This window comes from Pseudoalteromonas sp. NJ631, assembly GCF_000276645.1.
GTDB classification, from domain to species: domain Bacteria; phylum Pseudomonadota; class Gammaproteobacteria; order Enterobacterales; family Alteromonadaceae; genus Pseudoalteromonas; species Pseudoalteromonas piscicida.
In genome coordinates this window covers 1-109,002 of sequence record NZ_AKXJ01000018.1, presented here as the reverse complement: position 1 = coordinate 109,002, position 109,002 = coordinate 1, and the positions used below count along the sequence as shown (strand labels likewise).

At 44.3% G+C, this 109,002-nt stretch carries 93 protein-coding genes, 1 tRNA gene and 1 riboswitch; of the genes, 36 read left to right on the top strand and 58 right to left on the bottom strand.

Annotation, left to right across the window (positions count from 1 at the left end; genetic code table 11):
* The 15 genes from A587_RS24255 to deoC all read right to left on the bottom strand — a co-directional run.
* A partial coding sequence (locus tag A587_RS24255; RefSeq protein WP_017219222.1) for a GTP-binding protein occupies positions 1–136 on the bottom strand: 136 nt, incomplete at its 3' end.
* A 57-nt stretch (positions 137–193) separates the two neighbouring features.
* A complete protein-coding gene (gene fusA, locus A587_RS0121405; RefSeq protein WP_017219221.1) occupies positions 194–2,308 on the bottom strand; it encodes an elongation factor G in 2,115 nt (704 codons plus the stop codon).
* Positions 2,309–2,335: 27 nt separating this feature from the next.
* On the bottom strand, positions 2,336–2,806 hold the full coding sequence (gene rpsG, locus A587_RS0121400) for a 30S ribosomal protein S7 (protein WP_010376219.1): 471 nt from the start codon (positions 2,804–2,806) through the stop codon (positions 2,336–2,338).
* A gap of 101 nt (positions 2,807–2,907) precedes the next feature.
* Positions 2,908–3,282, bottom strand: coding sequence for a 30S ribosomal protein S12 (gene rpsL / locus A587_RS0121395; protein WP_010367657.1), 375 nt, complete (start codon positions 3,280–3,282; stop codon positions 2,908–2,910).
* Between the two features lie 350 nt (positions 3,283–3,632).
* Positions 3,633–7,814: a DNA-directed RNA polymerase subunit beta' gene (gene rpoC / locus A587_RS0121390; protein ID WP_017219220.1), complete on the bottom strand. Its 4,182-nt coding sequence runs from the start codon at positions 7,812–7,814 to the stop codon at positions 3,633–3,635.
* A gap of 109 nt (positions 7,815–7,923) precedes the next feature.
* A complete protein-coding gene (gene rpoB / locus A587_RS0121385) occupies positions 7,924–11,949 on the bottom strand; it encodes a DNA-directed RNA polymerase subunit beta (protein WP_017219219.1) in 4,026 nt (1,341 codons plus the stop codon).
* Between the two features lie 350 nt (positions 11,950–12,299).
* A complete protein-coding gene (gene rplL / locus A587_RS0121380; protein ID WP_010376226.1) occupies positions 12,300–12,662 on the bottom strand; it encodes a 50S ribosomal protein L7/L12 in 363 nt (120 codons plus the stop codon).
* Positions 12,663–12,733: 71 nt separating this feature from the next.
* On the bottom strand, positions 12,734–13,228 hold the full coding sequence (rplJ, locus tag A587_RS0121375) for a 50S ribosomal protein L10 (protein WP_010376227.1): 495 nt from the start codon (positions 13,226–13,228) through the stop codon (positions 12,734–12,736).
* A gap of 337 nt (positions 13,229–13,565) precedes the next feature.
* The gene (gene rplA, locus A587_RS0121370; RefSeq protein WP_010376228.1) at positions 13,566–14,270 is read right to left on the bottom strand and encodes a 50S ribosomal protein L1; all 705 of its coding nucleotides are present in this window, start codon (positions 14,268–14,270) and stop codon (positions 13,566–13,568) included.
* A 6-nt stretch (positions 14,271–14,276) separates the two neighbouring features.
* Positions 14,277–14,705 (bottom strand): 50S ribosomal protein L11, encoded by a 429-nt coding sequence (gene rplK / locus A587_RS0121365; RefSeq protein ID WP_010376229.1) that lies wholly within the window; start codon positions 14,703–14,705, stop codon positions 14,277–14,279.
* 167 nt (positions 14,706–14,872) lie between these two features.
* Positions 14,873–15,430 (bottom strand): transcription termination/antitermination protein NusG, encoded by a 558-nt coding sequence (gene nusG / locus A587_RS0121360; RefSeq protein WP_010376230.1) that lies wholly within the window; start codon positions 15,428–15,430, stop codon positions 14,873–14,875.
* Positions 15,431–15,434: 4 nt separating this feature from the next.
* The gene (secE, locus tag A587_RS0121355) at positions 15,435–15,812 is read right to left on the bottom strand and encodes a preprotein translocase subunit SecE (protein ID WP_010376231.1); all 378 of its coding nucleotides are present in this window, start codon (positions 15,810–15,812) and stop codon (positions 15,435–15,437) included.
* Positions 15,813–15,945: 133 nt separating this feature from the next.
* Positions 15,946–16,022 (bottom strand) — tRNA-Trp (locus tag A587_RS0121350).
* A gap of 96 nt (positions 16,023–16,118) precedes the next feature.
* Positions 16,119–16,619: a hypothetical protein gene (locus A587_RS0121345; protein WP_017219218.1), complete on the bottom strand. Its 501-nt coding sequence runs from the start codon at positions 16,617–16,619 to the stop codon at positions 16,119–16,121.
* Positions 16,603–17,352, bottom strand: a complete 750-nt coding sequence (gene deoC, locus A587_RS0121340; RefSeq protein ID WP_017219217.1) for a deoxyribose-phosphate aldolase — start codon at positions 17,350–17,352, stop codon at positions 16,603–16,605. The genes A587_RS0121345 and deoC overlap by 17 nt, the downstream gene beginning before the upstream one ends.
* A 349-nt stretch (positions 17,353–17,701) precedes the next feature.
* On the opposite strand from deoC, the gene cysG reads away from it, so the two are divergent.
* The 6 genes from cysG to cysQ are packed head-to-tail and all read left to right on the top strand — an operon-like array spanning position 17,702 to position 24,620.
* Positions 17,702–19,123: a siroheme synthase CysG gene (cysG, locus tag A587_RS0121335; RefSeq protein WP_017219216.1), complete on the top strand. Its 1,422-nt coding sequence runs from the start codon at positions 17,702–17,704 to the stop codon at positions 19,121–19,123.
* 42 nt (positions 19,124–19,165) lie between these two features.
* Positions 19,166–20,065, top strand: a complete 900-nt coding sequence (cysD, locus tag A587_RS0121330) for a sulfate adenylyltransferase subunit CysD (RefSeq protein WP_010376235.1) — start codon at positions 19,166–19,168, stop codon at positions 20,063–20,065.
* Entirely contained in the window at positions 20,065–21,480 is a 1,416-nt protein-coding gene (gene cysN, locus A587_RS0121325; protein WP_017219215.1) for a sulfate adenylyltransferase subunit CysN, read from the top strand. The genes cysD and cysN overlap by 1 nt, the downstream gene beginning before the upstream one ends.
* Before the next feature lie 33 nt (positions 21,481–21,513).
* The gene (locus tag A587_RS0121320) at positions 21,514–23,238 is read left to right on the top strand and encodes an SLC13 family permease (protein ID WP_026001080.1); all 1,725 of its coding nucleotides are present in this window, start codon (positions 21,514–21,516) and stop codon (positions 23,236–23,238) included.
* An 11-nt stretch (positions 23,239–23,249) separates the two neighbouring features.
* Positions 23,250–23,846, top strand: coding sequence for an adenylyl-sulfate kinase (gene cysC, locus A587_RS0121315; RefSeq protein WP_017219213.1), 597 nt, complete (start codon positions 23,250–23,252; stop codon positions 23,844–23,846).
* Positions 23,847–23,849: 3 nt separating this feature from the next.
* The gene (gene cysQ / locus A587_RS0121310) at positions 23,850–24,620 is read left to right on the top strand and encodes a 3'(2'),5'-bisphosphate nucleotidase CysQ (RefSeq protein WP_010376240.1); all 771 of its coding nucleotides are present in this window, start codon (positions 23,850–23,852) and stop codon (positions 24,618–24,620) included.
* A 48-nt stretch (positions 24,621–24,668) separates the two neighbouring features.
* Here cysQ and A587_RS0121305 read toward each other — a convergent pair whose 3' ends face one another.
* On the bottom strand, positions 24,669–25,499 hold the full coding sequence (locus A587_RS0121305; protein ID WP_017219212.1) for an arylamine N-acetyltransferase family protein: 831 nt from the start codon (positions 25,497–25,499) through the stop codon (positions 24,669–24,671).
* Positions 25,500–25,632: 133 nt separating this feature from the next.
* Entirely contained in the window at positions 25,633–28,290 is a 2,658-nt protein-coding gene (locus tag A587_RS0121300; RefSeq protein WP_232288100.1) for a putative bifunctional diguanylate cyclase/phosphodiesterase, read from the bottom strand.
* A 129-nt stretch (positions 28,291–28,419) separates the two neighbouring features.
* On the opposite strand from A587_RS0121300, the gene A587_RS0121295 reads away from it, so the two are divergent.
* On the top strand, positions 28,420–29,427 hold the full coding sequence (locus tag A587_RS0121295; protein WP_017219210.1) for an extracellular solute-binding protein: 1,008 nt from the start codon (positions 28,420–28,422) through the stop codon (positions 29,425–29,427).
* Here A587_RS0121295 and A587_RS0121290 read toward each other — a convergent pair.
* Together A587_RS0121290 and A587_RS0121285 are read right to left on the bottom strand one after the other, a co-directional pair.
* A complete protein-coding gene (locus A587_RS0121290) occupies positions 29,404–30,066 on the bottom strand; it encodes a hypothetical protein (protein WP_017219209.1) in 663 nt (220 codons plus the stop codon). The two genes, A587_RS0121295 and A587_RS0121290, sit on opposite strands and share 24 nt — an antisense overlap.
* Before the next feature lie 84 nt (positions 30,067–30,150).
* Positions 30,151–30,420: a hypothetical protein gene (locus A587_RS0121285; RefSeq protein ID WP_017219208.1), complete on the bottom strand. Its 270-nt coding sequence runs from the start codon at positions 30,418–30,420 to the stop codon at positions 30,151–30,153.
* A 198-nt stretch (positions 30,421–30,618) separates the two neighbouring features.
* Here A587_RS0121285 and A587_RS0121280 point away from each other — a divergent pair, with 198 nt between their 5' ends.
* Together A587_RS0121280 and acnA are read left to right on the top strand one after the other, a co-directional pair.
* Positions 30,619–30,987 (top strand): RNA-binding S4 domain-containing protein, encoded by a 369-nt coding sequence (locus A587_RS0121280; protein WP_017219207.1) that lies wholly within the window; start codon positions 30,619–30,621, stop codon positions 30,985–30,987.
* 268 nt (positions 30,988–31,255) lie between these two features.
* Positions 31,256–33,991: an aconitate hydratase AcnA gene (acnA, locus tag A587_RS0121275; RefSeq protein WP_017219206.1), complete on the top strand. Its 2,736-nt coding sequence runs from the start codon at positions 31,256–31,258 to the stop codon at positions 33,989–33,991.
* Between the two features lie 49 nt (positions 33,992–34,040).
* On the opposite strand, the gene A587_RS0121270 is transcribed toward acnA, so the two are convergent.
* Positions 34,041–34,802: a hypothetical protein gene (locus A587_RS0121270; RefSeq protein WP_017219205.1), complete on the bottom strand. Its 762-nt coding sequence runs from the start codon at positions 34,800–34,802 to the stop codon at positions 34,041–34,043.
* 95 nt (positions 34,803–34,897) lie between these two features.
* On the opposite strand from A587_RS0121270, the gene A587_RS0121265 reads away from it, so the two are divergent.
* The 3 genes from A587_RS0121265 (at position 34,898) to A587_RS0121260 (ending at position 36,788) form a co-directional block, all read left to right on the top strand.
* Positions 34,898–35,335 (top strand): PaaI family thioesterase, encoded by a 438-nt coding sequence (locus tag A587_RS0121265; protein ID WP_010376255.1) that lies wholly within the window; start codon positions 34,898–34,900, stop codon positions 35,333–35,335.
* Between the two features lie 77 nt (positions 35,336–35,412).
* On the top strand, positions 35,413–35,631 hold the full coding sequence (locus tag A587_RS25305; protein ID WP_010376257.1) for a hypothetical protein: 219 nt from the start codon (positions 35,413–35,415) through the stop codon (positions 35,629–35,631).
* A 71-nt stretch (positions 35,632–35,702) separates the two neighbouring features.
* On the top strand, positions 35,703–36,788 hold the full coding sequence (locus A587_RS0121260; protein WP_017219204.1) for an NAD(P)/FAD-dependent oxidoreductase: 1,086 nt from the start codon (positions 35,703–35,705) through the stop codon (positions 36,786–36,788).
* On the opposite strand, the gene A587_RS0121255 is transcribed toward A587_RS0121260, so the two are convergent.
* The 5 genes from A587_RS0121255 to A587_RS0121235 form a co-directional block, all read right to left on the bottom strand.
* Entirely contained in the window at positions 36,785–37,324 is a 540-nt protein-coding gene (locus A587_RS0121255; protein WP_010376260.1) for a DUF4124 domain-containing protein, read from the bottom strand. The two genes, A587_RS0121260 and A587_RS0121255, sit on opposite strands and share 4 nt — an antisense overlap.
* A gap of 13 nt (positions 37,325–37,337) precedes the next feature.
* Positions 37,338–38,105, bottom strand: coding sequence for a hypothetical protein (locus tag A587_RS0121250; RefSeq protein ID WP_010376262.1), 768 nt, complete (start codon positions 38,103–38,105; stop codon positions 37,338–37,340).
* A gap of 104 nt (positions 38,106–38,209) precedes the next feature.
* Entirely contained in the window at positions 38,210–38,950 is a 741-nt protein-coding gene (locus A587_RS0121245; RefSeq protein ID WP_017219202.1) for a phosphoadenylyl-sulfate reductase, read from the bottom strand.
* Positions 38,951–38,988: 38 nt separating this feature from the next.
* The gene (gene cysI / locus A587_RS0121240; protein WP_017219201.1) at positions 38,989–40,710 is read right to left on the bottom strand and encodes an assimilatory sulfite reductase (NADPH) hemoprotein subunit; all 1,722 of its coding nucleotides are present in this window, start codon (positions 40,708–40,710) and stop codon (positions 38,989–38,991) included.
* A gap of 44 nt (positions 40,711–40,754) precedes the next feature.
* Positions 40,755–42,572 (bottom strand): assimilatory sulfite reductase (NADPH) flavoprotein subunit, encoded by a 1,818-nt coding sequence (locus tag A587_RS0121235; RefSeq protein ID WP_017219200.1) that lies wholly within the window; start codon positions 42,570–42,572, stop codon positions 40,755–40,757.
* A 300-nt stretch (positions 42,573–42,872) separates the two neighbouring features.
* Here A587_RS0121235 and A587_RS0121230 point away from each other — a divergent pair, with 300 nt between their 5' ends.
* Entirely contained in the window at positions 42,873–44,483 is a 1,611-nt protein-coding gene (locus tag A587_RS0121230; RefSeq protein ID WP_017219199.1) for an endonuclease, read from the top strand.
* Positions 44,484–44,541: 58 nt separating this feature from the next.
* Here the strand turns inward: A587_RS0121230 and A587_RS0121225 are convergent, their stop codons facing one another.
* Together A587_RS0121225 and A587_RS0121220 are read right to left on the bottom strand one after the other, a co-directional pair.
* Entirely contained in the window at positions 44,542–45,711 is a 1,170-nt protein-coding gene (locus tag A587_RS0121225) for a DUF3103 family protein (RefSeq protein ID WP_017219198.1), read from the bottom strand.
* A gap of 118 nt (positions 45,712–45,829) precedes the next feature.
* Positions 45,830–46,210, bottom strand: a complete 381-nt coding sequence (locus tag A587_RS0121220; RefSeq protein WP_010376275.1) for a hypothetical protein — start codon at positions 46,208–46,210, stop codon at positions 45,830–45,832.
* Positions 46,211–46,365: 155 nt separating this feature from the next.
* On the opposite strand from A587_RS0121220, the gene A587_RS0121215 reads away from it, so the two are divergent.
* The 4 genes from A587_RS0121215 to A587_RS0121200 all read left to right on the top strand — a co-directional run bounded on the left by A587_RS0121215 (position 46,366) and on the right by A587_RS0121200 (position 49,824).
* Positions 46,366–47,076: a hypothetical protein gene (locus A587_RS0121215; protein WP_017219197.1), complete on the top strand. Its 711-nt coding sequence runs from the start codon at positions 46,366–46,368 to the stop codon at positions 47,074–47,076.
* A gap of 85 nt (positions 47,077–47,161) precedes the next feature.
* Complete coding sequence (locus A587_RS0121210) at positions 47,162–47,782, top strand: endonuclease (RefSeq protein WP_010376279.1); 621 nt, start codon at positions 47,162–47,164, stop codon at positions 47,780–47,782.
* Between the two features lie 63 nt (positions 47,783–47,845).
* A complete protein-coding gene (locus tag A587_RS0121205) occupies positions 47,846–49,438 on the top strand; it encodes a S41 family peptidase (RefSeq protein WP_017219196.1) in 1,593 nt (530 codons plus the stop codon).
* Positions 49,438–49,824: a hypothetical protein gene (locus tag A587_RS0121200; protein ID WP_017219195.1), complete on the top strand. Its 387-nt coding sequence runs from the start codon at positions 49,438–49,440 to the stop codon at positions 49,822–49,824. Before A587_RS0121205 ends, A587_RS0121200 begins: the two co-directional genes overlap by 1 nt.
* Positions 49,825–49,847: 23 nt before the next feature.
* Here the strand turns inward: A587_RS0121200 and A587_RS0121195 are convergent, their stop codons facing one another.
* Positions 49,848–50,735 carry a LysR family transcriptional regulator gene (locus A587_RS0121195; protein ID WP_010376285.1) on the bottom strand — a complete coding sequence of 296 codons (888 nt, stop codon included), beginning with the start codon at positions 50,733–50,735 and terminating at the stop codon, positions 49,848–49,850.
* 107 nt (positions 50,736–50,842) lie between these two features.
* Between A587_RS0121195 and A587_RS0121190 the strand changes: the two genes are divergently transcribed.
* Positions 50,843–51,409 (top strand): NADPH-dependent FMN reductase, encoded by a 567-nt coding sequence (locus A587_RS0121190; protein WP_010607787.1) that lies wholly within the window; start codon positions 50,843–50,845, stop codon positions 51,407–51,409.
* 121 nt (positions 51,410–51,530) lie between these two features.
* A complete protein-coding gene (locus A587_RS0121185) occupies positions 51,531–52,217 on the top strand; it encodes a 4'-phosphopantetheinyl transferase family protein (RefSeq protein ID WP_017219194.1) in 687 nt (228 codons plus the stop codon).
* Between the two features lie 178 nt (positions 52,218–52,395).
* On the opposite strand, the gene A587_RS0121180 is transcribed toward A587_RS0121185, so the two are convergent.
* The 4 genes from A587_RS0121180 to A587_RS0121165 all read right to left on the bottom strand — a co-directional run bounded on the left by A587_RS0121180 (position 52,396) and on the right by A587_RS0121165 (position 55,445).
* Entirely contained in the window at positions 52,396–52,911 is a 516-nt protein-coding gene (locus tag A587_RS0121180; protein WP_017219193.1) for a DUF2489 domain-containing protein, read from the bottom strand.
* Positions 52,911–53,498 (bottom strand): Der GTPase-activating protein YihI, encoded by a 588-nt coding sequence (gene yihI / locus A587_RS0121175; protein ID WP_017219192.1) that lies wholly within the window; start codon positions 53,496–53,498, stop codon positions 52,911–52,913. Before yihI ends, A587_RS0121180 begins: the two co-directional genes overlap by 1 nt.
* A gap of 24 nt (positions 53,499–53,522) precedes the next feature.
* The gene (locus A587_RS0121170; protein WP_017219191.1) at positions 53,523–54,176 is read right to left on the bottom strand and encodes a class I SAM-dependent methyltransferase; all 654 of its coding nucleotides are present in this window, start codon (positions 54,174–54,176) and stop codon (positions 53,523–53,525) included.
* A 636-nt stretch (positions 54,177–54,812) separates the two neighbouring features.
* On the bottom strand, positions 54,813–55,445 hold the full coding sequence (locus A587_RS0121165; RefSeq protein WP_017219190.1) for a c-type cytochrome: 633 nt from the start codon (positions 55,443–55,445) through the stop codon (positions 54,813–54,815).
* Positions 55,446–55,898: 453 nt separating this feature from the next.
* Between A587_RS0121165 and yihA the strand changes: the two genes are divergently transcribed.
* Entirely contained in the window at positions 55,899–56,537 is a 639-nt protein-coding gene (yihA, locus tag A587_RS0121160) for a ribosome biogenesis GTP-binding protein YihA/YsxC (RefSeq protein WP_017219189.1), read from the top strand.
* A gap of 18 nt (positions 56,538–56,555) precedes the next feature.
* On the opposite strand, the gene A587_RS0121155 is transcribed toward yihA, so the two are convergent.
* From A587_RS0121155 to polA, 3 genes are all read right to left on the bottom strand, one after another.
* Positions 56,556–57,086 (bottom strand): DUF1285 domain-containing protein, encoded by a 531-nt coding sequence (locus A587_RS0121155; protein ID WP_017219188.1) that lies wholly within the window; start codon positions 57,084–57,086, stop codon positions 56,556–56,558.
* Entirely contained in the window at positions 57,073–57,642 is a 570-nt protein-coding gene (locus A587_RS0121150; RefSeq protein WP_010376305.1) for a YceI family protein, read from the bottom strand. The genes A587_RS0121155 and A587_RS0121150 overlap by 14 nt, the downstream gene beginning before the upstream one ends.
* Before the next feature lie 650 nt (positions 57,643–58,292).
* On the bottom strand, positions 58,293–61,049 hold the full coding sequence (gene polA / locus A587_RS0121145) for a DNA polymerase I (protein WP_017219187.1): 2,757 nt from the start codon (positions 61,047–61,049) through the stop codon (positions 58,293–58,295).
* Between the two features lie 432 nt (positions 61,050–61,481).
* On the opposite strand from polA, the gene elbB reads away from it, so the two are divergent.
* The 3 genes from elbB (at position 61,482) to A587_RS0121130 (ending at position 65,561) form a co-directional block, all read left to right on the top strand.
* Complete coding sequence (gene elbB / locus A587_RS0121140) at positions 61,482–62,132, top strand: isoprenoid biosynthesis glyoxalase ElbB (protein ID WP_017219186.1); 651 nt, start codon at positions 61,482–61,484, stop codon at positions 62,130–62,132.
* A gap of 244 nt (positions 62,133–62,376) precedes the next feature.
* Complete coding sequence (locus A587_RS0121135; RefSeq protein WP_010376308.1) at positions 62,377–62,769, top strand: c-type cytochrome; 393 nt, start codon at positions 62,377–62,379, stop codon at positions 62,767–62,769.
* Between the two features lie 221 nt (positions 62,770–62,990).
* A complete protein-coding gene (locus A587_RS0121130) occupies positions 62,991–65,561 on the top strand; it encodes a sensor domain-containing diguanylate cyclase (RefSeq protein ID WP_017219185.1) in 2,571 nt (856 codons plus the stop codon).
* On the opposite strand, the gene rep is transcribed toward A587_RS0121130, so the two are convergent.
* Positions 65,547–67,562 carry a DNA helicase Rep gene (gene rep / locus A587_RS0121125; protein WP_017219184.1) on the bottom strand — a complete coding sequence of 672 codons (2,016 nt, stop codon included), beginning with the start codon at positions 67,560–67,562 and terminating at the stop codon, positions 65,547–65,549. The genes A587_RS0121130 and rep overlap by 15 nt on opposite strands.
* A 194-nt stretch (positions 67,563–67,756) precedes the next feature.
* Between rep and ubiK the strand changes: the two genes are divergently transcribed.
* On the top strand, positions 67,757–68,026 hold the full coding sequence (gene ubiK / locus A587_RS0121120) for a ubiquinone biosynthesis accessory factor UbiK (RefSeq protein ID WP_010376312.1): 270 nt from the start codon (positions 67,757–67,759) through the stop codon (positions 68,024–68,026).
* Between the two features lie 66 nt (positions 68,027–68,092).
* Here ubiK and can read toward each other — a convergent pair whose 3' ends face one another.
* The 9 genes from can to ilvG all read right to left on the bottom strand — a co-directional run bounded on the left by can (position 68,093) and on the right by ilvG (position 77,989).
* Positions 68,093–68,761, bottom strand: coding sequence for a carbonate dehydratase (can, locus tag A587_RS0121115; protein WP_010376314.1), 669 nt, complete (start codon positions 68,759–68,761; stop codon positions 68,093–68,095).
* Positions 68,761–69,957, bottom strand: a complete 1,197-nt coding sequence (locus A587_RS0121110; protein ID WP_010376316.1) for a methyltransferase — start codon at positions 69,955–69,957, stop codon at positions 68,761–68,763. Before A587_RS0121110 ends, can begins: the two co-directional genes overlap by 1 nt.
* Positions 69,958–69,984: 27 nt before the next feature.
* Complete coding sequence (locus A587_RS0121105; protein WP_017219183.1) at positions 69,985–71,037, bottom strand: ABC transporter substrate-binding protein; 1,053 nt, start codon at positions 71,035–71,037, stop codon at positions 69,985–69,987.
* A gap of 122 nt (positions 71,038–71,159) precedes the next feature.
* A complete protein-coding gene (locus A587_RS0121100) occupies positions 71,160–71,594 on the bottom strand; it encodes a hypothetical protein (RefSeq protein WP_017219182.1) in 435 nt (144 codons plus the stop codon).
* Between the two features lie 57 nt (positions 71,595–71,651).
* The gene (gene ilvA, locus A587_RS0121095; protein ID WP_017219181.1) at positions 71,652–73,193 is read right to left on the bottom strand and encodes a threonine ammonia-lyase, biosynthetic; all 1,542 of its coding nucleotides are present in this window, start codon (positions 73,191–73,193) and stop codon (positions 71,652–71,654) included.
* 2 nt (positions 73,194–73,195) lie between these two features.
* Complete coding sequence (gene ilvD, locus A587_RS0121090) at positions 73,196–75,052, bottom strand: dihydroxy-acid dehydratase (protein WP_010607767.1); 1,857 nt, start codon at positions 75,050–75,052, stop codon at positions 73,196–73,198.
* A gap of 92 nt (positions 75,053–75,144) precedes the next feature.
* Complete coding sequence (locus A587_RS0121085) at positions 75,145–76,068, bottom strand: branched-chain amino acid transaminase (RefSeq protein WP_010607766.1); 924 nt, start codon at positions 76,066–76,068, stop codon at positions 75,145–75,147.
* Positions 76,069–76,088: 20 nt separating this feature from the next.
* On the bottom strand, positions 76,089–76,331 hold the full coding sequence (gene ilvM, locus A587_RS0121080; protein ID WP_010376329.1) for an acetolactate synthase 2 small subunit: 243 nt from the start codon (positions 76,329–76,331) through the stop codon (positions 76,089–76,091).
* A complete protein-coding gene (ilvG, locus tag A587_RS0121075) occupies positions 76,328–77,989 on the bottom strand; it encodes an acetolactate synthase 2 catalytic subunit (RefSeq protein ID WP_017219180.1) in 1,662 nt (553 codons plus the stop codon). The genes ilvM and ilvG overlap by 4 nt, the downstream gene beginning before the upstream one ends.
* A gap of 528 nt (positions 77,990–78,517) precedes the next feature.
* Here ilvG and A587_RS0121060 point away from each other — a divergent pair.
* Complete coding sequence (locus A587_RS0121060; protein ID WP_010376336.1) at positions 78,518–79,393, top strand: TraB/GumN family protein; 876 nt, start codon at positions 78,518–78,520, stop codon at positions 79,391–79,393.
* 159 nt (positions 79,394–79,552) lie between these two features.
* Positions 79,553–80,170, top strand: coding sequence for a hypothetical protein (locus tag A587_RS0121055; protein ID WP_017219177.1), 618 nt, complete (start codon positions 79,553–79,555; stop codon positions 80,168–80,170).
* On the opposite strand, the gene A587_RS0121050 is transcribed toward A587_RS0121055, so the two are convergent.
* Entirely contained in the window at positions 80,156–81,880 is a 1,725-nt protein-coding gene (locus A587_RS0121050) for a response regulator (protein WP_017219176.1), read from the bottom strand. The genes A587_RS0121055 and A587_RS0121050 overlap by 15 nt on opposite strands.
* 142 nt (positions 81,881–82,022) lie before the next feature.
* Positions 82,023–82,201: riboswitch (Lysine riboswitch) on the top strand.
* 115 nt (positions 82,202–82,316) lie between these two features.
* Between A587_RS0121050 and dapA the strand changes: the two genes are divergently transcribed.
* The 5 genes from dapA to A587_RS0121025 all read left to right on the top strand — a co-directional run bounded on the left by dapA (position 82,317) and on the right by A587_RS0121025 (position 87,508).
* The gene (gene dapA / locus A587_RS0121045; RefSeq protein ID WP_017219175.1) at positions 82,317–83,201 is read left to right on the top strand and encodes a 4-hydroxy-tetrahydrodipicolinate synthase; all 885 of its coding nucleotides are present in this window, start codon (positions 82,317–82,319) and stop codon (positions 83,199–83,201) included.
* A 10-nt stretch (positions 83,202–83,211) separates the two neighbouring features.
* Positions 83,212–83,952: a 2,3,4,5-tetrahydropyridine-2,6-dicarboxylate N-succinyltransferase gene (locus A587_RS0121040; protein ID WP_017219174.1), complete on the top strand. Its 741-nt coding sequence runs from the start codon at positions 83,212–83,214 to the stop codon at positions 83,950–83,952.
* Positions 83,952–85,157, top strand: coding sequence for a PLP-dependent decarboxylase (locus A587_RS0121035; RefSeq protein WP_010376346.1), 1,206 nt, complete (start codon positions 83,952–83,954; stop codon positions 85,155–85,157). The genes A587_RS0121040 and A587_RS0121035 overlap by 1 nt, the downstream gene beginning before the upstream one ends.
* A gap of 2 nt (positions 85,158–85,159) precedes the next feature.
* The gene (locus A587_RS0121030; RefSeq protein WP_017219173.1) at positions 85,160–86,272 is read left to right on the top strand and encodes a succinylglutamate desuccinylase/aspartoacylase family protein; all 1,113 of its coding nucleotides are present in this window, start codon (positions 85,160–85,162) and stop codon (positions 86,270–86,272) included.
* Between the two features lie 213 nt (positions 86,273–86,485).
* A complete protein-coding gene (locus A587_RS0121025; protein ID WP_017219172.1) occupies positions 86,486–87,508 on the top strand; it encodes a phospholipase A in 1,023 nt (340 codons plus the stop codon).
* 72 nt (positions 87,509–87,580) lie between these two features.
* On the opposite strand, the gene A587_RS0121020 is transcribed toward A587_RS0121025, so the two are convergent.
* A complete protein-coding gene (locus A587_RS0121020) occupies positions 87,581–88,480 on the bottom strand; it encodes a bifunctional GNAT family N-acetyltransferase/hotdog fold thioesterase (protein ID WP_017219171.1) in 900 nt (299 codons plus the stop codon).
* A 173-nt stretch (positions 88,481–88,653) separates the two neighbouring features.
* Here A587_RS0121020 and A587_RS0121015 point away from each other — a divergent pair, with 173 nt between their 5' ends.
* Both A587_RS0121015 and A587_RS25455 read left to right on the top strand, forming a co-directional pair.
* The gene (locus A587_RS0121015; RefSeq protein ID WP_010376350.1) at positions 88,654–89,343 is read left to right on the top strand and encodes a spermidine synthase; all 690 of its coding nucleotides are present in this window, start codon (positions 88,654–88,656) and stop codon (positions 89,341–89,343) included.
* Positions 89,344–89,504: 161 nt separating this feature from the next.
* Positions 89,505–89,687: a hypothetical protein gene (locus A587_RS25455; RefSeq protein WP_017219170.1), complete on the top strand. Its 183-nt coding sequence runs from the start codon at positions 89,505–89,507 to the stop codon at positions 89,685–89,687.
* Between the two features lie 4 nt (positions 89,688–89,691).
* Here the strand turns inward: A587_RS25455 and dtd are convergent, their stop codons facing one another.
* The 3 genes from dtd to A587_RS0120995 are packed head-to-tail and all read right to left on the bottom strand — an operon-like array spanning position 89,692 to position 92,041.
* Complete coding sequence (dtd, locus tag A587_RS0121005; RefSeq protein WP_017219169.1) at positions 89,692–90,132, bottom strand: D-aminoacyl-tRNA deacylase; 441 nt, start codon at positions 90,130–90,132, stop codon at positions 89,692–89,694.
* 19 nt (positions 90,133–90,151) lie between these two features.
* Positions 90,152–91,096, bottom strand: a complete 945-nt coding sequence (locus tag A587_RS0121000) for an alpha/beta fold hydrolase (RefSeq protein ID WP_017219168.1) — start codon at positions 91,094–91,096, stop codon at positions 90,152–90,154.
* Between the two features lie 42 nt (positions 91,097–91,138).
* Entirely contained in the window at positions 91,139–92,041 is a 903-nt protein-coding gene (locus A587_RS0120995) for a virulence factor BrkB family protein (RefSeq protein WP_045962271.1), read from the bottom strand.
* Between the two features lie 120 nt (positions 92,042–92,161).
* Here A587_RS0120995 and A587_RS0120990 point away from each other — a divergent pair, with 120 nt between their 5' ends.
* Positions 92,162–92,809, top strand: a complete 648-nt coding sequence (locus A587_RS0120990; RefSeq protein WP_010376354.1) for a DUF2959 domain-containing protein — start codon at positions 92,162–92,164, stop codon at positions 92,807–92,809.
* A 168-nt stretch (positions 92,810–92,977) separates the two neighbouring features.
* On the opposite strand, the gene A587_RS0120985 is transcribed toward A587_RS0120990, so the two are convergent.
* The 6 genes from A587_RS0120985 to A587_RS0120960 all read right to left on the bottom strand — a co-directional run bounded on the left by A587_RS0120985 (position 92,978) and on the right by A587_RS0120960 (position 99,852).
* A complete protein-coding gene (locus A587_RS0120985) occupies positions 92,978–94,933 on the bottom strand; it encodes an LTA synthase family protein (protein WP_017219166.1) in 1,956 nt (651 codons plus the stop codon).
* A 279-nt stretch (positions 94,934–95,212) separates the two neighbouring features.
* Complete coding sequence (locus tag A587_RS0120980) at positions 95,213–95,872, bottom strand: CoA transferase subunit B (protein WP_017219165.1); 660 nt, start codon at positions 95,870–95,872, stop codon at positions 95,213–95,215.
* On the bottom strand, positions 95,872–96,576 hold the full coding sequence (locus A587_RS0120975; protein ID WP_010376359.1) for a CoA transferase subunit A: 705 nt from the start codon (positions 96,574–96,576) through the stop codon (positions 95,872–95,874). Before A587_RS0120975 ends, A587_RS0120980 begins: the two co-directional genes overlap by 1 nt.
* Positions 96,577–96,584: 8 nt before the next feature.
* Complete coding sequence (locus A587_RS0120970; RefSeq protein WP_017219164.1) at positions 96,585–97,340, bottom strand: 3-hydroxybutyrate dehydrogenase; 756 nt, start codon at positions 97,338–97,340, stop codon at positions 96,585–96,587.
* Between the two features lie 13 nt (positions 97,341–97,353).
* Positions 97,354–98,532: an E22 family MetX-like putative esterase gene (locus A587_RS0120965; protein WP_017219163.1), complete on the bottom strand. Its 1,179-nt coding sequence runs from the start codon at positions 98,530–98,532 to the stop codon at positions 97,354–97,356.
* 15 nt (positions 98,533–98,547) lie between these two features.
* Positions 98,548–99,852, bottom strand: a complete 1,305-nt coding sequence (locus tag A587_RS0120960) for a GntP family permease (RefSeq protein ID WP_017219162.1) — start codon at positions 99,850–99,852, stop codon at positions 98,548–98,550.
* Between the two features lie 248 nt (positions 99,853–100,100).
* Here A587_RS0120960 and A587_RS0120955 point away from each other — a divergent pair, with 248 nt between their 5' ends.
* Positions 100,101–102,383 carry a TonB-dependent receptor gene (locus A587_RS0120955; protein WP_017219161.1) on the top strand — a complete coding sequence of 761 codons (2,283 nt, stop codon included), beginning with the start codon at positions 100,101–100,103 and terminating at the stop codon, positions 102,381–102,383.
* Positions 102,384–102,480: 97 nt separating this feature from the next.
* On the top strand, positions 102,481–103,146 hold the full coding sequence (locus A587_RS0120950; RefSeq protein ID WP_017219160.1) for a response regulator: 666 nt from the start codon (positions 102,481–102,483) through the stop codon (positions 103,144–103,146).
* A gap of 11 nt (positions 103,147–103,157) precedes the next feature.
* Here the strand turns inward: A587_RS0120950 and A587_RS0120945 are convergent, their stop codons facing one another.
* Both A587_RS0120945 and A587_RS0120940 read right to left on the bottom strand, forming a co-directional pair.
* Positions 103,158–106,616, bottom strand: coding sequence for a PAS domain-containing hybrid sensor histidine kinase/response regulator (locus tag A587_RS0120945; RefSeq protein WP_017219159.1), 3,459 nt, complete (start codon positions 106,614–106,616; stop codon positions 103,158–103,160).
* An 87-nt stretch (positions 106,617–106,703) separates the two neighbouring features.
* Positions 106,704–108,656, bottom strand: coding sequence for a HAMP domain-containing methyl-accepting chemotaxis protein (locus tag A587_RS0120940; RefSeq protein ID WP_017219158.1), 1,953 nt, complete (start codon positions 108,654–108,656; stop codon positions 106,704–106,706).
* Positions 108,657–109,002 lie beyond the last annotated feature (346 nt).

Sequence of the window (109,002 nt, the reverse complement as noted above, 5' to 3'; positions counted from 1 at the left end):
CTTTTGCTGTACCACCGTATACTTTTGCAAGTACGTTAGTGATTGCTGCAGTTAGTGTAGTTTTACCGTGGTCAACGTGGCCGATAGTACCTACGTTTACGTGCGGTTTTACGCGTTCAAACTTTTCTTTTGCCATTTTCAAATTTCCTATAAAGAAATTAAAGTCCAGCCCTAAGACCGGACCGAACTAAAATTACTTAACAGCGCGAGCTGCAATTATTGCATCAGCTACGTTTTTAGCCGCTTCAGCATACTTTAGGAATTCCATAGAGTATGATGCGCGCCCTTGTGTAGCGGAGCGTAAGTCTGTTGCATAACCAAACATTTCAGAAAGCGGTACCTGAGCATTAATTTGCTTCGAGCCACCAAATGCTTCTTCCATGCCTTCAATTATGCCACGACGACGGTTTAAGTCGCCTACTACATCACCCATGTTTTCTTCAGGGGTGATTACTTCTACTTTCATGACAGGCTCAAGTAGAACCGGACTTGCTTCAAGCGCGCCCTTTCTAAAGCCCATCGAACCTGCGATCTTAAACGCCATCTCGTTTGAGTCAACATCGTGGAACGAGCCATCAAACAGGGTAGCTTTAACACCCAATAGCGGATAACCGGCAAGAACACCTTGCTTCATCTGCTCTTGAATACCTTTATCAACCGCTGGGATATACTCTTTTGGTACTGTACCACCTACGATTTCGTTAACGAATTCGTATATTGGCGCATCATCATCAGAGACATCCATTGGTTCTAGCTTCAACCAAACGTGACCATATTGACCACGACCACCAGATTGACGCACAAACTTACCTTCAGCTTCAACAGAAGCTCGGATAGTTTCACGGTATGCAACCTGAGGCTTACCAACGTTACAGACAACGTTAAACTCACGCTTCATACGATCGACAATGATATCTAAGTGAAGTTCACCCATACCAGAGATAATCGTCTGACCTGATTCTTCGTCCGTTTCTACACGGAATGAAGGATCTTCTGCTGCAAGTTTACCAAGCGCAACGCCCATTTTTTCTTGGTCAGCTACTGTTTTAGGTTCTACTGCGACCGAGATTACAGGCTCAGGGAACTCCATACGTTCTAACGTAATTGGGGCATCTTGAGCACAAAGTGTATCACCAGTAGTCACATCTTTTAGGCCGATAGCAGCCGCGATGTCACCCGCATGAACTTCTTTAATCTCTTCACGTGAGTTAGAGTGCATTTGAACAATACGTCCAAAACGCTCTTTTTTACCTTTAACAGGATTTAGTACCGAATCACCTTGGCTAACTTTACCAGAGTAAACTCGGAAGAAAGTAAGTGTGCCAACGAATGGATCGGTTGCGATCTTAAATGCAAGCGCCGCAAACGGTGCATTATCGTCAGCTTCACGCGTATCTTCGGATTCGTCTTCTAAGACACCTTGGATAGCTTTTACTTCAGTAGGCGAAGGCATGAATTCAATCACAGCGTCAAGCACAGCCTGAACACCTTTGTTCTTGAATGCACTACCTGTCGTCATTGGCACAATTTCATTGGCCAATGTGCGTTGGCGAAGGGCTGATTTAATCTCTTCTTCGCTCAACTCACCATCTTCAAGATATTTTTCCATTAGCTCTTCAGAAGCTTCTGCAGCGCTCTCAATTAGATGAGAACGCCATTCTTCAGCAAGCTCAAGAAGATCTGCAGGGACCTCTTCGTAGTTGAAAGTCATCCCCTGGTCTTCTTCATTCCAGTTAATCGCTTTCATCTTGATAAGGTCAATAACACCTTTAAATTCATCTTCAGCACCAATTGGTAGCTGAATAGGCACAGGTGTAGCACCGAGACGTTTTTTAACTTGTTCAACAACAGACAAGAAATTAGCACCCGTACGATCCATCTTATTGACGAAAATCATACGTGGTACTTCGTATTTATTTGCCTGACGCCAAACGGTCTCAGTTTGCGGTTGCACACCTGATGAAGCACATAACACAACAACAGCACCATCAAGTACGCGCAATGAACGCTCTACTTCGATAGTAAAATCTACGTGTCCTGGAGTATCGATGATGTTTACACGATGCTCATCAAACTGAGCATCCATCCCTTTCCAGAAACACGTCGTTGCAGCAGAAGTGATCGTGATACCACGCTCTTGCTCCTGCTCCATCCAGTCCATAGTTGCGGCACCGTCATGTACCTCACCAATCTTATGAGAAAGACCAGTATAGAAAAGTACGCGCTCGGTCGTAGTTGTTTTACCCGCATCTACGTGAGCACATATACCAATGTTACGGTAGCGCTCAATCGGAGTTGTCCGTGCCATAATATCCTCTTAAAGGGTGTTAGCAGATTACCAACGGTAGTGAGCGAATGCTTTGTTCGCTTCAGCCATACGGTGAACGTCTTCACGTTTCTTAACCGCAGTGCCTTTGTTTTCAGCAGCGTCGATCATCTCTTGAGCAAGACGAAGACCCATTGATTTTTCGCCACGCTTACGTGCAGCTTCAACCAACCAACGCATACCTAGTGCGTTACGACGCACTGGACGTACTTCAACTGGTACTTGGTACGTTGAACCACCAACACGGCGAGATTTAACCTCTACCTGTGGGCGAACGTTATCAAGTGCAGATTCAAAGATTTCTAGGTGCGACTTGCCTGATTTTTCAGCAGCCACGTCTAGCGCACCATATACGATTTTTTCAGCAGTAGATTTCTTGCCGTCAAGCATTACTACGTTAACGAATTTAGCAAGAAGCTCTGATCCGAACTTCGGATCTGGAAGAATTTTACGTTGACCTATTACGCGTCTTCTAGGCATTTTCTTTCTCCGGTATCTTCAGGTCCGTGCTAAACACGGATTCCCAAAACAATATATAAAAATTTAAAACTTAAGTGCTTGGCCTTACTAACGGAGAACCATTAGCCCTTAGGACGTTTTGCACCGTACTTAGAACGAGCCTGTCTACGGTCGTTTACGCCTGCACAGTCAAGTGCACCACGAACAGTGTGGAAACGCACACCTGGTAAGTCTTTAACACGACCACCACGGATTAGGATTACACTGTGCTCTTGTAGGTTGTGACCTTCACCACCAATGTATGAAGTTACTTCGAAACCGTTAGTTAAACGTACACGCGCTACTTTACGTAATGCAGAGTTTGGTTTCTTAGGTGTTGTTGTATATACACGAGTACATACACCACGCTTTTGTGGACAAGCTTTAAGAGCAGCAGAGTTGCTCTTTGTAACCTTGCTACGACGTGGCTTACGCACTAGCTGGTTAATAGTTGCCATTAAATAGCTCCTGAATTAATAAATTACTACTGAAAAATAAAATCTTACCATTTAGGTCAAATCCAATTTTCTTGAACGACTAAAATGGGTGGCCGAATTTTAATGACCAAAGTTTAACCTGTCAACCAAAAGTCGTCATCAGCGCTAAGTAAATGCATGCAATTCGGATGGTTTTGTCTGCGAAGCTATTGAAAGTTAACAAAAGTTAGCGATTGCATTGAAAAGCCTTTGTTGCAGTATACATATTGATGTGACGCTTTGATGGCAATTCGACCGGCGAGTTGAAAAGGCATAAAAAAACCGCTGTATTCACACAGCGGCTTTTCAATTAATTCGCTAAATGGCGAGGATTACTCGTTGCCACCTAGTAGATCAGCGTTTAGTGCGTCTGTTAGCGCTTGAGTTGCCTCTTCAGCACTTACTGTTTGCTCTTCAACAGCTGCTTCACCTTGCTTACGACGGTTGATGCGCTCTTCATGGTATGCGAAACCTGTACCCGCTGGGATCAAACGACCCACGATTACGTTTTCTTTCAGACCACGTAGCTCATCGCTCTTACCGTTAACCGCAGCTTCGGTTAGAACACGTGTTGTTTCCTGGAACGATGCCGCAGAAATAAACGATTCAGTCGCAAGTGACGCTTTAGTAATACCCATTAGTTGGATTTCAAACTTAGCTGGGATCTTACCTTGCATTTCTAGTTCACGGTTAGCGATGTTTACACGTGCAACTTCAGCTTGCTCGCCTACTAGGAATTCACTGTCACCACCATCAAGGATGATACACTTACGAAGCATCTGACGAACGATAGTCTCAATGTGCTTATCGTTAATCTTTACGCCCTGTAGACGGTATACTTCTTGTACTTCGTTAGTGATGTAGTTAGATACATCAGTAACACCACGTAGACGTAGGATGTCGTGCGGAGACTCTGGACCATCGGCGATTACTTCACCTTTAGCCACTTGCTCACCTTCGAACACGTTAAGCTGACGCCATTTCGGGATCATCTCTTCGTATGCATCACCCTCTTCCGGTGTGATCACAAGACGTTTCTTACCTTTAGTCTCTTTACCGAAGCTAACGGTACCTGTGATTTCTGCAAGAATTGCAGGATCTTTTGGCTTACGCGCTTCGAATAGGTCAGCAACTCGAGGTAGACCACCCGTGATGTCACGAGTCTTCGAACCTTCTTGTGGAATACGAGCCAGTACCGAACCAGGTAGTACTGTTGCACCATCTGTGATTTCAATCGTTGTGAATGAAGGTAGACGGATCTCTTGAAGACCACGTTCTTCGTTCTCAATGATTAGTTTAGGCTCTTTCGCGTTTACTTTCGCAAGATCCTTAACAACCACACGTGTTAGACCAGTTAATTCATCAGTCTGTGCTTCAGTGTTTGAATCATCGATATCGCTGAACGATACTTTTGACTCATGTTCAATGATAATTGGGTGGCTATGCGGATCCCAAGTAGCAACGATATCGTTACCTTTAACGTCAGCACCATCTTGTACAGTTAATACTGCACCGTAAGGAACTTTATAACGCTCTTTCTCACGACCGTGCTCATCGATTATCGTGATCTCAGTTGAACGAGACGTGATAACGATTTTGCCATCAGCATTGATTACAAACTTCGCATTGTGAAGTTTCAGATTACCATTGTTCTTAACTTGAACACTGTTCTCTGCAGAAGCTCGTGATGCCGCACCACCGATGTGGAATGTACGCATCGTAAGCTGTGTACCCGGCTCACCGATTGACTGTGCCGCGATTACACCAACTGCTTCACCAGGGTTGATGATGTGGCCACGTGCCAAGTCACGACCATAACAGTGTGCACACACACCAAAGTCGTTTTGACAGGTGATTACAGAACGTACTTTAACTTCGTCTACTGAGTGCTCTTCTAGAAGGTCACACAGTTTTTCGTCAATCATTACGTTACGTTCAACCAGTACTTCTGTTGTACCAGGCTTAACCACGTCTTCAGCAACAACACGACCTAGTACACGCTCACGAAGCGGCTCTACAACGTCACCACCTTCAATTAGCGGCTTCATTACTAGACCTTCTTCGGTACCACAGTCTGATTCATTGATAACCAAATCTTGTGCTACGTCTACTAGACGACGAGTTAGGTAACCCGAGTTCGCTGTCTTAAGTGCCGTATCCGCTAGACCCTTACGCGCACCGTGCGTCGAGATAAAGTACTGTAGTACGTTTAGACCTTCACGGAAGTTCGCTGTAATCGGCGTTTCGATGATTGAACCATCTGGACGTGCCATTAGACCACGCATACCCGCTAGCTGACGGATCTGAGCTGCACTACCACGAGCGCCTGAGTCTGCTATCATAAACACTGAGTTAAATGACGGTTGCTCTTCTTCGTTACCTTCAGCGTTGATAACCGTTTCTTTTGAAAGGTTAGCCATCATCTCGCGAGAAAGGTTTTCGTTTACACGTGACCAGATATCGATAACTTTGTTGTATTTCTCACCGGCAGTTACAAGACCTGATTGGAACTGTTGGTTGATTTCTGCAACTTCAGCTTCCGCACGATCGATGATCTCACCTTTAGTTGGTGGGATTACCATGTCATTGATACCGATAGAAACACCTGACTTCATCGCGTAGTGGAAACCGGTATACATCACTTGGTCAGCAAAGATAACAGTATCTTTAAGACCTAGACGACGGTAACACTCGTTAAGAAGACCAGAAATTTGTTTCTTACCTAGTGGTTTGTTGATCAGTTCAAACGGCAAGCCTTCAGGGATATTCAATGAAAGGATTGCACGACCTACTGTCGTATCTACTAGGTGAGTTAAAGTGCCGCGCTCACGTGTTTCTTCGTCGATAGTCACTTCTGTGATACGCACTTTAACACGAGCGTGAAGCTCAGCAGCACCTACACGGTATGCTTTTTCAGCTTCTTTAGCATCTTTAAATACAGTGCCTTCACCTTTACCGTTGATGCGATCGCGAGTCATGTAGTAAAGACCTAGTACAACGTCCTGTGAAGGAACGATGATTGGCTCACCGTTAGCTGGTGCTAGGATGTTGTTGGTAGACATCATCAATGCACGCGCTTCCAACTGCGCTTCAAGCGTCAGTGGTACGTGAACAGCCATTTGGTCACCATCGAAGTCAGCGTTATACGCCGCACACACTAGCGGGTGAAGGTGGATCGCTTTACCTTCGATAAGTACAGGTTCGAATGCTCGGATACCTAGACGGTGAAGTGTTGGCGCACGGTTAAGTAAAACCGGGTGCTCACGGATAACTTCGTCTAGTACGTCCCAAACCTCTGGTACTTCACGCTCAACCATCTTCTTCGCAGCTTTGATGGTTGTCGCCATACCACGGCGCTCTAGTTTACCGTAGATAAATGGCTTGAATAGCTCAAGTGCCATCTTCTTAGGTAGACCACACTGATGTAGTTTCAGTGTAGGACCAACGGTGATAACAGAACGGCCTGAGTAGTCAACACGCTTACCTAGAAGGTTTTGACGGAAACGACCTTGCTTACCTTTGATCATGTCAGCAAGCGACTTCAGTGGACGCTTGTTAGAACCTGTAATTGCACGGCCACGACGACCATTATCAAGTAGCGCATCAACCGCTTCTTGAAGCATACGCTTTTCGTTACGTACGATGATGTCTGGTGCAGCTAGGTCTAGAAGACGCTTCAAACGGTTGTTACGGTTGATCACACGACGGTAAAGGTCGTTCAGATCTGAAGTCGCAAAACGACCGCCGTCTAGTGGTACTAGAGGACGTAGATCTGGTGGAAGAACCGGTAGCACGCTCATTACCATCCACTCAGGGTTGTTACCTGATTGGTGGAACGCTTCCATTAGTTTAAGACGCTTAGTGATTTTCTTACGCTTAGTTTCAGAGTTGATTGTTGGCAACTCTTCACGCATTTCAGCGATTAACTGACCAAGGTCTAGGTCACGAAGTAGATCAAGTACAGCTTCTGCACCCATCTTCGCTTCGAACTCATCACCGTGCTCTTCAAGTGCATCTAGGTATTCTTCTTCACCTAGTAGCTGACCGCGCTCAAGCGTAGTCATACCTGGCTCAGTAACCACGAATGATTCGAAATAAAGTACGCGCTCAATATCACGAAGCGTCATGTCTAGCATTAGGCCGATACGTGACGGAAGTGATTTCAAGAACCAAATATGCGCAACTGGACTAGCCAGCTCGATGTGACCCATACGGTCACGACGTACTTTTGTTAGCGTTACTTCAACGCCACACTTTTCACAGATAACACCACGGTGCTTCAAGCGCTTGTATTTACCACACAAACACTCGTAATCTTTTACTGGGCCGAAGATACGGGCACAGAATAAGCCATCACGCTCAGGCTTGAAAGTACGGTAGTTGATTGTCTCAGGTTTCTTTACTTCACCGTAAGACCATGAACGCACCATGTCTGGCGAAGCAAGACCAATGCGAATTGCATCGAATTCTTCGGTCTTATTTTGTTGCTTCAGAAACTTAAGTAAGTCTTTCACCTTAGCTCTCCTGTCGGAGGTTAATCTTGAGGGCAAGCCACGCTCACCCCTACATTCTTTTCAGTCCGGTTGCAGTTATGCAACGCCGCAGCGCACTGCGGCGGTCGGATTAAATTTCTTCCAACTCGATGTTGATACCTAGCGAGCGGATTTCTTTCAACAGTACGTTGAACGACTCAGGCATACCCGGTTCCATCTTGTGGTTACCGTCTACGATGTTCTTATACATCTTAGTACGACCGTTAACGTCATCCGACTTCACTGTCAACATTTCTTGTAGCGTGTAGGCAGCACCGTATGCTTCTAGTGCCCATACCTCCATCTCACCGAAACGCTGACCACCGAACTGTGCCTTACCACCCAGCGGCTGCTGAGTAACTAGGCTGTAAGAACCTGTTGAACGCGCGTGCATCTTGTCATCAACAAGGTGGTTCAGTTTCAGCATGTACATGTAGCCGACTGTTACTTGACGCTCAAATGCATCACCAGTACGACCATCATATAACGTCACCTGACCACTTCTTGGATAACCACCAAGCTCTAGCATGTCTTTGATTTCAGCTTCACGTGCACCATCAAATGCTGGTGTTGCGATTGGAAGACCACCTTTAAGGTTATCTGCCAAGCGACGGATTTCATCATCAGAGAAGTTAGCAATATCTACTTTCTGACGGCAGTCACCGATTTCGTAAGCTTTCTTGATGAATTCGCGTAGCTCGTGAATTTCACGTTGCTCTTTCATCATTTCTTCAAGACGTTCACCGATACCACGAGCAGCTAGACCCATGTGAGTTTCTAGGATCTGACCGATGTTCATACGAGATGGTACACCCAGTGGGTTAAGTACGATATCTACAGTACGACCTTTATCATCGTAAGGCATGTCTTCAACAGGAACGATAGTTGAGATTACACCCTTGTTACCGTGACGACCCGCCATTTTATCACCAGGTTGGATACGACGTTTAACAGCTAGGTATACTTTAACAATCTTAAGTACGCCAGGCGCTAGGTCATCACCTTGAGTGATCTTACGACGCTTGTTCTCGAAACGCTTATCGTAGTCAGCTTTAAGCTCGTCATACTGTGCAGCTAGTTGCTCAAGCTCTGCTTGATGCTCTTCATCAGCAAGGCTTTGTGTTAGTAGCTTCTCAGTGTTAAAGCCAGCAAGCTGCTCTTCACTCATACCTGATTTAATCAGTAGGTTACGAGCGTGAGTCAGGATACCGCCTTCAAGGATTCTGAACTCTTCGTTGAAGTCTTTCTTCGCTTCGCGAAGCTGCATATCTTCAACTTCTAGTGCACGTTTGTCTTTTTCAACACCGTCACGCGTAAACACTTGTACGTCGATAACCGTACCAGATACAGAGTTAGGTACACGTAGTGAGCTGTCTTTAACGTCAGACGCTTTTTCACCGAAGATAGCACGTAGTAGCTTTTCTTCAGGTGTTAGCTGCGTTTCACCTTTAGGCGTTACTTTACCTACAAGGATGTCGCCGCCTTTCACTTCAGCACCAATATATACAACGCCTGATTCGTCAAGCTTACCTAGTGCAGACTCACCTACGTTTGGAATATCCGCAGTGATTTCTTCTGGACCAAGCTTAGTATCACGAGCAATACACTGAAGCTCTTGAATGTGGATAGTCGTTAGACGATCTTCTTTTACAACATTCTCTGAAAGTAGGATTGAATCCTCGAAGTTGTAACCATTCCAAGGCATGAACGCAACGCGTAGGTTCTGACCAAGTGCTAAGTCACCTAGGTCTGTTGAAGGACCATCAGCAAGCACGTCACCACGTACCACCGGCTCACCAACCATACAAGTTGGTTTCTGGTTGATACACGTGTTTTGGTTTGAACGTGTGTACTTAGTTAAGTTATAGATGTCGATGCCCGCTTCACCTTGGATGCGCTCATCTTCATTAACGTTAACAACAATACGGCTCGCATCAGCATACTTAACGATACCGCCACGTTTAGCAACGATTGTTACACCAGAGTCTTTCGCTAGTGTACGCTCAATACCAGTACCAACTAGCGGCTTATCAGCACGTAGTGTAGGTACAGCTTGACGTTGCATGTTCGATCCCATCAATGCGCGGTTCGCGTCATCGTGTTCTAGGAATGGAATAAGCGCTGCAGCCACAGAGATTACCTGCTGTGGAGATACGTCCATATACTGGATGCTGTCGCTTGGCATAAAGGTTGATTCACCTTTAAAACGACATGGAATCAATTCTTCAGCAAATTGGTTGTCATCAGTTAGCGTTGTATTCGCCTGTGCGATAACGAACTGACCTTCTTCAATTGCTGATAGGTAATCAACATCGTCAGTAACGATACCGTCTACTACTTTGCGGTATGGAGTCTCTAAGAAACCATAGTCGTTTGTACGCGCGTAAGTAGATAGCGAGTTGATTAGACCGATGTTTGGACCTTCAGGCGTTTCGATAGGACAAACACGACCGTAGTGCGTTACGTGTACGTCACGTACTTCGAAGCCAGCACGCTCACGAGTTAGACCACCCGGACCTAATGCAGAAATACGACGTTTGTGCGTTACTTCTGAAAGCGGGTTGTTCTGGTCCATAAATTGTGAAAGCTGTGAAGAACCAAAGAATTCTTTTACTGCTGCAGAGATTGGCTTAGCGTTGATCAAATCCTGTGGCATAACGTTATCTAGGTCACCAAGACTTAGACGCTCACGTACTGCACGTTCAACACGTACAAGACCTACACGGAATTGGTTTTCAGCCATTTCACCTACAGAACGGATACGACGGTTACCTAAGTGGTCGATGTCATCAACATCGCCTTTACCGTTACGGATGTCGATCAATACCTTCATCACGCTCACGATATCTTCTTTAGATAGCGTACCGTTACCTTCATCTGAATCATAACCAACACGGCTATTGAACTTCATACGACCAACCGTTGAGAGGTCGTAGCGCTCTTCAGAGAAGAATAGGTTATCAAATAACGCTTCTGCAGCTTCTTTTGTTGGTGGCTCACCAGGGCGCATCATGCGATAGATTTCTACCAATGCTTCTAGGCGATTGTTAGTAGAATCAACACGTAATGTCTCTGACATGTACGCACCGCTGTCTACTTCGTTGATGTAAAGCGTATCGATCTTTGAGTGACCCGCTTTCACCAATTCAGCCATAAGCTCTAGTGATAGTTCAGTGTTCGCTTCTGCAATCACTTCGCCTGTTGATTCGTCGATATAGTTTTTAGCAACAACACGACCGATGATGTACTCATGCGGTACTTCAAGAGTGTCGATGCCTTGCTTTTCGATGCTCTTAATGTGGCGTGCAGTAATACGACGGCCTTTTTCAACCAATACGTCACCGTTTGCATCTTTAATATCAAATGCAGCGGTTTCACCACGTAGGCGTGAAGGCACAAGTTCCATCAACACTTTGCCATCTTTTACTTCGAAACTTGTCGTTTCAAAGAATAGTGCCAAGATTTCTTCTGAAGTGAACTCTAGTGCACGTAAGATGATAGATGCTGGTAGTTTACGGCGACGGTCAATACGAACGTAAAGGTTATCTTTAACGTCGAATTCAAAGTCAAGCCATGAACCACGGTAAGGGATCACACGTGCGTTATATAACACTTTACCAGATGAGTGTGATTTACCACGGTCGTTATCAAAGAATACACCAGGTGAACGGTGTAGCTGAGAAACGATAACACGCTCAGTACCATTGATTACAAAAGTACCGGTGTCTGTCATGAGCGGGATTTCGCCCATGTAAACTTCTTGCTCTTTTATGTCTTTGACTGTGCCAGGTGCATCTTTGTCCATTAGCACAAGACGTAGTTTAACGCGAAGTGGAGCAGAATATGTCACACCGCGAATTTGACATTCTTTAACGTCAAATACTGGCTCGCCAATACGATAACTGACGTATTGAAGTTCAGAGTTGCCCGAGTAGCTCTTGATAGGGAATACAGAACGGAAAGCAGCTTCCAATCCAGTATCGCCATCGGCATCAGGCGCAATGAACTTATCGAACGATTCCAACTGCATTTGCAGTAGGAAAGGTATGTCCAAAACCTGTGGACGTTTACCAAAATCCTTACGGATACGTTTCTTTTCAGAATAAGAGTAAGCCATGGGGTTCCTCAGCTTGCTGATCTTTGACCCAACCTGTCCAAAATTGAACAGACTTCACTGGCATCTAAGCCATGATAACAACATCTAAATTGTCACACTAACTTGCTTAACTAACGGCTTAAATGAGCACAATTCAGGCTATATTCAAATCGTTAATGTCATCAAATCAGTGTTACTTCAAATGCCATTGCGATTTTCAACAAAAACTTCTAAGTTATTGAAAATTACAGTGAAATTCGAAGATTTATGCACGATAGAAATGCATATCTCTATAGCGCAAAAGGGCCGGTGATTAAATAATCACCAGCCCTTGCCTGATTTCTCAGGCAGCGAACCTAGCGGGAGCTAGATTACTTGATCTCAACTTGAGCACCAGCTTCTTCAAGATCTTTCTTAAGAGCTTCAGCTTCTTCCTTAGATACACCTTCTTTGATAGGTGCAGGAGCAGACTCAACTAGAGCTTTAGCTTCTTTAAGGCCTAGACCTGTTGCGCCACGTACCGCTTTGATTGCAGCAACTTTGTTACCGCCAGCAGCAGCTAGGATTACGTCGAACTCAGTCTTTTCTTCAGCAGCTTCAGCAGGACCAGCAGCAACAACAGCAGCAGCTGCAGTTACACCGAACTTCTCTTCCATAGCTTCAACTAGTTCAACAACTTCCATTACTGACATTTCAGCAATAGCGTCAAGGATTTGGTCTTTAGTTACAGACATTTCAAATTTCCTAATTATTTACGAACCCATGCGGTTCAAAAAATTTATTAAAGAAAGGAGCGTTGCTTAGATTAAGCAGCTTGCTCAGCTTTCTGTACACGTACCGCTTCAATTGTTTTACACAATTTGCCAGCAGACGCTTCTTTCATAGCGCTCATTAAGCGTGCAACAGCTTCGTCGTAAGTAGGTAGCTTAGCAAGCATATCTACGTCAACGATTTTGCCTTCGAATGCAGCAGTTTTAAGCTCAAATGCTTCGTTCTTTTTCGCGAAATCTGCAAAGATACGCGCAGCAGCACCAGGGTGCTCTGAAGAGAAAGCGATTAGGCTTGGACCAACTAGTGATTCATTAAGGCATTCGTAATCAGTGCCTTCAACCGCACGTCTAGCTAGGGTGTTACGAACAACTTTCATCCATACACCAGCTTCACGAGCTTCTTTACGAAGAGCAGTGATTGCACCTACTGTTACACCACGAGAATCAGCAACAACTGCTGAAAGAGCACCTTTGGCAGCTTCGTTGACTTCAGCAACAATTGCTTTTTTGTCTTGAAGATTTAAAGCCATGGGTGTTACTCCTGGTTTATAGAAAAACAAACATGTTTTTCAGTTCTACTCTACCCTGCTAAAAACTTTAGCAGAGATGCTTTTTACGGCGAGAGCCAGAAGATTAGGAAAATCTAGCTGGGATTCACACCGTCTACGTAGGACAATTAAGGCCGAAGCCACCTACGGTCTTGGACGGAAGCGCAATTTATCGTTTCATTGTAGACCATGATGGAAACAATTTTCGAAATTATGCGCTTCAACCCGAATTCTTTGCTTTGTAAAGAAGTACACTTCTCTACAAAATGGCGCAAAATTATAGTCTAATTTTTACGCCATGTAAACGCTAAACTCTAAATTATACTACTTGAGTATTTAGAGTAGCTTGGTCTAAAGCAACACCAGCACCCATCGTAGTAGAGATGCTTACTTTCTTCACGAAAGTACCTTTTGCAGTAGAAGGCTTAGCCTTCTTAAGCGCGATGATTAGCGCTTCAAGGTTTTCTTGAAGTTGGTTAGCGTCAAAGTCTACTTTACCGATAGTAGTGTGGATGATACCGTTCTTATCGTTACGGTAACGAACCTGACCAGCTTTAGCGTTCTTAACAGCTTCTGCAACGTTAGGCGTTACAGTACCTGTCTTAGGGTTAGGCATAAGACCACGTGGACCTAGGATTTGACCTAGTTGACCAACAACGCGCATTGCATCTGGAGAAGCAACAACAACGTCAAAGTTCATTTCGCCTTTTTTAACTTGCTCTGCAAGGTCTTCCATACCTACTAAATCAGCACCAGCTTCTTTAGCAGCTTCAGCATTTGCACCTTGAGTGAATACCGCTACGCGTACATCACGACCAGTACCGTGAGGTAGTACAGTTGCACCACGTACGTTTTGGTCAGATTTACGAGCATCGATACCTAGGTTTACAGCAACGTCAACACTTTCAACGAACTTAGCAGTAGCAAGTTCTTTTAGAAGAGCAACAGCTTCGTTGATTTCGTACTCTTTAGTCGCATCCACTTTTTCGCGGATAGTACGCATACGCTTAGTTAATTTAGCCATTCTCAATTACTCCTCTACGTTCAAGCCCATTGCACGTGCAGAACCTGCAATCGTGCGTACAGCTGCGTCCATATCAGCAGCAGTAAGATCTGGACGTTTCGTCTCAACGATCTCTTCAAGTTGAGCACGAGTAACTGTACCAACTTTTTCAGTGTTAGGACGACCAGAACCAGACTTGATACCAGCAGCCTTTTTAAGAAGGTATGCCGCAGGTGGAGTCTTCATTTCAAAAGTGAAAGAACGGTCACTATAAACAGAAATAACAACAGGAACAGGTGCGCCTTTTTCGATAGACTCTGTACGTGCGTTGAACGCTTTACAGAATTCCATGATGTTTACACCGTGTTGACCTAGTGCAGGACCTACTGGAGGACTAGGGTTAGCCATACCAGCAGCAACTTGTAGCTTGATTAGAGCTTCAACTTTCTTAGCCATGATAATACCTCAATTGTGGGTCTTTGCCTCGTGCGCGCGAGGACGCGTACTCAAACGGCTTCCCAGTTAAAAAATTCAGTCTTTTTGCCGCATATTTTTGCGTACAACAAAAAGGCCGCTGATTATAGATTAATCAGCGGCCTTTGACAACTTTTTCAAGTTAGAATTTATTTGTCTTTCTCAACCTGACCAAATTCTAGGTCTACAGGCGTTGAACGACCGAAAATAAGTACCGATACTTTCAGGCGACTCTTTTCGTAATCCACTTCTTCAACCACACCGTTGAAGTCAGCAAATGGACCATCTGTAACACGAACCACTTCACCCGGCTCGAATAGAGTAGCAGGTTTCGGTGCTTCAGCATTTTCTTGCAGACGGTTAAGAATACGATCCGCTTCTTTTTGACTGATTGGTGCAGGACGGTCTGACGTACCACCAACAAAGCCCATTACACGCGGTGTACTATTCACCAAGTGCCAAGACGCATCGTCCATTACCATTTGAACTAATACATAGCCAGGGAAGAATTTACGCTCAGATTTACGTTTCTGACCTGCACGCATTTCAACCACTTCTTCAGTCGGCACAAGGATCTCACCGAATAGGTCTTCTAACCCTTCGATTTTAATATGCTCGATAATGGTTTGTGCTACGCGTTTTTCAAAACCTGAAAACGCTTGGATCACGTACCAACGTAATTTCTTTTCTTTGTTCTCATCCGACATGGGATCAGATCTCCAATCCAGTTAAAAAGCCTACTGCACGGAAAAGTATACCATCTAATCCCCATAGGATTAATGCCATAATCACCGTTGCAATGATCACGATGAAAGTAGTGTGAGTCGCTTCCTGACGCGTTGGCCAGATAACTTTACGTACTTCAATACGTGATTCTTTAGCAAAAGCGATAAAGGTACGGCCTTTTTCAGTCGTTACCAAAATGCCCAAAGCCGCAGCGATAGCTGCAACTACGCCAACAGCGCGTACTAAAACAGATAAATCGGCATATAGATAATTACCAACTACAGCACCAGTTAGAAGTGCAATAGCAGCTAGCCACTTTACCGTGTCCATCGAGCTCGACGAGTTTTCAACATTAGTGCTCATAATCAATTTTACCTTAAATACAGACACAACAACCCTGCATAGAACAGGGTAAATCCATTCAATCCAAATTTACAAATAAGCGACTTAAGTGGTTTTGGGTCACGTTATTTTAAATGTGGACTTGTTGCTGAATTGGCAGGGGCGGCAGGACTCGAACCCGCAACCATCGGTTTTGGAGACCGCTGTTCTACCAATTGGAACTACGCCCCTGCAAAGTGGATGCCCATTATACTGACGAAGCAAACGAAAACAAGTGTAAAAGATATGCAAAGTAACATTTAATCTAAACTTGGTTTTGCGACGTCTTCAGAAAAGGCGCAATAAATCTCCGTGATAAAAATCACAAAGCACCCAAACTTGCTCAAATGGGTGACAATCAGGGATCTCCCAAGTGGCTTTTAAGCGCTTAAAATCGTCAAGATGATAAATGGGACTGGCGTTTCGAATTAACAACCAAACACGTTGTGAATCATAGTGTTTTTTGGCTTTTTGATTGAGCAGCCGCTGCAAACCGATACTCAGTTGATCGGAGTCAGCGGCTTGGCTCATTGCTGCCAGCTCTCTTTGCGTGGAGAGCGACAGCGGACGCCCAAGCACAGCCATCGCTTCTTTCTCACTGGCATAAAAATGGGCTATTTCGATATCAAGCTGTGTTTTTCCCTGATAACAACTGACGTCCGGTTTATTGGGCTCATTATGCCAAATATGGCGCATATGCACTGCAAACTGCTTTTCATAACTGCGTAAAAACAGTTTAGCCGCGTCATGCTCAAGTTTTATTTTTTCTGCTTCACTCGCTCTGTCCATTCACAACCACTGCTACATCACTCAATAGGCTTGAAGCACCGAATCTAAAGTTCTTGGCATTGAGCCACTCGGCCCCCATTATTTCTTCAGCCAATCGTAAATATCGCTGTGCTTCAACGACTGACTTTACTCCACCGGCCGCTTTAAATCCAACCGATTTACCACTGCTTTTGATTGTCTTTAGGATAACTTCAGCCGCTTCTGGTGTAGCATTGACAGCAACCTTCCCTGTACTTGTTTTAACAAAGTCCGCGCCCGCCATAATGGCAAGCTGCGCGGCTTCCGCAATGAGCTTTGGCTTAGCCAATACGCCACTTTCGATGATGACCTTGAGCTTTGCTTTACCTTGGCAAGCAAGCTTGCTTGAATGCACATATTGCCAAGGTGTATCTGGGTCACCCGCCATCAGCTGCTGATAAGGAAGCACAAGATCAATTTCGTCGGCACCATCCGCGATTGCTGAATGAGTTTGTGCAATGACCTGCTGGAGCTTTTGCTCTCCAGATGGGAAGTTGGTCACCGTTGCTACTTTTATCTGCGACCACTCACGCTTTTCCAATTCTTCTTTTACTAACGTCACAAACTGCGGATACACACAAATAGCCGCTGGTAGTCCAATATCAGGGTTAATGCTATTCAATAACGCGAGAATACTTGCCGGCGTATCGTCCTCTTTCAAAGAGGTCAAATCCATTAAACTCAGCGACAACCGAGCATCAGATTGTAAAGTCATTACCGTGTTCCTTTTCACTCTATGTAATAGGCCTAGTTAAATGCATACAGCAGCACCAACAATAGGACAAATGTCCGCTCACAATTAGCTGTCGGATACGGTTTTCACTATTGTTCATTAAATGAATATCTCATAACCAAACACTATAATCGTCAAATCACAGCAAAAACTTAAGTTAACCCAATGAAATATAAAGAAAGTAAAATTTAACCGCTTTCTTTATAACTTTTGGTTATATTGAGTCGGTTTAAATTATTTTTTCCCACATTTGCAACTCTATAAGCTGCGCTCTATTACTGATATCAATCAATATTGATATCTACCGTCGTGATGTTTAGCAGAGGTTATCGTGCAATACTTGCCAATTTTTACCAAACTAGAAAATAAACCTGTATTGATTGTAGGTGGTGGTGAGGTTGCGCTGAGAAAGTGCCGCGCCTTTTTAAAAGCCAATGCAGCAGTCACTTTGGTTTCACCTGAGTTTTGCGTTGAGCTTTTATCACTAGCAGCAGATTCAAGCGTTGTACTTCGATATAAGCTATTTGATGCATCAGACCTAGACAATACCATGTTAGTCGTTGCGGCAACGGATATTGAAGCCGTAAATGCAGAGGTAGCAGAGCTTGCTGAAGCTCGCAACCTTTTCGTTAACGTAGTCGATGACCAACCAAAGTGTAATTTTATTTTTCCTTCAATTGTAGATAGAAACCCTATAACGATTGCCATATCTAGTGCTGGAACTGCGCCCGTCCTTGCAAGACGATTACGAGAGAAATTAGAAACTCTTATTCCACAACATATTGGTCCGCTGGCAACGCTTGTTGGTCAATTCAGACATAAAGTGAAAGCGCGCTTTAAACACTTTGCTGACCGCCGACAGTTTTGGGAATCTGTCTTTGATTCGAATGTGGTAAGTGAAGTACAAGCTGGTAACAATGAAAATGCACAAATTCAACTTGAAGCCATGCTAGAAAGCACTCCTTCACCCGAAGGCGAAGTTTATGTCATCGGTGCAGGTCCTGGCGACCCAGAGCTACTGACACTTAAGGCATTACAACTAATGCAACAAGCCGATGTGGTAGTGTATGATTATCTGGTATCTGACGAAATCATGGATCTTGTACGTCGTGACGCTGATCTAATCTGCGTGGGCAAAAAAGCCGGTAATCATAGTGTTAAACAAGAACACACCAACGAGATTTTGGTTGATTTAGCCAAACAAGGTAAAAAGGTTTGTAGAATAAAAGGCGGCGACCCATTTATTTACGGTCGCGGTGGCGAAGAAGTACAAGTATTGGCCGAAAATAACGTGAAATATCAAATTGTTCCTGGCATTACTGCAGCAGCAGGATGCAGCGCATACGCTGGTATTCCATTAACTCATAGAGATCATGCTCAAGCTATTCAATTCGTTACTGGGCATTGCAAGCAAGATGGACAAGAACTCGACTGGGAAGGCTTAGCTAAGGCGAATCAAACGCTTGCTGTATACATGGGAGTGATTAAATCGCCGCATATTCAGGCGCAATTACTCGCTCATGGTCGCTCGCCGAATACACCTGTAGCAATTGTTGAGAATGGCACGCGCAAATCTCAGCGTGTCGTAAGAACACAATTAGATCAACTTGCACAGACTATTACTGCGCATGATATTCAGTCGCCAGCACTATTGATCATTGGTGAAGTAGCAGCATTACACGAGCAATTAGCTTGGTTTAATAAGAACAATCAAATCAGTAGCTTTGCTCAACCCATTACGCAAGTCGCGTAATTAAAGTACAAGATAGTTAAATTTATAAGTAGGACATTAATCATGGCTTTAACCCATCTCCAGCAACTCGAAGCTGAGAGCATAAAGATCATCCGAGAGGTTGCCGCAGAGTTTGAAAACCCGGTAATGCTGTATTCGATTGGTAAAGACTCGTCGGTACTGCTTCACCTTGCTCGTAAGGCTTTCTACCCTGCGAAAATTCCTTTTCCTCTACTCCACGTTGATACCAATTGGAAATTTAGAGAAATGATCGAGTTTCGTGATAGATTAGCAAAAGAGTATGGATTTGAACTGCTTGTGCACAAAAATCCCGAAGGACTTGAGATGAACATTAGTCCATTTGTTCATGGTTCATCTAAGCATACCGATATCATGAAAACACAAGGCCTGAAGCAAGCGCTAGATCAATATGGCTTTGACGCTGCCTTTGGTGGTGCGCGCCGTGATGAAGAAAAATCTCGCGCAAAAGAACGGGTTTATTCATTTAGAGATAAACACCATCGCTGGGATCCTAAAAACCAACGTCCAGAGTTATGGAATACATATAACGGTCAAGTGAACCCAGGCGAAAGCATTCGAGTTTTCCCATTATCAAACTGGACAGAGCTCGATATTTGGCAATATATCTACCAAGAAGGTATTGAGATAGTGCCGCTTTATCTCTCGAAGCCAAGACCGGTTGTCGAGCGTAACGGAACGTTAATTATGGTCGATGACGACCGTATGCCACTTGCAGAAGGTGAAGTGCCAGAAATGAAATCTGTACGCTTCAGAACACTTGGCTGTTACCCACTAACGGGGGCCGTTGAATCAGAAGCCGATACACTTACCGGAATTATCGAAGAAATGTTGTTATCTACGTCGTCAGAACGTGAAGGACGAGTGATTGATCATGATTCGTCAGGGTCAATGGAGAAGAAAAAGCGCGAGGGGTATTTCTAATGTCAACAGCAAATGAAGTGAAAGAATTAGGCATTGAAACCTACTTAGCACGTCAACAAGACAAGAGCTTGTTGCGCATGATGACCTGCGGCAGCGTAGATGACGGTAAATCAACACTGATCGGCCGTTTGCTGCACGATAGCCATCAAATCTATGAAGACCAATTGGCAGCGCTACACAAAGACAATGAAAAAGTCGGCAATGCGGGTGAAGATCTAGATTTAGCGTTACTTGTTGATGGCTTACAAGCGGAGCGTGAGCAAGGTATTACCATTGATGTGGCTTACCGCTATTTCTCAACTGCGAAGCGTAAATTTATTATTGCCGATACGCCGGGACACGAGCAATACACACGTAATATGGTTACGGGTGCTTCGACCAGTGATTTGGCCATTATTCTTGTCGATGCCCGTTATGGTGTCCAAGTTCAGACTAAACGCCATAGCTTTATCTGTGATTCACTGGGTATCAAACAGTTCGTTGTCGCGATAAACAAGATGGATATTGTTGACTTTGATGAGGCCGTATTTGAGCGCATAAAGGCCGACTATTTGAAGTTTGCTGAGCAACTGAACGTACGAGATATTCGCTTTGTGCCAATGTCAGCACTTAAAGGCGACAATGTTGTAAACCGCTCAGAAAAAACGCCTTATTATCAAGACAAACCATTGCTGGAACTGCTGGAAGATTCTCCAGCAGCAGAGCCTAATCATGGTTTTGAAGCGCGATTCCCGGTGCAATATGTAGTGCGTCCTAACCTAGATTTTCGTGGTTTCCAAGGCACATTAACCTCTGGTAGCTTAAGCGTTGGCCAAGCGGTTAAAGTATTGCCATCAGGTAAGACTTCAACCATTAAAGAACTCGTGACTTTTGATGGCAATCTAACCCAAGTGGAAACCGGACAAGCATTCACTATCACCCTAGCAGATGAAGTCGATGTGAGTCGTGGCGATGTGATTGTGCCTGCAGAGTCGACTGCTCAGGTGACGAATCAAATCACAGCTAAGCTGGTATGGATGCACGAAACACCACTCCAGTTGGGTAAAAGTTATAACCTTAAATTGGGTAGCAAGAAAACCGCGGCAATCGTGAAAAATATCGAGCACACTATCGATGTGAATACACTTGAGCACGGCCAAGCCGATTCATTGTCATTAAATGAAATTGCTATCGTAACCATCGAGCTGACAGAAAATGTCGTTGCGGATGAGTATTTAAATAATCGTGAAACTGGCTCGTTTATCTTAATTGATCGCCTATCAAACCTAACCATAGGTGCGGGTATGGTGGAAACGGTTGAAGCAGCAACAGCAACGTCCTCAAGTCAGTTTAGTGAATTTGAGATTGAGTTTAATGCATTAGTTCGCAAGCACTTCCCTCATTGGCAAGCGCTTGATATTTCGAAGTTAAAATAATGCAATTTAGCCTGTTAGTCGAGGTATGACGTCATTATGGAACAAGTCATTTTAACAGGCATTATGCTAGCGTTAGTCGTGTGTCTTTTTGCCACACGCATTAACGCTGCATGGCTATTCACAGGCGCAATCGCCACCAGTTATTTGACTGGCCTCATCGATCTTGAATCGATGTTGGTGAATTATGCGAATCCGTCTTTAATCACGCTTGTGCTACTTATCCTAGTTTCTATTGCGATTGAAAAAACAACCTTAGTCAAAAAACTCGCCCACTCAATGGCACAAGGTAGTCTCGCAAAAGCGGTGATTAAACTGGGTTTATCCACCGCCTTTTTGTCATCTTTTACCAATAACACGGCGGTGGTTGCTTCGCTTATCACCACCGTTAAAGAGAGCAAAACACATGCGCCTTCTAAGCTGCTATTACCGCTTTCTTATACCGCTATTTTAGGTGGTACGTTAACGCTGATAGGTACTTCTACCAATCTTATTGTTAATGGCTTTGCCGTAGAAGCAGGGATGGCGCCGCTGGGCTTTTTTGACTTTACCTTAGTTGGTCTCGCCGTACTGAGTGTTGGTTTATTGACCATCACGATTATGCTCAAATATTTGCCCGACAACGGCAAAAATAATGATGAGGTCGTGCCGTTTTATTTAGAAGGAAAAGTTGAGCCAAGCTCCAAGCTAGTTGGTCGCACGGTTGAAGAAAACGGCCTGCGCGACCTCAAAGACTTATTTCTTGCTGAAATCATTCGTGGTGAACGACGGATCTGTGCCGTTACGCCACAACAAGAAATTCTTGCTGGTGATGTTCTGCTATTTGTGGGCGACATCAACTCAGTGCCGCTGTTACAGCGTTTCGATGGATTAAAGATAGTCCATGATAAACACGAGAAAGACGTTGAGCACTTGGTGGAAGTGGTCGTCAGTCAGTCTTCACGCTTTCTTGGCAAAACCATTAAAGAGATCCGCTTTAGGGAGCAGTTTCATGCCGCTATTATTGCCATACGTCGTGGTCATGATCGCCTACAAGGTGGGATCGGTCAGGTCGAATTACAAGCGGGCGACTCTTTAATACTTGCCCCAAGCAGCGATTTTTATGCACTCCCCAATCTCAAACGCGAATTTGTATATATCTCGGGCCTAGATTTACAAACACATCTATCTCGCAATAAGTCCAACACGGTACTTGCGAGTTTTGCGACAGTGGTTGGCCTTAGCATCTTTGGGGTTGTACCGCTGGTAAAAGGGTTAATTGTGTTACTCGCCGCACTTGTAGTGCTCGGTACAATCAAAGTCCCAGAGATGAAACGTCGTTTTCCTATTGAGCTTGTCGCTATTGTTGGCAGTGCGATAGGACTAGCTAAGTTAATGATTGAAACCGGACTAGCGGCAGAGATTTCCTCGAGCTTATTGTGGTTGTTAGGGGATTTTGGTCCTTACGGCGCATTTATCGCCATTTTTGTGATGACTGTGATATTTACCGAGCTCATCACTAACAATGCTGCGGCAGCACTTTCATTCCCAGTGGCTTATGCGCTGGCAAGTGGTTTTGGTGTAAACCCACTGCCATTTGTAATGGCGGTAGCCTTTGGCGCATCCGCGAGCTTTATCTCACCTTTTGGCTATCAAACTAACCTCATGGTGTATAGCGCAGGCAACTATCGAATTCGTGATTACGTCACTATGGGACTGCCCTTGTCATTGATTTATTCAGCGACGGTACTGACTGTTATTCCATTTGTCTTTCCATTTTAATAGAGCAAAGTATGGACGAAAATATTGTTTGGCATAACTATGCCGTAGATAAAACAAAACGTAGCGAATTAAAAGGTCATAAGCCTTGCGTGCTTTGGTTTACAGGCTTTTCAGGCTCAGGGAAAAGCACCGTGGCCAATGCACTTGAGCATGCACTGCAAGCTAAAGGCATACATACCTACCTCCTTGATGGCGATAATGTCAGGCATGGACTGTGTAAAGACTTAGGGTTCAGTGATGAAGATCGAGTCGAAAACATTCGTCGAGTGGGTGAACTCAGCAAACTCATGGTCGATGCGGGACTAATGGTACTCACCGCTTTTATCTCTCCTTTTCAAGCAGAACGAGACATGGTGCGTAACTTAGTCGCAAGCGGCGAGTTTATCGAAGTATACCTAGATACGCCGCTCGCAGTTTGCGAGCAACGAGACCCTAAAGGTTTGTATAAAAAAGCGCGCGCAGGAGAAATAAAACACTTTACTGGCATTGATTCGGCGTATGAACCCCCAATTAGTCCAGAAATATGTTTAAATACTTCCGAGCAGTCGCTGGAAAAATCTGTCCAGCAGCTAATACACTATCTACTGTCAAAAAATTTAATAGGGTAAGTCATGAATCATACGGATCTGCTGGAAGAAGTATTAAATCTGAGTATTCGCGCTGGTGAAGCGATTATGGAGATTTATGCCAAGGACTTTAATGTTGAATATAAAGAAGATGAAAGTCCCGTCACTGAGGCAGATCTCGCTGCACATAAAATTATTGTTGCAGGCCTTAAAACCCTCACTCCCGAAATGCCGATATTAAGTGAGGAAAGCGCGGGAATAGATTGGCAAGAACGCCAACAATGGCAAGAGTATTGGCTGGTTGACCCCATTGATGGCACCAAGGAATTCATCAAAAAAAATGGCGAATTTACGGTAAATATTGCACTTATCAATAACGGTGAACCCATTCTTGGTGTTGTTCATGCTCCAGCACTTAATGAAAGCTACCTTGCAGAAAAAAGTATTGGCGCGTTCAAGCAAACGGGTGAAGCTCGCATAGAGCTCAAAGTCACCACCAAGCCCAATCAAGGTTTAATCAAAGTAGTTGGCTCGCGATCACACCCTTCACCAGATTTAGCCGAGTACCTTACTCGCTTCGAGCAAGTCGACATGGTGCCTAAAGGCAGTTCACTTAAGTTATGTTTAGTGGCCGAAAGTAAAGCCGATGTTTACCCTCGTCTTGGCCCAACTTCAGAGTGGGATACCGGGGCCGGACACGCGGTGGCGAGTATCGCAGGGGCAAAGGTCAGCCAAGTGAATGGCGAGCCTCTGCGCTATAATCAAAAAGCCGAGTATCTTAACCCCTATTTTGTGGTTTCTAGGTTGGAAGACTAAGCTAGAAGGTGGTAATACCGTAAACTAATTCACGTAAAACCAGTCGAATTAACGCTCGACTGGTTTATTTGCGGCGCGAGTTAGGACTTTATCGTATACGCTTTTTAAAACTGCTCTTGGCGTTTCAAGCAAAAATGTCTCTTTTACTAACTGCTCTAGCTGAGCAAAGCTCTCCACTTTAGTTTCAGTAACACTGCCATCGCATTCATGCCATTCGAAATAACTCTGATTACGCAGTAAATAACGGTGGCAATCTGTAATTCGAGAGACCACTAAGTTATTCACAAACGCCGCTTCAGGATGTTGATGGGAATAAAAGTGTGCCACTTCACAATCGGATTCGAACACTTCAGCAAGGTCGACATGATATAAAGTAAGCGGTGCTTCTCCTTCCTCTAACAGAGTCACTTTGACTGTGTCTGCTGTTTTTTGCACCTGATAAGTCTGCCGACCTTGGATAGTTAAGGCCTGATTAATGTTAATCGGTACACGAGGCGACTTCACTCCAAATCCTACATCAACCAAGTACTGCTCACCATCCAAATTAAGCAATGTCATCCGGTGAGAACGAGGATTGGAGGAGCTACCATTTAGCATTACTCTCGCAAGAACCGGCCTTACTGTAAACCCAAGCTGTTGTAGCGCTAAAAATGCCACCTTGTTATGCTCAAAGCAGTAGCCACCTTGTTTGTTGGTCACTAAACGGTTAAATAGTGGTAATGGGTCAAGCAACAGACGCTCACCATACATGGCATTAATACTTGAGAAGGCGTAGCGAGAAAGGTGCTTTTGTTGTAACTCGGTGACCAGCTCAATCCCAGCAAAGTGCTGTAACGATAAGCTGCTAAGATATTGATTGATATTCGCTTCTAATTCCATGACTGACTCCTAAAGTTGATGGAGGCAGGTTAAAACCTCAACCCATGTTAAGGTCAATAGGTATTTTTACTTTTTCAGCCATTATTTCTATCACATAACAAGATGTCACTTTGTTATCCAAACCTCTGGTTAACTAGGCAAATAACTGATGCACTTTTTTGTTCGGCAAAGCGAGGTGTTTGGCTTCAGCCACAACAAGCGGCTTCGACATAAGATAACCTTGTGTTTGATGACAATAAAGCCTTGATAACGTATCAAGCTGCGCTGCCGTTTCAATGCCCTCGGCTGTCACGACAAGGTTAAAGCTGTGCGCAATCGCACAAATCGCTTCAATGAGCTGCGTCGCCTTACCCCCCTGCTCAATGCCGGACATAAAAGCTCTATCTATTTTAATGCCATCCACAGGAAGATGATTGAGCCGCGCAAGGCTACTATAACCTGTGCCGAAGTCATCAATATAGATGCCAAATCCCGCTTGATGAAGTTGTTCCAACGGCCCTATAAGCATGTTTTCCTCCGCCATCATGGCGGATTCTGTCAACTCAAGTTTAATTTGTTTCATCGCAATATTTTCATCTTCACAGCGAGACACTAACCAATCGATAAATTCCTGCGACTGGAGTTGCAACGGAGAAACATTAACCGCGACAAAAAGGGTACTGTCTCCTACGGCATTGATAAAATTAAGCGCCTGATCAAATACCCAACGACCAAGCTCTGAAATCTTTGCGCATTGTTCTGCGATGGGAATAAATTCCGCGGGACTTACTTCTCCGAGCGTTGGGCTATTCCAGCGTAGTAGCGCTTCGAACCCTTTTAAATTCCGACCTTTTTGACAATAAACAGGTTGTAAATTCAGGCTTAGTTCGTGAGACATGACTATTGCCTGTAGTGCCTGCTCAATCTGGATCTTTCGACCTGCTTCGCAAGCGATAGCATTCGTGAATATATGATAAGTGTTCTTACCTCGCTTCTTTGCCTCATACATTGCAATATCGGCATCATGTAGTAGCTTCTCAGCATCGCAATGTAGACACGGAACGGTAAAATGACGTACGCCAACGCTACCACTAACACAATGACTGTTACCTTGGTACAGAAATGGCGCTCGGATCCGCGCAAGAATATCTTCAAGCACCCCCTCTATTGGTTCATGTAGATGTTCATCGTAAATAAGGACGGCGAATTCATCACCGCCAAGCCGGGCAATATCAGCATAGCTACTAAGCAGCATACGCATTCTTGTTGCAAATTCGATAAGTAGCTTATCGCCAGCTTGATGGCCTAAGGTATCATTTATTAGCTTAAAGCGGTCTAAGTCGATATATAGCAAAGTAAACTTGGCGTGTTTACGCTCACGGAGCTTATCAACCAAAGACACAAAACTCTGACGATTTAGTAGATCGGTCAGGCTGTCATGTTGTGCTTTATATCGCAATTGCTCTTGGAACAGTTTAGCCTGAGTAATGTCCGTCACTCTTCCCTCATACAGGCAACTATCCGGTTGATGCAACCAATGCCCAGAATGCCTAAGCCAGATATGTTCTCCAGATTCTGCTTTTGCTAACCACTCCATTTCTTGGTGAGCTTGCTTCGTGGCAACAATCTGGTTCCACTGCTCATGACACTCAGCGTCTTGCATAAGCGCACTAAAGTCTGTATTTGGCGAAGGAATACGCCCACCAAAAAGTAACGCATTGAAAGCGGGGTTGGAGTCAATGATGTAGCCTAGGCGGTCTAGTACAAATAAACCTTCATGGCTATTAACGAATAAACTTTTATACTTACGCTCTGCAGCGACCTGTTGCTGCAAAGCCCCTAACCGCTTATTAGATTCGACTTGTAATCTGTGATTAGACACCTCTAGGCTTTTTGTTCTTTCAACAACTAAATTATTGACGGTGTCATTGCGGTTTTTCAGTTGCCTTAGCTGGAGCCACACCAATAAAATACAGGTGGCCAAAATACCTAAAAACAGTACAATCAGTACGCTATGGTTATTTAACCAACTTGGATGTAAACACGCCTCGTCATACAACTGCATGGTAATGGGCAAACCATAAAAATTAATGGTGTGTACCGCACTTGGCGTTAAATTCTGAAGGTCGAAGCGTTTTTGCCAATCGGAGCTATAAATAATTTCATTTTTTGAAGAGACCAATAAGTGTTGCTTACGCTGCTGATATAATTGGCCAAATAGTGAATCCAATAAAAAAGGTAACTCAAAACTTAATCCCAGTAGCGTTTTAAACTCTCCAAAACGCGGTTGTTCAATCAATACACTGAGTTTTTGCCTATTTGGCCAGACATAGGTCGTTAAGTCATTCTCATCCCGCTCTGCAAAAATATCTCTCTCAAATACCTCCGCCTGCCCGACGGTCTGACCAACTTCAGACACAGGTGCTGCACGGGTAACCACCAACCATTGGTTAGCCTGCTTATCTAGATTGCCTCTAACTTTAAAGTCAAAATAGCCTCTTTCTCGCTGCACTTTCTCTAATATGGAGAATTGTTCAGGTGAAACCACTGCGTATGTTTCCATACTCAACCCTAAATTCACCGTGGTAAGTTGTGATTGCGCTATCTCATAAAAGTCTGCATCTTGATGGGTGTTGAGGTAGGCATCTATCGAATACAGAAGGTGAGCAACGTGTTGCAACTTACTATCCAGTAAGTATTCTAATCGTGTCAACTCCTGCGCACTTTTGCTTTCTGATTGGTTTTGGTAGTAAACATTCGCTATCAAGCCAACATATATCAAACAGACGAACAACAATGTGAACCCCAACACGGGAAGTCTTCGCTTAAAAACCTGTTGAGCACTCTGGAGAATGGCATTTGTAAAAACGCGTCGTTTAATTCTGGACATCTTCATCGAACATTGTATGCTACACCCATTCGATAATAATTCTTATTTGCAATGAATAAAAGTAAACTTTTCCTTTTTTTGCTCTTTTGGGTACATTTTGGTCAAGCGGTCGCGAAGCAGCCCCACACCTCGCAAGTAAACGTCTATTCATTTAGAAAATATGAATTAATTCAACCTGTCCTCCAAGCATTTGAAAAAGAGACTGGGATCACCGTAAACTTAGTAAATGGCAAATCAGCACAACTGCTTGAGCGTCTCAAAAGCGATGGCGCCGACTCAAAGGCCGATGTGTTGCTCACCTCAGATCTAATTCAGTTGCATGATTACAAACCACTACTGCGTCCTATCGACAAGATCACAAATTGGCAAGCAGTAAATCATGAACTGAAGGATGATGATAAGCGGTGGATCAGTGTTTCGATAAGGACACGCGCATTATTCCGTAAAAAAGGCGTTTCAACACCGTTGCCGGAGCACTTTTCGGATTTAGATAAAGCGCTTTACAAGGGTAAGTTTTGCATTCGCCAGTGGTCTCATAGTTATAACTTGACGTTAGCATCGAGCCTCTATGCTTCTTCAAATAGCAATGACTCCTCATGGCTCAATCACGCTAATACGCTATTAGCAAAACGCCCTGTGGGAGGAGATAGAGATCAACTACGAGCGCTTGCACAAGGTCAATGTGAATTTGCGCTGGCGAATCACTATTACTGGAGCATGATGCAGCACTCCGAAAATAAGCGCGATAAGGCACTTGCCGAACAACTAGAGATCCACTTTCTGAAAATGCACTCGGGAAAAACACCTATTTCTACCACCACGGTTGCGATAGCAAAGCACTCACCCAATGCACTCAATGCCGAGTTATTTATTGATTTCTTGCTGAAACCAAGCACTCAGTCCATGTATGCTAATTTGCTTCATGAATATCCTGTGATCCAGAGCTCGCAAACTGCTCCGGCTCCGTTTGTCCCCGCCACGAAACAAGTGAAGCTCGGTCTGCAGCATGTGTCACGAGCCCAGCGAGTTATTAACTCACTCAGCAAAGATCACTTGTAAGTCACAGTTAAATACTGGTACTAGTCCATCGAAAAGCTGCTGGCGGGTAAATGTTTTTGCAGGCTTGGGCCCCTGTAATGTCTGCACTGTATGTTCGCGCTCGGCATACACTTGTTGGTAGGGGTGCTGTTCGGGTTTCTCACGCCATGTGAGCGTGAGATGTTTACTTTTATAAGTCCAACGCCCCCGATACTCAGTGCCAACCTGCAGCCAATGACCATTGGGTTTCAGCTGCAATTGGATAGAATCGTCTTTGCATTGGTGAGCAAACAATAGATCTGGCAATGCTTGAACAGCTCTGTTTTTCACCAAATATAAGCCCGCGTTATTCGGCGTATAACGGTGCCCTTCCATATTAAACTCTGAAATCGTCAGGGTATCAAAACCAATCTTTTTCACCACATACTCTATATCCCTAAGCCAATTGTCGCCTGAAGTCATCGGTGGAATATTTAATTGTGCGCTCTCATATTGTTGCGGTACAGGAAGCTCGGTAAAACGATAATGAATATCTCGCTTTTCTAACGCTTGAACTAAGTTAGCTCTAGTACCTTCATCGAGGCCGGATTCAAAGATATGTAAGGTTTGGGTGCTACAGCCACTCAATAATAAAGTAGCAATTGCAAAAATACGTTGCATTGTCATCCTTGGTGTTACGCCTCGGTTTGAAATGCACCTAACCTGGGAAGTACACTTCAACCTCAGTCTTATTAATACTTCAAGTTAGCACCTAGACAACCAATTTTCAACAGACGCTTTTGGGTAGAGAATATCTTTAAACAATCGATGCTGTTGGTGACGTAGATGCCGCTCCTGACTTGGCAGCCCGGCCTGCACCTGACTATGATGCTCATTAAATCGAGAGATGACAGAAAGCTTATCCATGGTTTGCGTGAGAGACGCATTAACATAGTGACGTACATCATCCGCGGTCATTAGATCAGTCTTATCTACATTCATAAGCTCTTTTCTTAATGCTGTGCGAATACCCATCGTTGCCTCCATAAAATACTGATAAAAACAAATCGCGTGGTCGGCGTGCAAGATACACACCAAATGCTTCAGTAATGTTAAAGACCTCGGATTTAACGAAAAAGTTTCGTCATTCACCGCAGTAATTTTATATACTGTCGTATAAGGCAATAAGACACTGGCTGTGTTAGGTAAATACGGCACGTTGAGGTTATTAAAATGCAAGATGGGTTTATTGAAATTGAGCTCGAAGAAGAGCCGATAGAATTGTGTAACCTTTTGAAAGTGCTCGACTTAGCAGAAACTGGCGGACATGCTAAGTTATTGATCACTGAAGGTTATGTCGCAGTCAACAATGAAATATGTACGCAAAAACGTAAAAAGATTTATTCAGGCGATATTCTACATTTTGATGGTGATGAATTTCATTTAACCTTAGCACCTGATGCAACGCCGCAACCGCGAGCAGTCGCCACTCCACGCGCCGAAACGGCACCAACGCCGAGTAAGAAAAAACGACAAAAGTCAGGAAAATCTTACACACAAGTGGACAAAAATACAGGCCGAAAACCCATTTCCTTTGGCTAGCAACCCCACACGCTGACGTATTTAATTACAAAAATGCTCACCTTTTTAGTGCACCGATGCCTCGCGAAAGTGCACTTCCCCCTTGAAAAAGTCCCCAATCAACACTAGGACTATAGCAGTACAAAAAAACGGCAAACCTGCAACTGGTACATTCTATGCACCTTGTTTTGCATTTTTAGAACAAAACCAATTCATTTAATTGGATGCTCTAGTTCCCTCTTATATAGAGCAAATCTTAAGTGCAATTGGTATAAGGAAAGGGTCAAGCATGAATAATTCATATAACACCCTGACTCAGCTTACCGTCGGCAAGCGTCAGGTCCATATTCACTCACTTCCAGCTTTAAGCGATAGAGCAAGAAGATTACCGTTTTCGCTTAAAATTTTATTAGAAAATTTACTGCGTCATGAAGATGGCAAAAACGTGACTGCACAAGACATCGATGCCTTACTCAACTGGAAGCCGGAAGATAAACCAAGTAAAGAAGTTGCTTTCACGCCCGCGCGCGTCGTGATGCAAGACTTTACAGGCGTACCAGCCATCGTGGACCTTGCAGCAATGCGTGATGCTATGGCAAAACTCGGCGGCGATCCAAATAAAATCAACCCCTTATCACCCGCTGAAATGGTCATAGACCACTCAGTACAAGTAGACGAATATGGCCACGATGGCGCCTTTGATCTTAATGCTAAGTTAGAGTACCAACGCAACAAGGAGCGCTATGAATTTTTGCGCTGGGGGCAAGGCGCGTTTGACAATCTAAAAGTGGTGCCACCCGCAACCGGGATCGTACACCAAGTTAACCTAGAGTATTTAGCCCGTGTGATATTCGAGAAAGAAATCGACGGTATGCCATTCGCCTACCCAGATACGTTAGTGGGAACCGACTCTCATACTACAATGATCAACGGCCTTGGCATTTTAGGTTGGGGCGTAGGCGGCATTGAGGCCGAAGCCGCTATGCTTGGTCAGCCAATTTCACTGCTCATTCCTCAGGTCGTTGGTTTTAAACTTGAAGGACAGTTGCCTGAAGGCACAACTGCAACCGATCTGGTACTCACCGTAACACAAATGCTACGTGAACACGGCGTAGTGGGTAAGTTTGTCGAATTCTTTGGGGATGGTTTAGCAGACTTACCACTTGCCGATCGTGCCACTATCGCCAACATGGCACCTGAATACGGGGCAACCTGCGGTATCTTCCCCATTGATAACGAAACCTTAGAGTATCTACGACTAACCAATCGTGATGAAGAAAAAATTGCATTAATCGAAGGTTATGCCAAACATCAAGGCATGTGGCGAGAACCTGGAGATGAACCACTTTACACCGACGTATTAACACTAGACTTAGCGACAGTGGTTCCCAGTCTTGCAGGCCCTAAGCGCCCACAAGATAGAATTCCTCTCAATGACGCAGGCAAAACAATTCAAGCCCATTTGGGTGAATTCCAACATGAGCGCAGTGAAAAAAATGCCGTGTCAGATCAAGATGAAGCCCGCACTGTTGGTGAAGGCGGGACTTCTCGAGTCGATCAAGATGAGCCCGCAACACTTGGCGTCGGTAAGGTTAAATTTAAAGATCAAGAGTTTGAATTGGTCGATGGCGCCTGTGTAATTGCCGCTATCACAAGTTGTACAAACACCTCTAATCCAAGTGTTATTCTTGCCGCAGGCCTTGTTGCACAAAAAGCAAAGGCACTTGGCTTAAAACCTAAGCCTTGGGTGAAAACCTCATTGGCTCCTGGCTCAAAAGTAGTTACCGATTATCTAAAACAAGCTGACCTATTGGAACCACTTGCTGAACTAGGTTTTGATTTAGTGGGCTATGGCTGTACGACTTGTATCGGCAATTCAGGCCCCTTACCAAAAGAAATTAACGAAGCCATCGTTAAACATCAGCTGGTTGTCAGTTCCATCTTATCAGGAAACCGCAACTTTGAGGGGCGGATCCACCAAGATGTAAAAATGAACTTCCTCGCCTCACCGCCACTGGTCGTTGCCTATGCACTTGCAGGTCGCACTGATATCGATGTCTACAATGAGCCATTGTGCCAAACCGATGATGGCCAAGATGTGTTCTTAAAAGACATTTGGCCATCGGTCTCTGAAGTCAGTGAACTTGTGTCTCAGACAGTCACACAAGCCATGTTTGAGAAGAACTATGCAGACGTTTACCAAGGCGACCAACATTGGCAACAAATCGCGGTAAATCAGAGTGAGCGCTATGATTGGCAAGATAGCTCTACTTATATTCGAAAAGCCCCTTTTTTTGATGATATGAGTAAAGAGCCACCAGGGATCCCAAGTATCAAAGGCGCACGCTGTCTCGCTAAACTGGGCGACTCAGTGACGACTGACCACATTTCTCCAGCAGGTAATATTAAAGCTTCGGCACCAGCTGGGGAGTATTTACAAGCGCAAGGAGTGAAGCAAGCTGATTTTAACTCTTATGGTTCGCGTCGTGGTAACCACGAAGTCATGATGCGAGGTACGTTTGCAAACGTACGCTTACGCAATCAATTGGCTCCAGGTACCGAGGGTGGTATTACTCGCCTGTTACCTGAGGGCGAACTTATGAGTATTTTCGATGCGGCAGAGCAATATCAGCAGCGGAATACGCCACTCGTTGTACTCGCGGGCAGTGAGTACGGCACGGGTTCATCACGAGACTGGGCTGCTAAAGGGTCTCTACTACTTGGGATTAAGGCCGTACTTGCTAAAAGCTACGAACGTATTCACCGTTCGAACCTCATTGGTATGGGAGTGTTGCCGCTACAATTTAAACCGGATGATGGCCACGAAGAGCTGGGATTAACTGGCGAAGAAGAGTTTGAAATTGAAGGGATATACGACACATCAACCGAAGTGATAGTCACGGCAACAAATGCAGATGGCAAAGAAATCAAGTTTTCGGCGGATATCCGGATCGATACCCCTAAAGAGTGGGAGTACTACCAACATGGGGGAATTTTACAGTACGTCTTAAGACAAATGCTATAGGCCTCTTTTGGCAATACTTTAATGGAAAAGACGGCACCGGCCGTCTTTTTTAAAACCTGCGAGTGTAAATCAGCGTAATGGTATTGATGCCACCATCATCAAACGCACTGCCAATTCCAAACTTCAGCGCCGATTGTGAACTAAACCAATAATCAGTCTGCAACTCCACTACCGATTGATCAAAATCATCTTCTCGTAATCGAGCTGATGCAGATATCTGCCAATTCTTAGCCAAATAATAGCCAGCATGGATCTGCCAAAAGTCGATGTCTGCTGCGACTTTTTGCATTTTTACATCCCATCCAACGCCATTATCAATCTCTGTATAACGAAAAAATGGCGCAATTGCCGTTTCTGTATCTCGTTCATCCACTCCGTAGTTATCAAATTCTGAGCGCTCACCGATGAGCGTAACCCCAAGCTGCATATTATCACTAACAAAACGTCCCACTTGGACCAGCGCTATCGTATCTCGCGTCGCAGTAAAAAGTGCAGAGTCATCTCTAAATTGGGTTACATCTACAGCAACTCGCCAGTCTCGCCCAATAAAGAATTCAGCATCGGCTTGGTAAAGGTGCCAATCATCATTTTTAAAACCACCTACAGAGAAGTTGTTACTCTTTTGCAGGTACCCCTGTAAACCATAGGGTGTGCCATCATTCTTTAACTCAGTAAGATAGTGTCGATACTGAACACCTAAGAATCCATCCTCAATCTCTAAAAACTCTCCGAAGCCAACACTTACTTCATGAGAGTTGGCTATACTGAAGCCTGAATAAAATAACAGTCCTATCAGCGATAATGCTTTCATACTTTCCCCTTTATGTTAATGAAACGATTGTAACTATGAAAAAAAATCGCCATAGTAAAAAAATGTAAGCATATGTATTCAAAAGAGAGACAAGCATGGCAATCTGGTTCAAACCCGTAAGTGTAGAGTTGTGCAAAAAGCTGGAAGATGGCATGACGGGTAAAGGTACGCTCATGAAAACGCTAGGGATAGAAATCAGCGAGGTGGGTGACGACTACTTAGTTGCTACTATGCCAGCCATTCCTGAACACCATAACCCTATGGGTATGGTCCATGGCGGCGCAAACGTTGCTTTAGCGGAAACCGTTGCAAGTTACGCAGCAAACTTTGTTGTAGATACCGAACAATTCTACTGTGTAGGGCAGGAGATCAATGCTAATCACTTAAAAGCATCAAGAACAGGCATACTCACAGCTATTGCTAAACCTGTACATCTCGGTAAACGTTCATCTGTATGGGAGATCCGCATCACTAACAGTCGCAATGAACTATGCTGTATTTCCCGAATGACCGCCGCCGTAGTATCACGCTAAAACTTGATCTATCACAACTACAAAAACGCAAAACCACCTCATCATTATTGCAACACACAAAATAGTGAGGTGGTACTGTGTCAACTCAAAAGCTTTGGCCTCTGCATATGCTCATCGTAGCGGGATTGATTTTAATTTTTACGGGCCACACCATGTTAACGAGCGACTGGTTGAATGATCTCGGTCCGAGCGGTTTTATAATTGGTGCGAGCTGTGTCGCGCTCGGTCTCATTTGTTCTTTACCGACTAAAATATATCTGACCATTTTACTAATGCGTCGAGAGCACCGAGATTAGCGTATACCAGCTTGATATTGGGTTGGTTTTACTGCACCCTGAGCGTCTAGGTTTATGAAGGTACTCAGTTTGTGGAAAAGGTCGACACTCTAATTATTGGCGCTGGCGTTGTAGGCTTAGCAATAGCAGCAAAACTCAGCCATAGCCGCAGCGTTATTGTTATCGATAAAGAATCTCGTGTTGGTGAGCATACAAGTAGCCGTAATAGTGAAGTGATCCATGCGGGCATTTACTACCCTTATGGTAGCTTAAAGCACCAGCTCTGCGTTCGAGGAAAAGCACTCCTTTACACACACTGTGAACAGCTAAACATCCCCTTTCATCGACTCGGTAAATTCATTGTTGCGACAAACGCAGAGGAAGCGCAAAGCCTAGAACAAATAAAGACTCGTGCCCATGCTAACTCTGTCACGGATATTGACTTTGCTTCATCCAAGACCATCGATCAACAGCTCAGCCATTTGAAAATACATAGCGCACTATTCTCTCCCTCCACCGGTATTTTAGACAGTCACCAATTTATGCTGTCACTCATCGCTGAGATTGAAAGTAATGGGGGGATTGTTGCGACGCAAAGTGAGTTTATGCACGCACAGCAATTAGGCAGTGATTTTATTGTTGCGTTGCGCTGCAATGGCGAGCAGTTCGAAATGGGCTGTAGCCAGCTGATAAACAGCGCTGGGCTGAACGCCCCCGATGTGCTCAATAAAATTACCGGTGATAGCAACAAAGCCATCGCCTATTATTGTCGTGGCCGTTACTATCGCTATCAAGGTAAGCACCCTTTTCAACAGCTCATCTACCCTCTACCTAACACGCATGGATTGGGCGTACACGCGACATTAGATTTAGCTGGGCAACTCAAGTTTGGCCCTGATACCGACTATATTGAAAACATTGATTATCAGTTTGATGACTCCCAAAAAGCGCGCTTTGTCGCGGCAATAAAGCGATACTGGCCAACTTTGGATGAGAGTAGGCTCACAGCGGATTACACTGGGATAAGACCTAAATTAAGCAAAGAAAAGCAAAGCGACTTTGTAATTCAGTTCGAGGCAACCCATGGAATATCAGGCTTTGTTAACTTAATGGCGATTGAGTCACCGGGATTGACCGCAAGCCTCGCCATTGCAGAATATATTGAACAACGACTTTAACGCTGGTTTTCCTCCAGCGCCTTTTCAAGCTGTTTCGTTCTATCATCCATCAGCTGTTGGATGTTTTTCGCATCTTCCATCACCTGTTTTACCGCTTTTGGATTTAATGCCGTTGGTAATGCCGAAGCAGCTTCTTTACTTACGGCTTGCTCTGGCTGTTTATTCAGAATGCTCGTGTCTTCGGCTGCTATCACGGTAATTTTGCGCTCGTCTAATTGATAGTGCTGCGACTCGCCGTTTGGATTGGGTTTATCAGAGTAGTGCCATTGTCCTTTGGCGTCCTGCCAACGATACACTTGTACCCCTGATGTAGGTTGTTGAGTATCGTCACTCACAAGCTCCTTCGTGTGTGTTTTCACTTTATCAAGCGCTGTCACACCTTGATACGTTAATTCTGTTACCTGCTGCTCAACCTTGTTGGTCAACGAATTTACATTTAACCATGGTTTTCCATCAGGGCGCTTCAATACAAACAAACTGGCTAACGCCACCAGCATTATCATAATCATCAAGTAACTTGCGGCTTTCATCTTCATACTCTGACTTTCCTTAGAGCCCATACTTTAACAGTATCAGCTTAAATTGCTCCGTTTTTTTAAAGTCAGCATAAAAGCGATTGAAGTCATCACACAATTTTTTCGCTCTTTGAGTGCGACCAAACTGCAATTGTAACGGTGCCACATCCGAAACGCCGCGCACGCTGATGGTACTTTTTAATACTGGATATTTCAGCTGTAACCAACGCAGTGTTGGTGCGCCAACAATAGAAAAAGCAAGACTTTTGTCACTTCCGCCCGCAAGCACGGACAAGATATCAAATTCTGAGTAGTAGTCTTTGCGCTGCAGCAAATTACTGTCAAAATACGGCTCTAACTGAGGGTAGGTATAGCCAAATCGACCTAAAAATAGATGCTCATTTAAGCCGTTTACATCAAAGTGTTCAGCCTGCTTGTGTGTAACAAAGACATCTTCAATTGTGTAAATTGGCGCGCTCCAACACATTTGCATTGTGCCACGATACCAATGTTCAGACTCCATCCGCACATCAACATTCCCTCGCTCGATTTCTACAGACGAACGCTTTTCTGGATAAACAGGGTAATTTGGTTGGTAATGATATTGTGCTGCAAACAGCTCGAAAATATCAATAAGCACACCCTGCTCTTGGGCATGTTCGATAATAAAGGGAGGATAATACTGCACTGCAAAGTTAATAAACGTTTTGCTTTCTTCCGCGGTTTTAGCGTGGCCAGCAAAAGACAAGGTACAACTAAGTAGCAATAATAACATCGTCTTTGGAAAGTAGATCAAAGCCACCTCCAAGACCTTGAACAAATAATAGACTAAGTATGACCGATCGCAGGGATTTTCCAAGTCAAAAAACCAGCCACACTCAAATCTACTAAATGAACATTGCGGATCTAAATACCATCACCATCAATATGCAACCCACACTCACGATTTAGACCGAAGAAGCGTGTTTCTTCCTCTGTCATACCAGGTTCAAGCTTACGGGTGGTGTGAACATCCCCCATAGAAACATAACCTTGTTCCCAGAGTGGGTGATAAGGCAAATCAAACTTTGTAAGATATTGATACACATCACGATTATGCCAGTCAATAATAGGGTAAAACTTGACCGTGCCGCGACTGAGCTCAACGATTGGCTTATCCGCACGCGTTGAAGACTGTTGGCGACGTAAACCACTGAACCAAGTACCTGCGCTAAGTTCACGTAACGCTTGAGTCATCGGCTCAACTTTGTTTAGGGTATTGTATTTTTTAATCCCTTCTTCGCCTTGCTCCCATAACTTACCATACACCGCCTCTTGCCAAGCAGGACTCTGCTTAGCACGGTATATCTTAAGATTGAGCGCCAAACGCTCTGACAGTGATTCTATAAATTGATACGTCTCAGGAAACAAATAACCCGTATCAGTAAGTACCACGGGAATATCAGGCTGCTGCTGAGTCAAAAGGTGTAACATAACCGCAGCTTGAATACCGAAACTAGAAGACAAAAAGTGAGTATCCGGTAAGTTTTCCAGTGCCCAAGCTACTCTCTGCTCGGCAGTTTTATCACTCATTAGGGCATTAGCATCCGCGAGTAGCATCTGCTGAGTTGCGCTGTCCAGAGTCAATATTTGCTTAAAATCACTCATTTTCTCATCCAATGGGCAGCCTAGCTGCCCGTTCTAAATCAAGCGTGGAAATCAGTTTTTGACACTTTTACTTCCGCAACGATTTCTTTGCGGATGACATAGTCACCAAAACATTCATCTTCGCTGCGCTCACTGACCCACTGACCAATCAACTCATCTAGCGCTGGCAGGAATACGTCTTCGCCGACATTCTCCAAGTACAGCTTAGGAATGCGAGTACCAGCGCGGTTACCACCTAAATACATATTGTATTTACCAGGTCCTTTACCCACAAATCCAACTTCGGCTAGCATCGCTCGACCACAGCCGTTAGGGCATCCAACTACACGTAGGATAATATTCTCTTCAGCAACCTCATGCTTGGCGAGCAACCCTTCTACCTTTGTCACAAGCTCAGGTAAATAACGCTCCGCCTCTGCCATCGCAAGTGGACACGTCGGTAGCGATACACACGCCATCGAGTTTTTGCGCTGTTCTGAATGCTCGCTATCTATCAAACCATGCTCGCGGGCAATTTGTTCGATTTGCGCTTTATCCTCAGCTGCAACTCCAGCAATAATTAAGTTTTGGTTTGCAGTCATGCGGAAATCCCCTTTGTGGATTTCTGCAATTTTGCGACAACCTGTTTTAAGTGGTTTATCTGGGAAATCTAAAATACGGCCATTTTCGATAAACACCGTTAAGTGATGCTTACCATCAATACCTTCAACCCAACCAAAGCGGTCGCCACGATGAGTGAATTCATAAGGACGGCTTGGCTCAAACGTCATACCGGCACGGTTTTCAACTTCCGCTTTAAACGCCTCTGTACCAAATGTATCTAGCGTATATTTGGTTTTTGCATTTTTACGGTTTACTCGGTTACCCCAGTCACGTTGCACAGAAACCACATGCTCAGCAACGGCAAGTGTATGTTCAAGAGGAATAAAGCCAAGGTCATCTGCTTTACGTGGATAGGTATTGACGTCACCATGGGTCATCGCCAAACCACCACCCACAAGCACATTAAAGCCAACTAGCTTGCCTTCATCTGCGATAGCAACAAAGTTGAGGTCATTGGCATGCACATCGACTTCATTATTCGGAGGAATAGTAACGGTGGTTTTGAATTTACGTGGTAAATACGTATCACCCAGAATCGGCTCTGCCGTTGTCTCGGTTTTTTCACCGTTCAACCAGATTTCAGCGTAAGCTTTGGTTTTAGGTAGTAAGTGCTCTGAAATTTTAGCCGCCCACTCGTATGCTTCTTGGTGTAACTCAGACTCGACCGGGTTAGTTGTACATAATACGTTGCGGTTTACATCCCCCGCCGTCGCAATAGAATCGATACCTACGCTATTCAGCAGTTGGTGCATCCCTTTGATGTTTGGCTTCAATACACCGTGGAACTGGAAAGTTTGACGTGTTGTCAGACGAATGCTGCCATACATGGTTTTATCCGCTGCAAACTCATCAATCGCCAACCACTGATGTGGTTTTATGATACCGCCTGGCATACGAGCACGAAGCATCACGTTATGCAGTGGCTCAAGGCGTTGCTTAGTACGCTCTGGGCGGATATCGCGGTCGTCTTGCTGATACATACCGTGGAAACGGATCAATTGGAAGTTATCCGCAGTAAAGCCGCCGGTTAGTTGATCTGTCAGATCCGTTGAAATTGTGCCACGTAAGTGGGCACTTTGTGACTTCAAACGCTCATTATCAGAAAACTTTGCGTTTGCATCGAGCTTACTATTCGGTTTGATTTCAGAATTGCTCATTGTCTTTCCTACATTAAAATTGGCTGACGGTATAACAAGACGCGTTAGTAAACGTCTTTCTGATAACGGTTTGCGCTACGCAATGCTTTAAGGTATTGCTCAGCTTGTTCATCATCTTTCCCTCCATGGGTTTTAATGATGTCGATAAGTGCTTGGTGTACATCTTTGGCCATTCTGCTAGCGTCACCACAGACATAAAAATGGGCGCCCTTTTCAAGCCATGCAAATACAGCTTCGCCCTTCTCGCGCAGTCTATCTTGCACGTAAATCTTTTCTGCCTGATCACGGCTAAATGCCAAATCTACATGTGTTAATAAACCCGACTTTACGTAATTTTGAATTTCTACTTGATAAAGGAAATCTTCTGTAAAGTGTGGATTACCAAAGAACAGCCAGTTTTCACCCTCAGCGTCACGCGCCTCACGCTCTTGCAAGAAGGCTCTAAACGGTGCGATACCTGTACCTGGGCCAACCATGATCACAGGTGTAGCATTGTCGACAGGTAACCTAAAGTTGTCGTTATGCTCACTGAATACTTTCACTTTCGTACCTTCTTCAGCACGATTCGCCAAATAACCTGAGCAGCCGCCAAAATGCTTTTCACCAAAGGTATCAAATTCAACTAAACCTACGGTTAAATGCACCTCTTCTTCCACCTCAGCTTGGCTTGACGCGATAGAGTACAGGCGCGCTTGTAATTTGCGACAACAATCAACTAGCGCTTGCGCCTCAATGTTGGCAGGATTTTGCTTAATCACATCGAAGATTTGACGTTCTTCAATATAAGCACGCAATGCCGCTTTATCGTTTGCAAGTGCGCTTAGTTCCTCATTCCCAGTCGCAATCGCATACTTCTCAACAAAGCCAGGATACGACTGTGTTAGCTCAAGATGTTCAATTAACGCCGTTTCTAATGAAACGATGAGTTCACCTATTTTTACGGTTTGTGTTTTGTCGAGTTTTAAGACGTCGATCACCGCCGCCACTTCTTGTGGATCATTTAAGAAATACACGCCAAGTGAATCACCCGGCTGATAAGTGATATCGGAACCTTCAAGCGAAATTTCAATGTGACGCACATCTTTGCTTGAGTTTCTGCCAGTGATCTTTTGTACCACACTAAGCTCGGCCGCGAATGGGTTTTGCTTTGTATATTGGCTCGCTGCGGCCTGAGGCGCACCAAACGGCATGCTGATAACGTTACCACCACCCGCTTGCTGCTGAGCTTTAAGCGCAGGCTCTAACGCATCTAGCGCCTGTGCGATCCACGCCTCGGCTTCAGCTTCATAATCCACATCTAAGTCAGCACGCGGCACAACAATTTCAGCACCAAGGGCAGCCAAGCGCGCTTCAAAATCCTTTGCTGTCTGGCAGAAGAATTCATAACTTGAATCACCAAGGCCAATCACTGCTTGCTTTACACCTTCCAGTTTAGGCGCCTTCTTACCAGCTAAGAATTCATGCAATGCTTCTGCATCTTCTGGTGGTTCCCCCTCACCGTAAGTAGAGACAGCAATCACTAAGAACTTCTCTTTCTTCAGGTTGGCTGGTTTGTAGTCAGCCATATTGACCAACTTAGTCGTCAAGCCACGTGCTTCCGCCTGAGCTTTAATTTGGTTTGCAACCCCTTTTGCGTTACCGGTTTGTGAACCAAATAAAATAGTCAGAGGTGCAGACTCGTCAGCGCCCGCTGTTGCTTGTCCAGCAATACCTGATAATGCAGCTGAATTTGCGGTTGCAGCTAAATAGCCACTCACCCATGCCTGTTGGATTGGATTTAACTCTCCAACTAAGCCTTGTAGTTTTTGCAGTTGTTCATGTGTCAGCGGACTTGCTGCAGCATTAAGTTGACTTAACAACATCATGGATCCCCGTACCCAAAAGGTTTTGCTTGCTCATTGCATAACTGGCTCGCACAGAGCGGAGCCTACTTTTATTAGCGTGAAGCATACGTGGCAAATTGAGAGATCAAAAAGAATAGAATCTGCTTTTATATTCCTTTTAGTTATTGAAGATTAAAAAGTCCAAAGAAAACAGATTAAAAGAAGTTCGATATTTAACCGCCAAAAAGTTTAACATTGCCGTAACAGTTTTGATGCAAAATCAAACTGTCATACACAGACAAATCAATAATACAGATAATCATAATAATGAGACTAAAAATGAAACACGGGAAATATATAAACCTAATACTCAGTTCTTATTGCTCAATACTCAGCTTAAGCGCTGTTGCAGAAGTTACAAATGGCAGTTTCGAGAGCTGGAGCGGTCAAGTCCCTAGTGGATGGACGACGATAGACTCGGGCATCACACTTAGCTCGGTTACGACACCAATAAAAGACGGTCATCTTGCCGCAGCAGTGCAGGTAACTACTGCAACACAAAGTAGTACAGACTTACAACAGCAAGTAAACGTTGAAGCTGGTAAAAGCTATCAATTTAGCACTTGGGTCTATCACACGGAAGGTGGCGTCAAAGCACGATTAGTGGTGGACGGCTATCATGGCTATTCAGATCAGTTCAATGTCGGGCAGTGGCAACAACTTAGCTATACCTACACCGCAACTGCAACCACAGCAATTAACGTTGGCTTACGTTTTTACGATGGCAGTGGTTTTGACGGTAATGAAACTGTCTACGTTGACGGCTTTGGTCCAACTTCTACCACACCAGAGCCGCCTCAGAGCTGTCAAAATAATAGTGTCACTCTCGCTTTGATGACCGATAATTATGGTAGCGAAACAAGCTGGCAAATCACTAATACAGCAAACACAATAATGGCTAGTGGTAGTGGCTATAGCAATAATCAATCGGTAAACGAAAATCTATGCCTTAACGACGGTAGTTATACGTTTACGATTTTAGACAGCTATGGCGACGGAATTTGTTGCACCAATGGTAATGGCCAGTATACCTTAACGCACGCTGGTACAACGCTCGCTTCCGGCGGCCAGTTCAGCAATCGTCAAGATCATGCCTTTACGCTTGGCACAGCCACACCGCCCCCTTCAGGCGATGGTTACTATGCCTCAGCTGCTGGACTTAGCGGTTATGCACTGAAAACAGAGTTACACCAGATTATTCGTAACCACCAATCACAAGGTTATTCTGCTATTTGGAGCTTTATCGATCAGAACGAGCGCGACCGCTATTTTGAAAAAGATAACAGTATATTAGATCGCTACTCTGAAAAGCCAACGGCAAATGATAGTGTTACTTATGTCTCTACCGGCTCACAATGCGGCAGTTACAGCGGCGAGGGCGATTGCTATAATCGTGAACACTCATTCCCTAAATCTTGGTTTGGTGGTCAAGTAGAACCGATGAATTCAGATATCCATCATATTTTTGCTTCCGATGGCTATGTAAATTCAAAGCGCAGTAACTATCCATTTGGTGAAGTAGGAAGCGCTTCTTATACCTCAAGTAATGGTAGTCGCTTAGGTTCTGCATCTGGTATTAATTACAGCGGTACCGTATTTGAGCCTATTGATAGTTTCAAAGGAGATTTTGCTCGTGCCTACTTCTATATGGCAACGCGTTATCAAGATGTGATTGCAAATTGGCAAAATAATACCAGCTACAGTAATGCGGTACTCAATGGCACCCAGCAGCAAGTCTTCGAAACTTGGGTCGTCAACATGCTAAAAAGATGGCATAACGAAGATCCTGTCGATGCCCTTGAGCAAGCGCGCAACCAAGCGGCTCATGAATTTCAGGGTAACCGAAATCCATTTGTAGACCATCCAGAGTTCGTCGAAGCAATTTGGTAACTATAAATAAAAAAGGCCAGTAACTGGCCTTTTTCAATAACATCATTTTGGCTAATATTTAGCGAGGGTTAATTGTAAGTGGCTCAATCGTCACTTTCGCATTACCACTTGCACCCATATGCCCGTTGTAAGTTTGTCCTTCAAACAAGGTGTAAAACACATCAACGTAGTCATCATCGTTAGTAAACCAATGGCTTGGCATCGCTTTGATCAATTGATTCGTCAGTTGCGGGATAATCGCATAACCTTGAACATTAGGATCAGGAATAGCGCGCATCACTTGCGTCACAATATCCAAAAGTGTTGTTGCTAAGTCTTGATAGTTAGTATTGTCGTCTTGCTCCATCAGCAATAGATCTGCCGCTTGCCAACGATATCGCTCCCAATGAATGATAATTTGATTAGGCGTATAGTCCGTACCATCGTGGTCCAAATATGGCATGTCCACAATATCTAGAACGGGCTCATCTCGGGATGGGTTGACGCCTGTTACAATGCCGTAAACTTCCGCAGCCCCAGATACCCAAGGCTCTTCATCGTCATTTAGTCTGATTTTCTTCAATACACTGGTTGAAATCGGCTCAGCATCATCGTTGCTCTGCACAGCTGTTGCTGGCATTGCTAAGCCTTGCTTGGCAAACACTTGCTTCATTACCTGAATGCCTTCTTGTTTTACCTTGTCACTATCAAGTTCAACGATTAGCACAGGTCGCTCTGGCATTGTATGTGCGTCAAGTAAATGCAATTGGCCATGCTCATCAAAGGCCTCTACATATTGCCAGTGCTTATCATCACCTTTAGGCGCAAAAGCAATTAATGGCGCTTCACCTTGTTGCCACTTTGTTAGCATTTCGCTAGAAGCAATACGCAGCTGATACAGATTAGAGCTATAGTCAGTCAGACCTTTTAATGAACGAGTATACAGGTTCGCTTCTGTCATGAGCTGCTTAGTCGCCCCCTGAACTTGTAGCTGCTCCAGTGAAACGGCATCCTGATACTTGCTAAGTTGAGTTTGAACTTGGGGACCTACGTGATTAAGTGATAGCGCTAATTTTTTCGCAATTTGCTTCTTTATATCAGCAACTTGAACTGGTGCAGCGTTAAATTTATCAAGCTGCTTAAGTGAACTGTAGGTATTAAGGTTAGCCTTGTCTGCCGCAAAACTTGCGAAAGACATTCCGCCGAGCATGGCTATCATTAGGGTAGAAAGGGTTACATGTTGTTTCATCTTGCGTTCCTAGAAATAATCCGTGTTATGGAATAAACAAGATAAAACAACAAAAATAAATTATCAACACATTAACATGGTTAACATATAAAACAATTTAATCTAGCTTTTAGAGTTTTTATTCTTCTACTGGATAGATAGTAATTTCTATACCGGCACCTATTGCAGAGATCCTAAGCAACGTATCTGCCTGTAGTGCTTGCGAAAAGCACTTGGGTGACTTGCCTGAGTTAAAGCCAATATCAAAAGTTCGCTTGGTACAACCTAGCCATTGCTTAAGTGCCGCTTTAGAGCAAGACTCAATTAACTCACACAGTTGATTAATCGCTTTGTCAGGGGTTAATTCATTGGTATTTGCTTCGATGCGAGCCAATTGACGATAGTCATCTTGATCGTAATGCAGCACGATAGCATTTTTCTTTAAATCCGAAACTAGCGCACTGATATCCTGCTTTGACTCCAGTTCCAAATCGACATTTAAAAATTGAATTTCAGACATGTATTAAAAGCTACCTTGTAAAGCTAAATCTAGTAATGACTTATTTATCAGAGTGATAAGGACATTACTTATTGGACAATGCGACAATTTGTCACATTCTACGCACCGTGCGTTATAGTTATCATACTCACGAACAACTAGAATAACATATTGTGATGATTAAAAAACTGCTAAAACCCGCACGTAAACTCCACAAATACCTTGGCTATTTACTGTTTTTACAGATCTTTGCTTGGCTATTAGGCGGGCTGGTCATGAGCGCGCTCCCATTGGAAAAGATCCATGGTAAACACTTAGCGCATAGAAGCTTAGACAACCCCTTTCCCAATGCTGCGTACCAAGCTGATCTCAATCAGTTAGTACAAAACACAGTGCAAGTACGTCAAATCCAGTTCGGCCATTTTCTCGATACTCCCATCATCAAACTCAACCAAGATGAAAAGCTCATTTTCAACGGGATAACAGGCGCACCTTTTACCACACCAAATCAACAGAAAATAATACAACAGGCCAATCAACACCTATTAATTGCAGCGGATGTGAGTCATATTGAACGACTTGCCACAGCTCCCAGAGAAGCAGGTTACAAGGAGGATGTTTGGCGAGTCGAGTATAACGATACCCTCTCCACTACGCTGTATCTAAGTGCAGCCAGCGGTGAAGTTGTGACGGTTCGTAGTACGTTGTGGCGCATCTTTGATTTTTTTTGGATGTTACACATTATGGATTACGACGAACGTGAGGATTTTAATAACCCCTTGCTCATTTCCTTCGCCGCTACGAGTGTGCTCTTTTGTCTAACAGGGATATTGTTATTATTGCAATCTCCACCTTGGCGAAAACGTCGCCCTGCTCTTAATAAATAAAGGGGTTTACCGTATACGCTTGTTAGTATTGATGATTTTTTTGATATAGTGACATTCCCTGTATTCCACCATTTGGTGAGAGGTTATGTCACGATATTGCTATATCTTAGCGCTTAGCTTATTTGTATTAACAGCCAACGCTCAAGAATTCACGTCTTTCTCAAAAGCAAAGAAACATTTATCACAACAAGTTACCGACAATACCCGCACGCTTTATTGTAATTGTAATATCAAAAAGCAAGGCAAAAAGCTGGTACCGGATCCCGCAAGTTGTGGTTATACCCCGAGGTTACCTTACACTCGCAATGGCAAAGAAAACGCCCGTGCTCAGCGCATTGAGTGGGAGCATATCGTGCCTGCGTGGGAATTTGGACATCAGTTGCAGTGCTGGCAAGATGGCGGAAGAAAGCACTGCCGTAAAGTCAGTGAGCAATTTAGGAGGATGGAAGCTGATATTCACAATCTTGCTCCAGCGATTGGCGAAATCAATGGGGATCGATCTAATTTCCGTTTTGGTATGTTACCTAGTACTGAAGCAAATTATGGTGCGTGTCCAGTCAAGATAGATTTTAAATTACGCCGAATTGAACCTCCAGAATATGCAAGAAAACGCATCGCTGAGGCGTATTTTTATATGGAAAAAACCTACGGGCTAAAAATCTCCCCACAACAGCGGAAATTATTCACGGCTTGGCAGAAACAGTGATTGCGAGATAACCCAAGCAGTGCTAGTTTTTAGTCATACAACTAAAACAGGAACGTGAATACGATGCAACGTATTACTCTAGTTTTCGCATCAACAGCAATGAGCTTGTTATTAGCCGCTTGTGGTGGCGGTGGCAGCGATTCATTAGGCACCGATAATCCAGGTAATAACACGGGACAAACCGAGCCGCCAACTTGGACGTTTAATCAATTTCCTGCGTCAAGTCAGTTTATTAACTATTGTGCCTCCCCAAGAACGGGTACAGACAAATATAACAACAACCAACCTTATCCTGATAAGGGTGGTACGGCGATGCATGAAAAAATGTGGCTCCGCTCTTTTACCAACGAAACCTACCTTTGGTACGACGAAGTACTAGATAACGACCCAACACAATTCGATACCGTTATTGATTACTTCGAGCAATTAAAAACAAACCAAACAACGGCGTCGGGTAATGCCAAAGATCAATTTCATTTCTACGAATCTTATGAAAGCTTCCAAAAAGAAGCGCAATCGGGTGTTGCAACCGGTTATGGCATTCGTTGGGCGGCCATATCCACATCACCACCACGTAATTTTACTGTCGCCGCAGTAGAGCCTAATTCACCAGCCGCGAATGCAGGGATCGTACGTGGAGATAAGATCCTCTCGATAGATGGCGTCGACTTTATTTCAAGTGATAATACCGCTGCGCTAAATGCTGGCCTATCACCAGAGCAAAGCGAGCCACATAACTTTGTATTTGAAGATAAATCAGGCAACGAAAAATCGGTTACCCTGACTTCAGTCGATATTGAAACCTCACCGGTGCAAAACGCTAAAGTCATTAGTTATGGCGGCAAGCAGGTTGGTTATGTGCAGTTCAATCAATTTATCCCAACAGCCCAAGAAGGGTTGGTTGAAGCCTTTACTCTATTTAAAACACAACAAATAGACGATTTAGTACTCGACATGCGTTACAACGGCGGTGGTCGCGTCATTATGGCAGCACAACTAGGCTATATGGTTGCAGGCAACAGCAGCCTAAATAAAACCTTCACTTATAGCACCTTAAATGACAAGCGTACTGCTGAAGAAGAACGAACAGAATTTGAGTCTAGAGCTATTAACTGGGCTGAAAACAAGTTTACATCCACCACTTTGCCCACCGTAACCTTACCTAGAGTTTATATCCTCTCGACACGAGGCACGGCCTCTGCCAGTGAAAATGTAATTAATGGCCTGCGCGGCATTGATGTTGAAGTCTTTTTGATCGGTGGTACCACTCGAGGTAAGCCCTATGGCTTTGTGCCCGCGCAAAACTGCGGCACGGTTTACTATACCATTCAGTTTGGTTCAGAAAATGCCAAGGGCTTTGATGCTTATGCTGATGGCTTTACCCCTTCAGGAGCGTCAAGCAGCGGTGAAATTGGTCTGAGCGCACAAGTGCCAGGTTGTATTGTCGCAGATGACTTCTCAGCATCGCTAGGCAGTCAAGAAGAAGATCTTTTCGCCGCAGCACTGACGCATATAGATACCGGTCGTTGCCCAGATGTAGCGCAATTTGCGCCTAATGCTCAGCCACAGTATCAAAATAAGGAGCATGCGGTTACGATCCCAGTCTATCCACTGCGGGAAAATGCAATTTTAATGAAGCCTAAGGAGCCGCAATAATGGCGCTGCTAAAAGCGGTGAAAATCACCGCTTTGGCTTTATTGATGCAGGCGTGCAATAGCGCGCCTGCTGCAACTTCGGTTAATGAAGCTGTACTCTCGACATCTTCGCCCGAAGTGTTATCACAACTCAAGCAAGCTATAGTAAAACTCAAAGGCGGCGTACCACCGACTCTCGCAAGCACCGTTTTTCAACGTAGTCCAACACTACTGCTTGAGCATGGCCAAAGCCTAGATGGTAATGGCAGTCCAATTTTAGGCGCCCATAATCTCGCTTATGAGAGTTTCATCTTGCAGCTTCGTGACACCCAGTGTGTGCTCTACTATCCGAAAAAGGATACTTATGTCGTGCTCAGTAAAGTTAGCTGCAAAAAGCTGGAAAAATAACGCCAGCCGTAATTCTCTTAACCTCAGTTCAGGTTAGCAAAATGGCGCTTTAACACGTCACATAATGCCTGTACTTTGGCCGTTCGATGAACCAGTACATGGGTAACTAGCCAAACTTGGCTTAGCCATTTTAACTCATCACGCAACACCGGCTGTAAATCTGGGTAACGTTTTGCTACATCGTGCTGTAGCCCACCAATACCTAAGCCATTAACAATGGCACGCGACGCATCTGACGTTTCAGATACCCTAAGCGTCACTTGTGTCTCAGGGATATGTTCATCTACCCAAGCGAAATATGGCACTCTTGCATTAAATCCGGCCACACCAGAGACAAAGTAATGCGCCTGTAACGCTTCTAGTGTTTTAGGGATCCCCATACGCTTGATATAGCTTGAAGACGCATACAAGCCTGCTTCTAAAGTATTTAGATGCTGCACTATGTAGTCGGGCTCATCGGGCTTTGGTCCTGCCCTCACCGCAACATGCGCCTGTCCATGATCTAAACGTAAACGCTTTTGGTCGAGAATGACTTCAAGTTGGACCTGTGGGTGTAATTGCTGAAAAGTCAGACAAGGCTCCGACAGCATATCCATAAAACCACTGACCGTTGTCACCAAAAGCTTGCCTCTAAGCTGGCTGTCCGAAGCAACAATAGAAGTACTCAACTCCATCAAGCGCTCGTCTATTTGACTCGCCGTCGCAAGTAGCTTTTCTCCAGCCTGTGTTACCTGATAACCTCGGGCATGACGGTGAAATAACCGCGTTCCCAATGCTTCTTCTAAGCTATTTATTCGCCTCAGTACCGTACTGTGGTGGATCTCTAAATGTTCAGCCGCCGCTGATAAGGTGCCAAGCTTGGCAACCGTATAAGCGACCTTAAGATCCTGCCAATCTGTGAATTTATCCATAACCACCTCTGTGCATATATGCACACAAGCTTTGCGTTTATTTCGGTTTTGTGCAAGTAAAATTTTGCTACTATCACTTTAACGAAACAAAATAAGGTATCAGCAAGATGACTACAGCAAAAATTATCGCACTAGCAGGCAGTTTAAGAAAAGACAGCTACAACCAATTACTCATCCAAGCCGCGGCAAACTTTGCACTAGAAAGTGGCGCAGAAGTAGAAGTGATCAAGTTACAAGATTTAGATATTCCAATGTTCGATGAAGATCTTGAAGCCCAAGGCACACCAAAAGGTGCTCAACTTTTAAAAGACAAGCTGCGCGATGCCGATGGTATTCTATTAGCAAGCCCAGAATACAATGGTTCTTTCACTGCGGTGCTCAAGAACGCAATAGACTGGGCCTCTAGAACAGAACAAGGTGCAGTGCCAGCATTTAGAAACAAAGTAGTGGCACTCTATGCGGCCTCACCAGGCGGCTTAGGTGGATTACGCGGTCTAAACCATGTCCGCGATGTGTTATCTGGCATTGGCAGTTTAGTACTCGCAGACCAATTGGCTGTGCCTAGCGCATTTAATGTATTTGATGACCAAGGTAAAATTAAAGACCCAGAACTTGCTGAGAAAGTATCAAGCCTCGCTCTGCAACTGGTGTCAGTTGCAAGTAAGTTAAAATAACTTTTAATCTCTCGTTCATATCTTGCTATGGACGCTTAGCTCATGCACACTAAGCGTCCAAAGCGAATTAGAGGCGCAATATCAGCCTTGTAATAATGGATACGAATAACGGGAGTCAGCTTTGCAAAGCACTCAGAGTCACCTATTTACCCCCTATCTCTCACACCATTTTCATTGCATTCAGTTTGATCCTGACAGCTTTGACGCGCTTTCCTTTGAACAACAAAATATACTCCTGCCCGCTTCACTTGATAAAGCGGTAGCGAAAAGGCGAGCTGAGTTTTTAGCGGGACGAATATGTGCCAAGACTTGCCTAGCGCAATTTGGACAAGGTGACTTTACGCTGCTTAACGGCTCCGATCGGGCGCCTATCTGGCCTGCTAATATTGTTGCCAGTATTACGCATACTCGAGGGATCGCGGCTGCGATTGCTACGGATGATATCGCAGTGAAAGGCTTAGGCATTGATATCGAAAGAGATATGAAACCGAAGCAAGAAGTCGAACTACAACGACAAATTCTACATTCTGAAGAAGCTGAAATTTTTGCGCTGTTCGGCGAGCAAGTGCACTGCCCATTGACTGTTATTTTCTCGGCCAAAGAAAGCATATTTAAGGCACTTTATAGCACGGTGCAAAAATTCTTTGGCTTTGATGCCGTCAAGCTGACTCAGTTTGATGACAAGAAACTTATTTTCACTTTGGTGGAAACGCTACACAAGGATTTAGGCGAAGGACAACAAGTGGAAGTATATTACCAATGCAAAGACGCCTTAGTGCTGACCGAGTGTGAATACATTGCAGAGTAAAATCATACCTGTTTGACTTAATACTTATAGCAATTAGTCTTAACTCTTGCTCAGTTTGAAGGAATAAATCTGACGCTAGCTGCGTTAAAAGTTTCTTATTTATAATTAAAAACGCCCACTTGGGGCGTTTAATCTGAAGTTTGGATAAGGATTCACTTACCCATTTTCAAAAGGAAACTTACTGAAACACGACATTTTCACTGCCAGCAGCCGCTTTAAAGCGCACTATCAGCTTTTCACAGTCCTGTAAGATCTCCGCTTCTAGGCGCTCTTCAGCACGCCAACGCTGGCTATCCATTTTGAAAATTTCTTTTTTAGAATACTTTTTACGCGCGTCATGAGTTGGCATTTCTTTGACTTCATCATACATCTGGTAAACACCAGGATAACTCTGTTGTAAGTCAACTTCCTCGTCAAAGCTATATTGCGAGATGAGTACCCAAACTCGTAAACACCCTTCAGAATATTCACATTGTTTTTCCTTCATCGCACGCGCGATCAAGTTAACGCTATCCGCAATTTTTCCATTGCGCTGCTGTCGTGACTTTTCAAGCTCAGCAGCCTTTTGCTCGCGATGTTTGGCAATCTGCTCTTTTTGTACCTTCAGCTGCCATAGTAATTTACCCGCGTAAAACGCCAGTCCAGCAATAATCAGGGCACCAATAATGATTGCGATGATCCATGCAGTATTCATTACTTATCATCTTCCTCAAAGTCGTCGTCTAACCATTCATTTGCTAGATCATTACTCATAAACTGATCCATTGGATCATCATCTAGCATATCGCCTTCTTCAAACTCATCATCAATTCCTAAGATCTCACATAGTTCCTGATGACGTGCAATGCCGCGATTGAAGTATTTCGCATCTTTACCTGTTAGCAGTTCACCGCGTTCATGACGTTCAAGTAGCGCCATCAAGCGTTCGTCATTTTCTAACTGCTCAAGCTCTTGCTCTGGAGTTAACGTCTCTACCGCTGTAGTTAACTTAACTTGTGGCTGTAGATGGCGCTTCATCTCAGGCTGTGTATTCGACTCAGCCGATTGTGGCTCTGCAACCAAAGAAATGGGCTTTTTACTACCAACACGCGGATCTTTATTGGTCGTCGTGTTTGATTGCTCTTTCACTAGGATCTCTGGTGCATTTCTAGAACCCGGCTTTTTACCCTTGGTTTTTTTGCTACGCTGCTCTTTAAGCGCACGTAACGCTTGGAGCTTTTCTTTACTCAGCCTTGGTGTTCCATTGGCTGCAACTTTACGTGTCTTTTTCTTTCTGGTCATAATTGGTTATCCAAAATTCTCGCGTTAACTACGCTTGGTGAGAATGATGACATCATTCCCAATAAATTCTAATTCACAATCCTGCTGCGCGGCAAAATACGCAAAGCTTTCTTGGCTAAAAAATGAAATATGCGTTAGGTCATTTTTATAGTGCCAATTCGCAAAGCGTGCTTTATCAATGACGAGCTTGGTCATCAATGCCAGTGGCTTTCCCACTTTTAAGCAGGCTAACAATTGCGTTAATACTTTTGCAGGTTCTGCTAAATGTTCCACCACTTCTGTACTGACGATAAAGTCATACTGACGAGTCAGTACACTGGCATCATTAGCATAGTACAGGTCAAACAAAGCCACCTGATGCCCAGCTTCTTCAAGCATTTTCGCAAGCAGCGGGCCTGGCCCACAGCCAAAGTCTAAACCTTGGCTTGGCATCGCCAAACGCGCCAACAGTGGATCCGCCACTCGTGCTAGAAAGCGACGATAGCCTTCATCGGCCAGATCGTTTTCATGGCTATCATAAATGGCCTTTTCTTGAACTGGTGTTAATCTCGACTTGGGATCAACCATCACCAACTGGCAGGTTTGACATTGCCAGTACAGTCGATACTTGTCTTGATGGTAGGTTTCAAGCTGATTACCTTGGCACAGGCCACAACTGAATAGAGTTGAATCTTGCAATGGTCAACAGTGATTGCTTAATAAGGCGGCTATTGTATCAGGTATAATAGAGGCAACCAAATAAAAAGGCGGCAGAGATCACTCTCTACCGCCTACTAATCTGAGCGTCACAACTGGACACTTCTCCCTTCGACTTTTAAGTCTTATTATTATTCTTTTTATTTTATTGTCGTCCGTATTGTTTTTATTTTAGACTTCCGTGACACTTTCCATATTGTTTTTATTATGAGACTTCCGTGATTTTCTTATTCTCGGTCTTCCTGACGCTTTCTTGATAGTCCTTCGTATCCAACTAGATACACAACTTTGCCACCTACGCTTCCGTATCGAATTGTCCCTTTTTTTGTATTGCTTGGCGACAACGAATAATCTACGCTCCTGAGCTTGAGTTACAACTGTTTAATAACAAATTTCTTACCTTAATTTTTTTAATTAAACAGAAAAAAGATGAATTACATAAACTTACACTGAACAAGAGCTTAAAAATAAGCTAAAACTCACATGTTGCACAAGTAAATATCTTACATTAAAAGTGAGATATATCTCACAACCTCAACAACAAAAAAAGGCAGCCTATGCTGCCCTTTTTTCAATAGTAAGAGTTTACACTGAGAGAGGTAAACTCACTATACGACTTTAGTGTAGACCACCTAAGTACTTAGATAATACTTCGATGTCTTTGTCTGTAAGCTTCTGCGCGATATCACGCATCATACCATTCATGTCGTTGTTACGAGTGCCATCACGGAACTTCTCAAGCTGTGATTTGATGTACTCAGGGTGCTGGAATGACACTTTAGGGAACTTAGCTAAAGAAGTACCGTTACCACGAGGACCGTGACACGCAGCGCAAGCTGGAATACCACGCTCAGCATCACCAGCTTTATATAGCTTCTGACCTACAGCTACAACATCTTCCGGCGTTGAACCAGAAGACATAGATAAAGAAGAGAAGTATGCGGCTAAATCTTTCATATCTTGATCTGACAGCGGCATTGCCATACCACTCATCACAGGATCCATACGCCCTTCATTACCACCAGACGTCATACCTAGCTTGAACTCTTGTAGCTGCTTATAGATATAATCTGCATGCTGACCTGCGATTTTAGGATACATAGTCACAGGGGCATTGCCATCTGGACCGTGACATGCTGCACACGTTGCAGACTTTGCTTTACCTGCTTCCGCGTCACCATCGAATGCCGATGCGTTGCTTGCTGACAACGTACCAAGCAACATTGTTAAAGTTAATGCTATTTTTTTCATGGTAAATTCTCTGTTTCCGACCCTGTAATTTGTACCCTCGCGAACAAAGTCGCTCTCTTTATTGCTCGGGCAAATAATACCAATCAGTACTAATTAGGTTGTTATGTTAATCAGATGAATCATACATGCAAACTTAGCAAATATAACGCCAAACAGCACCGATCCATCTAAATACGCCTTGCTCAGTAGTGACTACTGATAGGTATACACTTTAGATTGACATTGCAATTTCTACATTCTACACGATATTACTTTCTCTGGCACGTTTTCTGCCCATATTAAGCTTATAATTTATAGGGACTTGACCTAGATTAATTAATATTGGCACGACGCTTCGGCCAATTAGCAACAAAAGCGGCATTTAGAACAAACCTCACAATGCTTTTGGTTTCCGTCATACTGTTATAAAATACGCAATTCCATCCGCGAAAGTTTAATCAGTTAGGAGTCAGCGTGCTAAAATCTCGCGTTAAATACAATCAGGCACAATTTATCACAAGTGCACCAGATATCAGTAAACTGCCACCAGACACTGGAATTGAAGTTGCTTTTGCGGGTCGCTCTAACGCTGGTAAGTCGAGCGCACTCAATACGCTTACAGACCAAAAGCTGGCACGCACCAGTAAAACACCTGGCCGGACTCAGCTTATTAATACTTTTTCTCTAGGTGAAGATCAGCGTTTGATTGATTTACCTGGCTATGGCTTTGCAAAAGTCCCATTAGAGATGAAAAAGAAATGGCAAAAAGCATTAGGTGAATATTTACAACGCCGCAAATGTCTTAAAGGAATTGTGGTATTAATGGATATTCGTCACCCTCTTAAAGACCTCGATATGGATCTCATCAACTGGGCGACTGGCAGCAATATACCGGTATTGGCGTTGTTGACTAAAGCCGATAAGCTAAAACAAGGTAAGCGCAAAGCAGAAGTACTTCAAGTACGTCGTGCGCTATCTGAAATAGACGGTGATATCACCGTTCACGCATTTTCTTCTTTGAAAGGCATCGGGTTGAACGAATTAGCGTGGAAACTGGATGATTGGTACTTAGGTCCGTTTGTTAAAGAAGCTCAAGAAGAAGCGAGCGAATAATCAAACCGTAGGGCGCGCTTAGCTAAGATAAAAGCGCGTCTTTGCCGACATCAGATAAAAGCCTTTTTCATCTTCCTCGAGCAATTCAGCCCACTGATAATAGACATTTCGTGAAATTCTAGCGGTTAAACCATAATTGAGTGTGAGAAATGGAATATCTCCCCCATTAACATGCTCAAGGGCTAGTGGAAACACATCACAAATGGGCCATTCACGGCCTAAATTATCTATCGCGATAATACAAGGTGATAACTCCAAAGCCGATGCATCATCACAATAACGCCATTGCTCGATAATAAAAGGATGAGCAAGCACCTCTATCTCACAACTTTCTGCTGGTGTTTTTAACCAATACTGCTGACCATCAAAGGTTAAAACACTAGCAAACAAGGCAACTAGCGATTGCCGTTTAATTTCACGCCCTTGATGAAACCAACGACCGTCCGCCGCAATTTTGATGTCAGAAAAACCACACGACGGCGCCGACCAATTTTCGGTCGGCGCATGAGTCGTAACATACTGTTTGATTAACGCATCAATTTTGTTCATCAAAAACCAAGTTGAAGCTAACAGGCACGCTAGTCGCGATAGTCTTCAGACCCGCAATTTCTCGTAGCGCTTCAATCCCTTTATCTAACCCAAACTGCTTAGAATCTAGAATAAATGCATGTACCGGTGTAACCACCAAGCCATTAGCACTTTTCGTTATCAGTAAGTCTAGGCTGATCTTTTGGATCTGACCATGCAGTGTCAATGTTGCTGTCACATCATTGATTTTTTGTGTACCAGCTTTAAGTTTAGCAAGCACTTCAGAAACATCAGCGTTAACTTTAGCCTTTGGGTGTTGCGCTACATTGAACAGCATCTTTTGCATGCGTTCATTACGGATCGGGATCATCGTTTCAACGCTTGCCAGATCAATATTAACCTCAAGCTCACCTTTAGCAGATAATGTACCATCTATCGTTTTAAAATGATGTACTTCTGCAACGCTAGTCTGTTTCACAGACACAAAACTAACATCGCTTTGTTGTTGATTAAATTGCCAAGCTGCGAACGCCTGAGAAGAAATAAGTGCACTACCTAAAAGAAGGTACTTTAGCATGACGACTTCCTTATGAAATGAGAGTGAATTGCATTTGAGCGCTCAGTGTAAAACGCAGTGCAAATTAAATAAACCTTTAATCTAAAACTGATGGCTAAGACTAGATATTATTCTTGAGCTAAGGCTAGAAATTGATTTGTTCAAGAGAAGAAAAAGACGGCCCGTAAAAATTACGAGCCGCTATAGCAATCTGGGGAGAAGCTATCAATACACTGTATCCTCTTTCGAGAGATACATCATCAACAGGATGTCCTACAGGATGAGGACGGCGCGAACAATAACAAATAGACGTCCAGAAATAAACACCAAAAAGCAAAACTTGAGCCAATTTGATAAACTTTCAACGTTAATTTGTTTTTTGTTACTGGAGATTAACAGGAGCTACAAAATTAAGACGCTATGCTGCTAGTGTATACTTGCAAACAAAGATGAATGAAGTTGCACTAGTCTAATCGACTAGTGCAACTCGGGTAGGTTTTAATACCAATTATCTTAATTAAGTGATCTATTTTGAGGCGAGAAAATCTTGTCGATAACAAGGCAAAAATTTTGCTATTTAGTTGTTCTAAATAAGAAATTTTTAACGCAGTTAGCGTCAGATTTACTCCTTCAAATTGAGCAAGTATTAAGACTAATTGGTATAATATTGACTAGTGCGCTTGTTCCCAGTTGTCACCACTGTCGGCTTCAACTAATAACGGTACATCAAGTGTTGCCGCTGCGCTCATCAACTCGCAGATCTTTTCACTGTATTCAGCAACTTTATCGCTGTGTACTTCAAACACTAATTCATCGTGCACTTGCATGAGCAACTGGATATCATTGCTATCACAGCTTTGTAGCCATTCATCCACTTTAATCATCGCTTTTTTGATGATGTCCGCCGCAGTGCCCTGCATCGGTGCATTGATGGCTGCACGCTCTGCTGCTTTTCTGCGAGCGCCATTACGCGCATTGATATCCGGTAGATACAAGCGGCGACCGAATAAGGTTTCTACATACCCTTTATCAGCAGCCTCTTCACGCGTACGCTCCATATACTCTAATACACCAGGGAAGCGTTCAAAGTACATATCCATATAATGTTGCGCTTCATTTCTTGGAATATCTAACTGACGTGACAGACCAAACGCACTCATGCCATAGATCAGACCAAAGTTAACCGCTTTGGCTTTTCGGCGCATATCAGAAGTCACTTCCTCAAGCGGCACGGAAAACACTTCAGACGCTGTTGCACTGTGTACATCTTTACCTTCAGCAAAGGCACTCAACAACCCTTTGTCTTGTGACAAATGTGCCATGATCCTAAGCTCGATTTGGCTGTAATCCGCCGCAACGATTTGTTTATTATTGTCGGCAACAAATGCCTGACGAATACGACGTCCGGCTTCATTACGGATTGGAATATTTTGCAAGTTAGGATCGCTTGAGCTTAGACGGCCCGTTGCGGTAACGGCTTGATGATAAGAGGTGTGCACACGACCAGTATCCGCATTAACCAATTTTGGTAGTTTATCGGTATAGGTTGATTTCAGCTTAGCTAAGCCACGATGCTCAATAATAAGTTTTGGCAGTGGATAATCATGCGCCAACTCTTGTAGCACTTCTTCAGCCGTTGAAGGCGCGCCTTTTGGCGTTTTCTTAATCACTGGCAGCTCAAGTTTGTCGAACAATATCGCTTGCAATTGCTTTGTTGAACTCAGGTTGAACTCCTCACCTGCAATTTCAAAGGCCTGTTGTTCAAGCTCACCTAAGCGTTTTTCAATCTCAATACTTTGCTTCGCGAGCATATCACCATCGATGTGCACACCAGTACGTTCAATGCGAGAAAGTACACTCAGCAGCGGTAATTCAATTTCTGTAAATACTTGCTTAAGGCGATTTTCTTTTTCAATTAGCGGCCAAAGGTGTTGATGTAACCTCAGCGTAATATCAGCGTCTTCCGCGGCATAAGGTGCCGCCTTTTCTAGCTCAATTTGGTTAAAGGTCAGTTGGTTCTTACCTTTACCAGCGATGTCTTCAAAGCTAATGGTTTTATGGCCTAAATATTTTAGCGCCAAGGAGTCCATATCGTGACGAGTTCCAACACTGTTAAATACGTAAGACTCCAACATGGTATCAAAAGCGATCCCCTGCAGTTCAAGCCCAGCACGAGCAAGTACACTTTGATCATATTTTAAATTTTGACCCACTTTTTTGATCTGAGGATCTGCAAGCAGTGGTGCCATGATCTCAAACACCATATCTTGAGAAAGCTGCTCGGGCGCTCCCACATAATCGTGATTGATTGGTAAGTAAGCCGCTTCGCCCGGTGCAACCGCAAAGCTCATTCCAACTAGATCCGCCTGCATATAGTTAACACTGGTGGTTTCAGTATCAAAAGCGATGAGTTGGGCTGCTTTTAACTTAGTTACCCAGTCATCAAGCTGTGCTTTTGTCAAAATAGTCTCGTATTGGGTGCCGACCTGCGCCGCTGCAGGCGCCGACCCTTCAGCCTCTACATCAACGATATCAGCTTGTGACTGACCATCCAACAATTCAGCTAACCAACGCTTAAATTCACACTGACCATATAGCTCGATTAAGCGATCTTTGTCCATCTCAGCTATCTTAAATTGCTCTAAGTCTTGCTCTACTTCACAATCCAGCTTAATAGTGGCTAATTCATACGACAGTTTTAGCTGCTCTTGGTGTTCCTCTAGTTTTTTCGCCATGGTTTTTGAGCCACGAAAACCTAAATCAGCAATTTTGTCTAAGTTTTCGTAGAGCGAATCAATAGAGCCTAACCCCTGAAGCATCGCCAATGCCGTTTTTTCACCAACGCCAGGTACGCCCGGAATATTATCGACCTTATCTCCCATTAACGCGAGATAGTCGATGATCAAGTCAGGACCAATACCAAATTTATCCACTACCCCTTCAGGGTCTAAGATCGTATTCGTCATTGTGTTGATCAACGTGACATGTTCGTTGACCAATTGCGCCATATCCTTATCACCAGTGCTGATTAGCACATGGCGACTTTGCTCTGACGCTATTTTAGAGAATGTACCGATCACGTCATCAGCCTCAACACCACTTATACTTACCAGTGGTAGGCCCATTGCTTTAATTATTTCGTGGATCGGCTCAATTTGCGTTCTCAGATCATCCGGCATAGGCGGGCGATGTGCTTTATACTCGCTATACATTTCGTTGCGGAAAGTTGGCCCTTTAGCGTCAAAGACTACTACCATATGACTTGGTTGATATTGCTTAAGCAAACTCTTAAGCATATTGATCACACCGTAGATCGCACCAGTTGCTTCACCTTTTGAATTTGTTAAATGTGGTGGCGCATGATAAGCACGAAATAAATAGGAAGAACCATCAACCAAGATCAACGGATTTTGAGGGATCTGAGACATAAATATTGGATCCTAAATTAGTCTTTTGTGGAGTAGAATGTAAGGATGCCACAAGGCACAAGATAAAACGAGTTTCGCGTTATCTCATCATTTAGATAAATCGTGCTGCACCTGTGGATAACTTTGTAGACAAACACGAAAAATCGCTCCGAAACTTTGTTTTAAAAGTCAGAGTGTAAATTAAAACTTTGATTTACTTGCGCTTTTTGTGCCTTTTTTATTGTTATTATCTTTACCGCTTTGTGGATAAAGAATTTTTTTAGTCACGCTTAACAAACTGGGTGAGTAAAAAATAGCCTGATTTTCTCAAGCGGAGGAGTATACTAACACAATTGATCAAAGATCATAGAAGATCCTTTATAATTTTTTAATTCGTGCATAATTCTTTTTATGCATATAGCGCGCATGATGTGACATTGAAGGGAGAAATGAATGAAAAAAGTAGCGGTAATTTTAAGTGGCTGTGGAGTATTCGACGGTGCCGAGATCCACGAGTCAGTATTAACACTACTCAATCTTGAAAAAGCAGGGGCAAGCTATCAGTGCTTTGCACCTAATATTGATCAATTCCATGTGATCAATCACATCACCGGTGAAGAACAAGATGAACGTCGTAATGTTCTTATTGAAGCCGCCCGCATTGCACGCGGAGAAATTGCAGATTTGGAAACATTAAGTGCTGACGAATTCGATGCATTGGTATTACCTGGAGGTTTTGGTGTCGCAAAGAACCTTTCCGATTTTGCTTTTAAAGGCGCAGACTCTACGATCCTTGAAAGCGTAAAGCGCGTATGCCGTGAGTTCAATCACCAGCAAAAGCCTATTGCTTATTTATGTATTGCGCCAGCACTCATCGCCCATATCCATACACCGGGTACACTCGCAACCATAGGTAATGATGTTAATACCGCAGCGGCAATTAATACGCTTGGTGCAAAGCATGTGGATTGTGAAGTGACCGAGATCGTCGTTGATGACAATGAAAAAGTGATCAGTACACCGGCATATATGCTAGCATCATCCATCCTTGAAGCCGCGACAGGCATCGAAAAGGCGGTTATTAAACTCATCGAAATGGCATAGAAGCGATCGCTTCCCCCATCCATTCGTATTAGTAAAGAAAAACGTCAAGGCCGAGCAATTCGCATTTCGGCCTTGAACGATTGCAAATTTAGGCAGAAAAGCTTGCCCTAACGCAATAAATTAATGGTTTTAACCATTTATACTCAAGTTTACGTTTTATAAATGAACAGGTGACGTTATAATCCCAATAATTCCGTCATCCATTATCGTGATTGAACACGTTCAAACGAAGTGAGCAAGGTAAATGAAAAAACTTTCAGCAGCACTTTTATTGCTATCAACAGCCGCAGTTGCGCAACCATACGACAATTCTTTAACTGAAGAAGCGATTAAGAAACGTCTTCAGCCTATCGGCTCAGTATATTTAGCTGGTGCTGAAAGTGCAGCAGAAGCCGAGCCATCAGGACCTCGTTCAGGTGAGCAGGTTTATCAAGCGGCATGTTTCGCTTGTCACGGCACCGGCGCATTAGGTGCACCAAAAACAGCCGACGATTGGGCACCGCGCCTAGCGAAAGGTAAAGATGTATTACTAGATCATGCGATCAATGGCTTCAATGCAATGCCTCCTCGCGGTACTTGTATGAACTGCTCGGATGATGAGATTGCAGCAGCAATCGATTTCATGACAAGTAAATAAGTATTTCAACTTCTGTATTTAGGGTAGAAAGACTTATTGGACAGTGCAGCGTTTATCGCTGCATTTTCGTCTCAATATAGTGTCATCAAAGCCGTGATTAACACTGGTTTGATATCGCTTTATAAAGCGAACAGGAATGAGAAATTTACACTTGACCGTCTCGGCTAAAAGTGAAACTATTAAGCTCAATAATTAAACAACAATAAGAACTGGTTTCGTCATTGGAAGAGCCACAACAGCAGGTTAGGAGACTATCTCGGCGAACCGCCAGATTAGAGTCTTTACTCAAAAAGTATAAAAGAAAGTCTCAACTTCAATACACATTAATTCAGTTATCAGAACAGGCTAGTACTGTTGCTGAGCTTACCCTGTTGTATCCCGCAATCCACAATATTCTATCTCAATATTTACCCAGCAAAAGCTTTTATGTTGTCCTGCAAAATCGCTTTACTCAAGCGCTTGAGCTATCGTATTTTGTTGATGAAAAAGACGGTATTTCTGTCCCACTTCATGAAGCACATCACTTTAAAGATGGTGTGACTGGCTTTGTATTTAAAACCGGCGAAACCGTTTATCTCACCAAAGATGACATGCTATCGCGAGCCAATGCTGGCGAGTTTAAGATAATGGGCAGTCAAGCAGAGCATTGGGTGGGTGTGCCTATCTATCGCGACGGCGCAATTATTGGCGTGATGGTATCGCAAAGCTACGAAGCAGAGCAATCCTACAGCGATCATCAAGTTGAGTTGCTTGAAGTCATGTCACTGTATCTGGCCACAGCAATTGAACGCGTTAAAAAGCGTGAGTTACTAGAGTCTGAAGTGAAAATTCGCACGCGGGCACTAATGCAAAGTAATGAAGCACTTAATAAAGAGATAGAAAACCGCAAGCGTGCGCTAGAAAGACAGCAAATCTTATTCAAGATTTCTGAATTAGCAACCCAGTTCTCCGATATTGACGATGTTTACCAACAAGTTCACGACATTATTCGTTCTATTACTTTTGCCGACAACCTCTACATAGCGCTTTACGATAAAGAGACGAATTGGCTTACCTTCCCGTATAGCGTTGATGAAAAAACCAATTATAACCCTCGCCCATTTGCAAAAGGGTATAGTGAGCTGGTTATTCGTACTGAGCAAAGCCAGTTAATAGACAGTACCCGCGCCAAATCCTTAGCACTAGAGGGAACAGTAGAGCGCCCAGCAGGCTATAACCACAAGCTTGCAGCAACCAGCTGGCTTGGTGCACCATTAAAAACCGCTACTGGCGTCATCGGCCTGATCGCATGTCAGGCTTATGAGCACAAACACGAGTTTAATTATGATGATGTAGAGCTGATCTCTTTTGTATCTAATCAGATTGCCTCTGTACTACAAACGCATCTAGCGAACCAAGCACTTAAGATCAGTCACCAGCAGCTAGAACATCGAGTTGCGGAAAAAACCAAAGAGTTACAGCAAGCCAATTTACACCTGCAAATGCAGATGGAAGAACGCAAAAAGATTGAACAACAGCTTTATCATGATGCTCATCATGATTCACTCACGGGTCTTCCAAACCGTAGTTTGTTTTTAACTCAGCTCGAAAAGACGCTAAAGAAACATCATCGTTATCCCGAAGATAATTTTGCCGTTTTGTTTATCGACTTAGATAAGTTTAAAGACATTAATGATGAATTAGGTCACCAAGCTGGTGATCAGTTTTTGGTGTGGGTGGCACAGTCATTCTTAGAGTGTATTCGTGAACACGATTTATTAGCTCGACTTGCTGGTGATGAATTCGTGATCTTACTTGATCACCTAACCGATCGTCAGCAAGCGGAAGATGTCGCCAAGCGCATTATCAAAGTCATGCAGCAACCTTTCTGTTTGAAGGGGGTATGCATGCAAAGCGGTGCCAGCATAGGGATCACCTACAGTAATAAGCTATACCGTAACACCGATGAAATTATCAGAGATGCCGATGCGGCAATGTACTATGCTAAAAACGCTGGCCGTGGTCGCTATGAATTTTATCATCCACTGCTAACCGCAAGCTCAAATGCTCAAAAGCAGCAAGAACAGCATCACTTAGATAAGCTCCCTACCCACTTCCGCTGCACGGAAATCGTCAACTGGTCTGATAACGCCCAGCCAATTGGCTTTTTGGAAGCCTTTGGCGAGCATCCAGTGTTAGGCAGCACCAGTTTTGATATTCTGAAAAAGTTTGCCGCAGAAAAATCTCAACTGCTTGAAATTGAATTGCATCTGCTTAACAAAGCGCAAGAAATAGCCCTTAGTCGCGATGAAGATATGCTATTTGGTTGTTCAGCAATGTTACTAGAAAGCGCACATTTTGACGCGCTAAAGCAGCAGCTTAAGCGGCAAGACAAACCACTTTGTTTGCTCTTCGAAGAAAGCGAAATTCGCTTTGCTTCTAGTCAGCAAGTATTAAATCTCAGAGCCTTGGCCGATATGGGGATCCCTATTGGCTTGAATAATTTTGGTAAAGATCGCTGCGATCTAACCCTAATTAGCCAAGTTGACTTTACCTATGTCTTATTAAGCTCGACGTTTAGTAAACGCGTCTTACAGCAAACGAGCTATGAGGTTCAATTACAAGGTATTTTAGCCGTTACTAAGGTGAAGAATATTAAGGTCATCGCCCGGGGTCCTGCGATTTTAAACTTTAGAAGCTTGCTGGAAAAGCATGGTTTGCAGCTGTTTTTTGGCAAACAGCAAATGCTGGATAAGGGCGACGAACGTGTAGCCTTTATCCAGAGTTTTGATAACGAATCAGTCCCGTCTTAGCATTGCCCGTAAATTCGCAACGTTAGACTTACCTTTTTCCATTCGTTCTGCCTGTGTCGCCACAGGCTTTTTCCCTTCAATTTGTAAATCATCTTGCGGCAATTCTTGTACAAAGCGACTCAGCTCTGGGGTGATCTGCTCACCAAATTGACGACGACTTTTGGTATAAGTCAATGTTAAGGTTTGCTGAGCTCGAGTTATACCAACGTAGGCCAAACGCCTTTCCTCTTCGACATTATCTTCATCAATACTCGTTTGGTGAGGTAGTAAGCCTTCTTCCATCCCCACCATAAATACGTGTGGATATTCCAAACCTTTGGACGCATGCAGCGTTAATAACTGTACTGCATCTGAGTCATCTTCCTCTTCATTGCGCTCAAGCATATCTCTTAATGTGAGTTTGCTTACCACTTCTGGCAGTGTCATGGCGGGGTTATCAGCATCTCCCGTGAGCATATCACTTATCCAACGGTATAATTCTGATACGTTTTTCATCCGCATTTCCGCAGCTTTTGCACTGGGAGATGACTCGTACAGATACGCTTCGTAATTAATTTCACGGATCATATCTTTTACCGCTTCCAAGGTATCTCCGCGGGTTGCTCGGTCGGAAAGCTCAACCACCCAGCGCGCAAATCCCATCAATGCATTTAAGCCACGACCCGCCAAGCGATCTGAGAGCTCTGACTCAAAACACGCCGCAAATAGACTGATATGGCGCTCGTTGGCAAAGCTACCTAGCTTTTCTAGTGTCACCGGGCCAATCTCGCGTCGTGGGGTATTGACGATACGTAAAAATGCGTTGTCATCATCTTGGTTCACTAAGAATCGTAAATAAGCCATGATGTCTTTGATTTCACTACGTGCAAAGAACGACATACCGCCACTGATTTTGTATGGAATACGGTTGGTCATGAGTGCCTTTTCAAACACTCGAGCTTGATGATTACCGCGATAGAGCAATGCATAGTCGCGATAGCTGGTACGTTTCATAAACTTGTGTGAAATGATCTCCGCGACCACACGCTCCGCTTCATGCTCTTCGTCACGAGTCGCTATCACACGGATCGGGTCGCCATACCCCAGCTCACTGAACAGTTGTTTATCAAATTCATGGGGATTGTTGGCGATAAGAATATTCGCGGCTTTTAGGATCCGACCTGCACTACGGTAGTTTTGTTCCAACTTGATAAGTCTTAGGCCCGGAAAGTCTTTGCTCAACAGCACTAAGTTTTGCGGTTTAGCGCCACGCCATGAATAGATAGACTGATCATCGTCACCAACCACAGTAAAACGTGCGCGCTCACCAACGAGCAGTTTCACTAACTGATACTGGCTGGTATTGGTATCTTGATACTCATCCACCAGCAAATAGCGGAATCGTTGCTGCCAGCGCTCTCTCACATCAACCGACTGATTCAAAAGCAAAGTTGGGATCATAATAAGATCATCAAAGTCTAAAGCATTGTAAGCACGCAGCTGTGTTTGATAACGCGCATAAAGCTGAGCGAATAGCGCTTTTTGTGGCTCTCGCGCCTCTCGAATAGCACGCTCTGGCAAAATAAGCTCATTCTTCCAGTTACCAATCTGCATTTTTAGCAAGTTGAGTAAGTCTTTATCACGCTCAAGCTCTTTTTCAGTGAGTTCACTTAACAACTGATTGGTGTCTTGATCATCAAACAAAGAAAAGCCGGGTTTATAACCCAAGGTCTTGACCTCTTTTTTGATGATTTCCAGCCCTAATGTATGGAATGTCGACACCCATAAACCCTTAGCTTCTTGCTTGCCCAAAGTTTGTGCCACCCGTTCACGCATTTCTTTCGCCGCTTTGTTGGTAAAGGTGACCGCTGCGATATTTTTGGCTTTGTATTCACACTGCTGCACTAGGTAGGCAATTTTATTGGTAATAACCCGGGTTTTACCTGAGCCCGCCCCTGCCAATACAAGGCATGGACCACTGATATATTTTACCGCTTCGTCTTGTTTTGGGTTGAGCTTCATGCAACTAATCCGGTTATCTTCTCGCTTGGCACAATGTTGGCAACAACTGTCAGTGCTGAGGGGTTGAGGAATTCTTATAAACTAAGCTCGCTAGTTTACCGTATCCATGTAAAACTATGAAGCGAACCTTTTCCGTCTGCGGCGCATAAGGTAAGATGGACTGTGTATACTGACTCGCAAGCTAAGGTAAGAAGATGATTAATCCAGCCAAAATTGAAGAAATTGCTAAGCAAATTTCCAGTAACATGCCACAGGGCGTAAAGAATCTTGCTGAAACATTTGAAGCAAGAACGAAACAGGCGATCCAGAGCAAATTATCAGAAATGGATTTTGTTAGCAGAGAAGAGTTTGATATTCAAAGCAAAGTGCTGATCCGTACACGTGAAAAATTGGTTGAACTTGAAGAAAAAGTGGCGCAGTTAGAAGCACAACTTGCCAGCCAAGCATCCGACTCGCAGGAATAAGCAACCAAAGCTTTGGAAAGTAAAGCGTGCGCTTGTGGCGCACGCAATCTCTAAACTATGTTGACCCTAGCAATAGCGCTGGTTCACGCCAAGCAGAGACTTTTCATAGCAAAGCGACAGTTGCTCCATATCTTCTACGGCGTTCACCACCTCATTCAAGAGACCATCAGCTAGACCATAGACCCACCCGTGTACCGTCAAAGTTTGACCTCGCTGCCAAGCATCTTGAACAATATTGCTCTGACACACGTTGCGCACCTGTTCAACCACATTTAGCTCACAAAGCGCCGCACACTGCTTTTCTTTGCTCACTTGTTCAATAATCGCTTGGTGTTTCTCTTTCACATCAGCGACATGACGCAGCCAGTTATCAATAAGGCCAAACTTAGCATTATCGAGCACCGCTTGCACTCCACCGCAACCGTAGTGACCAACCACCATAATGTGATCCACTTTGAGCACCTCAACCGCATACTGCATGACCGACAAACAGTTGTGATCGGTATGCACCACGACATTGGCAACATTGCGGTGAACAAACAATTCTCCAGGCATTAAATCAACAATCTCGTTGGCAGGCACACGAGAGTCAGAGCAGCCAATCCATAAATAATCTGGATTCTGTTGTTGCGACAGTTTTTTGAAAAACTCAGGATCACTGGCATTGGTGCGATCTGCCCACTGTTTATTATTATCGAGTAAGTGACTCAGCGGACTTGGGCTCGTTTTACACATTAATGGTTCTCCGACTGACGTTCAGCCTGTATCAAAATATTCCTTGGGGTGAGTGACTTTTCGCAAAAAGTACTAAGGGTGACATCATACCCAGCTGCTTGCAGATATAAAACCCTATCCAGGACCAACCAGATCTCAATCGCACGACGAAACACGTGTCGTACTAGCTCGATTCTGTCCGTTACTTGTTTTCGTTCACGCCCAATACGTTCATATTGGTCAAAATCAATTCCATCAGGCAGGGCAAGCTGCTTCTGCTCAGCTGCCCAATAACAGAATTCACTAAACGACCCAGAAAAAATAGCCTTATTGACCGAAGGCACACTCACGTAATATTTATCTGCGGTAAGTTCTCTGCGCAGCGCATCAAACCCTAAGCGCCAACTCACCTCTTTTTTACGTACTTGTGCCACTCTCCCGGGTGCTGTAACTGTCTCTTGCAGCGCTAACTTCATATCGTGATGAGACAAATTGAGCTGACTCTGCTGTGCTTCAACACTCATGGCTTGATAATCAGGTGGTGTAAATAAGTGATAGCAGCACGGGGAGAGCGATAGCTTTTTCATACCATTCGCCACCGCTTGGTGCATAAATACACGATGTAATTCACCACATGCATGCAGTGCAATACCATGGCGATTTTCAACGAAGTGGTGATGTATGTCATCTTTCAGCACGTCGGCACAATGAAAATGCAAGTTTAGATTTTGCCGCTTCGCGCTTTCCTCTCCTTGTCGACACAGATCCGCTTGAAGCTCAATACTGTTCACTTCAGGCGCGCCATGATAAGAAAGCAATCGACCTAAATGACCTTTACCTGCGCACCACTCTAGTACCGATGCCTTGGTTTCATTTACTGCGGCAACAAAGTCTTGAAGTTGCTCTAATTTACGCCCTTTTATGCCATTACTCAGCCAAAATGGTAACTCATCTCTACGGCCCACTTTTTGCGGTAAAGCACTTAAGACCGTAAGTTGTTCAAGTTCGGGAATATAGCGACTAAAAAAAGTAAAAAGGGCATCAGTGTCACTGTCTAATGTTGATACTGCATCGTCGCTTAACCGCAGTAATTCAGATTGCAGTTGTGGCCAGGGAATAGTGAGATGCTCAAAAGCAACGACTTGCCAATATTGTCGGGTATCGAATAATAATTTATCTAGAAGTTGAAAGCGTTTGCTCGGTTCCACAATGGCCACGGTTGTCAGGGAAACAATACCCTTATTCTAGCGTAATTGTTGATGATATTTACGAGAAAAAATTAAGTGGATATACATTGGGATACAAACCAATGTCAAAATCGCTGCAATAATCAACACCCAAGATAGCTTAGGTTGTTCATTCTTCACTTCTGAATAAATAAAGCGCGATTTGTGTTCATGAAATTGACTCACATCTAAGTGATATAGCTGTGCTATCCATTGCCATTTTGCCGTCGACATTGTTCCAATTGGAATATTAGCCACCTTTATGAACTCCCTTAACTTCTCTGCCTCAAATGCGAGCTGTTCTAGGGGTTTTTGGGTAGCGTATTGCTGTTTAGTTATCGCTAAGGTTTCTTCTAGATGTAACATAGCGTACCGCCAACCTTTAAGGCACGCACGACGAAAACGTTTAACAAGCTCAGGACGGTTTTCTAGTACGCTTTCAGTAGTAAAGAGCACGTCAGCATAAACGTTTAAACCAAACTGCTTAGGGCAAATTTCACGGGTTGATAGACCGCTTTGCTGCACGGTATAGGGCTCATTGGTGCTATAAACTTGCATCGCATCAAATTTACCCGCGATAAAGTCTTTCAGTGGCTCACTGCCTGAATACAAGCGCATATTTTGTGTATTGACGCCTGCACGTTGCAACATCATGAGCAACTCACCGTTTTCTGTGTGTCCTAAATGACTGAGGCGTTTCCCCTGAAAATCACGGGGAACATAAATATCACTGTCGGCTCTTACCATCCAACAATAAGGAGAAGACTGTAGTATCGCAGCAAGCGCCACGAATGGCTTACCGTTGAGCCTTTGTTTCAGTAGACCAGAGTGAAACACACCGAACTGTGCTTGCCCGTATAGCACGCGAAAATCAACGTTAGGATTATTGGGATCGGCAGGAAGAATATGAACGTCTAATCCTTCTTCTTGATAGAACCCCTTTTCTTTTGCCATATAGTAGCCAGCAAACTGAAATTGATGCGTCCACTTTAACTGTAGCGTGACTTTTTCAAGAGCGGCAACCTGCATGCTAAACAAGAATAGTAATAACGCAGCATAGTAATGAAACATCGTATCCTTGCGTTTTTCAACTGATAATAGCTAACTATAGTTTACGGTGCTCAGGCTGCCATTAAGTTTGGATAAGTATTGAATGTGTCAGTGAGTTAAGTACTACTTTAACTGACTAAGGTTCAAAGCAGTTGTACTTTGCAATTCTCTATATGTGTACCTAGCATGTTCTTTAGGTGATGATAGATCTGCTCTTGACTGCCTTTGCACATAATGTCATAGCCATTACCATTATTCTTCTCGATGATCCCAAGGTAATTATCATCAATAGTAACAGACTCAACTTGCGCTATTGGCATCATAATTTTATTTGCCCCGTAGATGAGCATTAACTTCTCGCCCTCTTTTAATAACATTTGCTCTGGGCGTCTGTTGGTACCGATATCACCTTGGAGTACGACCGATATCACTGTAATTGCAAACGCAATTGGCAAGAAAAGTGTGTGTTCGATCAGATCTGGCCAAAGCGCACTCGCACCAAAATATAAACCCGCAAGCAGTGCAAACCTTGTAACTAACGTTATGAAGATGTCCTTGTTTTTTCTTTTTCTAATCATGTAATCCACTGATAAAATTAGATACTTTCATGACCAGCGTACCTAATTCAGTACTTATTATCCAGCCTTTTGCTTTGCTAACTGCTCGCCATGCAAAAAACGTGTAAAACACGGGTTATCTGTTTCTTCTTGAAACTGATACGCTAACTTAGCAAGATGTTCATCAAAGCGCTCATAATCACTGGGCTCTACTTCAAAAGCGGCTAATACATTCCCCTGTGCCGCACCGTGATTGCGATAATGAAATAAAGTAATATTCCAATTACAGCCGAGCATGTCTAAAAAGCGCGCTAATGCGCCTGGATATTCAGGAAATTCAAACCGTAATAAACGTTCATTCATGACGCTCGGCGGTTTGCCGCCTACCATATATCGCACATGTAACTTTGCCAGTTCGTTATCTGATAAGTCATCAAACAGGTAGCCATTTTGATGCAACGAGGCGGTTAACTCAGTTAGCTCTTGCTGGCCATTTCTAAGCCCGACACCAACAAAAATTTGCGCTTCGCCACAACCTGCATAGCGATAGTTAAACTCAGTGATCGCTCGGCCACCAAGAGAGTGACAAAAACGCTTAAAGCTGCCTTTTTCTTCAGGGATAGTCACCCCGAGCAATGCTTCATGTTTAGCACCTAACGCCGTTCTTTCGGCGATATACCTCAACCGATCGAAGTTTAAATTAGCGCCTGACAAGATAGCCGCAACACTCAGCCCCTTTTCACCCGTTTGCGTAAGCCATTTCTTCAAACCCGCGGTTGATAACGCGCCAGAAGGCTCTGCAGTTGCTCTCGTCTCCACAAAAATATCTTGAACCGCCGCACAAATTTCATCGGCATTAACCGTCACGACTTCATCACAAAACTTTTGTGCTAATCGAAAAGTTTCAGTGCCAATAAGCTTTACCGCCACGCCATCCGCAAAACCACCGACTCGCTCAAGCTCCACGGGTTTTCCCGCTTCTAACGCGGCTTTAAGGCATGCACTGTCCTCAGCTTCTACCCCAATAATACGGATATCAGGGCGAAGTGACTTCAAATACACAGCCATTCCCGCAAGCAAACCACCACCTCCTACGGGAATAAATACGACATCTAGTTCATCAAGTTGCTGAATTAACTCTCGCGCCACCGTACCTTGGCCGATGATCACATCTTTATCATCAAACGGCGGGACAAAAACACCATTTTGCGCTTCACAAAGATCTAGCGCGTATTGTTTTGCTGCATCAAAGTGATGGCCGTGTAAGATCACTTCACCACCGAGCTTACGAACCGCGTTGACCTTGATCTCTGGCGTAGTCACAGGCATTACAATGGTAGCGTGCTGACCTAGATGCGTTGCACTGAGTGCAACCCCTTGAGCATGATTACCCGCAGAAGCGGTATACACCCGCGATCCTTTCGGTAACTGACGTAGCTTGTTATACGCACCACGCAATTTGAAAGAATAGACCGGCTGTTGGTCCTCTCTTTTCAGCCAAATTTGGTTACTAAGCTGGGCTGACATTTGCTCTAGTTGATTCACTTGCGTTACCTCAACGAGCGGTGCCACATTCGCCTGAATTATGGCTCTAAAGTAATCAAGCTCTTGGGAAACCATCGCTAGCCTAACTCCTCTAGTTTTTGTAAGTCACGTACCGCGCCTTTGTCTGCACTCGTTGCTAACAGTGCATAGGCTTTTAGCGCGGGACTCACATAACGTTCTCTGTTAACTGGTTTGTACGCTTCTTTACCACGAGCGAGTTGCTTTTCATGGCGCAGCGCCAACTCGGTGTCGTCCAGTTTAACGTCAATACTGCGGTTATAGATGTCGATAGCGACAACATCGCCGTTTTCAACCAGCGCCAGATTGCCACCACTGGCAGCCTCTGGAGACGCATGGCCAATAGAAAGTCCAGAAGTACCGCCAGAAAAACGACCATCGGTAAGTAAAGCGCAGTCTTTATCTAGCCCCATCGATTTAAGATAGCTAGTTGGGTACAGCATTTCTTGCATACCCGGACCACCTTTAGGTCCTTCGTAGCGAATGATCACTACATCACCTTTCTTAACTTGGCCACCCAGTATCCCCTCAACGGCATCGTCTTGAGATTCAAATACTACAGCCGGCCCCGTAAAGCGCAGCATTTCATCGGCCACCCCGGCACTTTTCACGATACAACCATCAGGCGCTAAGTTACCTTTCAATACTGCAAGGCCGCCATCTTGCCTAAAGGCATGCTCGATGGAGCGAATACAGCCGCCTTCACGGTCTAAATCAAGCTCATCCCAGCGATACTCTTGGCTCATAGCTTGGGTGGTGCGGATCCCAGCAGGCCCCGCGCGATAGAAAGTTTGTGCCCGTTCGTTATCACGGTCTGCAGCATTCCAACGCGCAATAACTTCACCTAGATTTCCGCCAGCAACATGTCCCACTGAAAGGTCCAACTTATCGCCTCTGGCCAGCTCGTTGAGAATGGCCATAATGCCGCCAGCACGGTGAACGTCTTCAATGTGATATTGCTGCGTTGCCGGAGCAACTTTACACAAAAACGGTGTGCTACGAGATAAGCGGTCTATGTCATTCATATCAAAATCGACAAAGCCTTCTTGCGCTGCCGCCAATAAATGCAGCACGGTATTAGATGAACCGCCCATCGCGATATCTAATGTCATGGCGTTCATAAATGCGGCTTGGTTCGCAATGTTGCGTGGCAGCACTTGCTCATTGTCTTTACCATAGTACTCATCACATAAAGCCATGATGCGCTTTGCTGCGCCCAAATAAAGCTGTTGGCGGTCTTTGTGTGTAGCTAGTGTCGTACCATTACCAGGCAACGCTAAGCCCAGCGCTTCTAATAGACAGTTCATGGAGTTGGCAGTAAACATGCCTGAACACGAACCGCAAGTAGGACAAGCTGAGCGCTCTACTTGCTCAGAGTCTTCATCACTCACGGTAGGATCTGCGCCTTTCACCATAGCGTCGACGAGATCCAATTTTAAATCGATATCCGCTAAGCGAGTTTTACCCGCTTCCATCGGGCCGCCGGAAACAAAGATCACCGGAATATTCAACCGCAGTGCCGCAAGTAACATGCCTGGGGTGATTTTGTCGCAGTTAGAAATGCAGACCATGGCATCAGCACAATGAGCGTTAACCATGTACTCTACCGAATCTGCAATTAAGTCTCGAGACGGAAGCGAGTAAAGCATGCCGCCGTGACCCATAGCGATACCATCATCAATAGCAATGGTATTAAATTCGCGAGGTACGCCGCCTGCCTCTGTTATCGCATCAGCCATTAATGCGCTAAGTTGATTGAGGTGAACATGACCCGGAACAAATTGGGTATATGAATTCACGACCGCAACGATCGGTTTATGGAAATCACTGTCCGTCATTCCCGTTGCTCGCCACAATGCACGAGCACCCGCGCGTTGTCTGCCCTCTGTAGTTGTCTTGCTCCGTAATTTAGCCATGCTTCACCTTTTTCTCGGCTTTGCCGAGCTCCTCATTCCCACAATTTACAATGCGCTTTTGTTCGGGACGCTTGGCCCCGATTCCAATAAAATTATTCGTTTACGTATTCTAACCAGCCATTTTCGTCATCAGCTTGACCTTTAACCAAAGCGAAATAGGCCTGCTGTAACTCCTCCGTAATTGGACCTCTACCACCATTACCCACGGTAATCTTGTCTACGCTGCGAACAGGTACTACTTCCGCTGCGGTACCAACCATAAAGAACTCATCAGCAAGATAAAGCGCTTCGCGAGCAATTGGCTCTTCACGTACTTCATAACCGCGTTTTTTTGCCAAATGAATGATAGTGTCGCGCGTAAGACCAGGTAGAATACAAGCTGTGGTTGGCGGGGTATAAAGCACGCCTTTTTTCACAACAAATAAGTTCTCACCAGCACCTTCGCTCAGGTAACCATTAACATCAAGCGCGATCCCTTCAACATAACCATTACGCTTCGCCTCACCTGAAATAAGCTGTGAAGATAAGTAGTTCCCACCCGCTTTAGCCGCGGTAGGCATGGTATTTGGTGCAAGGCGGCTCCAAGAAGAAACACACACATCAACACCTTGCGCTAAGCCTTCTTCACCAAGGTATGCACCCCATTCCATCGCAGCGACTGTCATGTCTGCACGGTGAGATTTCGGGTTTAAACCAAGACCTACATGACCCAAAAATGCAAATGGACGAAGGTAAGCATTGGTAAAGTCATTTGCGCGGATTGTCTCTTTACACGCTGCGATTACTTCCTCTTTGGTAAAAGGAATTTCCATACGGTAGATCTTCGCGGAATCAAAGAGGCGTTGAATATGATCGGTTAAGCGGAAAACAGCTGGACCATTTGGCGTATCGTAAGCACGGATCCCTTCAAAAACTGAGCTGCCATAATGTAAAGCATGGCTAAGCACATGGGTGGTCGCTTGAAAATAAGGAACCATTTCACCGTTATGCCAAATTACTTCTGATGTTTGTGTCATTATTAACTACCTTAATTCTTCTAAATTGCCTGTTTCTGTAGTGTATGCAAGTCAACCGCTTGCACTTCTACTAGCTTACTCAGTTGTGAGGTTAATAAATAGATAGGTTTGTCACTATCTACGGTCATTTTGACGTGGAATAAATCATCTTGACCTTGTAATTCCAAATTCGTTAAGCGAAATCCGCGATGTCTGGCTACGCGTAAAAAGCGCTCCACTGCGATGCTCTGTTGTTTTACTGCAACGGTTAAATGGTGTTTCATGAAAGGCTCTCCGTCATCATTTCATCATTGGCAGCACCAGGTGGAACAAGCGGCCATACGTTTTCTTTATCGTCGATACAAGCATGTAAAATATAGGGCCCTTGCGCATTTACTATGGCGTCAACGGCATCATCTACTTGGTTTGCATGAGTAATTGTCTGCCCAGGAATACCGAATACGGCAGCCAATGAGACAAAGTCTGGATTGTCTGACAGGTCGGTTTCACTGTAACGACCGTCAAAAAAGAGTTGCTGCCACTGTCTCACCATACCCAGCCTTTGGTTGTCTAATATCAATATTTTAACTGGCAGGTTATTACGGCGGATAGTTGCCAACTCTTGAATATTCATCATGATGGAGCCGTCGCCAGATACCGTGATCACTGTGTTATCTGGACGTGCTATCTGTGCACCAATTGCAGCTGGTAAGCCAAATCCCATCGTGCCTGCACCGCCACTACTTAAATGATTGCTTGGATGACTGAATTTCATGTGCTGTGCCACCCACATTTGATGTTGGCCTACATCGCAGCACACTACCGCTGTATTGGGTAGCTTTTGGCTCAGTTGATTTAACAAATACGGTGCAAATACTTTTTCGCCAGGATAGTCATAACGCCACGCATGTTGACGTTGCAGTGCTTCGATGATCTCTAGCCATTCGGCATTCGTAACCACACATTCAAGTTGCGGCAATGACTGTTTTAAATCTGCAATAAGCGAAGCGGCTGCGGGTTTACGTTTGCCCACTTCTGCAGGGTCGATATCTAAATGGATCACCCTTGCCCCTGCAGCAAACTTTGCCAAATTCCCCGTTACACGGTCATCAAATCGCGCCCCGATACATACCAACAAGTCGCATTGCTGAACCGCCAGGTTCGCCGCTTGAGTACCGTGCATACCTAGCATTCCTAAGTCATAATCATAATCCGGCGTTACGCTACCCAAAGCTTTTAGCGTCGATACGGCCGGCATATGGGTCTTTTCTAAAAATTGCATCAGCTGTGACTGCGCATCGGCGCTTTGCACACCGCCGCCAATGTAGGCAACAGGTCGTTTAGCATCACATAATAATTGATTGGCTTTTGCTACTTCAGTTTGCGAAACCCTCGGCTGTTCGTCTTGTGGCGCAGCAAAAGGATGAAAAGGTACTTGAGCTAACTGGATATCTTTGGGAATATCGACCAACACCGGACCAGGTCGCCCAGACTGCGCTAAGTACATGGCTTCTTGTAATACTTCAGCCAAGTCTTCCGCTCGCTCAACCATGTAGCTGTGCTTAGTACATGACAAAGACATGCCCAGTACATCCACCTCTTGAAAAGCATCCGAACCGATAGCAGCGGTCGGCACTTGCCCAGTGATAGCCAGTAGCGGAACTGAATCCATCATGGCATCAGCAAGTGCGGTGATAAGGTTCGTTGCGCCGGGTCCAGAAGTGGCGAAACAAACCCCAAGCTTACCTGTACTGCGAGCATACCCAACAGCAGCAAAACCAGCACCTTGCTCATGGCGAGTCAAGTAGTGCTTAACTGGCGCGCCATACAAAGCGTCATAAATGGGCATGATGGCACCACCTGGATAACCAAATACGTGTTTAACGCCTTGCTCTTCTAGCACCTTGATAACAAGTTGTGCGCCGGTTGTTGGATTGCTCATGATCTGCTCTCAGTTGCCTTTTTTATACCCTAAAACGAAAACGCCCCCCGAACCTTTTGGTGCGGGGGGCGTTTATGCTGATACTTTTCTTACAGCACTAACTAGCCCCCGCGGTAATAATAATCACCACGTTGATAATCACGACTAGTAGAGTTGCTGTTAGTAACATTGCTTGAATTCCGTAAATTTAAACTTGGCAATCATTCAGTGTAAGCACTGTGCTGCCTCTTTTTCTATTAATACCGCGCCTTACACACTGAAGTCAACACAAAAAACTATGCTATTTAAAATTAAAAACCTGAACTTAACGCATAAAAAAACCAAAAAACCAAAAACTAAAGAATTAAAACAACCACAAATTTTAAAATTCGAATTTTCTATTGGTTCAGTTTCGATATAACGAAAAATTTACTTTCTCGATTTCCCTATATGAAATTTTTTCTACCGCCTAAGCGCACTTCATTTTTTAGTGACATTCACATTTCGATATCGCAGACTGACCCTTTAAAACCAACAGGGATCATTACTATGGTTAAAGTATTTTCACCATTGTTATTTATTTATCTTTGCTTAAGCCTTTTCAGCAATCTCGCCAACGCAGAAGTTGGCCTGTGGAAAATAGAAAAGGACAACAAAACGTCGTACTTATTTGGTACCGTCCACGTCGGTGACGAACAAATGCATGGTTTACCTGCCAAGGTAAAAAGCGCCATTGCGAGCAGTGATAGAGTCATGGTTGAAGTGAACTTAGAGGCGCTCTCTCCATTTGCGATCCAACAGCGCTCCATGCCATTTATGCTGTTAAAAAACAACCAAACTCTAAAAGACCAACTCTCTGCAGAAGTCTATCAGAAGCTACAAGACTACTTTTCGAAAAAACAAATAGATATCGCCTTATTTGAACGCTATGCGCCATGGGCCGTGATGGTAACTATGCTACAACTGGAATATCAAAAGCTTGGATTTACCGATACCAACGGCATCGATAAACAAGTAATAGCCTATGCAAACGAAAAGAAGATCCCAATTGGTGAATTTGAAACCTTAGAGTATCAGCTTGAAATGTTCAGTCAGCTGAGTATTCATAGTGACGCTATGCTCAAGGAAACATTTGCACAGATGTCTGATTTGAATACCTACTTCTTGGATTTAGTTTCCGCATGGCGAAGCGGCGATTTGGAGAAGTTATCGCATTACTACCAGGTAAGTTTTTCGGATGACAAATACGGCAAATTAGCCGAGCAACTGATGATCATTGAACGCAATAATAACTGGGTGCAAATGCTTAAAAAGCAACTCCCTAATGAATCAACGTTTATTGCCGTTGGTGCATTACATCTTGTTGAAAAATATGGCCTTGTTGAGCAACTTAAAAATAACGGCTATTCAGTCACCCGACTATGACGCTCAGCGTTATCTTGCTAAGAGGTAAGTAGTTTACTTTGTGGGCGTGTTAAACAAGTACTTCCATCAACATGCCCTAAAAAAATAAAAATCTTTTTAAACCTTTTCATTTTTATTTGCGACTTACCTTTCAAACACTCTCGTTAAAGGTAAAAAATAATGAAAAAGTTAGCGTTAGTTTTAGCATTAAGTGCAGCGGCAATGACTGCACAAGCAAAAGATTCAAAAACCATTACAGCATCATTCCCAAGCAATAGCCTAGCCGAGTTAGAAGTGGATATTTCCGTAGGTAAAATCGATCTACAAACTTACAACGGCAACACCATAGAGGTCGAAATTTTGGTTGAACCGAAAGAGTCAGACAGTTGGTTTGGTAAACCAGATGTAAGTGAAGCTACCCTAAACAGCAACACATCGGGGGATAAGCTTTCACTTGAAATCAATTCGGATGATTATGAACTATCTTGGCAAGTTAAGGTGCCTGTTAATTTGGCCTTAGATGTTGAGGTTGGTGTTGGCAAAATTGATATTCAAGATCTTAATAACTCTGCTGATTTAGAGGTAGGCGTAGGAAAAATTAAAATTGAGACTACCACCACCGATTTCAAAAAGGTGTCTTTAGATTCAGGTGTTGGTAAAACGGCAATGTCAGGTTTTGGCAACGTAGAAACTTCTGAAAAGAGTATGGTTGGCTCAACAACAGACTATCGTGGTCAAGGCCAGTATTCCATCGATGCAGAAGTCGGGGTTGGAAATATTCGTTTAAGACGAGACTAAGTCTCCACACTCATTCAGTAATAGCGCCACTTTGCTATGCAGCACATCCGGGTGCAACGGCTTATACAAATGAGCCGTTGCGCCAAGTGCGTAGACCTTATCTAAATCCTCCGCATTAGTATTTGCGGTCACGACCAAAATAGGCACGGCCGGATCTAGCACTCTCAAACGCTCAGTGGCTTCAAAGCCATCCATCACAGGCATATTTAAATCCATTAGCACGATATCGAACTTACCCACCTCATATACTTCAAGGGCACCTTCACCATGTTCAACATGCGTTACTTGTTTGGCTACGGGCTGGAGCATTTTTTCAATCACGCGCGCATTTAGTAAGTTATCTTCCACTAGTAAAATGCGAGCTGACACCAGCTCCACTTTACGAGCCTGCGTCTGTTGGTTGTCAATTTCAATGGGAACTCTCAAGGTTGCTCTTATACCCGTTGGCTCCCTCGCAATAAAATCTAATCGTCCCCCAAGCGCTGAGGTGAGTAATTGGCAACGTTTAAGTCCTAACTGCGTGCCTTGAAAATGCTCGCTATGCACAGTTTCTCGTAACTGCTGATAGTCGAACCCGGGCCCTGTATCTTCAACAACAAATTCTAAATATGGCGTATCTTCATCTACAACCAAATCCGCAAATACTTGAATGCTGCCACGCTCTGTAAATTTAATGGCATTATTAACCAATTCACCGATCAACCAACCAACACGCTTACAATCACAATAACAAGTCACATCTAACTCATTACTCAATGCCAAATTAAAAGCGAGAGATTTCTTGTGTGCGGTTAGTTGAAAGGCAATACAGGCTGACTTTATTACTTCTCGCAACGCGACTTGATGACGCTCAATTACCACTTCTTGCTCGGAAAGGTTATTAAAATCTTGAACCGAATAAAGTAATACATCCAATTGATTTACCGCGCTTTTCACATGCTGTAAGTGTTGGATTTCTTTGTTACTCAGATATTCATCTAAATACCCATGAATGGCCTGCAACGGCGTTCTTAGCTCGTGACTAACACGTGCTAAAAATCGTGATTTTGAGTGTAGTGCATCGTCGGCAAGCTTTCTTGCCGCCTCTAATTTATTAATTGCTTCAGCAATTTCTCGCGCCATTGGGCGAAATACAAATTTCGCTTCTATAAACAGCAGCAACAGTCCGAGCAGCCAAATTAACAATTCAATTTTCCTCACCATCTCTGTCTTACTTCGCGCTTGCTGCTCGAATAGTGAAACTGCCTCATTCAGTTTTGGGAGTAAATGCTGAGATGCAGTAAAGATTTGTTCCACCAGTTGAGGAGTGGATTGCTGTAACTGAGACCTTGATAAAGTGATAAAAGTATTACTTTGTAAATCCAATTGCACTGGCTCTTGGTAGTAAAGCGCTGCAAGCGCCTCATTCAAATAAATAGCCTCTCCTCCCTCTGTTTTAGTTAAAAACTCATGATTACTTTCAAATTTATCAATGGTTTGACGCAGCTCCTCACTGTCTCTTTTATCCTCTTGTGCACTGAAAAGCGCGATGCGCTGGGACAACATCCGCTGCATACCCGCAATATTAATTACGTGCGCGTCTTGGCTCTGCTGATACAGTAAATACTGCATAATCCCCATCGCCATCGACAGCAATATAGCCATAGCAAGTAATGCCCCGATATAACGATTTTTAACTTTATTTATTAACGACATATTTTTGTTTTTCATCTCATAGCATTGTCTCAGCTGCAATGTTAAGTGTAGTTAACAATCGTATTATTTACAGTCCGATGCTTGACACCTAGACGGCCAAAATGTTTCAATGCGTGTTCACCCTATTTAGATAGTTTGATGCCACGGCGTCAAATTAAGGGCTGGAAGAGGTGCGTTATTCAGGTAACTAAGTGAAGGAGAGCAAACTCCGTTGCAGCTTAGTGAGGGGAATATACGCCGAGAAATTGAGTTATTGTTTGCTAATACTCATTTCGGGCGACTGGGCTGAATCCCAGCGACTGTCACCAACATACTTGGTGGAGAGCTTCTGGTCTTAGAAAAATAAGGCCATTGGCTGCCTTATCCTTTTTAAGTCCATTGCTCTTCGAATTTTAACGGTTCGAAGTTTGGACACCCTCCTAACTCCGAACATGATTTAAGTTCGGTAGAGATGAAATCACAATTCAACTTATCTGACTATCCGTTGTGGACGGCTTTAGTAACGCCTTTTGATGCTGAAAATCAGGTTGATTTTAGCGCATTAACGACGCTTGTACGCGATCAAGAGCAGGCTCGTAACGGTATTCTTTTACTAGGCAGTACCGGCGAAGGCCTTGCGCTTACCCAACAAGAGCAGCAACAAATCGTTGAGTTTGTTTGCCAGCTCGCCCCAAGCGTACCACTAATGGTTGCCGTTGGCGGTAGTAATCTTGAGCAGCAAACACAATGGGTGCGCTTTTGTAATACGCAGCCCATTCATGCACTCTTACTTGGCTCACCAATCTACGCAAAGCCCGGCAAAGTTGGTCTGGCGCATTGGTTTAGCACACTACTCGATGAGAGCCACAACCCTTGCATGCTCTACAATGTACCCGGTCGCAGTGCCGTTGCCATCGCCCCTGAACTACTCGGCGAACTAGCTTGCCACCCTAATCTGTGGGCACTAAAAGAAGCCAGTGGTGATATTGCCACCTTTGAAGCATTTCGTCAGGCAGCGCCTGATGTCGCAATCTATAGCGGCGACGATGGCTTAATGCCCTACTTTGCACAAGCAGGTGCAACGGGTCTGGTGTCTGTTGCAGCAAACGCATGGCCGCAGCAAACCGCAGAATTTGTAAGGCGCTCGTTAAGCGGCACCTCTCCTAATTTATTTACCACCTGGTCAGAAGCTGCAAATAGCTTATTTGCAGTGGCAAATCCCATACCAGTCAAAGTGTTAATGCACTTGCAAGGGAAGCTCACAAGTCCAAACTTGCGCCCGCCACTGACACATTTGGAACTCACCCATACCGATGCGATCACTCGCGCGAACGAAACGATTTTATCTTGGAATTAAGGCAGTAAACATGAGCTGGTTAACCCTACTAAACGATTTAGAAAATGGCACAGTACGTGCTGCAACACAGGATGAGCAAGGCCATTGGCATGCTAATGTAGAAGTAAAACAAGGGATCCTTGAAGCATTTAGAAATGGCGTAAATACGGAATTCCCGGGTGGATTTGTTGATAAAGACAACTTAGCACCACGCGGATTTGCTGCCCAAGATGGCGTTCGTATGGTTCCTGGCGGAAGCAGTGTGAGACGTGGCGCTTACGTCGCAGCGGGCACAATCATTATGCCACCGGCTTATGTCAACATTGGTGCCTATATTGATTCAGGTACTATGGTAGATAGTCATGCGTTGGTTGGTTCTTGCGCGCAAATTGGTAAAAATGTGCACCTTAGTGCAGCAGTGCAAGTGGGTGGCGTATTAGAACCAGTTGGAGCAAGTCCTGTTGTTGTTGAAGACGATGCCTTTATTGGTGCAGGCTGTGTATTGGTTGAAGGGGTTGTTGTTAAACGCGGTGCCGTATTAGCACCGGGCGTGCGCCTTTCAGCAAGTATTCCAGTCTATGATTGCGTGAACGAGCGCTTGCTTGACAAAGGTGAAGCCATCCCTGAAAACGCGATAGTGATCCCAGGCTCTCGTCCAGCTTCAAGTGAGTGGGCACGCGCGCAAGGATTAAGTATGTCATGCGCACTTATAGTAAAATACCGTGATGAACAAAGTGATGCATCACTGGCGCTGGAAGAGGTTCTACGCTAATGACTTGGTTGAGCACGTCACAGCGAATTGCAGCTGAGGCATTGATCCAGCAACAAGATACGCCATTCTTTTGCTACGATTTAGATAAGCTAAGTGCGCATGTTAAGCCCTTAGTTGATCAGCAAATCGTTAAGCTTTGGTATGCCGTAAAAGCGAATCCGTTATCACATATCATTAAAACCCTAGATAACGCAGGGTTTAACTTTGATGTGGCATCTAGCGGCGAGCTTGATCAGGTGTTATCTCAAGGGATCGCACCTGAACGCGTGCTCAACACAGGTCCTGCCAAATCGCTAAAGCAGATCCGTCATTTTGCCACACAAGGCGTACGTATTTTCGTGGCTGAAAGTCACAATCAAGTACGCTGGTTAAATCAAGTGGCCGAAGAGTTTGAGCTTCAATTTGAAGTTTTACTGCGGGTGCAGTTACGCTTTGATAAAGCAGAGCACAATCCACTTGGTGGCAATACGCTGACTCCTTTTGGTCTTGGCGCAGAGCAGTGGCAAGCCCTAACTTTAAGTGACTACACCTACCTAGACTTTGTCGGACTGCATATTTTCCAGTGGGGCAATATGCTCTGCAGCGATACGCTCGCTGAACTTTGGCAGGCAATGGTTGCACCTTTAGTTCAGCTCGCTGCTGATTTAGGGATTACTCTAAAGGTGCTCGACTTAGGTGGCGGCCTTGGCATTCCCTATGATAGGCAAAGCCCTTCTCTCGATTGGCAGAAATTATTAGACACGCTCGCATTAATAAAAACCGCCACGCAAGTGCAAGAATTATGGATGGAGTTAGGCCGCTATGCGGTTGGCGAATGTGGTTTTTATCTCAACCCTGTGGTGGAACAAAAGCAAAACTACGGAGAACAACAACTGATTGTCGCAGGCGGTGTCAATCACCTGCTGCGCCCAGCCGTTACCGGACAAGCTTTCCCCGCTGAATTGTTACGCCAGTCTCAAGCTGAGGCCACAGACTTTCATATTCATGGCCCACTTTGCACTGCATTGGATAAATTAGGCACCCTAGTCTTACCAAGCGACAGTGCCGATGGCGATTGGCTTGTTTTCAGTCAGTGTGGCGCTTACGGCTACACCGAAAGTATGCCGTTCTTTTTATGTCATGAGCTCCCAGCAGAGTACATCATCTCAGGTGGAGAAATCAGCTGTGTCCGTGAAGCAGAGCCCGCTTCAAGTTATTTGAGGTAAACATGAATACCATTACACAACAACATATTCAGGTTGGTGAAATTGCCAACGGCTTGCCTTTGACTATTCCGGTCTATCGCATTAAAGGCGATGGCAGTGGGCCTAAGGTGTATATTCAAGCGAATATGCATGGCGCCGAAGTGCAAGGTAATGCAGTGATTTATCAGCTACTAGAACAGTTGAAGCAATTGTCATTAAAAGCGGACATCACCTTAGTGCCTTACGCAAACCCGATTGGTTGTAATCAGAAATCTGGTGAGTTTACCTTAGGTCGATTCGATCCAATTACAGGCACGAATTGGAATCGGATGTACATCAACCATTCCGGGTTGGTTGCCGAGTTTGTGGAGCAAAATCCAACGCTTTCAATTACAGAAATCACTCAGCAATTTCGCCAACAATTAGTTGAGCACACCCAAGCGCTACTTGATGGGCCCTTAGATAGGTTGACAACGGGTAAGCGCATCGCCTTGAATTTGCAACGCCTAGCTCATGAAGCTGACATTGTCTTAGACCTTCACACGGGGCCAATTTCAGCAAAACACCTGTATTGTCCTGAGTATGCAAAAGACAGCGCTCGATATTTTGATATTCCGCATGTGTTACTTATTCCAAGTGACTTTGGTGGAGCAATGGATGAAGCTAGTTTTTGTCCATGGTGGAACTTGCAGCAAGCCTACCAGGCTGTAGGCCGAGAGATCCCAGTGTTAACCGAAGCGTTTACGGTTGAACTTGGCTCTCAAGAAAAAATTGATTTAGCGGAAGCATTGGATGACGCTAATAGCATTTTGAGCTACCTGAACCATAAACAGGCCTTTCAAGACGCGCACTTTATGCCACAAAGCATCACCCGTTACGTCTGTCGACTAGAGAATTATCGCACCTTTTATGCACCAATGAGTGGCATGGTGGAATATACGGCAAAGCTTGGAGAGCATATCAAGGCAGGTCAAACCATCGCCAAAATTCTCAGAATGGAGCGCTATTTATCAGAAACGTCCTTAAATGAGATCAAGTTGGACGAAGATGCCATCGCCATTTTGCACTTTGCCTCTGCTAGTGTGAATCAAGGCACTGAGCTTTATAATTTCTTTACTCAAGTTGAAACGCTTTAACTCGAGTACTTTTATTGCGTGAGAGTAAGTCAAAGCAAACAAGCTCTGCTTGTTTAGCTTAACGCTTACTAAGGTATGGCGGCGATAGCCGCCACCTTTTTCTTATTCGTACGTATTTCGCTTTCTGACATTTTTGACCTTCGAGATTCATTTCCCTTTCATTATCATTGGTTAATAATGTAATCAATTGTACTTACTCTCGGCGCACACAGGATGAAACTTACATACTTATCAATACCGGCTTTAGCCTTGCTTACCTTGCCACTTTACGCTCAAGAAGCCCAACAGGAAGATGAAATAGATTTAGTCAAACAGTGCGTGCTAAACGCGGTATTAACTGGAGAAAAAGATAAAACCATAGAGCAGGTCCGTACCGAATGTGCCGAGGCTGATGCAGATAAAACCTTAAGCCAATTAGATAAACGCATGGCCCGTGAACGTGTAACGGAAAAAAACCGTAATGTCTTAACACCACATAAGCGCAATTATATTTTGCCTGTGTCCTATATGACCAATGTCAACAGCAGACCATTCGATGGTCTAAAAGCCATTGATGATGAAGACGGCGAGCCAATCGACAACTTTGAAGCCAAATACCAAATCTCGTTAAAAGCGCCTATTTATAAAAACTTTTCGGATAAAGATCAGGCAATCTATTTTGCTTTTACACTGCAGTCATATTGGCAGCTGTATAACAAAGATGTGTCTTCGCCGTTTCGTGAAACCAACTATGAGCCAGAAATCTTTTGGATTAACTTTTTAGATGATGAAAACGTGCTGTGGGGCGATGAGATGGCCTTTGTACTTGGGATTTCTCATCAATCTAACGGTCGCAGTCAACCAAACTCCCGCTCTTGGAATCGTATCTACGCGAATTTTATTTGGGAAAACCGAGGCTTTGTATTCAGCTTTAAACCCTGGTACCGCTTACCGGAAAATGATAAGGACGATGCATTAGATCCGCGTGGAGACGACAATCCAAATATCGATGAGTACTTAGGTCACTTTGAGTTTAGTGGGGTATATCGCCACGAAGAGCATGAGTTTGGCTTTATGTGGCGCAATAACTTAAACAGCGATAATCGCGGTGCAATTCAGCTAGACTGGTCATTCCCGATTTGGGGAAGGTTGCGTGGCTACGCACAGTACTTTAATGGCTACGGCGAAAGCTTAATAGACTACAACACGCATACCCAAAGGCTTGGTATTGGCGTATTGCTCACTGATATTCTTTAAGCACATTCGAATACAAAAAAGCTCTGAACACTCAGAGCTTTTTCGTTTGGAAAGCTGAGAATAATTCTCTGCTTATTGCGGTTTAATCACCACAAATTGTCCCTCAAATTTAGCAACTAGCATGTCACCATCATAGACACTCACTGGCACCACATATTTTGCTTTGCCAGCCGTCTCTAGCGCTTTTAATTCACCTTCACAGTCCGCAATGGTAACCGTTGCCGCTGGTGCCGTGGTTAAAGGTTTTAGGTATTTAATATTGGCGTCAGCCAACACAATATCTCCCTCTAAGCCAAGCTCTTTAAGTGCTAAATAAGTCGCCCCCCAGCCCGTTAGCGTCGCCATGCTATATATAGAGCCTGCAAACATCGAGTTGTGTAAATTGAGGTTCGCTTTTAAATCAGCCTTAGTGGAAAACTGCCAGTCGGTATAGCTTTCGACTTTAATCCCCATCGCATCACTGATTGGAATAGACTCGCGCCAAGTATTTTGTAATACATGGGTCCAATCTGGCTGCCTAAACCAGCCCGGCTCTGTAGGTCGTTGTTTTACCATTTTCCAGTGCTGTACATCGCCATAGGCTAAGTGTGCCTTTTCAACCACTTCGTAGCCATGACGCTCGTAAAATGATAACGCGCGCTCTCGAGCATACAAAACCAGCTCTTCTGCTTTTTGCGTCCAAGCAATAACCTCAAGCTCATGTAGCAAACGGCTACCTAAGTGATGACCTCGATGCCCTTCTGCAACGGCCATATAACGTACTTGTGCTTGCTTATGATTGTTAAAATGGAGCCTAGCTACGCCTAGCACTTCACCATCATTATTTTTAATGTAGCGATGTTCAGCTTCTTGTTCTAAATCATCCTGTTCGCTGCCACGAGGTTGATCCCATGGCGCTCTTAACACCTGCCAGCGTAACTGGTAATAGGCTTGCCAATCTTCGCTGCTTTGTGGTGAAGTTACCTCAAACATCACTGACTCCTGTTTTGTTATTAGCCTGTTAAACGACTTTGAATCTCGTACGGATACACCCTACAAGATAAGCTCAGTGTAGGGAATAAAATGCGCCAAAACACTTATCCTTTAGTGTAAAAACTGGTGGACAAGCTGGCATTCACAAAATCCTCGTCTATGATGATGTTATCATGGGAGAATTTATTACGCATTCAGGCACTATCAGCAACGATTTTGTGGACCGGAGCCACCAGCTAGGACACTTGCTATATTGGCATAAACAAGGCAGAAATAGCATCCAAGTGCGCCAAGAGAAATCGTTAAGATGGCTTCTGATAAACAACACATTACAATCCGTTGTGGAGTTAAACCACCCGGAGCACTTGTTATTTCCTCATTTAAAAACATTCGCGAGTCGCTGGCAGCAAGTCGCCCCGCCAACTAGCGTACTGGAGCTGGGTCTTGGCGCAGGTGCCATCCGTGATTACCTCAATGCCACTTATCCAAATTGTCACATTACCACCATAGATAACAACCCAGATGTGATCCATTGTTACAAACGCTACTTTGGTGGCGACCCTTTGTGCGATGTTAATTGTGTTGATGTATTTAAAGCGTTGCAACAAGGCAAACGCTACGATTGGATTGTGCTCGATTTATTTAGCGAACTTGAGCCTCCCATCTTCTTGTTTCAGCACCAGTTTTATCGCCTACTCAGAGCTGCTATTAATGATGGGGGTCGACTGTATATCAACTTTTTAACTGAGCATGAGTCGCAGCTCAAGCAACTTCAACACTTATTAATTACCAACTTTGGTAAAAAGCCCTTTATCGAAAAAGTGCCGGACTACGCCAATATGATTATCGAGGTTAAACGCTAGGGCCTGTTGATCTTTCAAGTTTGTTTTTGCAGCAGTTTGATTGGTATTTATACAAGGCAGAGCCAGCGTTGCATAGTCATTCTATGTAAGTCTGGCGATAAAGACTTTGTGCTCCTGCAAAGTCACCTTACCCCACATCCTTGTGGGGCAACACAGAGAAAATGCAAATCAAGCGCTGCCCTTTGGGTTCATCTGAGTACGCTTTGTTCATTGTTGCTCAACTTTTGCCTAGATTACTAGGCGGCAAGTCGAGCGTCGCGACCAAAACACACTCAGAAGAACAAAAATCAAACAGCAAAGGTCAACAGGCCCTAGCATTTGTTGATCTTAGACTTTTACGTTAAATCACTATTCAACATTAAAGTTAAAAGTCACTGGGCCATCATTCAGTAAACTCACCTTCATATCCGCAGCAAATTGTCCCGTCGCGACTTTCAACCCTGCTGCCTTAGCTTGGGTCACAAAGTATTCGTAGAGTGTATTCGCTTGCTCAGGCGTTCCTGCGCTCGAAAAACTTGGCCTCATGCCTTTTTTGGTGTCTGCCGCCAAGGTGAATTGCGATACAACTAATAGTTCGCCTTCAATGTCTTTTAAACTTAAATTCATTTTTCCTTTGTCGTCAGTAAAAATACGGTAGTTACTTACCTTGTGCAGTAACTTATCCGCCGTTTGCTCCGTATCCGACTTTTCAACGCCTAATAGTAACAATATCCCCTGAGCAATTTGGCCTACAACCTCACCTTCTACTTCTACCTTTGCTTCGCTGACCCTTTGAATTAGTCCTTGCACTACCTACCTCTTGTGACTGCTAATGATGCTGAATTTTGCACAGTAATAGATCAGCCGCTCGCCTTATTGCTTCTGCATAAACGGGGTTAGCACTACAATGCCCAACCCCATTCAAAATCAACAACTGCGCCTTAATGCTTTGTGCTAACTGATGAACCGGTGCGTATCGACACATTAAATCATGCCGACTGTGAATAAACCAGATAGGTAAGTGATTGAGCTGATGTGCATCGGCTGTAATTTGCTGTGTTTTGATAAAGCACTGGTGACTAAAAAAATGCACCATATGCTGTGCTTTACTGAGCTGTTTGTCTGCTTTGCAGAGCCTAATACCTTGCGTATCGCTATCCGTTGTGATCAGGTTATCCCACTCACACCAGCGCTGTGCTGCTTTTCTTTTGAGTAACTCATCCTCGCCAAAAAGTGCCGAATGGTAATGGTCTAGCAAGGATTCCACAGTTTGTGCACCTTGTGCAAAGGCAAGATACTGCTCTGGATAAATTTGTGCGGGGGCACCTTGGCTACCATAAAGCCAATGAAGATCCGCCTCATTACCCAAAAAACTCGACCACAACACCATCCCCAAGACATCTTCACGATGTTGCTCAGCATAAAGAAGTGCCAACATGGCACCGAAAGACTCTCCGGCGAGTACAACCTTTTGCAGTCCTAAATGCGCACGAATGGTGTGAATGTCTTTCAGCAGATTCGCGGTATTTATATTGTTAAAGTCAGTTGGGGTTGAGTTGCCACAGCCTCGCTGACTAAACAGGATGATGCGGTATTTTTGCGGATTGAAATAACCAAGTACATTACGACAATGGCCCTGACCTGGGCCACCATGCAGCATGATAAGTGGTGTGCCATCACTGCAGCCATATTCCTCTATGCCCAATTGATGTCCTTCACCTACCGCGAGATGAAAGCGACGCAATGCATCGCCATGTTGATACAATAAGCTCATAATTCCCCCTTGGGGGCTTAAGCTAACCGCTATCGGTAAAAGCTAAAGTCCCTGCGCGTCTGGTGGGTCAAACTCCGAGCTTGTATCTAGTCCTGCGGCTTCCATATCTTGGGTTAAGCACACAGTAAACTCCGCACCTAACAACACCACTATCCAAGATAAATATACCCAAACAAAAAGAATAGGTACTGTTGCGAGCGCCCCATAGATAACTTCGTATGAGGGAAAATGGCTAATGTATAATGCAAAGCCTTTTTTCGTTAGCTCGAATAACAAAGCTGCAAACAAAGCGCCAGGAACCGCGGCTCGAAATGACACACTGGTATTTGGTACTAAAGTATAGAGCATGATGAAGCCAACCATAGAAATTAAATAGGGCAACATCTTAATTAGTGCACCACTAAATCCTGGGATCCCTTGATCGGCAAATGTCACTAAAGAAACGATATAAGATGTCATACCAATACTCGCGCCCAATAGCACAGGGCCAAGCGTGAGCACCATCCAATAAATTGCAAACGAAATCATCAATGGGCGCTTTTGCTTCACTCGCCAAATTCGGTTGAGTGTGGTGTCAACATTACGAATAAGTAACAAAGCCACGACGGCCAAGAAGCTAACCCCTACAGCTGTCATCTTATTCGCGTTGCCAGTAAACGCACTGATGTGCTCTTTAATAGTGTCCGTCGATGTTGGCACAAAGTTATTGAACACAAAGTTTTCAATTGCAAAACGCGTATCTTCAAATCCAGGAAACGCCGAAAAAATGGCTACACCAACCGCAACTAAGGGGACTAACGATAACAGTGTGACATACGCTAAATAGCCCGCGTTGACCGTGATCTGGTCCTCAATACACCGCTTACTATAGCGGCGCCACCAGCTAGGCTGAGAATGTAAGAATCGCAGTGCTACGACCTTCATTTCGGTTATTCTTTGCATCATAATCAAGTTAATATTCATGGATCACTTTACACATCATAACAATCCCCGCCATAATTTATAGTGCTAAATGGTCACGTGGCCACTTACTGATTATTGACCTTCTAGAGCCCGGGAGTGCAAATGAAGAAACTCACCTTAAGCGCAGTGTTACTTTTACTCGTTACTGGCTGCCAAAGTGCCTATTACGCCACCATGGAAAAGTTTGGTGTGCATAAACGCGAGATATTGGTTGATCGTGTCGAAGAAACCAAGGAGTCCCAAGAGGAATCACAAAAAGAGTTTCAATCGGCATTGGAAAGACTCACCACCTTAATTAATTTTAACGGTGGTGAATTACAAGAAGCCTATAACCTGCTTAACGATGACTACCAATCATCCCTTGCCGCCGCAGCTGAAGTAAGTAGCAATATAGACAAAGTGGAAGACGTGGCTAATGCGCTATTTGACGAATGGCAAGATGAACTTGAGCAATATTCGAGTGCAAACTTAAAACGCGAGAGTGCTAAGCAATTAAGCCAAACACAACGCCAATTTGAACGCTTACTTCGCTCAATGCGCAGCAGTGAAGCCAAAATGCAGCCCGTGCTCGACTCACTACAAGATAATGTGCTGTACCTTAAACACAACTTAAATGCACAAGCGGTAAGCGCTATTAAAGGTGAGTTTACGGGGTTAAAGCGTGATATTAGCGCCCTAATCGCAGATATGAACCGTTCTATTGAAGATTCGAACAAGTTTATTGCTGAGATGAACGCACGTAGAGCTTGAGTATCTTAGTCATTACGGGTTAAAAATAAGACTAAATAGCGTAATCCAAAAGGGCATGTCTCACCGCTATATTGACTTGCACTTATGCGAATACGATTAAAGGCCATACTAATCAGGAGACTAGTATGGCCTTCGAATTAAACAGTCAATATTGACCCGTGTCGTAATTTAATGAGGAGTAGGACTCCCCATAAGTAATTGCCATGCAGCAGCCATATAAGTTTGATATTCAAGGATTGGTACTTGCTGCTCAACATTTTGAGCACCCAGTTTTGGGTTAACCTGATAGCTATAAAACTGCTCACCATCACCTTGTTTCCAAACTCGCTCCGTATCTCGAATTGTTTTATAACCAAAAACATTTTCTGGTGCTTCAGAACCAACAAGTGAATGGCCAAAACTAGAAAATGATGTGTTGGGCCTCGCTATCAAGTCCATAATTGTAGCTGTGATATCCATATGTGAAGCAATTGTTCGGTTACTCAATTTAGGTGAAACCCCTTGCCCCAGTAAAAGAATTGGGACATGGGTAAGTTCGTACAAGTTAGGCTTAGCATGAAAATAGCGGCGGCTGTAGTGATCTCCAGTAATGATAAATAGCGCATCAGGATATTTGCGTTGCATATTATCAACAAACTGTCCCATCATTTGATCTGAATACCACAAGTGCCCAAGAGTGTTGGCAGATAGCACCTCATCACCCATTAGCTGAAACTGGGCTGGGTAGTCTCCATTTTTCCAAGGATAATCACTAGCTGATAAATCCAAATTAAATGGACCGTGATAGCTAGTAGTCATAATCAAGTTAAAGCTATTTTCTGGCACTGACTGGCTAACGAGATCAAATAGCTGCCCATCATCAACCCCCCATACACCGGCACTGCCCTTACCTCCTGCATTTGCCGCCGAATAAATATGATCGACGCCATGTCTACTCATAAAATCACCTACTGTTTGCCAAGACAATAAGCCACCATAAAAAAATTGTGATGTATAACCTTGTCCCTCCATCAAATGGATTAGCGAGTAAGTATGAGCCTTACTCGTGAGGCTGCTCATGTTAATACCACTAAATGGAATCCCTGTAACTAGACTGGATAATGAGTTCATTGTGCTTGAAGCAGCAGGCAATGCTTGTTCAACATAAATACCCTTTGCTTTTAGTCGATGAAAATTTTCTGTTAGCGCCAAATCCCTATATTTATCCTGCAGAGGCCAAGAATCAAAGCTTTCCATCACAATGTAAAAAATGCGAGAAGGTTTTTGAATTAAGGGCCCCATACTACGAGTCTCATTATTTAGCAGCGCATCATCAACCTCATGCTTATCGGCTAAATAAGGGTTAGTACTTGACGTGGTGAGCTGATTTAATTCACCGTAGTCTTGTATCGCGTAGAAGAAACTGCGAAATGGGTTAATAACTAAGTTGTTTACAAATGGATCCGTGGTGACGGCTGACCACTTTCTCGATGCAGGACGGGAGTCAAATGAACCTCTAGCAGCGCAAACGAACATAACGAACACCAATATCGAAATAACCGCTTGTTTGATTCTGCTCTTCGGACAAATATTTATTAGTAAGCGATAACTTCTCTTATCCACAAAACGAGTCCATACGACCACGCAAGATAGTAGTATACCTATGCTCAACAAACTCCCCCAAGGTTTATACTGCTGAATCACGGTGCTCAGTATGGCCTGCTGATCATCATATAACCCTTCCAGCATGAGATAATTATATTGAGTTCCATACTCACTGATATAAGTTATCCCGCAGATTCCTAATAATACGAAAACACTCAGATAAATTAGCCCTATCATATTGCGTGCTCGTCTAACCCAATTATCTAATCGCAAAGGCTGTAGGAAACAATTCAGCAAAAAAGGAATAGCGAGACAAACTCCAGCAGCAGAGGAGTCAAATTTAAAACCGGTGGCTAAGGCATCAAGTATTTGCTTAACCGTGATATTTAACGAAATGTTCTCGCTGAAATGAAAGAGATAAAATAGCCTAAATGACATAAGTAGAAATACTCCACCCAGCCACAATAAAAGTATCTTCCAACTCTCAGTAATAAAAAGGTACCACCGCCCCACCTTTGGTGCGCCAAAAGAAGCTTGCATTGAATTTCCTTTGCAAATTGTAATAAACAATTGTACCAATTTCAGGTTTATATGGGAGCTTTTACAGGTAAGTGTTTACTAATTTTTACAATTTTATGACTACTATGAGAAGCTATAGCAGGGGAAGGATAATTAAGGGAAAAATAGGACTTTTAGATAACTGAGAAGATATGTTGATTACAAGCCACCTTGTGACAGCAGCGCAGAATGACAAATGTAGCGCAGCTCGCGTTACAGCCAGCTGCGTGCATAGCGTGGTAACTCAGCTTTAACTCAATCCTAACTAAACACCATCTCCGGTACGTCATCTGGGCAAATCAACATGCCTGCGGTTTTGGCTTGAATTTCCGAGGCGCTAACACCTGGAGCTCGCTCAAGTAAATGAAATGCACCCTCTTTGACTTCAAGCAGCGCAAGATCGGTTACTATCTTATTGATACAGTTTACGCCGGTGAGCGGTAAACTGCAGCGCTGTAGCAGCTTGGACTCGCCTTGTTTATTCGCATGCGTCATAGTGCAAATTATATTTTTAGCCCCAGCGACAAGGTCCATCGCGCCACCCATGCCCTTGATAAGCTTACCTGGGATCATCCAGCTGGCAAGATTGCCGTACTGGTCGACTTCAAAAGCGCCGAGCACCGTGAGGTCCACATGACCGCCACGGATCATTGCAAAACTTTCTGCAGAACTAAAAATGGCAGCGCCCGTACGGGCTGTAACGGTTTCCTTACCCGCATTGATCATATCCGCATCCACTTCCTGCTCGGTCGGATAAGCGCCCATGCCTAATAAGCCGTTTTCCGATTGCAGCATAACATCCATGCCCTGTGGTACATAATTGGCCACCAGCGTGGGGATCCCAATGCCAAGGTTGACATAAAACCCATCTCTTAATTCCTGCGCCACTCGCATGGCCATTTGCTCTCTGGTTAATGCCATTATGCTTGCTCCTTCACAGTACGTTTTTCGATGCGTTTTTCAAACTGTCCTAGAATCACTCTGTCGATATAAATTCCGGGGGTATGAATTTGGCTCGGTTCGATTTCGCCGGGCTCTACAATTTCTTCCACTTCAACGACGGTAATTTTTCCAGCCGTTGCAGCCATTGGATTAAAGTTCATGGCGGTGTGGCGATAAACACAATTGCCAAAACGGTCTGCTTTCCACGCTTTTACAATGGCAAAGTCTCCCGTAATACTCGGCTCTAAAATATATTCTCTATCACCAAACGTTTTTACCTCTTTGCCCTCAGCGACGGGTGTACCAACGCCTGTTGCGGTATAAAAAGCGGGGATCCCAGCTCCACCTGCGCGCATCTTTTCTGCAAGTGTCCCTTGTGGAGTTAATTCAACTTCCAATACACCGCTCAATAACTGCTGCTCAAACAAGGCGTTTTCTCCCACATAGGAAGCCACCATTTTGCGGATCTGCTTATCCTCAAGCAAAATCCCTAAACCAAACCCGTCTACTCCGCAGTTATTAGAAACCACGGTTAAGTCCTTTGTGCCCATGTGGCGTATTTGGCTTATCAAACCTTCTGGGATCCCGCACAAACCAAAGCCCCCCGCAATCACGGTCATGCCATCACACAGTCCTGCCATTGCCTCTTCGTAGCTTACGACTACCTTATCAAATCCAGCCATCGTTCCTCCTATTGCACTGTCCAGCCGCCGTCCAATACAATGGCTTGGCCAGTAATGTTGCGTGACTCATTTGCGAGTAAAAAATTGACAGCATGGGCAATCTCATCCAACCCTATAAAGGCCTTTTTCGGCATTGGTGCCAACATGATATTGTTTATCACTTCATCTTCGCTGATCCCATGCTGTTTCGCTTGCGCGGTAATTTGCTGTTCTACCAATGGGGTTTTTACATAAGCTGGGCAAATGGTGTTTACGGTGATATCGCAGTCCGCGGTTTCCAGCGCCAATACTTTGCCAAATCCCATTAACCCATGTTTTGCAGCGACATAAGCAGACTTATATTTAGAAGCGACTAAAGCGTGAATAGAACCAATATTGACGATGCGGCCAAAGCCTCCTTTGCGCATATGCGGCAATACCGCCTTACACAACATGGCGGGGCCTGTTAGCATCACATCTTGCAGCAATTGCCATTTATCTTCTGGATAATGCTCCAGTGCTTCAACATGTTGCACGCCTGCGTTATTGATAAGCACATCAATGTTATCGTGCTGACGGACAAAGTCAGCGATGTCTTGCTTATTAGCGATATTGAGCGCAAACGCTTGTGCATTTCCTCCGTCACTGACGATAGACTCGGCCACCGTCTGTGCTTGCGCTAAGTTCAAGTCTACGAGCACTAAGCTGTAACCTTGTTTGCTCAGGGCCATCGCGATATAGCGACCAATGCCACTTGCAGCCCCTGTGATCAACGCCGTCTTCATCGTCACTCCTTGATTATTTTGCTAAGAACTGAGCAATGGTGTCAGCCTGTGATTGAATTGAAAAAATACCGTCTAAATGTCCCCAAACGCCTTCTATCTCTGTAATTTGCACGTCTTTATTCTTGGCTTTAAGGGTTTCTGCTAACTTACGAATGGGCTCAGGCCTTAATAACAAGTCATTGCTTGCAGGCATCAACAAAACCTTTGCTGTGATTTTATCGATAGCGCTATCAAAATTACCTTGCATGCCTGCGGTATATAGTTGCGAGGCGCGGACTAAATACAAGATTGAATTCGCATCTTGCGTTTCAGCCCTCGCTCGTGCGCGCGTGGCTAGCGTTTGGCTGAGTTTAGGAAGCTGACGAATATCTTGTTTTGCTTTGGGATCAAGCACAATAAAGTCTGGAAAACTGGCGTTGTAAATAGCGGGGTGCATCGCGTCTTGAGTAATATTAAGCATCGTGGCAGTCAGTCCAGCAAGCGGCCTTTCCCCGTCGTAGTAGTCCCCGCCCTGCCAATTTGGATCAAGTCGAATAGGTAAAGCCCATTTCTCTAACGCCGCAACGGTCCAAGCATCCATCTTTGCCGCGCCAATCACATGAATTAAACGTGACACTTTTTCGGGATAACGCACCGACCATTCTAACGCTTGGAAAGATCCCATAGACGCGCCCATCACTGCATGTAGTTTGTCGATACCTAAGCTATCCAATAGTTGCTTTTGTACTTCAACAAAATCACCGATGGTCACCACGGGAAAGTCCAAGCCGTAAGGCTTGCCCGTCTTCGGATTAATGGAAGCTGGGCCCGTCGTGATCACATCTCTACTATGCCAGTTTGCATTGACCAAAGTATCTGTGCTTATCACAAAGTATTTATTAGTATCTATCGCTTTACCCGGGCCGATAATGGCATCCCAGTAACCTGCCAATACGTCAGACTCTCGATACTTGCCCGCGGCGTGAGATGTGCCAGAAAAGAAATGCGTGATCAAAATTGCATTGCTTTTGTCGGCATTTAACTTGCCATAGCTTTCCCAGCCGACCTTAACGTCAGGAATGCTGACTCCAGACTCTGTAGTAAAATGCGCGAGTGTAAATGCCCGCTTTTCAACCAGCATAGGTTTGTTTGTCTCACTGCCATAGACAATATTGCTGGCAACGAACAAAAGTAACAGGAAAATCCGCTTCATTGCTGTATCTCTCCGTTAAAATAAGATGAATAGGGTTAATGCGAGGGCAACCCCCACCAGCGGTACAACCGCAGTCAACGCAGCCATGGACCAATATGCTCGTTGATGTGTTTCTTTACAGATAGCGCGAATGGTTGTGACCACATAACCGTTGTGCGGTAAGGTATCCAAAGCGCCTGAGCTAATAGCGACAACACGATGTAATTGTTCTGGGTTGACACCTGCATCGATGTAGTGCGGCGCCACTAAAGGTAACGCAATGGCTTGCCCACCGGATGCCGAACCGGTTAAACCGGCTATTACACTTACCGCCACCGCGGCGCCAAGTAACTCATTACCCGGCATCTGTGTCATCATCTCGACCGCTAATTGAAATGCCTCGGTGTTTTTTGCTACCGCACCAAAACCCACTACCGCACTGGTATTACCGATAGCAACTAGCGCACCTGTTGTACCTAGGTTAATCGCGGCTCCCATGTTGTGAAAATGCTTAAAGTTAATCGCGACAATACTGAGTACACCGCCTAGCAACGCTACAATGAGTGCACTTTGCTGCAGCACATCATGAAGTGTAAAAGATAAAATTAACACCACGATTAAAGGCAGTACACCAGTGATTGGATGAGGATAGTTACGTTCATGGATTTCAGGGTCGTCTTCTTTCGCCTCAAAGTGCTCACCATTTGCCACCGCTTTGGCTATCATCTTTTTCAACCACCAATAACCCGTAATGGCCATAAATGTGGCGACCACTAGACTGACTTCCCAAGCCGCATAAGGCGAAGTGCCTAAATATTTTATTGGGATCCAGTTTTGGATTTCAGGGGAGCCTGCCGAAGTCATGGTAAAGGTGACTGAGCCGAAGGCCAGAGTTGCGGGAATAAAACGCCTTGGTAAATTGGCGTCTTTAAATAAGCTGAGCGCCATAGGATAGACAGAAAAAGCCACAATAAAAACACTAACGCCGCCATACGTTAGTACCGCACAGGCAATCACCACCGCTAATACCGCATGTCTCATACCTAACTTGTCGACAATATAGCGTGCCACGCTGTCGGCAGCACCGCTGTCTTCCATGAACTTACCGAACAAAGAGCCAAGCAAAAACATGAAAAACCAAGCACTCAAAAAGCCAGCAAAGCCATCCATATAGAGTGTAAGAAAGCTGCTTTCTACAGCTTCTGTGGGAAATAGCGCAACGCCACTCGTTAATGCGACCAATAAAGCGCACAGAGGAGCTGCGATAAACAAGTTTACGCCACGGAGAGTTAGCCAAATAAGCAGGCCAAGTCCTCCTGCCAGTCCAAGCATACTGAGCATAAGGGCATCCTTTTATTGTTATTAATGCCCGTTATAAGTTGATGTGTTGGGCATACTGTTGATGAATATCAGTGTGGCGTGCAGACGCAATAAAAACCATAGTACTAAGGTTATAGAAGCTCTACACCCCGTGTTAATCCTAGCGTATCAAGGCATTAGTACTAAGGTACTAATAGAAAAACTTTACAACTCCCCTATGCTTTGGTGTGACAACAAGCACCCAAAATGACAATAATAGGGACCACAGGATGAACATTTACCAACCTAGATATTCAGCTATCGCGTTGGCTATTACACTCGCAACTCAAGTCAGCCCAGCGGCAGCAGAACAAACAACACAATCAGAAGGCAAGCTAGAACGCATTGAAGTCACGGCGCGTAAGACGGTAGAAAACCTTCAAACCGTTCCAGTTACAGTGACTTCTATCGGTGAAACCGATCTACTCGAAAATGGCATTTCGGTCCTCTCTGAAGTCCAGCAGTTTTCACCCAATACCACGCTTCAAGCTAGCCGTGGCACTAACTCTACCCTCACTGCTTTTATTCGTGGTGTCGGGCAACAAGACCCATTATGGGGTTATGAACCCGGTGTCGGCATTTACGTCGATGACATTTATTTGGCAAGGCCGCAAGGGGCTGTACTCGATCTGCTTGATGTACAACAGATTGAAGTACTACGAGGACCGCAAGGAACGCTATACGGCAAAAACACCATTGGTGGCGCAATCAAATATGTCACTAAAGAAATGTCTGGCGATGCGACATTTAACGTGGAGGGGACGGTTGGTAGTCATAATCAACGCGATCTTAAGATCACAGGTCAACTGCCGCTCGTAGAAGACACACTCTACTTAGGTTATGGCTTTGCCACTTTGAATCGAGATGGCTTTGGTGAATTCAAGGTTTCAACGCTACCCGGCCAAGATAAGGAAAACTACAATAAAGAAATTCAAGCTGCACGGTTAACCTTGGAATATCGTCCAAGCGATGATTTGTTCTTCCGTTTAGCATGGGATAAAACCGACGATGACTCCAACTCTAAAGGAGGTTATCGCTTGTTGCCGAGCTTACTGACTGACGCCCCCGTGCCTGACAGCGTATTTGATTCTTACACCAGTATGCCAACCTGGAATAAAGTCGAACTTGAGGGATATAGTTTGACCGCTCGCTGGGATCTTTCTGACGCCACCACAATAAAATACATCGGTGCTAGCCGAGATAGTTACTCCCCGACTAATATCGACTTTGATAATACGCCACTGCGGATCTTTGATGTACCCGCCATTTATGATGACGAACAAACCACGCATGAGATACAACTAAGCCATGCAGGTAATGGCTATAAATTTGTCTCAGGTCTATATTATTACGATGGCGAGTCATGCGGCCAATTCCAAGCAATTTTAGAAGTGTTAGGACAAAGCTTAGGCGCTCCCGGTCTTACGCGAGAAGTGAGTGGTTGTAACAACTCAAATAGTAAAGCCGCGTATATTCAAGGCACTATTGATTTAGCAGAGCAGTGGTCACTCACATTGGGCGCTCGTTACACTAAAGACAGCAAAGAAGCACAAGTCAGCAATGGTTTGGTCTTTGATGTCGTGTATCCCGAATCAAATTGGATCCCAGGTTATACACGCCCTGCAGGTGAGCTCGTACCGTCAGTGCTTGATGATGAAGAAGATTGGTCACGGTTTACGCCAAGAGTGGGAGTGGAATATCAATACAACCGCGATATCATGTTCTTCGCCAGCTACGCTCAAGGGTTTAAATCTGGTACCTTTAACCCCAGAGCCAGCACCGCGGAGCCTGCTGCAGACCCTGAAATCGTAGATTCATTCGAAATCGGTATGAAAAGCGAGTGGAACGATAATCTAAGAGCCAATATCACGCTATTCACATTAGATCACAAAGACCGCCAATATATTTCCGTATTGCCCGGTGCAACTTCTGCCGATCTAAACCAACGACTTGGCAACATTGGTAAGTCGACTGCAAATGGTATTGAAGCCGAGCTGAGCTATGTCGCTACCGAAGCGCTGAGTTTTGACGCCGCGATAGGATATATAGACAGCGACTTCGAAGAGGTACTCGATACTAACCCAGACACGGGGGCGACATTTGACAAATCTGAGCGCTTTAGTATTTCTAACACCCCTGATTTAACTTTTAACCTTGGGGCGACATACAAACTCTACAGTGATATTGGCGACTGGGTGTTCAATGCCAGCTACTACCATCGTGGTGATTATGTTTTATTTGAGGAAGATAGCCTACTGACGCAGGATAGCTATGGTTTAGTTAATCTGAGTATTAATTGGTATAGCACAGATGGCAATTGGCGTGTTGGTCTTCATGGGAAAAACCTGACCGATGAAGAATATATGATAGGAGGCTATCAGTTCGTGACACCAGACCCAAGCGATCCGAGTAATGTGAGTAAATATACGCCGGGGCTTGGTGGTGATAATACCTTAATAGGCTACTTTGGCGACCCAAGAACCGTTTCGCTTACCGTGGGTTATCGTTTTTAGCACCGCAAGCGAGGCTGTAAGGGAGCCTCGCTATCTCAATCACTTGATGTAGTTTCGGAAATACCCTATAACAACGGATACTAGGAGTTAGTTAAGGATGTCTCAGGTGCAAGCAATCATCGCTGATGACCACCCATTATTTCGCAGCGCACTCAAACAAGCCGCTGCACAAGCGATTGGTCATGATCCCATCAAAGAAGCCAGTACCTTAGACAGCTTATTCGAGATGTTGCTCGCGCATCCTGAGACAGAGCTAGTATTTTTGGACTTATCTATTCCTGGTGCGAAAGGTCTCGAAGGTCTTGCCCGGTTAAGAAATCAATACCCTGACATATTAGTGATCATGGTTTCAGCCAACGAATCGGCAGCCATTATTAGCCAATGCATTGCCCTCGGGGCAAGCGCTTATATTCCCAAATCGTCCTCTCTAGAGTTGATCAGTGATGCCATCAAGCTCGTTATAGAAGGAGAAACTTGGTTACCCGAAATCGTAGATATCGCGCCTGAAAATGACAGCGAACAAGCACAATTTGCACGTAATTTAGAAAAACTAACTCCCCAGCAATATCGAGTATTAACGATGATTGCCGATGGCCTTTTGAATAAGCAGATTGCGTATGCAATGTCGATTCAAGAGACCACCATCAAACAGCATGTTTCAGCTATTTTAAAAAAGCTCAATGTGTATAACCGCACCCAAGCTGGGATCCTCTTTAATCAACTAGCTACGGATGTACATCTCGACGATGAAGCGAGTGCTTAAACCTTGGAAGACTAGAGCAATCGCTTAATCATGCGCTTTAGAGCTGGCGTTTTAAGTGGTTTATAGAGTAATGGGATCCCTGCATCACTCACTCGCTCGCGGATGGCCTCGTCATGGTTAGCCGTATTAATAATGATTGGCATATCATCAAGCTCAAGCGCTGCTATTACCTCAAGTCCAGTGACACCATGATCAAGCTGATAATCCGCGATCAGCATATCTGCCCGACTCGTTGCTTGCAGCGCACTAAGCTCAGCTTCATCTCGCGCCACAGCTACTTGGCATCCCCAACTCAGTAATACTTGAGATAATGCATTAAGTGCATTGGCATCATTATCGAGCAACCAAATAGACAGACCCGATAGTTGCGAATCACCGCTGAGTTTATCAGCGGTTACTTCGGCCTTTTGATCCGTCTGCTTTCCATAACTTGGTAGTGTTAAGGTAAATTGGGTGCCTTTATTAAGTTGTGAGCCAAGGGTGATGGGAATTTCCAACACTTCGCATATCCGTTTACTGATAGCAAGCCCGAGCCCTAACCCCTGCGCCAGTTCTTTACTGTGGAGCTGTTTGAACTCTTGAAATATGGCGTCCTGATCTTGCTTTGCAATGCCCACTCCAGTGTCTTCAACAATGATAGAAACACTCTCCCCCTGACATTCAGCGATAAGTCTTACCGCACCAGACTCAGTATAACGGATAGCGTTGCTCAGTAAGTTTCCCAATACCCTTTTTAGCAGTGCTTTATCGGTGTAGAGCACGACATCACAAACCCGCACTGCAAACGCTAATCCTTTGTCTTTTGCTACTGCCCCATATTCATTTTCCAATGGTTCCAGCAGTGACGACAACGCAAAGCGCGAGCGATTAACCTTAAATGCCCCAGCCTCTAACTTTGTGAGCTCAAGAATGCTCGACAACAGTTCTTCAGCACTTGCCAATGAACTTTTGATGCTTTGCGAAAGCTCAGCTAAGTCGGTCCCTTGGGCCTTTTCACTCATCAATGAGCAAAACAGGCTCGCTGCGTTGAATGGCTGTAACAGATCATGACTCGCTGCGGCGAAAAAGCGGGTCTTACTCTCCGTTGCATGCTCCGCTTGGCGTTTCGCAGAAGATAAAGCACGGTTGGCGTCTATCAACTCTTTGGTCCTTGCCGCGACCGTTTCTTCTAGGTTTACATTAACTTGCTCTAGTAAGGATTGTTGTTTTACAAACTCGGTGATATCCGTATAGGTCGTTACAAATCCACCACCTGGTAATGGGTTTCCTTGCATTTCAAACACTCGGCCATCATGGTGCTCTCGACGGTAGCGATACGCATTACCTCGTCGTAAATGTGATAGACGCTTCTCTACTTGCTGCTCGACATCAGCATCACCAAATAGTCCGCGCTGCGCATTGTAACGAATAAGCTCAGCCACAGGACGCCCGATAAACAGCGCATTGTCTGGATAATTAAACATTTCTGCGTAGCGCTGGTTCCAAGCGACCAATTGCAGTTGGCTATCTACTACACTTATCCCCTGACTGACGTTTTCTATCGTCGACTGCAGTAAGTCGCGATTAAAACGTAGCACCTGTGACGCTTCATCAACAAATTCCGCAACTTGCTCTAAAGGCTGGCGTTTTTCATCTTTGGCGACATCTAAAATCAGTTTCGCAGATGCCCCTCCAACGAGCGTCGACATCTCCCGCTCGATCATATTTTCCACTTGCAATGGCGCTGGCTGTTTCCAGTTGGCAGGCTCCTTAGGAAAATGAAGCTCGACAAGCTGCTGCGCACGCGCTTGCTCGCTAAAGCGCTGCAGTAATGTTGCTAAGTCTTGGTAACTCAATACCGTGTTAGTGGACTGTGAAGACTTGGACGGCATTACAAACTTGTTGCTTTGTAAGCGCTCAGCAAGACGTGCGGATGAAATAAACGGCACCAGCAGATAAACCAACAAATTTGCACTTAAAGAGATCAGCACGGACTGACTCGTACTGTCTAACCCCAGACCCAAAAAGTCTAAAGGTGCTAACCATGTGATATTCAAAGGTCCCGCGCTCAACCAGTGACTTTCGAAGTTAAAGCCACTAATGAGACTCGGTAACAATAGCGTGTAAAACCAAATAGCAAAACCCGTCACAATCCCCAATTGCGCACCTAAGCATGAAGCCCCACGCCACCATAAACCAACCACCATCGCAGGTGCAAACTGCGCAACCAAAGCAAATGACATGAGTCCCATATTGGCTAGCGTGTTGCCCTCAGCAAGCACGCGATGACTGGCATAACTCAGTAATAAAATGCCAACAATAACCACCCGTCGAGCATTGAGCAGATTAAACTTAGATAAACCTCTATGGCTGGAATTTAACTGCGAGCGGCGCAACAAAAATTGATTGATAAAGTCATTGGTGATCATGATAGATAGCACGATGGCTGAGACTATCACCATGCTCGTCGCCGCAGAGAACCCTCCTAAAAAGGCTATCAAAGCGACTACAGGCGCATCAGATCCCAGTGGTAAGGCAAGCACAAACGTATCGTAGCCAACATCTTGACCATTAAAATATACCAGCCCGGCGTAGGCGATTGGCAAAATAAACAAATTAATTAGCAATAAATAAAAGGGAAATAACCAGCGTGCGGTCTTAAACTGGTTTTGTTCATCATATTCAATAAAAGAGGTATGAAACTGCCTCGGTAAACAAAGCGTTGCCAATACCCCTAAAAGAACATGGACTAAATAAACATAGGTTGGGCTAGCCGATGCCTCTATTTGCTTAGTAATTCCCTGCTGCTCCGCTTGGTTAAATAAGTGAGAGGGCGATTCAAAAAGCACAAAACAGACATAGACACCAACGGCAATAAACGCCAGTAACTTAACTAATGACTCAAAGGCGATTGCAGTCATCAACCCTGGGTTATGCTCACTGGGTCTCAGCCTACGAGTGCCGAACAAAATAGCAAAAAGGGCTAACAGCAAGGTGATATAAAAAGTACTATCCTGCCAAAACGCGACACTCACCCGCTGGGTGTCGCTTGTTAGCATACCGATACTGGCACTGGTAGCATTAAGCTGAAGGGCAATATAGGGCACAACCGCAATGACAGAGATCAGAGAAATGAGTCCAGACAGACTAGAAGAATTACCGTAACGAGTGGCAATAAAGTCCGCCATGGAAGTAAGTTGCTGCTGGCGGCATATTTCAGCAATTCGTGTGTAGACTTGCCAACCAAATATAAACAGTAAAATCGTGCCAACATAAGTTGGGGCAAGCCACCAGCCGTTATTTGCAGCTTGTGCAGTAGTACCAAAAAACGCCCAAGAGGTGCAATACACCCCAAGTGACAAGGCATAGGTAACTTGCTTGGCACGGTAAGACCTAAATTTAGTACTCGCCCTATCTGCGCCCCATGCAATGGTAAATAAAAGCGCTAAATAAAGCAGCGCAATAAGACTGATCAGCTCGATAGAAAACATAACTGTGATGATTTTTTATTGTTTGCTCTAGCATAACGGCTGTACTGTAAAAAGACAGCACACTTTAGTGCTACAGCCTATCACTACTTATAACCTAAAACTGCTCACCGATTTATCCAGTGCACGGGATAAAGACAGCAGCGACAATGCTTCATCTGACGCGCGTTCGGCTCCCGTTGCTGTCTCTTGCGCGGTTTCGCTGATTTCTGTCACACTTTGCGAAAGTTGCTGTGTAACCGTGTTTTGCTCCTCAGAAGCACTGGCTATTTGCAGATTCATATCTTTAATCGTACTCACAGATGAAGAAATCGCTTGTAACACTTCATCCGTTTTCGCCGACTTGTCCGCTGTATCTTTAGCATCTTTAACGTTCTCTCGCATCATGCCAACGGAGCGCTTCGCTTCATTTTGCAACTTAGAGATCATCTCTTGAATTTCGTCTGTACTCTTTTGGGTGCGACTCGCAAGGCTTCTCACCTCGTCGGCCACTACGGCAAAGCCTCTTCCTTGTTCGCCAGCTCTTGCGGCTTCAATTGCTGCGTTGAGCGCTAACAGATTAGTTTGCTCCGCTATACCCCTGATGACATCCAAAATAGAACCTACCGACTCTGTTTCTTGTTCAAGATTCTCAATGGTCTGGCTCACATTTTCTATTTTACCCACTAGACCTTCCATTGCTTGCTGTGTTGCAACGACAACTTGAACACCTGAATTAGATTGAGAATCCGCATCGGTCGCAGCATCCGCTGCGAGTTGAGCACTTTGGGTTATTTCAGCAATCGTGGCAGCCATTTCATTCATCGAAACAGCACTATGACTGAGTTGCTCCATTTGGTTGTCCGCCCCTTGTTTGGACTGGGCGGTGATAGCACTAAGCGTTTCTGACGAGGAAGATAGTGCATGTGTAGAGCTTTGAATTTCTGCAATGATGGCTTTTAGTTTGTCAGCCATATCACGCATTGCCAAATAAATACCGCTGACTGATTCCCCTCTGTCAAATTGTATAGTGAGGTCGCCACTGGCAATCCTTGATGCCACTTCCGCGATTTCTTTTGGCTCCCCACCAATTGGGGTTTTGATTAAACGAGTGATATACCAACTCAGAAAGCAGCCTAAAAAGATCACCGCAAGTGCAACAACAATAATTGTATTCACGGTGTTTTCACTTTGCGCTTGAGCAACTGGCCCCAATTCGTCTTGCTTATCTTTTATCGATTCTTTAATACGTGCTAAATAATCCGCAATAGTTTGACCATTTTTATTTAGTGATTCGGCTATTAACTGATTCCTCTCTGTGATAATTCGCTGAACTTCGTTTACCCCCCGAGAGTAACGATCTCCAAGTGACTCAGTATCTGCTAGTAGTTGCTTGGCTGTGTCATCGGTAAATTCCGATCTAGATTGGTTTAGTAAGTCCTTTTCTTGCTTAAGTTCTTTCATTGCTCTTTCATAGTCTTCAGGCTGGTTACTCACTAAAAACTTGCTGACAAATAATCGCCCTAGTAGCAACTTTTCTTGCATATGAGCAGCAACATTTAATCCTTGAAAGTCATTACGTTCGACACTTAACTCCATTAACTGAGTGACATTTTTTCGCATTTGAGGACCTATTTGATCCAATGTGTCGTTAACAACTGTATCTCTGCGACGGTAAAGCGTTAGGATCTGTTTAAAGGTCGTTTCATATTCGACTAAAGCCTCCTCACTTTTCTCTACTAGCGCTACTAACTCTGGTGTGGTTAGGACCTTTCTCGCTTCGAGGAAATCTTTATGTAATTGCTCAGTCTTTTGTTCAAATTGGCGTATATCTTCTTGAGACTGCTGCTTGAGAAAATTTAAGACGTTGACTCTGGTTGACAATAAGTTTGCTTCTAAACTACTCGCTAGGTTACTTGCCCTGGCCAAGCTGCGATATTCGACAAAGTTACCAAAGCCACCACTTAACCCAACATAAGCCACACCAGACAGCATGATCATAAGTACAATCATAATTCCAAATGAAACCGATAATTGCTGACCTAACTTTAACTTTGTAAGCATATAAAAACCCTAAACATCGTCTTCACGGATAGTCTAGTAGCTATTGCACGAGACGCACGAGCAGGTGCTACTTGTGTTTAATACAATAATAATTGACGTTGTTCACCATTTAGTAAAGGTATGTACCGATTAAAAAACAACTTTGGGGATGTCGATATATTGCGCTTATTGCATTTAAAAGGAGCGAAGATTTGTTAATGGTTAATATTAATTAGAACGGGATAGAGCTTATTACACGACAAAAGTTCGCTATGACCGAGAGAGTGCTATTATTTATTCTCTTTAAAACACAAAAGTCTAATTTAGTTAAAAACTAAAATTAAGCTTTCTTAGGACGTTCAATCAC

Bases quoted from the DNA above. Each gene is read 5' to 3' on its own strand.
- A587_RS0121285 (WP_017219208.1), bottom strand. From the start codon at position 30,420: ATGGGTATTCGCACAGCATTAAGAAAAGAGCTTATGAATGTAGATAAG.
- A587_RS0120955 (WP_017219161.1), top strand. From the start codon at position 100,101: ATGAACATTTACCAACCTAGATATTCAGCTATCGCGTTGGCTATTACA.
- ilvM (WP_010376329.1), bottom strand. From the start codon at position 76,331: ATGAAACACCATTTAACCGTTGCAGTAAAACAACAGAGCATCGCAGTG.
- A587_RS0121225 (WP_017219198.1), bottom strand. From the start codon at position 45,711: ATGAAACAACATGTAACCCTTTCTACCCTAATGATAGCCATGCTCGGC.
- A587_RS0121035 (WP_010376346.1), top strand. From the start codon at position 83,952: ATGACTTGGTTGAGCACGTCACAGCGAATTGCAGCTGAGGCATTGATC.
- A587_RS0120950 (WP_017219160.1), top strand. From the start codon at position 102,481: ATGTCTCAGGTGCAAGCAATCATCGCTGATGACCACCCATTATTTCGC.
- cysN (WP_017219215.1), top strand. From the start codon at position 20,065: ATGTCAACAGCAAATGAAGTGAAAGAATTAGGCATTGAAACCTACTTA.
- A587_RS0121270 (WP_017219205.1), bottom strand. From the start codon at position 34,802: ATGAAAGCATTATCGCTGATAGGACTGTTATTTTATTCAGGCTTCAGT.
- yihI (WP_017219192.1), bottom strand. From the start codon at position 53,498: ATGACCAGAAAGAAAAAGACACGTAAAGTTGCAGCCAATGGAACACCA.
- A587_RS0121085 (WP_010607766.1), bottom strand. From the start codon at position 76,068: ATGACACAAACATCAGAAGTAATTTGGCATAACGGTGAAATGGTTCCT.
- A587_RS0121020 (WP_017219171.1), bottom strand. From the start codon at position 88,480: ATGTTTGAGGTAACTTCACCACAAAGCAGCGAAGATTGGCAAGCCTAT.
- A587_RS25455 (WP_017219170.1), top strand. From the start codon at position 89,505: ATGCAAATCAAGCGCTGCCCTTTGGGTTCATCTGAGTACGCTTTGTTC.
- ilvA (WP_017219181.1), bottom strand. From the start codon at position 73,193: ATGGTTTCCCAAGAGCTTGATTACTTTAGAGCCATAATTCAGGCGAAT.
- A587_RS0121345 (WP_017219218.1), bottom strand. From the start codon at position 16,619: ATGGACAGAGCGAGTGAAGCAGAAAAAATAAAACTTGAGCATGACGCG.
- A587_RS0120980 (WP_017219165.1), bottom strand. From the start codon at position 95,872: ATGGCATTAACCAGAGAGCAAATGGCCATGCGAGTGGCGCAGGAATTA.
- A587_RS0121280 (WP_017219207.1), top strand. From the start codon at position 30,619: ATGCAAGATGGGTTTATTGAAATTGAGCTCGAAGAAGAGCCGATAGAA.
- A587_RS0120975 (WP_010376359.1), bottom strand. From the start codon at position 96,576: ATGGCTGGATTTGATAAGGTAGTCGTAAGCTACGAAGAGGCAATGGCA.
- A587_RS0121265 (WP_010376255.1), top strand. From the start codon at position 34,898: ATGGCAATCTGGTTCAAACCCGTAAGTGTAGAGTTGTGCAAAAAGCTG.
- rplL (WP_010376226.1), bottom strand. From the start codon at position 12,662: ATGTCTGTAACTAAAGACCAAATCCTTGACGCTATTGCTGAAATGTCA.
- cysI (WP_017219201.1), bottom strand. From the start codon at position 40,710: ATGAGCAATTCTGAAATCAAACCGAATAGTAAGCTCGATGCAAACGCA.
- A587_RS0121195 (WP_010376285.1), bottom strand. From the start codon at position 50,735: ATGGATAAATTCACAGATTGGCAGGATCTTAAGGTCGCTTATACGGTT.
- rplK (WP_010376229.1), bottom strand. From the start codon at position 14,705: ATGGCTAAGAAAGTTGAAGCTCTAATCAAGCTACAAGTTGCTGCTGGT.
- A587_RS0121180 (WP_017219193.1), bottom strand. From the start codon at position 52,911: ATGAATACTGCATGGATCATCGCAATCATTATTGGTGCCCTGATTATT.
- elbB (WP_017219186.1), top strand. From the start codon at position 61,482: ATGAAAAAAGTAGCGGTAATTTTAAGTGGCTGTGGAGTATTCGACGGT.
- A587_RS0121295 (WP_017219210.1), top strand. From the start codon at position 28,420: ATGAATAAAAGTAAACTTTTCCTTTTTTTGCTCTTTTGGGTACATTTT.
- dapA (WP_017219175.1), top strand. From the start codon at position 82,317: ATGAAATCACAATTCAACTTATCTGACTATCCGTTGTGGACGGCTTTA.
- A587_RS0120990 (WP_010376354.1), top strand. From the start codon at position 92,162: ATGAAGAAACTCACCTTAAGCGCAGTGTTACTTTTACTCGTTACTGGC.
- A587_RS0121015 (WP_010376350.1), top strand. From the start codon at position 88,654: ATGGGAGAATTTATTACGCATTCAGGCACTATCAGCAACGATTTTGTG.
- A587_RS0121165 (WP_017219190.1), bottom strand. From the start codon at position 55,445: ATGAAAAAAATAGCATTAACTTTAACAATGTTGCTTGGTACGTTGTCA.
- A587_RS0121215 (WP_017219197.1), top strand. From the start codon at position 46,366: ATGATTAAAAAACTGCTAAAACCCGCACGTAAACTCCACAAATACCTT.
- A587_RS0121105 (WP_017219183.1), bottom strand. From the start codon at position 71,037: ATGTTTCATTACTATGCTGCGTTATTACTATTCTTGTTTAGCATGCAG.
- polA (WP_017219187.1), bottom strand. From the start codon at position 61,049: ATGTCTCAGATCCCTCAAAATCCGTTGATCTTGGTTGATGGTTCTTCC.
- A587_RS0120985 (WP_017219166.1), bottom strand. From the start codon at position 94,933: ATGCAAGCTTCTTTTGGCGCACCAAAGGTGGGGCGGTGGTACCTTTTT.
- A587_RS0121060 (WP_010376336.1), top strand. From the start codon at position 78,518: ATGGTTAAAGTATTTTCACCATTGTTATTTATTTATCTTTGCTTAAGC.
- secE (WP_010376231.1), bottom strand. From the start codon at position 15,812: ATGAGCACTAATGTTGAAAACTCGTCGAGCTCGATGGACACGGTAAAG.
- rpsG (WP_010376219.1), bottom strand. From the start codon at position 2,806: ATGCCTAGAAGACGCGTAATAGGTCAACGTAAAATTCTTCCAGATCCG.
- A587_RS0121100 (WP_017219182.1), bottom strand. From the start codon at position 71,594: ATGATTAGAAAAAGAAAAAACAAGGACATCTTCATAACGTTAGTTACA.
- A587_RS0121205 (WP_017219196.1), top strand. From the start codon at position 47,846: ATGCAACGTATTACTCTAGTTTTCGCATCAACAGCAATGAGCTTGTTA.
- A587_RS0121055 (WP_017219177.1), top strand. From the start codon at position 79,553: ATGAAAAAGTTAGCGTTAGTTTTAGCATTAAGTGCAGCGGCAATGACT.
- nusG (WP_010376230.1), bottom strand. From the start codon at position 15,430: ATGTCGGATGAGAACAAAGAAAAGAAATTACGTTGGTACGTGATCCAA.
- ubiK (WP_010376312.1), top strand. From the start codon at position 67,757: ATGATTAATCCAGCCAAAATTGAAGAAATTGCTAAGCAAATTTCCAGT.
- A587_RS0120995 (WP_045962271.1), bottom strand. From the start codon at position 92,041: ATGATGCAAAGAATAACCGAAATGAAGGTCGTAGCACTGCGATTCTTA.
- A587_RS0121235 (WP_017219200.1), bottom strand. From the start codon at position 42,572: ATGTTGTTAAGTCAACTTAATGCTGCAGCAAGTCCGCTGACACATGAA.
- A587_RS0121220 (WP_010376275.1), bottom strand. From the start codon at position 46,210: ATGTCTGAAATTCAATTTTTAAATGTCGATTTGGAACTGGAGTCAAAG.
- rplA (WP_010376228.1), bottom strand. From the start codon at position 14,270: ATGGCTAAATTAACTAAGCGTATGCGTACTATCCGCGAAAAAGTGGAT.
- A587_RS0121000 (WP_017219168.1), bottom strand. From the start codon at position 91,096: ATGAGCTTATTGTATCAACATGGCGATGCATTGCGTCGCTTTCATCTC.
- cysD (WP_010376235.1), top strand. From the start codon at position 19,166: ATGGCTTTAACCCATCTCCAGCAACTCGAAGCTGAGAGCATAAAGATC.
- A587_RS0121155 (WP_017219188.1), bottom strand. From the start codon at position 57,086: ATGAACAAAATTGATGCGTTAATCAAACAGTATGTTACGACTCATGCG.
- A587_RS0121200 (WP_017219195.1), top strand. From the start codon at position 49,438: ATGGCGCTGCTAAAAGCGGTGAAAATCACCGCTTTGGCTTTATTGATG.
- fusA (WP_017219221.1), bottom strand. From the start codon at position 2,308: ATGGCACGGACAACTCCGATTGAGCGCTACCGTAACATTGGTATATGT.
- A587_RS0121255 (WP_010376260.1), bottom strand. From the start codon at position 37,324: ATGAAGATGAAAGCCGCAAGTTACTTGATGATTATGATAATGCTGGTG.
- A587_RS0121150 (WP_010376305.1), bottom strand. From the start codon at position 57,642: ATGCTAAAGTACCTTCTTTTAGGTAGTGCACTTATTTCTTCTCAGGCG.
- acnA (WP_017219206.1), top strand. From the start codon at position 31,256: ATGAATAATTCATATAACACCCTGACTCAGCTTACCGTCGGCAAGCGT.
- A587_RS0120945 (WP_017219159.1), bottom strand. From the start codon at position 106,616: ATGTTTTCTATCGAGCTGATCAGTCTTATTGCGCTGCTTTATTTAGCG.
- rpsL (WP_010367657.1), bottom strand. From the start codon at position 3,282: ATGGCAACTATTAACCAGCTAGTGCGTAAGCCACGTCGTAGCAAGGTT.
- ilvD (WP_010607767.1), bottom strand. From the start codon at position 75,052: ATGGCTAAATTACGGAGCAAGACAACTACAGAGGGCAGACAACGCGCG.
- A587_RS0121190 (WP_010607787.1), top strand. From the start codon at position 50,843: ATGACTACAGCAAAAATTATCGCACTAGCAGGCAGTTTAAGAAAAGAC.
- ilvG (WP_017219180.1), bottom strand. From the start codon at position 77,989: ATGAGCAATCCAACAACCGGCGCACAACTTGTTATCAAGGTGCTAGAA.
- cysC (WP_017219213.1), top strand. From the start codon at position 23,250: ATGGACGAAAATATTGTTTGGCATAACTATGCCGTAGATAAAACAAAA.
- A587_RS0121040 (WP_017219174.1), top strand. From the start codon at position 83,212: ATGAGCTGGTTAACCCTACTAAACGATTTAGAAAATGGCACAGTACGT.
- can (WP_010376314.1), bottom strand. From the start codon at position 68,761: ATGTGTAAAACGAGCCCAAGTCCGCTGAGTCACTTACTCGATAATAAT.
- A587_RS0121050 (WP_017219176.1), bottom strand. From the start codon at position 81,880: ATGAAAAACAAAAATATGTCGTTAATAAATAAAGTTAAAAATCGTTAT.
- A587_RS0120960 (WP_017219162.1), bottom strand. From the start codon at position 99,852: ATGCTCAGTATGCTTGGACTGGCAGGAGGACTTGGCCTGCTTATTTGG.
- cysQ (WP_010376240.1), top strand. From the start codon at position 23,850: ATGAATCATACGGATCTGCTGGAAGAAGTATTAAATCTGAGTATTCGC.
- A587_RS0121245 (WP_017219202.1), bottom strand. From the start codon at position 38,950: ATGAGTGATTTTAAGCAAATATTGACTCTGGACAGCGCAACTCAGCAG.
- A587_RS0121030 (WP_017219173.1), top strand. From the start codon at position 85,160: ATGAATACCATTACACAACAACATATTCAGGTTGGTGAAATTGCCAAC.
- A587_RS0121210 (WP_010376279.1), top strand. From the start codon at position 47,162: ATGTCACGATATTGCTATATCTTAGCGCTTAGCTTATTTGTATTAACA.
- A587_RS0120970 (WP_017219164.1), bottom strand. From the start codon at position 97,340: ATGAAGACGGCGTTGATCACAGGGGCTGCAAGTGGCATTGGTCGCTAT.
- A587_RS0120965 (WP_017219163.1), bottom strand. From the start codon at position 98,532: ATGAAGCGGATTTTCCTGTTACTTTTGTTCGTTGCCAGCAATATTGTC.
- A587_RS0121135 (WP_010376308.1), top strand. From the start codon at position 62,377: ATGAAAAAACTTTCAGCAGCACTTTTATTGCTATCAACAGCCGCAGTT.
- deoC (WP_017219217.1), bottom strand. From the start codon at position 17,352: ATGACTTTACAATCTGATGCTCGGTTGTCGCTGAGTTTAATGGATTTG.
- A587_RS0121025 (WP_017219172.1), top strand. From the start codon at position 86,486: ATGAAACTTACATACTTATCAATACCGGCTTTAGCCTTGCTTACCTTG.
- A587_RS0121290 (WP_017219209.1), bottom strand. From the start codon at position 30,066: ATGCAACGTATTTTTGCAATTGCTACTTTATTATTGAGTGGCTGTAGC.
- A587_RS0120940 (WP_017219158.1), bottom strand. From the start codon at position 108,656: ATGCTTACAAAGTTAAAGTTAGGTCAGCAATTATCGGTTTCATTTGGA.
- A587_RS0121305 (WP_017219212.1), bottom strand. From the start codon at position 25,499: ATGGAATTAGAAGCGAATATCAATCAATATCTTAGCAGCTTATCGTTA.
- rplJ (WP_010376227.1), bottom strand. From the start codon at position 13,228: ATGGCTTTAAATCTTCAAGACAAAAAAGCAATTGTTGCTGAAGTCAAC.
- rpoB (WP_017219219.1), bottom strand. From the start codon at position 11,949: ATGGCTTACTCTTATTCTGAAAAGAAACGTATCCGTAAGGATTTTGGT.
- rep (WP_017219184.1), bottom strand. From the start codon at position 67,562: ATGAAGCTCAACCCAAAACAAGACGAAGCGGTAAAATATATCAGTGGT.
- A587_RS0121230 (WP_017219199.1), top strand. From the start codon at position 42,873: ATGAAACACGGGAAATATATAAACCTAATACTCAGTTCTTATTGCTCA.